Consider the following 114,847-nt stretch of genomic DNA (forward strand, 5'->3'; position numbering starts at 1 on the left):
AAGCTCAGATCGTCATCAATCACTGGCTCAGGCAGTACAATCACACCCGGCCGCATCAGGCACTCAACATGCGCCCGCCCGTTCCTGAAACCCTATTAGAGAAACCCCTGATCAGTGGCCCATACACAGGGGGCTAGACAACGAACTAAAGGGTCCTGGCGAAATAGAATTCTCAGAAGTCTGCAAGCATCCTTTGATCTTGCCCGTGAAGCCGAATTTCGTGCGGGGCACTCTCGAGCAGGCGGCCTTCGATCAGGGCTTCAAATTGAACATCATAGCGGAGCAGTCGTCCGGGCGGCTGCTTCAAAGCCTTCTTGCCGATGGCCTCGGGTACTCGGTGCTGACTTGGCCGTCTTTTCACGCAAACATGCAGACGGATGGATTTTTCGTGAAACGGGTCGTTAAGCCCGAATTCCGCCGCCCCTTGACCATTGCGTGGCAAAAACAGAGTCCGCAAACAGAGCGATTTCTCTCTGTTCGCAAGGTTCTGCGAGAGGTTGTGCAGGAAGCCCACGCGGAAGGTATCCTTCGCGGTCGCATCCAGAATGCCGGGGACTGAAACCTCGCGGTGATCGACGCACGACCCATTGGATTTGGTTATGAAAGGTAGTCCTATTCGCTATTTCCAATGGTTCCCAGGTGCCCGTTACTGTCTTTGAAGATAATCGGGCTCGGACTATCGCGTCCCAGGATGAGGATGTTCAACATGGAACTTGGCATTGGCGGCAAGCGCGCGCTTCTCTTGGCATCAAGCGGGGGGTTGGGAAAAGCGTCGGCGTTGGCCTTGTCTCGTGAAGGCGTTCATGTCGCGGTGAGTAGCTCCAGCCATGAACGGGCCAAAGCCGCTGCCGAAGAGATTGCAGCTGAAACGGGTAATCCTTCCTTTGGTCTTTTTGGGGACCTGTCTGACCCCGCCAATATGGCGCCTCTCCTCGAGGAAGCGGTCGGTGCGCTCGGGGGTGGGATTGATATTCTTTTGTTGAACCATGGCGGACCGCCAATGCAAAGCGCCCGAGAGGTCAGCCAGGAGATCATGGAAGCCCAAGTTAGGATGATGGTGCTAAGCCAGGTCGCGATGGCTCAGGCCGTGGTTCCTGGCATGGTTGAGCGGGGCTGGGGCAGGATCTTCATGGTCGGGGCATCGGCAGTGTCACAGCCAATACCGAACAATGTGCTTTCTAACATGTTCCGCAACGCGTTGGCACAGTACTGCAAGACGCTGGCGAACGAACTCGCCAAGACCGGCGTGACCGTGAATGTAGTTTCGCCAATGACTGTGCTAACCGATCGCACGAGGGATATGGCTGCGGCCGTTGCTGCAAAAAAAGGCGTCTCTCCAGAAGAGGAACTCGCGAGCCGGGAAGCCGGCCTGCCAATGGGCCGCTTCGGCAGGCCAGAGGAATACGGCGGGCTTATCGCCTATCTGTCCAGCGATTTGGCAGGATATTGCTCTGGATCGAACTGGCGCGTGGATGGCGGCAACGTCAAAGCGCTCTGATGGATGTTGTCGATGGACTATGTCAGCTTCGGGAATACGGGACTGAAGGTCAGTGTCGCCGGGCTCGGTTGCGGGGGCAGCAGTCGACTTGGAGCGGGGCATGGCTATTCTGAAGACCATTCCGTCGGGATAGTCCTCAAAGCCTTCGATCATGGCGTGACACTGTTAGATACTGCGCAGGCCTATGGTACGGAGTCGATAGTAGGAAAAGCCGTCGCACAGTTGTCGCGGGATCAAGTGGTGATTTCGTCCAAATTTAAGGGCGGACGCGGCAAGAACATCCTCTCGGAAAACGAGGTTGTCTCGGCAGTTGACAGCTCTTTGGCTGCGCTCGGCACCGACTACATAGATATCTACAATCTCCATGCCGTCGTGATCGAGGAATACGACCTTCTGCTTGATCGCGTTGTTCCGGTTCTCTTGAGGGAAAAAGAGAAGGGCAAGATACGCCACATTGGCATTACCGAGGCGGGGCCGCGCGATCATGAACACAAGATGCTGAGGCGTGCCGTCGATGACGGGCCTTTCGAATCCATCGCTGTCGCATACAACATGATGAATCAGCTCGCACATCGCGAAGTGTTGCCAAGGGCCCGAGACAAGGGCATCGGTTCGATGGTCATGTTCGCTGTCCGAGCCGTATTCAGCGTTCCGGGCCGGTTGAAGGCGGACGTGCAGTCCCGTGTGGCGGCCGGCGACTTGCCGCAGTGGATGGCCGAAAAGGATAACGTTCTCGACTTTCTGCTCCACCCGGGCGGCGCGGATAGCATAATTGACGCTGCCTACCGCTATGTGCGGCACAAGTGGTGTACAGATGTGATCTTGTTCGGCACCGGCAATGTTGCACACTTGGAAGCGAACATTGCGTCGTTGTTGCGTCCGCCGCTGCCTGAAGCCGATGTGGAGAGGCTCGAAGAATTGTTCGGCCACCTGGCCGGTTTCGGAGCCGATATGCCCGAACCAACGGTGCGCTCATGAGTTCCAGCATCGCCGCAGCTGCATTTTCTAGCTTGGCCAGCTATCTCCGGTTCGACCGAATTCGTCTAAGGCCGGTGACCGTCAGTTCGAAGACCACTTGGATGCTGGTCGAAGTAACGACAATCTGTGGGATGACGGGCGTCGGAGAGGCTACGCTGTTTCGCTTCAATGTCGATTACTCGGCGCGACTTCCGGAAATCGAACAACGCCTGAAAGGCAAAGAATTCACTCTGGTGTTGGATGCGTCAGTTCAGCCCCCAGAAGAGGACATCGCTGGCTGGGCACTGCTCAGTGGCATCGAGCATGCGCTATGGGATATTCTGGGAAAGGCCCATCGAAAGCCCGTTCATCAACTTCTGGGAACAGCTCGGCGCTCGAATGTGCCGATCTACGCCAATATCAATCGCCGCACCACCGACCGGTCGCCGGAGGGCTTCGCGGAGAGCGTTCGCGCCGCGCGCCAAGCTGGGTTCAAGGCATTGAAAATTGCGCCCTTTGGCGATCTGATGCCGGGCAGTAAAAGTCCGAACGAGGTTTTTGAGGCTGGGTTGCAGCGTATTCGCGCGGCGCACAAGGCAATGGACGGGGATGGCAGCCTGATGGTCGACTGCCATTGGCGGTTGAGCTCTTCTCGCTCGTTTGTACTTCTCGACCTCGCCCATGATCTCTCAATTGGCTGGCTGGAATGTCCCATGCCCGAAACGTCGACCAACTTCGATGATCTAAGGCGTTTCAGGGAGAAAAGTACGTCTGCAGGGATTCCGGTTGCCGGTGCGGAACAGGGAACAAGTGCTGCCTACTTCGACCGGATTATGGACGAGGGCATCTATGACATTATCATGCCCGATGTGAAGTATGTCGGCGGTATCGTGAAGCTGCTTGCTATTGGAGAAGCAGCGGCACGAAACGGTGTGGCGTTTGCTCCGCACAACCCCAGCGGACCCGTCGCGCATCTTGCCAGCCTTCACGCAGCCTTGGTTGTAGACAAGCTTCTCTGTCTGGAACATCAGTTCGATGAAGACCCGCTGTTCTGGAGTCTTAACCAATTGCCCATGCCGCAAATCGTGTCCGAGGCTTCCGAGGCGCCCTCAGGAGAAGGCTTGGGTTTCGCGTTTGGGGAAAACACGAAGGTGCGTTTCAGAGCGCGCGTCTGAGGACCAGTGCCAGGGTTCCCGAGGTAAGGGTCAGCCCATCCGATTGGCTCGGATTGGTATAGGCCAAGGCGCTTTTCGACCTTTCAATACGGCTAGGCCAGCATCTCAAATTGGTTCGGAAGACGCCCCAGATAGGCTAACGAGAAGCAAATCTCGAAGTGCCGCCATTGTTAGTTTTGGCCTGCTGATCCACGAGTCTCCACTCGTCGGGCTTTTCTGCAAATGCTTGCTTCTCTACTATGCTGTCCAAGGAAAGGGATTGGCAGTGGATACAAAGGCCGAAGCTGGCGATGAAAGATCGTTTTCCACCGAAGCGTGGTCGCAAGTGCTTTCTGCCGTCGACAAGGCTTATGCTGAGCTCGTGTCCTACCAGGAACGCCTCGAGCAACAAAACGAGGAGCTCCATGAGTTTCGGCGGCTTCTTGGGTCGATTCTGAGTTCTGTCAGCGATGTAATGTTGGTGCTTGGACGTTCCGGTGTGATCGAAGAGGTAAGCGCATCTATCGGGCAAGTCACCGGTATCAGTGGCGATGCGCTTGCTGGACGAAAAGCTGAAACTCTATTCGATGACGCAAGTGCCAAGAGACTGCGCGAAGCGATCGATGCTCTGCGTTTCTCGAAGACCCCCACGCAATTCGAGGCAAACGTCAAGACTCTGGAGGGTCCGGCACCGTACGATGTTTCGATCTCGGCCCGCACGGATGACCGGGGAAGGATGATTGGTGCCGTCGTCGTGGGTCGGCCGTTGGGAGAGCTGCGTCGCGCCTATGCGGAACTGGAAGAAAGCCACAAGAATCTCAAGGATGCTCAGACTCAGCTTGTCAGGAATGAAAAGCTGGCGTCGCTTGGCCGTTTGCTTGCGGGTGTGGCGCATGAACTGAACAACCCGATAAGTTTCGTCTATGCGAATGCTCATACCCTGGAAAAATACATCACACGTTTCGAGACGTATTTCGAGCGGGTCGAGGCAGGCGCTCCTCGTGAGGAGTTGGTGGCGCTGCGCGCCGAACTGAAGCTCGATCGCGAGTTGCGGAATCTGAGGCACTCGATTGAAGGCGCGCGTGATGGCGCGGAACGTGTGCGCGATATCGTGGCTGATTTGCGCCGGCTGTCCGTCGCAGGCAGCAGTGAACGCGAGGTCTTCGATCTGGTCGAGGCAGCTCGGGTCGCCGCACGCTGGGTCAGTCGCGGATCAAAGTCCGGCGTCACCGTACAATTCAGCGGGTGCGATACGTTGAGAGTTCTAGGCAGCGCAGGACATATCCAGCAAGTCGTCATGAACCTCGTGCAGAACGCCATCGATGCAACGCGCGGACTGGACTCCCCCGACGTGCGGATAAGCATTGAAGAAGACGGTGACTTCGCTGTCCTGACTGTCTCGGACAACGGCAGCGGGATCGATCCGGCAGTGGCAGATCTGATTTTCGACCCGTTCTTTACGACCAAGCCCGTTGGGCAAGGCACCGGGCTTGGGCTCTCGATTTCGGCGAAGATCGCCGAAGAGCATGGTGGAACTCTTGGATTCAGGAATCTTGAGAATGGTTCGTCATTTCGCCTCGCACTGCCACTGGGAGACAAGCATTGAATCTTCTCTGGCTTCAATCCGCCGGGTGCGGAGGCTGCACCATGTCCCTCCTCTGCGCCGAGGACCCTAATGTTCTGGAGCTTCTGGATGATGCAGGGATCGACCTGATCTGGCATCCGGCGATTTCCGAGGCAACAGGCAGCGAAGCAAAGGCACTCCTCCAAAGCGTCCTTTCGAGGGATATCGCTTTGGACATCTTGTGTGTCGAAGGATCGATTGTGACTGGCCCGAACGGAACGGGTCGGTTCCACATTCTTTCCGGCACAGGAAAATCGATGCTCGAGTGGTGCCGTGAACTGGCACCACTCGCGCAATACGTGGTCGCAGTTGGCACTTGCGCAGCTTTCGGAGGAGTCACTGCCGCCGGAGGAAACCCTTCGGGAGCTGTTGGAATGCAATTCGACGGCTCGCAGCCAGGGGGTGCGCTGGGCGGCGATTTTCGCAGTCGATCCGGGCTTCCGGTTATCAATGTCGCGGGCTGCCCAACGCATCCCGGGTGGGTGTCAGAGACGCTGCTGCTGCTGTCGGACCGTTCGCTGGACGCAGAGACGCTCGACGCTTTCAATCGGCCGCGCTTCTACACCGACCATTTGGTACACCATGCCTGCCCAAAAAACGAATACTACGAATACAAGGCGAGCGCCCGGCACCTGTCCGAGCTTGGCTGCCTGATGGAGCATCTGGGCTGTATCGGGACGCAGGCTGTCGGGGACTGCAATATCCGTCCTTGGAACGGGGGCGGCTCCTGCACGCGGGGCGGTTATCCCTGCATCGCCTGTACCAGTCCCGATTTCGAGGATCCGGAGTTGACGTTCACCGAGACTCCAAAGGTTGCTGGCATTCCTGTCGGCCTGCCAACCGACATGCCCAAAGCCTGGTTCATGGCGCTGACCTCCCTTTCGAAAGCCGCTACGCCTGAAAGGATCAGCCGCAATGCGCATTCTGACCGGATTACCGTGTCACCGAAGCCAAAGCGGGAACGCTCGACATGACCGATCTGATCGTTGGGCCCTTCAATCGGGTCGAAGGAGACCTGGAGGTGCGCCTCAAGATCGAGAATGGTGTAGTGGCTGCGGCATACGCCAACTCGCCTCTGTTCCGAGGGTTCGAGATGATGCTTACGGGGGCAGACCCGCGTGATGCTCTGACCCTGACGCCGCGCATTTGTGGGATTTGTTCGATAAGCCAGTCGGCTGCTGCGGCGCACGCGCTGGCAGATGCAGCCGGGACGAAAATGACCGCGCAGGGAGCGCTTGCAGCAGCTATCCTCCACGGGGTCGAGAACCTGGCCGACCATGTGACGCACTTCAACCTGTTCTTCATGCCCGACTTTGCGCGTTCCTGCTACGAGGGCCGCGCCTGGCATGGTGCGATGGTCGAGCGATTCACAGCAGCAAAGGGAGCCTCGCAGCACGCCGCGCTGGAGGCGCGGGCGCGACTCTTTCACATCACTGGGATCCTTGGCGGCAAGTGGCCGCATACGCTGGCGATCCAACCCGCCGGGGTGACGCGAATCCCGGATGCCGCAGAAAAGGTGCGGATCGTGTCGGTTCTTCGCAGTTTTCGCCGCTACTTGGAGGGCCGGTTGTTCGGCGCACCTGTAGAGGCGTTTGCGGCTTTGAGCACCGCGTCCGACCTAGAGGGGTGGGCAGCAGGTGATGTTGGTTTGTTCCTGAAGGCTTCGGCCGATCTAGGGTTGGAAGCGTTCGGCCGCGGTCCGGGTCGGTTCTTGTCCTTTGGCGCGTATCCGCTGGCAGAGGGGCGTGCGACGCGGGCTGGTCTCTGGGTCGACGGGGCCCTGTCCGATATCGACTCTGGCCAGATCGTCGAGCATGTCGCGCAAAGTTGGATGCTTGGCGGGCCGGCGCATCCCTTTGACGGCGCGACACGACCCGACGAGGACATGGGCGATGCGGGCTATAGTTGGTGCAAGGCGCCCCGGCTAGGCGGGGCCACTTGTGAGGTCGGCGCTCTTGCCCGTCAGGCTGTGGATGGTCACCCGCTTGCTTTGGCGCTGGCTGGCGAGGGCGGCGTCAGGGCACGGATCGTGGGGCGACTCCTGGAGATCGCGCGGACGCAGGTCTTGCTGGAGGAATGGGCGAGGGCGCTGGATCCGGGCGCGAAATTCATGGGTGACTTCGAGGTTCCGAAGACGGGACGTGGGATGGGGCTGGTCGAGGCGGCGCGGGGCTCCCTTGGCCATTGGGTGGTGATCGAGGACGGACGCATCGCCAACTACCAGATCGTTGCCCCGACGACTTGGAACTTCTCGCCCCGCGACGCAGAGGGTCAACCGGGACCGCTGGAAGCCGCACTGGTCGGCGCGCCTGTGGCAGAGGGCGAGGATGTGCCTGTGACGGTTCAGCACATTGTCCGAAGTTTCGATCCCTGCATGGTCTGCACGGTGCATTGATGCGAGGCCGGCGCATCCGCGTACGGGGGCAGGTGCAAGGTGTTGGGTTTCGGCCCTTCGTATGGCAACTGGCGACACGTATGGGACTCTCGGGTGATGTCTCGAACGATGCCCAAGGCGTACTGATCCATGTGGCTGGTGGCGATCTGGACGCTTTCGAACGCGCATTGGCCGAGGAAGCTCCTGCTCTGGCCGTTGTCGATGCGATTGAAAGTGAACCCGAAGAAATCGCAGATGCAGGAGGATTCAGTATTTCGGCCAGCGGACAAGCCGGGGCTGAGACCCGAGTCACACCGGACTCTGCCACCTGTTCCGACTGCCTGACCGAAATCCGCGACCCATCAGAGAGGCGATACGGCTATCCCTTTACCAATTGTACCCATTGCGGGCCCCGCTTCACGATCCTTCGTCAACTGCCCTATGACCGCGATAGAACCACCATGGCGCCTTTCGGCATGTGCGCTCGCTGCCGCTCGGAATATGAAAACCCGAGTGACAGGCGCTTCCACGCACAGCCCATCGCCTGCCCCGATTGCGGACCGCGCCTTTGGGCCGAGGACCGCGACGGGCGGATGATGACGGGTGACGCCGTTTGTCGCGCCTCAGACTGGCTGCGCGCAGGTTGGGTCGTGGCGATCAAGGGTCTGGGCGGGTTTCACCTGGCGTGTGACGCGCGGAATGCCGAGGCGGTCGCTGAATTGCGAAGACGCAAGCGGCGGCCCGGAAAGCCGCTGGCGCTGATGGCGTCACTGGAGACGATCCGGACGTATGCCTCGCCTTCCAACGACGAAGTTGCACTCCTGACCTCTGCCGTCGCCCCGATCGTCCTCCTTGAGCGGCGGGACGACGGCTTGCCCGAGGCGCTGGCGCCCGGGCAGCGGCGGCTCGGTTGGATGTTGCCCTATACACCCCTGCACCACCTGCTTCTGGACCGTTTCGAATGGCCGATGGTTATGACTTCGGGTAACCTTTCGGGGGAACCTCAGGTGATCGGTAACGAAGAGGCGCGGGACAAGCTGCGTGCTTTTGCCGACGGCTTCGTGATGCACGACCGCGACATTGCGCGCAGACTAGATGACGGAGTAGAGATCCTGTCCTCCGCTGGCCCCATTGTGCTCCGCCGCGCGCGAGGTCGCGTCCCCGGCACCTTTCCCTTGCCCAAGGGTCTACCCGACCGGCAGGTTGCGGCCTTCGGGGGGCAGCTCAAGTCGGCGATCTGTGTGACCAAGAATGGGCAGGGGCTCTTGTCGCACCACATGGGCGATCTCGACGACGCGCTGTCGGTCGCGGAATTCCTGAAGGCCGATGCCGACATGGCCGCGTTGTTCGATCACCGCCCCGAAGCCGTCGCAGTGGATCTGCACCCCGACTTCCGCGCCACGCGCTACGGCGTCGAACGGGCCGAGGCGCTGGGCGTTCCGGTCTTCGAGGTTCAGCACCACCACGCGCACATGGCCGCCGCGCTGGGCGAGGCGGGTTGGACGGGCGGTGCGGCGGTGGGGATCATCCTGGACGGTCTGGGCCTGGGCGAGGACGGCACCGTCTGGGGCGGCGAAGTTCTGGTCGGTGGCTATGCCACCGCGCGACGGGTCGGGACGCTGAAGCCCGCGCCGCTGGTCGGCGGCGACCGTGCGCAGGCGGAGCCCTGGCGCAACGCTGTAGTGCGGCTGGATCAGGCGGGACTGACGGATCTTGCCGACCGGCTCTTCTCCGGCCTTCCGCGCGACGCATTGAGAGCGGCGGCACGCGCAGGCGTGAACGCACCCTTGTCCAGTTCAGCCGGACGACTTTTCGACGCTGTGGCCGCCTGCCTCGGTATGGCCGCGGAACGCCAGACATACGAGGGCGAGGCGGCGATGGCTCTGGAGGCGCTCGCGATGCGTGTGCCAGGAGCAGGGGCGTATCCTTACGCAACCGATGGGGAAATGATCGATCCGGCGCCGATGTTTCTCGCGCTGGCAGACGACCTGGCGAGGGGCGTTGACCGAGAGGTGATCGCGGCGCGGGCGCATGGGTTTTTTGCCGATGCCTTTGCAGACGCGGCGCTGGCGCAAGCGGAAGCCTGGGGTGCCGATACCGCGGCGCTTTCAGGGGGCTGCTTTCAGAACACCATTCTGCTTCGCGAGGTCGCTTCCCGCCTCCGAGGTCTCAGGGTCGCCGGGCCGGGGCTGGTGCCGGCGAATGACGGCGGGTTGGCCTTCGGTCAGGCGCTGGTCGCCTTGGCGCGAATGGAAGCAGACTGACCGGGTGCATTCCACATTGGTCAGTCCACTTCCGGACAACGTGCGCACGGCCCTGCGAAAGTGAAGACTTTTCATAAAGTTAACCGAGATATGCCCGTCCCGCGGTTTTGCTGTCGCATACACACGCATACCGCGATCCTGAGGCAGATGATCGCGGGGTCCCTGTCCCGCATACAGCCGAATCGGGATGGAGGAGGGCCGGCGTTGAACCAGATCGAAACCTTTTATGACGTCATGCGACGCCAGGGGATCACCCGGCGGAGCTTCATGAAATACTGCTCGTTGACCGCGTCCGCCCTGGGGCTTGGCCCGGCATTCGTGCCGAAGATCGCTCACGCGATGGAAACCAAGCCCCGGACTCCAGTGATCTGGGTGAACGGGCTGGAATGCACCTGCTGTTCGGAAAGCTTTATCCGGGGTTCGCATCCACTAGCCAAGGACGTGGTCCTGTCGATGATTTCTCTCGACTACTCACACACGTTGATGGCGGCGGCGGGTCATGCGGCGGAAGCGGCGCTTGAAGAAACCATCGAGAAATACAAGGGCAACTATATCCTCGCGGTCGAAGGCAACCCGCCTCTGAACGAGGACGGGATGTTCTGCATCGTCGGGGGCAAGCCCTTCGTCGAGCAGCTCCGCCACGCGGCCAAGGATGCCAAGGCAATCATTTCGTGGGGGGCTTGCGCCTCTTATGGCTGCGTTCAGGCCGCCAAACCCAACCCGACGCAGGCGACGCCGGTTCATAAGGTCATTACCGATAAGCCGATCATAAAGATACCGGGGTGCCCGCCCATCGCGGAAGTCATGACCGGGGTCATCACCTACATGCTGACCTTCGATCGTCTGCCTGAGCTGGACCGGCAGGGCCGGCCCGCGATGTTCTATGGACAGCGCATCCACGACAAATGTTACCGCCGTCCGCATTTCGACGCGGGCCAGTTCGTCGAGCACTGGGACGACGAGAACGCGCGCAAAGGCTATTGCCTCTACAAGGTCGGTTGCAAGGGGCCGACGACCTACAACGCCTGCTCGACCATCCGCTGGAACGAGGGCACGTCCTTCCCGATCCAGTCGGGTCACGGCTGCATCGGCTGTTCCGAAGACGGCTTCTGGGACCAGGGCAGCTTCTACAACCGTGTCACCGACCTGACCCAGTTCGGTGTCGAGGCCAATGCCGACCAGGTCGGCATGGCGGCGGCCGGCGTCGTGGGAGCGGGCGTGGCGGTGCATGCCGCCGTCTCGGCGCTGAAGTCGGCACAGAAGAAGACGCAGGACCGTGTGTCCGGGAAAGAGGAGGTCTAAGAGATGGTCGTACAAACACCCAATGGCTTCACGCTTGACACCGCAGGCCAGCGCGTCGTCGTCGACCCGGTGACGCGGATCGAAGGCCACATGCGCTGCGAGGTCAACGTCGACGAGAACAACATGATCACCAATGCGGTCTCGACCGGCACCATGTGGCGCGGGTTGGAGGTGATCCTGAAGGGCCGGGATCCGCGCGACGCCTGGGCCTTCACCGAACGCATCTGCGGGGTCTGCACGGGGACGCATGCGCTGACATCGGTGCGCGCGGTCGAGGACGCGCTGGGGATCACCATCCCCGAGAACGCCAACTCGATCCGCAACATCATGCAGCTGAACCTCCAGATCCACGATCACATCGTGCACTTCTACCACCTGCACGCGCTCGACTGGGTGAACCCGGTCAACGCGCTGAGGGCCGATCCGAACGCGACCAGCGAGTTGCAGCAAGCTGTTTCACCGTCACACCCGTTGTCGTCGCCGGGATACTTCCGCGACGTGCAGAACCGGCTGAAGCAGTTCGTGGAATCGGGCCAGTTGGGCATCTTCAAGAACGGCTATTGGGACAACCCGGCCTACAAGCTAGCGCCCGAAGCCGACCTGATGGCGACGACTCACTATCTGGAAGCGCTGGACCTGCAAAAGGAAGTGGCCAAGATCCACACCATCTTCGGCGGCAAGAACCCACATCCGAACTGGCTGGTTGGCGGCGTACCTTGCCCGATCAATGTGCATTCGACCGGAGCGGTCGGGGCGATCAACATGGCCACCTTGAACCATGTCAGCTCGATCATCGACCAGTGCATCACCTTCGTCAAAAACGTCTACCTGCCGGATGTCGTCGCGATTGGCGGCATCTACAAGGACTGGCTTTATGGCGGCGGTCTCTCGGGTCAGTCGGTCATGGCTTACGGAGACATTCCCGAACACGCCAATGATTTCTCGGCAGGTCAGCTGCACCTGCCAAGGGGCGCGATCGTCAATGGCAACCTCAACGAGGTGCAGGACGTCGACGTGCGCGATCCCGAGCAGGTCCAGGAGTTCGTGGATCACAGCTGGTACGACTACGGCGAGCCCGGCAAGGGGCTGCATCCCTGGGATGGTGTGACCGAACCGAACTATGCGCTGGGCCCGAACGCCAAGGGCAGCCGGACGAATATCCAGGAGATCGACGAGGCCGCGAAGTATTCATGGATCAAGGCCCCCCGCTGGAAGGGCAATGCGATGGAGGTGGGGCCGCTGGCGCGCTACATCATCGGCTACGCCTCGGGCCATGAGGACATCAAGAACCAGGTCGAGGGCCTTCTGCGGACCATGGACTTGCCGGTTTCAGCGCTGTTCTCGACGCTGGGGCGCACCGCGGCGCGGGCACTGGAGGCCGAATACTGCACCCGGCTCCAGAAGCATTTCTTCGACAAGCTGGTGGCCAACATAAAGGCGGGCGACAGCTCGACTGCGAATGTCGCCAAATGGGACCCTTCGACCTGGCCCAAGGAGGCCAAGGGCGTCGGAATGACCGAGGCACCGCGCGGCGCGTTGGGGCACTGGATCAAGGTCAAGGACGGGCGGATCGAGAACTACCAGTGCGTGGTGCCCACGACCTGGAACGGCTCGCCCCGCGACAGCGCGGGCAACATCGGGGCCTTCGAGGCGGCGCTGATGAACACCAAGGTCGAAAGGCCCGAGGAACCTGTCGAGATCCTGCGCACGTTGCACAGCTTCGATCCGTGCCTTGCGTGCTCGACCCATGTCATGTCGCCGGATTGCGAGGAACTGACGGCCGTCAAGGTCCGCTGAGGGAGAAAAGAGAGATGAAAAGACTTGCCCTGATCACCGTTTTCGCCCCCGGCACGGCTCTTGCTCACGGGGCCCATGCGCCGGTCCCCGAGGTTGCGCATGGCTTCGCGCATGTTGGACCCCTGGCAGGTCTGGTGCTGATTGTTGCGGCGTTCGGTGCTAGGTGGGTGGTCCACCCGCGTCGGAATTGAGGGTGCCGTCATGTCGATAACCAGCGAAAGCAGAGCGCTTCCAGGCTCCGACGCGGCCCCGGAAGACCTTCGGACAGCCACGAGGCAGACTTCGGTCTATGTCTATGAGGCTCCAGTCAGGCTTTGGCACTGGATCAACGCCTTCGCGATATTCGTGCTATGCGTGACCGGCTATTTCATTGGCTCGCCCCCCCCGTCGATGCAGATTGCCGAGGCAACGCACCAGTTCGTCTTCGGATATATCCGCTTCGCGCATTTCGCCGCCGGGCTGATCCTGACGGTTGGATTTCTCGGTCGCATCTACTGGGCGATCTTCGGCAACCACCACGCGCGCCAGCTTTTCTATATTCCGGTCTGGAGCGGGCGCTGGTGGAAAGAGGTATGGTTCGAGATCAAGTGGTACCTGTTCCTCGAACGGGCGCCGAAGAAATACGTTGGCCACAATCCGCTGGCGCAGCTCGCGATGTTCTTCTTCATCACGCTCGGCGTCAGCTTCATGATCCTCACCGGCCTCGCGCTTTATTCCGAGGGTCTGGGCCATGATAGCCTGCTCTACAGGATGTTCGGCTGGGTCTTCACCCTCGTCGGCGGCAACAGCCACGTCGTGCATACCATTCACCACATCGGCATGTGGTGGATCGTAATCTTCATGATCATCCACATCTACGTGGCGATCCGCGAAGACATCATGAGTCGGCAGTCGATCGTGTCGACGATGATCTCGGGTCACCGGACGTTCAAGGACGATCGACCGGATTGATACTTTCAACAACGGATGGGAATCGGACGGGCGCTTCGGCGCCCGTTAGCTTGTGCGGTCAATGAATTTCCATTTTGGCTGAAAATCGGACATTTGATTTGCATCATGGTCGTCAAGAGAAGTGGCTGCTACCCAGGTAACGCGATAAAAATCAATCTGTTAAGCGAAACATCGACGAGGCGGTCAAAACCCATCCACTCGGGCTGAATATCGGCAAGGATCGCTTCAAGAGGGCCGGAGAATCCACTTCGGCAAGGGAACGTGGGAGGAAGGCAGCCATGACCAACGCTTTGGTTCTGGGCATCGGCAATGTGCTTTGGGCCGACGAAGGCTTCGGTGTCCGCTGTGTCGAGGCGCTCGCCGCGACCCGCGCCTTTCCTCCAGACGTGACGCTGGTGGACGGCGGCACCCAAGGCCTCTACCTTCTGCCGTTTCTAGAAGACGCCGACATCCTCGTGGTGTTCGATGCCGTCGATTATGGGCTGGAGCCCGGAACGATGAAGGTCGTCGAGGGCGACGAGGTGCCACGATTCATGGGCGCCAAGAAGATGAGCCTGCACCAGACCGGGTTTCAGGACGTGATCGCCACCGCGCAACTCATGGGCTACTGCCCCGCCGAGCTCTTGCTGGTTGGCTGCCAGCCCGAGGAGCTGGAGGACTACGGCGGCGGTCTGCGCGCTGTCGTGTCTGCCCGTATTCCCGAAGCGCTGAAGATCGCCTGCGACTGGCTGGCGAAGCGCGGCTTCGTCTCGACCGTGGGCCAGACAGAGGCACCTGACCTGGCCGACGCGTCCATTCGAAAGGACGCCTACGAGGCGGGACGCCCTTCCGAAGATGCGGCCTGCCGGATCGGCGACGCGCGCTTTCTGCCGCCGGTCGAAGGCTGAGGGATGTGCGTCGGCGTCCCACTGCGCATCGTCTCCGCCGAGGGCACCGAGGCCGTCGCCACGAACGGCGCGCGGACCGAAACGCTTGACCTTGCGCTCACCGGCCCCCTTGCCCCTGGCACCTGGGTTCTGAGCTTTCTCGGGGCTGCGCGAGAGGTTCTCACCGAAGACGAGGCGGCAAAGATCACCGCGGCACTTGCCGGGCTTGAACGCATCATGGCGGGCGAGAACCTAGGCGACGCCTTTGCAGACATCGAAGACCGGGGGCCAAGGCTCCCGCCCCACCTGGCCGCGGCGCTGGCTGCGGGACACACGGAAGCCTGAGGAGGAAGAGGATGGGACACGCATTGATCGACCGGCTGACCGGAGAGCTTGGCTGGCCCTGCCTGATCATGGAAGACGAGGTGCTGGCTTGGATCAAGCGACCCGGCGTTCAGGTACTTTTTGTGCCGGGAGACTGGCAGCGGAACCTGGAAACCGCGGACGTCGCCGTCATCCTTCCCGAATTGCAAACTGCCTTTCAGGGCCGGTTCGATTGCGCCGTCGTCGACGAGGCGATGGAGCCGGGGGTCAAGGAATCCTCGGGTGTCTACAAGACACCGTCCCTGATCTTTTACCGCGACGGCGTCTGTCTGGGCGGTATCCCCAAGGTGCGCGACTGGGACGACTACATGGCGCGCATCGCCCGCTTCCTCGACATGCCGATCGCCGCCTGACGCCATAGGGAGACCCCAGATGAGCAGTGATATCCAGCTTCCGCCCGACCTTCTCGGTCCCGGTTCGCAGCCGGCCTCCACCGATGGCTCCGTGCTCGACTACATGGCGATGCCCGGCGACATGCGTACATATGCACCGCACGTGCCGATTGTGAAGGCCGACGCCGCTCTTGAGCCGGCGCTAAAGCTTATGGCCCAGATTGCCTTTGTGGCCGGGCGTGTTGCCGAAAACGGTGGGTCCGAGAATTTCGATCTCACAGCGCTCGACACGGCCAGCCGCCGCCTGGTCGCCGAGACCATGGGCGAAGGCGAGGTTGCGATGAAGTTGCGCGGCATTCCAGCCTTGTCGGTCCAGGAAAGTGTCTTCGCGGGCATCTGGTGTGTCACCGGCCACGGCGTGGACCGGATCGAGGTAGCGCCCGTTCCGCGAGCGGCGCGTGAGCGGGCCTTTCGGCCGGTGTTAGACCGCCAGCCCGTCAAGACCGGACCCGGCGTTGTGAACGCGCCTGCGGTTCTCTCGGAGCTGGAAGACAAGAGCGCGGGGTATGCAGGTGACTTGCACGTCATCAACCTGTCTCTCCTGCCGCACACCGGGGAGGATCTCGCTTGGCTCGAAGCGCGGCTGGGGCAGGGCGCGACCGACATCCTGTCGCGCGGCTATGGCAATTGTCGGATCCGGGCCACCGCGACGCCAAACGTCTGGCGCGTCCAGTTCTTCAACTCGGTCGACACGCTGATTCTGGATACCTTCGAGGTCACCGACGTTCCCGAAGTCGCCGTTGCGGCAGCCGAGGATTTGGCCGACAGCGCTATGCGACTGTTGGACGTGCTGGAGGCGATCCGATGACCGGTTTCGAGGGCTCCTTCCTGGGCGCGGCCGACAAGATTAGTCCCAAGGCAACCATGGAATGCAAGATCTGCTGGACACCCTATGATCCCACCGAGGGCGACGACACTCGACAGGTGGAGCCGGGAACGCCCTTTACGGACCTGCCACACGACTGGTCCTGCCCGAATTGCAGCGCGCCGAAAGAGCAGTTCATGGTGCTGGAGGACCCCGGCCAGGACGAGTTGCGCGCAGAGGCCGAGATCAAGGCCGCAACCGACCGACTGGTTGCCGATTTCTCCGAGGTCTGGCATTCGACCATGAGGGGCATGCCGATCGTGAACAAAGCGCTGCGCGTCGAAGCGGTGGGGTTTCGCCGCCACGAGGGGCGGATCATCGGCGTTCTGGTCAGCCCGTGGTTCATGAACCTGATCCTCTTGCCTGACGGCGAGGCTTGGTCGGAGTTGAAAGCGGGTGAGAAGGAGGTCGTCGCCTTTCCATCGGGAGACTATGAATTCATCCACAATACCCGCGAGATGACGGGAGGCTACAAGGCCTGTTCCCTGTTCTCGCCGATGGGCGATTTCACCAGCCAGAAGGACGCGACCGACGTCGCCCGCGCGGTGATGGCGGCGATTTTTGACCCCGAGCATCGCGCGGATACCGACCGGGCCGCCGATATCCGCGCAGCTCGCGTAGTCGAACTTGCGGAAACTGAGCCCCTTATCGATCAACCTCCGACGCGGCGCACGCTGATCACGGGCGGGTTGTATGAAGGGGGCGAAACGCGCTGATGCTCGATGCGGGTCAGCATACAGCGCTTCGCGCCCAACGCGCCCCGGGCCTGCCGGTGGCTCGGCTGGTCGTCGGGCGCAGCGTCGATGACGTGGCCGCGCTGCTGCCCCGGTTGTTCAGCCTTTGCCGTGCGGCGCAGAGCGCTGCAGTCAAGGCCGCTCTTGGATGCGAGGTCTCGACCAAGGGGATCGGACAAGAGATTCTTCGTGATCACCTGCTGAAATTTCACGTGACTTGGCCAGCGCTTTTCGGGTGTCCTCCCCGCCCGTTGCCGGCCGATTGGGCGGATGGTGGCGCGGAACTGCGCAAGTCGGTTTTCGGACCGGCCGGACGTGCTCCCGCCACCGCCGCCGACTTCTTTTCGTTCCTCGACAGCGGGACAGGATATGCAACGGTCCTCAAGAAGATAGACGGGTGTTTTAAGCGCGGCGAGGCCGTGGCCGAGGGTGTATCCGCCGTCACGCCCGAGACGATCTGGGGCGAGGGCGTCGTCGACAACTCTGTCGCGGCTCGCGTCGCGGGGCATCCGGCCATGCAGGGGGTCGCTGACGCGCGGGGCCGGGGGCCGCTCTGGCGCGCGGCAGCGCGGCTTTTCGACATCGCGGCAGTGATCGACATGGACGTCCCGCCGGTGCTGTCGCCCGCGCCGGGCGAGGCCATAGTGCCGGCCGCCCGTGGCAGCTATGCTGTGCGGATCGCAAGGCAAGGCCAGATGGTCACCGAATTCGAGCGCGTAACGCCGACCGACCACCTTCTGGCCGATGGCGGTGTCCTTGACCGGGCGCTGGCAACTCTTCCAGCGCATAAGGCGGGACTCGGGGCCCTTCTTCTTGATATCCTCGATCCGTGCAGCCCAGTTCGGCTGCGGGAGGTTGGACATGCATGAGATGTCACTTTGCGAGGGAATACGGAGAGTCGTCGAACAGGCCGCGGCTGCACCGGAGATCAACCGCGTATCGAAGGTTCGCCTGGAGATAGGCCGTTTTGCCGGGGTCGAGAAGGACGCGCTGAGTTTCGCCTGGGAAATCGTGATGCGCGGCTCAAAGGCCGAAGGCGCGGAACTTATCATGATCGACTTGCCCGGTAAGGCGATGTGTTTTGACTGTATCAAGACGGTGGAAATCGAGGACCGCCTGGACCCTTGTCCGGAATGCGGCGGCGGCAAGCTGTTGCCCGAGGGCGGCGACGAGATGCGGATCAAGGATATGGAGGTTCAGTGATGTGCACGGTTTGCGGATGCGGTGATGGCAATGTCGAAGGGCATCATTCCCACGATCACCACCACCATCATGATCACGATCATCACCATCATCACCACGGTCATGACCTGCACTACGGTCAGGGCGCGGCTGGCGTGAGCGTGGCGGGAATGAGTCAGGAGCGCCTGATTGAGATCGAAACCGGCATCCTCAGCCAGAATGATGCCTATGCGGCGGTCAACCGCAAGCGGCTGGCCGAGAAAGAATGTTTCGCCGTCAACCTCGTCTCATCTCCGGGGTCAGGAAAGACGACGCTTCTCTGCGCTACGATCCGCGCGATGGAAGGCCCCGTCGCCGTGATTGAGGGCGATCAACAAACCACGAACGATGCCGATCGCATACGGGAGACCGGCGCGCCCGCCGTTCAGGTGAACACAGGCAAGGGATGCCATCTCGACGGCCACATGGTCGGCCATGCTCTCGATCACCTCTCGCCGGAAAGCGGGACCACGCTCTTCATCGAGAACGTTGGAAATCTCGTATGCCCCGCCGCATTCGACTTGGGAGAGGATGCAAAGGTCGCGATCCTCTCGGTCGCTGAGGGCGAAGACAAGCCGCTGAAGTACCCGGACATGTTCACCGCCTCGCGGCTTGCACTACTGAACAAGGTCGATCTGGCGCCGTATTGCGACGTGGATCTCGATCTTTACGAGGCCAACCTTAAGCGTGTGAACCCTCTGATCGAGATCATACGCGTCTCGGCGAAGACGGGCGAGGGGCTGGACCGCTGGATTGCATGGCTTAGGGCGGAAGCTCAGGCCAAACGCATGAAACAGGCGGCCGAGTAATGGCTACCCGCGCCCTACCCTCCATCCTCGTCGTCGACGACGAACCGCACAGCGTCGCCGCGATGCGCATGGCGCTGGAGGACGATTTCGTCGTACTTGAGGCTTCGAACGCCGAGGAAGCCTGGGCGCTTATGGAGGAGCACTGGGTGCAGGTCGTGGTCTCGGATCAGCGCATGCCGGGGAAAAGCGGTATCGAGCTGTTGACCGAGATCCGTGACCGTTGGCCCGAGACCGTCCGCATCATCGTCACCGGTTACACCGAAACCAACGACATGATCGACGCGATCAACGAGGCAGGTATTTACCAGTTCATCACAAAGCCCTGGCACCCGGAACAACTGCTGATGGCGATCCGCAATGCCGCCCGCCTGTTTGAGCTTGCTCGCGACCACGAGCGTATGACACTCGAGATGCGCTATCTCGGCAACACAGCCTCGGCCAAGTTGGAGGATCGGCGCCGCCTTCTGCAAGAGGGGCTGGGCTTCGACAAGGTACTGCGAGGCCCGAACTCATCACTGAACGCGGTCATCGCGCTGGCTCGCCAGTACGCCAGCTTCGACGTGCCCGTACTTATTACTGGCGAAGCGGGTACCGGCAAGACAGACCTCGCGCGCGCCATGCACTATGGCTCACTCCGTTCCGACCGCCCGTTCTTCGAGCTGAACTGTGCCGGGTTGACCGACGAGGTGTTGGCCGCCGAACTCTTTGGCATTCGCCGCGGAGCGGTCTCAGGTGTGCAGTCGACGAAGGTTGGCATCCTGCAAAAGGCCGATCGCGGCACCGTCTTCCTCAACGGCGTGGATACACTTTCGCCCGCAATGCAGATAGCCATGCTAAGAATTGTCCGCGAAGGCGCCTTCCAGCCCATCGGAAGCCATGAGCAAATGACCTCCGGTGCGCGTCTCATTGCTGGGGCGCACCGCGATCTTCGCGATGCCGTGGCCGATGGCAAGTTCCGGGGTGACCTTTTCTACGCGCTCTCGGTGACCGAACTGAACATGCCGCCCTTGCGCGGCCGGCCCGGCGACATCGCGCGGTTGGCCGAGCGGTTCCTTCACGACGCCGCCGAGGAACATGGAAAACCGGTTCGGGGACTCTCGGACGCGGCTCTGGAGTTTCTTGAAAACTACGACTGGCCTGGAAACCTGCCAGAGCTCCGCAACGAAGTCTTGCGCATGCTGATCATTGCTCAGGACGTCACGCTTGGGCCGGAATTGATCTCGCGCCACATCCTTCAGGCCGAACCCGGCGACGCAGGAAGCGACCGCCGCGCAATGGACCTCGGAACCGCCGATGGCACACTCAAGGACCGGGTCGAGATGATGGAGATGCGTATCCTGCGCGAAACCATGACCCGCCTGAAATGGAACAAAAGCCGTGCGGCCAGCGAACTGGGGCTCAGCCGCGTCGGGCTTCGTGCGAAACTCGACCGCTATGGCATCGAACCCAGCGCAACATTCGCAGAGGAGGACTAGGATCATGTGCCTTGGAATTCCGGGACAGATCACCGCGATCACCGATGCCGGCCGTCAAATGGCCATGGCCGATGTATCGGGCGTCCGCCGCGAGGTGTCACTGGCACCCGTCGTCGAAGGTCCGCTGGAGACGCTGGTAGGTCAATGGGTGCTGATCCACGTTGGTTTTGCGATGGCCGTGATCGACGAGGACGAGGCGCACGAGACACTGGAAGCCCTTCGCGGTCTTGGCGAGGCGCAAGAGACACTGGAACAGATGGCCGAGGGCGACAAGGCGTTCGGGGAGGCGCGTTCATGAGATACGTCCAGGAATTCCGGGACCCCAAGGCCGCAAAAGGCGTTCTTGCTGCCATCGCCCGCGTTGCCGACGAGATCGGCGCAACACGCGAGCAACCGATCCACATCATGGAAATCTGCGGTGGCCACACTCACGCGATCTTTCGCTACGGCCTGGACAAGCTGGTGCATGAGGCTATCGAGTTTATTCACGGCCCGGGTTGCCCCGTTTGCGTCCTGCCGCGCGCACGGGTCGACGAATGCATCGAGCTGGCGGAACGCCCCGAAGTCATTTTCACGACCTTCGGCGACGCGATGCGGGTACCTGGAACAAAGAGGAGCCTTCTGCAGGCCAAGGCGGACGGTGCCGATATCCGCATAGTCTATTCACCGCTCGACGCATTGGAACTGGCGCGCCGCAACCCGGAACGCGAAGTGGTGTTCTTTGGCCTCGGGTTCGAGACGACGACGCCCTCTACCGCGCTATCCATCCAACAAGCAGCGCGCGAGGAGCTGACGAATTTCAGCGTGTTCTGCAACCATATCACAGTCCCGCCTCCGATCCGTGCCCTTCTGAACGACCCGCACATGGTACTCGATGGGTTTGTCGGACCCGGACATGTTTCGATGGTGATTGGCACGCATCCCTACGATTTCATTGCCGAAGACTATGGGAAGCCTCTGGTTGTCTCAGGCTTCGAACCGTTGGATCTTCTGCAATCCGTCCTGATGGTATTGATCCAGATTAGGGACGGGCGCTCTGAAATCGAGAACCAATACGCCCGCGTCGTGCCCGAACACGGCAATCCTGTAAGTCTGGCCGCCATAGCAGACGTTTACGAGCCGCGCCCCACATTCGAGTGGCGGGGTCTGGGCGAGATCGATGAGAGCGGACTTCGCGTCCGCGACGCATATGCCACGTTTGACGCTGAAGCCAAATTCGGCATCGGCTACGGAGCTTCCAGTGGCCGGGTGCGTGTCGAAGAGCCAGAGGGCGCGGCCTGCGGTGCGGTAATGACTGGCCGCTGCAAACCGACTGACTGCCCCCAATTCGGCAAGGGCTGCACGCCAGAGATGCCGCTCGGCGCGCTTATGGTTTCTTCCGAAGGTGCCTGCGCCGCCTACTACCAGTACGGCGGAGCACGTGCGATGGAAGCGGTTGAATGAACAAGAACACCCGTGTTTCCCGCCTTCGCGATAACCGCGTCACCCTCGCACATGGCGGTGGCGGGAAGGCAATGCGCGACCTGATCGAAGAGGTATTCACCACCGTCTTTCAACCTCCCGGAATGGAGGATCAGGCGCGAGTGATGAGCGATGCTCTCCAGGAATCCGGCGCGCGGCTTGCCTTCACTACCGACAGCTTCGTTGTGACGCCTGTTGAGTTCCCCGGCGGCGATATCGGGAAGATTGCGGTCTGCGGAACGGTAAATGACCTTGCCGTGGGCGGCGCGAAGCCACTTTGGCTCTCGGCATCCTTCATTATCGAGGAGGGAACGGAAATCGCGCTCCTGCGCCGGATCGTCGCCAGCATGGCGCTCGAAGCCGAGAAGGCGGGCGTTCGCATTGTTACCGGTGATACCAAAGTCGTTGGGCGCGGTTCGGCTGACAAGATTTTCGTGACCACTTCCGGGATTGGCGTCATCCCGCCCGACCTCGACCTTAACGCCAAGGCGATCCAGCCGGGCGACGTCGCCATTGTAAACGGGGTTCTGGGTGACCATGGTGCAGCGATCCTCGCCGCAAGGGGTGATCTTGCTCTTTCAACGGACATCGAAAGCGATTGCCAGTCACTGTCTGAGTTGATGGAGGCCGTAGTTGCCGCTGCTCCCGATGTGCGCGCCGCAAGGGATGCGACGAGGGGCGGACTTGCGTCGGCGTTGAACGAGATGGCGGAAGCCTCAGGCGTTACAGTGGAAATCGATGAGGACCGTTTGCCCCTGAGAGCGGAGGTGAAGGGTATGTGTGAAATCCTGGGCCTCGACCCTCTCTATCTCGCGAACGAAGGCACCCTGGTTGTGTTCGTTCCCGAAGCCCAGGCCGATGCGACACTTGAAGCTATGAGGGCCACCACCGCCGGCAGGAATGCTGTGGCGATTGGCAGGGCGTTGAGCAAAGGCACCATGCCGGTTGTCATGAAAACGAGTTTTGGCGGAACCCGGATCGTCGACATGCTGGTTGGAGAGCAGCTTCCTCGGATTTGCTGAAGCAGATTCACCATGAAAAAGGGGGAACGCGAACAGTTCCGAAGGAGCCGGGGTTCGAACGCACTTTCGTCAGTTTTACGCGTGTCGCCGGCACTATCGTCGCTTTGATCAGATCAATCAGCGGCTGTTTCTGGCTGGCGCCGAAATGGACACTTGCCAGCGGCGAGGGAGTGCCTGAACTGCTAGTGCCGTCCCGACCCGGAGAGTTGCTTCTCCTGGCGTCTCAAACAATCCAAAGATCAATAGAGTCCAGATCGATTCCCGACACTCCGCTCAGCAAAATCGAGTCATCGAGCCCGTAGTCCAGGCGCAAGCTGCCTCCAACGTCCCTCCAGCTCCAATCGCTCGTGTCGACGCCCGACAGATGGAGCTTGTCCTCCGAGACATCGAACCCTTTGATCAGGTCCGCGCCGTCGCCTGTCTGGAAAACGAAAATGTCCGCACCAGCGTCTCCACACAGGAAATCGTCTCCGGCTCCTCCGATGAGCACATCGTTTCCGTCGCCGCCGGCCAATGTGTCTTGGCCATCATCACCGCGCATTTGGTCGTTGCCCGCGCCTCCGAACAGCTTGTCCGACCCGCTGCCGCCGACGAGTTCGTCGTCACCCGCCGCACCATCGATATGGTCGTCGCCTCCAGCCCCGGACAATCTGTTGTTCCCGGCATTTCCCGTCAGCCGATTTGCAGCCGAGTTTCCGGTGCCGGCAAAATCGCCGGTATCGAGAAACATCAAATCCTCGACATTCTCTGAGAGTTCAAAATCCGCAGATGCATGAACCACATCGTGGCCCTCTCCGGTATATTCGATTATCGTATCCAAAGAGTCTGTGATCTTGTATGTATCATCGCCCTGACCTCCGTAGGCGATGTCGGCCCCGTCACCGCCGGACAGCAGATCACGACCAGCGCCGCCATACATGACGTCATCGCCTTCTCCGGGACAGAGCGTGTCGTCGCCATCATCGCCGTAGGTGATGTCATCCCCCTGGCCACCGTGCAACTTGTCATTCCCTGCGCCACCGCTAAGCGTGTCTGCACCGTCGTCGCCGTGCAGTTGGTCATTGCCAATTCCGCCGTTAAGGACGTCGTCGCCGTCGCCTCCGATCAGGTTGTCGTTACCAGCTTCGCCACTAAGCCAGTTGGCCCTTTCGTTTCCTACAATAATATTGCCAAGAGCATTGCCTGTTCCCACAGTCGCGCTTGAGCCCTTGTCCAGCCAAAGGTTCTCGAGGCCGTCACCAAGCGTGAAGTCGATCTTTGACTTGACTGTATCAGTGCCGCCGCCACCTGTTTCCGAAACGATATCGCCTGCATTATCTACGAAGTACGTGTCGTTTCCGATGCCTCCATACATCCGGTCCGCACCGCTTCCTCCATCCAGAACGTCATTGTCGGCTTCTCCGTAAATCAGGTCATCGCCGGCCTCTCCCCGGATAAAACCTGCCCCAGCCCCTCCGAAAACTTCGTCGTTACCCAGGCCTGCGAAAATCTTGTCATTACCGCCATAGCCAAGAATGATGTCATTAAAGCCATCGGGTCCGTCGATATGCGTCCCGTCCGCGTCCGCAAAACCGACCATCTGGTCGTTGCCAGCCGTGCCCTGAACAGGTGAAGTTTTGATGGTCAGAGTGGCGGTGTCGGTCACGCCACTCGTATTCTGGATGGTGTAAGTGAGTTCTGCTGTTACATCGCTCGGAGCACTGGCGGGCAAGATCGCAACAAGGCCGCCGCCAAGGTACCTGACCGTTTCTCCGTTCGACAGCGTAAGCTCGGTACCGGGCACGACTTCCAGACCGTTCAGGTGGGTCACCGTCAGGCTGTCGCCGTCATTCACCTTGTCATTTTCCAGGAGATTGATTGTGAATTCATCTCCCTTAGCCGCGAGTTCGACGAAGTCGTCTTCGGCAATGGCTACCGAAAGTTCCGGCATCCGCAGCAAAACGGCCGATGAATCGTCGATGCCAAGGAATGGATCCACGCCGCGGGTGTCCATCGCTCCATCGTTGCTCGAGACTTTCGGAGCATCCGCCAGCAACTCCATGTAGAGAGCCCCGTCCGTGCCGGTCGTGATCTTGTAGAACCCGCCGGAATTCGGAGTGGAGGAATCAAGGTCATGGTTGGTGTTATTCGCCCCAACATAGACGTTGCCGTCGCCATCCACGATCGTTGCTCCGAAGGCCCCGGAAGGTATGCCTGTCTTGACCACACCATCTACAATCGTCCCGGCGATAGTTTGAGTCGTTACGACCGCTTCTCCACCAAGGTGGACGGCCGAAACGTCAATCGACACCAAGAACCCGGGCAGTCCGGTCGCACCGCTATGCGCAACGCCATAGAAGGTTTGTGTTTCGGCATGATAGGCAAGATCGGCAAGACCATTTGTCGGAATGCCAAGAGAAGGCAGGGAAACTGTCTGCGAAACCAGCGTTCCGTCTGGATTGGTTTCTGACAAATCGTAGACGACTGCAGTGGTCAGACTGCCGGTGAAAATCCACAAATTTCCCTTGTCGTCCATGTCGCCGATGTAGGAGCCCATGACACCTGACGACACGACATAGGTTGCTCCTGTTGCATCCATGGCGATGATGTCGTTGTTCGAAATGGTATTTCCCACGGCATCAACGCCGTCCGACCGCGCTATCCCATAGATAAGGTCATCTTCTACGGAGTATCCGATCGCGTTTACGTTCACGGCGGCGGGCGTCTCGGTTTCAGTGTAGCTGCTTGTCTCCAAATCGAACATTACAAGCTGCCCGTTCAGAACCTGATAGATGTAGTTCTGCCCCGGAGCGAACGCGTCGACTGCGACCTGGTTGCCGAGAAAGGTCATGGTTTTGGAATAGGAAGGGATAACTCCAGACGTGTCGATCAGACTGTCGGACGTCAGGGTGATGCTGGTTACGCGGAATTCCAGGTCCGACAGATCGCCGGTGCCCGTAAGACCAAATGTGTAGGTCTCGAAAACGGCACCCTCGTGGGTAAAGCTTCCGATGCTTTCGCCATCGAAAAAAACCTCGACGGTCACGCTTTCGACGTCGGCAGACAGGTTGGCTGCCAGATTGAACTCAAGTTCATAAGAAACGCCCAGAACGGTTTCCACGGACGTAGACAGAACAGGGTTGCCGTCTTCGTCGAAATCGCCGGCCCAATAGTCCGATACGGCATACTGATCGAAGGTGAGCTTCTGGTCGACATCCTGAAGAAGGTTATCCATTCTGACGTTTACTTTCCTGATTTCACACGGAATTAGCGGTGAGGCGTGGAAAAGCGTTCTCTCTGGTTGCTCGTCACGCCGGGTCCAGCTTTTTGCCCTGCACTTGATTTCTGGCTCGTTCGAAAATCGCCGGGCGCGTCCGGATTTGGACCCGACCGATCGGGAGCGTCATAGTTCATTCACGGTTCCGATTCATTGGCTCGGAAGGACTGTCTCGCCGTCTTTCGTAGCGCCCGGCTATCCTTTCGGATGTACCGGGATAAAGTGGCGAACTAGGTACAGAAGGTGAGGGCGCTGAAAGGACGGTTCGAGCCACGACCGGCGCGAAATGCACACTCGTGGCCAATCGCCGGTTCTTCAAAAGCCGGGTCCATACACGGACCCCAAGGAAGGGCTGTTTCTTGGAATACGCCGATGTCGTATGAGTTGCCGTGGACCGGCAGCGAACAGCGGCACTGGCAAAGTTCCGCCTGTCTGATCTGTAGCGCCTATTTCAAGTGCTTCTACCGTGATAGCGACATTCCCCAAGGAATGAGGGATACTATGTCGCGAAAGACGCTGCTTGCGTGCCTTTTGGGCCTTATTTCAGTTGCGCATTCAGGTGCAGCCCCAGCTGCAGGAGCCGCAAATGTGAATGCATTCTGTGCGCTTGAGGCCGTTAACGCGTTTCCAAAACGTCTTCGCAACTCGCAATCCGGAAGCTCCTTTGTCCACGAAATCCAGAGGCTCAATGGCGTGGCGCGTGACCGCGTCGTAAAGGAGCAGGTGCTCTCCGGTAATATCCCCGATTTTCTTCGTGTTTTGGTTCCTGTCACGCTTCGCGGAACAGCAGTCGGCGATCAGCAAGTAAATGTTACCATATGTGTGACACCGGACTATCTCGCGGTCGGGGGTGACGAAGACTTCGTACGCGTTCCTATGGGGCTTTCGGCCGCGGCCGGTATCGCTGATGCAATCGGCTTCCTCCTGCCCACAACCAGAATGGTAGACGCGATTTATGCACAGGCCGGTCTTCGGTTAACCCCGAAGCCCATGCCTCCCACTGCCGAAATGGAATCGACCAGCTATTTCTGGCGTCACAACCAGACCGTGAACGAACAACTCACTCGTTCCAAATCAGGCCGCCTAGCCCTGACAGCAGGCCAAAAGAAGGACATTGTTTTGTCCAACCGCCTCCGCTCCAAGCCCGGTCGAGTAGCAATCTATGGATGGCACCGAGAAAACGGGGCTCCGATACAACCTCTCAGCACCGTGCACGGTGCACAATATGCCGATTACAGCCACGGTGTGCGGCTCGTGTCTTCTCGCGCCTATATTAACGGGGAGCCAAGGAACTTGGCCGACATCCTCCAGGATCCCGTTCTGGCGCCAATCGTCAGCAGCGAAGGTGCCATTCCTGCACCGGAGAAATTGCTCCACTCGCTTCGCTGAAGATTCAGCTTAGTCCACTGTCTTGCAGCATCTGAAGCCCAGGTGGTAGTTCGAGTGGCTGTTCGCTGACATCACTCTGCTTCCGTGCCAGAACGGAGCGCGCCACCGGCACCAATCCTGATGGGCGTAGTAGCGATCGAAGATGAACCAGCTTCCTTTCATTTCGGTAACTCCCAGCCGTTTGCTACCGGCACTCGACATCTGGTCGGGGGTAAGCGGCAGGTTCATGTGCTCGGCGGCGTTTCCGTGTTGGTCATAGACGCCCAAGGTGCTGCGGCATTCGGGGAATGCTCCGGTCGGGTACGTGTTCGAACCGCAGGCATTCCAGCCTCCACCCCCACAGCCGGGGCTTTTCTGGCTGGCTGCAGCGCAAATACCTTTCCTGTACGAATTGCCATAGGCCCAGGACTTGTCGGCTTCGTTCGTCCGATTGTGCGCTTTGGCAACCGACGAGACAGCACCCTGCGAAATCCCGAAGGTGTAGTCGGGCTCTTGCAAAGCTCCTGCACAGGCACCTTCCCATTCGTGCGCGTCGCAAAGGCGCTTGCCTTGCAGTGCACAGATCTGCGCGGCCTCATTTGCACGGACCCAGACTACCGGGTAGGTGCATGGGATGTTCGGAAACTCGAACTGATCGATGCATGCTCTGGCATCACGCGCTTTCTCTCTTCTCGGATCGAACAGCGGAGCCATGAATTTCGCACCGCAAATCCGCTCGTTCTCTCTACTTGCATAGCCGTCTCCGCCACCTGGAGCGCGGGCCTTGCATTCCGCCACGGTCATCGGGTGCCGCGCGACAGAAGGATTGCCTTGGCCGGCAAAGCCGGACTGTGAAAAGATTTTCCGTAGCTGCTCGATCTGTGCCGCGGAGAGCCCATGCACTTTTCTTATCTGGCTGAACAGCAACTCGTTCTGTTCCTGAAGCGAAGATTGCGCACCCACCGGCATCGCAAACCAGAGTGCGAGAAGGACAAAAGTGGCGCGGATCATTGCGCTTTCCTCCGTTCATAAACGAAAAAAAGGTCCCTATTGTCTGGAAAGCCCAGGAAGCGGGGGATCACCGTCCCTCCCGAGGCGGACTTGTCGAGTTCCGACATGCCGGAGATCAGGTGCTCAACTTGCATTGCGCCTTCCGCGCTGGGGTATAGCGCGAGATAGGTGTGTTCGAGAGCATTCATGTCGAGAAGCATCGCGTGCGAGCAGTTGTATGCTTGGAATGTGCGCGCCATGGCAGAGGGCGTCGCGGTAGAAAAATAACCATAGACGAGGAACCGTCTCCCAAGCCAGTTCTGCAGGCAGGCCCCGGCGCGCAGCGTGCGGAGTTCCGCATTTGCGCTTCCCGACCAGTTTCCCGGGCCCCATTGGTTGACCCGTTCTCCTGGCACCGGCTTCCCGGTCGATGGATCGGTCTCAACCAGCGGAACGCCATTCTGCCGCGCAAACATGATGTCCGGCAACAACCTGTCGTCTTCGGCTGTCCAGGTTTTCATTTCGACACTTCCATCTTTCAGCACGTAAAGCGTCGAGAGCCCTGACTTCAGCTTGCTGTAGATCACGCCTTTCTCGATGAAGCCGTAGTGCTTTCCGGTGTCGATTGTCGCGTAGTCGCCATACTTGAAGGCGCCGTGGGCACGTTTGAAACCGGCCGTGAAAGTTGCGATGGTATGCGCGGCGTAGTCCGGACTGACCATGCCGGTGCGGACCAGCGGTCGGGCGTCGGAGATGCCGTCAGGTCCGGGCAGGCCTTGAATGCGGGCTGATTGCTGAGGACGTGGCGACCAATCCAGTCGCGGATGATCTGTTCCAAGCGCGAATCCCAGCCCATACCGTTCAAGATCGAAGGCCACGAAGTAGTCGACGGCCTTTCCTTCGATGCTGTCGAGCGCATTGACCGGTCCAGGGCTAGTCAGGATGTTTTGACTAATTGTTCTGGGCTGAATCGCGCTGACGAAGACACCCTCAAAACCCGCCGCGGCATACCAGGCTCCAGGCCGCATATCCTTTTGATCTCGGTTCGCGAAAGCGATGCCAAACCCAATGGGGGAGATCGCGCTCTCTTCGAAACGCTCATCGATCTCTGCCGGACACGGTCCGGTTTCGATGCAGGCCGCATCCTCACCGTCACTCAATTCGGAAAAAGTGGCGTATTCGTCGCTATACAGGGAATCCCGAACCAGGCGGACGATCTCTTCACCGTTCCAGACGTGATCCCTCAGGAAATCCGTCACGCGTTCAATACTGGTTCGCGAGCCCGAAACCGCATTTCTGAGAAATAGCTTGCCTTCGCAAATCGGCGCGAAAGGCAGCCCTGTTTTTTTTGCATCGGAGAGAGCACTCATCCCCGCCGTCCTAAGACGGCAGACAGTCTCACCTTCCGGCCCGGCAATGCGCAAATCAGGTGATGCGCTCCCTTCGAGCGCCAACCGCTGGAAAAGCGGTTCTGGGTTGTCGATGTGATACGCTTCATTTCCAACCCAAAGGACGAAGGTTGCGTTGGTGTTGGGGTTCAGATTGATCAATGCGACGGTGTCGCCGTTGGCAAGATCAGCGCTTTGTTCTTGGCGGTAAGGCTGTAGCTCAATAATGGTCTTGCGGGTTGCGGAATTGTATTCTTCCCACTGATCCGGAGGCGCAGGATAGTCGGCCCCCAAGGCCATGCCGGATTGTATGGCAATCGCCGCGAGATAGACCGCGGCACTTGAGATCGAGAAATTCATCGAATCCTCTCCTGCCTAGAAGAACATTTCTGCCAGTCGCAACGCTCCGCGTTTCCAGGGCACGCGATGGCTTGTGCCGGCGGCGGCGGAAATCCTGTGACGGTTTGCGACATACCAGTCATAGTTTCGTACCAACGCATCGCGGTTGGAATATCGAGGGCTGAAGCCGAGTTTCGTCCGGATCTTGTCGATCGACACGTAACTGTCGCGAGCGACTGTTTCGTATATCCAGGGATAAATCGGCGACAGCCTCATGGTCTCCAGGATACGCAATGCGACTCTGGTCGGCTTCGCAGGCAGCGACACAATGCGCTTCCCGAAACCCGCACGGTCAAGCACCGCCTGAAAATCGTCTCGGATCGTGCCGAACTCGGCCGCACCCACATTGAAGACATCGTTTGCCTGGTCTGCGGGACCGGTCGCCCCAATGAAAATCGCGGAACACAGGTCCTCGACATCAAGGAGTTGGTACCGGTTTGATCCTGTGCCAAGCACTGGAAAATTTCGGCCTTGGCTCGCGAACTCGAAAAGCAGTTCGAAAATCCCCAGACGTTCCGGTCCAACAAATGATTTTGGGCGCAAAATGCACAAACAGAGTCCACGGTCGCGGTACTCCGCGCAAATTTGCTCGGCCCGCACTTTCGCCTCCCCATACGGACCGACGCCCGTCATGGGATCATTCTCGACAAGTGGGTGGTGGTCAGGCACGCCATACACCGCAGTCGACGAAATGTGCACGATGCGTTTGACGCCGGTATCTACGGCTGCTTCGAGCAGCTCCCGAGTGCCGTTCACATCGACATCCAGAATTTCTTCAGGCCGATACAGCGGCAGCGCGGCGGCGCCGTGGACGACGACGTCAATGCCCTCCAGTGCAGTACGCAGGGTTTTGCCGTCCCGGATATCAGCGTTGATATGGTCGATTTCATCTGTTTCGGGATAGACAAACGGCACGATATCCAGACTTCGCACCGTCATATCGCGCGCGAGTAGATGCCGAATGAGATTAATCCCAAGAAACCCGGAGCCGCCTGTCACAAGGAACTTCATGGACGGACCCGATGTGATTTCGAAAATGCGGACGCAGCCGTTCCGCGCTTGGCCGCGTTCCTTTGATAATTTGAACTGTCAGTCATTCTCCTCGTGCCTCTTCAACGGGATCAATGACGCAGCGCATACGATGCGATTTCCCCTTCTCGTCAGGAAAGGACAATTGATAAATTAACAAAGAAAAGACTTTGGCGACTTGATCTCGCGCAAGTAGCGAGAGTGCGACTGGATAACAATGTGACCTCATGCCGAATAGCCGGGTGCGTGAGGACCATCGACCCCCGGCACAATCATCAGTTTGCCGCCCGGTTTCGAAAGGCCGGCTTGACGCCGTTCGCTATGCTCCGGAAAAAGTTGGTCAGCTGACGGGAGGAGCCTGATCTTTTGCCCCCTTCGCAGCTCGAAAATGGATCGGTTGGCAACGAACGCTGGGAGGTTTGCGTACAATGATTTCTCCGATAAGCCGCCGCACCGCGCTCTTCGGTGGCGCTGCCGCAATCGGCGCAAGCGCCCTCTTCGCCGAGGAAGCCCGCATTGATGTGAATGACATGCTGCCCGGCGACTTTACCTGGCACCCGGAACGGTCGCCCGAGGGTGCGGTTGCTGTTATTGCTTCGATCCCCGAGCAACGGGTCCATGTCTACCGCAACGGCGTGCGCATCGCAGTATCTACCTGTTCGACCGGAAAGCCGGGGCACGAAACGCCGACGGGTGTTTTCACAGTCCTCCAGAAAGATGCGGATCATCGGTCCTCGACCTACGGCGGAGCGCCGATGCCAAACATGAACCGCCTGACCTGGGACGGCATCGCGCTCCATGCCGGCAATCTGCCCGGCTATCCCGCTTCGCATGGCTGTGTGCGACTTCCGCTGGAATTCTCGCGGCTGCTGTTCACGGTGACGCACGTTGGAACCCCCGTCATCATCGCTGGCGCCCGTTCGGACCCTTGGGAACTTGTGCATCCGGGGTTGGTCCTTGCGAGTTTCGATGAAGCGGAGTTGGAACACGCGGTGGCCAACCTGAAAGATCGGCAGAAGCCCTCGGATTGGGAGGCAAAGCCTCCACATCCGATCACCACGGTTCTTGCGACCAGGGCCGATGGCAGAATTGTCGTCATGGAAGACGGCCGAGAAGTGATAGAGGACGAAGCCCTGTTTGTGGGAGACGGCCCGGTTGGAGAACACGTCCTGGTGTTGCAATCGGAGCGAAACGGAGGCCTGCACTGGACGGGCGTGACCCACCATCCCGATCCGTCCCATCCGCTCTGGCCGGAAGAACAGGTTCTGAACCGACTGCGGCTGGCCAGTTCTGTGAACCAGCATCTTCGGGAAAGGCTGCACCCGGGTCTGACATTCATTGTCTCCGAACTGGCCGCTACGCCTGATCGGCGATCCGGGGACGATTTTGTGATAATGAGCGGCGAGTTGCTGACATCTCCGGCACCCGCAGCGCGTCCGGTGCGGCCATGAGGAAGGGTGCGATCGCCCTCTTGGCTATGCTCGTCGGGCCCGCGCTTGCTTTTGCACAGGATCAGCTTCCCCTTCCCGGCACCCGCTATGTCGTTGTGGATACCGACGATGCCGCCAATCTTCGGATGGAGCCATCTGAGGAGGCAAGCCGGGTGACCCGCTTTGCCGATGGAACGATCTTGCGGAACATCGGGTGCGGAATGTACGTCGGACAAGGCTGGTGCGAGGTCGAGACCGTAGCTGGCGGCGTTGCAGGTTGGACATCGGCGCAACTCCTGCGTCCGTATTCCGGTGCCGATCCTGTCGCGCTGCTAAGCCCCGCGGTGGCGGCCAACAGTACGGAGGCCGCAACTCCAGGCAGAGTGAACGGAGTTTTGTAACCTGCGGCCGTTCGCGATTACAGCCTCGACGTCGCAGCCGGAACGGTCTTGACGGTTTCCGTCAGGTCGATTCCGGAAGGCAGCGTTCTGATCGTTTTCGACAAGAGCGGAGATGCGCTTGCGGAGATGGACAATCCGCTGGCCTCCGCGTCCGTCGAGTTCGGCGAAGCAACGAGTATACTTCTTCGGCTTGTGGAGAAGTCTGGCGCCAAAGGCGAATTCGAGTTTGATGTAGCTGTGGAGTAGCCAAGCGGACCATTCCGACCAAACGCCTCGCACGACCGAAACAAACGTCTCAGGACATTGCGGGAAATGCCCGAAACGGTTTTTGCCGCGTTTTCCGCGTTTGACGTCGAATGACACATATCAATCTTTTGATGCGTATCCTGGAATACATTGAGCGTGTTCTCTCCGATACAGGATGGCCGCCATGACCAAACCAGACACTCATCCAGCCGCTCGGATCGCATCACTTGTCGCTTTGACGAAGAAGCACCTGCTGTATCCGAACAACCCCATCGTCAACAGCGCGACAACCGAACCTGTGATCTGGGTCGATGGTCGTGACCACCTGTTGTTTTGCTCGAACAACCTGCTTGGTCTGTCGAACCATCCCGACGTGAAAGAGGCGGCGATCAAGGCTCTGGACCGCTATGGTCTTGGCTCCGGCGGCTCTCGGCAGATGGCTGCGAACATCGATGTTCACCGCGCTCTGGAGCAACGGATTGCCGAGTACGTCGGCCAGGAGGACGCCATCTGTTTCGCCACGGGCTACATGGCGAATGTCGGCACTGTTCCGGCCTTGATGAAGGTCGATTTCCTCGAAGCGATCGCGAAGGCGCATCTGGGCGGCAAGCAACCTACCCGAGAGGAAATGGCGGGTTTCGATGGTTGGGAAATCTTCAGCGAAGAATTGAACCACGCAAGTCTCGTGGATGGCGTCAGACTGGCCAAGGCCCGGGTCAGCCGCTTCGGCCACAAGGATACCGATCAGCTTTCAAAGCTTCTGGAGGCATCTGGAGCGAGGTCGAAATTCATCATCAGCGACGGTGTCTTCAGTATGGATGGAGATATCGCACCCATCCCCCAGCTTGCCGATCTGGCCGAAAAGAACGGCGCCTTGCTGATGATCGACGACGCCCACGGGGTCGGCATGCTGGGTCCGAACGGGCGCGGCAGCCTTGATCATCACGGCGTAAGCACGTCTCGCGTGGATTTGCAGATGGGGACATTCACCAAGGCTTTTGGGGGCATAGGAGGGTACGTTTCAGGTGATAGGGACCTGATCGATTTCCTCCGCATTACGGCGCGTTCGTACATTTTCTCCGCGCCATTGCCGCCTGCCATCGCCGCAGGGGTCGCAGAAGCCATAGATATCGCCGACCGGGAATCCTGGAGACGCGAGAAATCACTGGAGAACGCTCACTACTTCCGGCGGGAAGTGCAGGCGCTGGGCTACGACACCGTTGGAAGCGAAGCGCATATCGTGCCGACGCTCATCGGCAACGAACTGGCGGCGGGCGAGGTGACCAAGCTCCTGCGTCACCGCGGCATTATCGCCCCGCATGCGCGTTATCCAGCCGTTCCGCTGGGCCGTGCGCGCATACGTTTCGTCATGACTTGCCAGCACGAGAGACAGCAGATCGACTACCTGCTCTCGTGCCTCGCCGAAGTGAAGAAACTGCTGAAATTCTGAGGAGGCTTTCATGGCTGACGCGCCAGACCACCGGTTCGCGCTGATCACCGGTGCCTCGTCCGGTATCGGCAAGGCCTTTGCCGAGGCCTTTGCTTCGCGCGGGTACGGGATACTGGCGGTCGCTCGTCGCGAGGAACAACTTGGGCAACTCGCTGCAGAACTGTCCGCACGCTACCACATCGAGGTCCTGACATTCGCGGCCGATCTGGCTCTGCCCGAAACACCGGATCGGCTGATAGAATTTGTCAGAAAGAACGCAATCAGGATCAGTGCGCTGGTGAACAACGCGGGCTTCGGTGTTCCAGGCAATCTGTGCGATGTGAACTGGCAGCGGCACCGCGATTGCATAGAGGTGATGGCGACCGCGCCGGTTCGCCTCTGTTACCTCTTCGGCCCTCTCATGGCGGAAAGCGGTGAGGGGACGATTGTCAACATATCGTCCCTGTCGGCCCTCCTTCCGCCCCATGCCGGAGGTACGCTCTACTATCCCGTGAAGTCGTTTCTCTATCAGTTCTCGCTGGCGTTTCGAGCCGAGATGGAACCTGCCGGTGTCCGGGTCATTGCTGTTTGTCCCGGCTTCACCGAGACCAACTTTCAGAAGGCCGCAGGGGGAACAGTCGAATCCGTGGCCGTGCCCAAATGGCTCTGGACGTCACCGGGACAGGTCGCTGCCGATACTCTCCACGCGGTGGATCGAAACCGGCCGGTATGCATTCCTGGCCTTTTCAACAAGGCGACGGCGGTTTTCTTCAAGTTCGTGCCGGCAGGCATTGCGCGCCGTATCGTTGGATAAGGCGGTCAGAAGACATCGGCCGGACTGATCAGAAGGGGCTTCGTCCTAAGCGTCGTCAGCAAGTCATCGTCCATAAAAACCGTGTCGATACGCAGTTTCGCGCTACCCGCCATGGCACGGGACAAAAGCCCAAATCCGCCGGCCTGTTTAAGGGCGCGAAGAACGGGGCTTCTTTTGTCAAGCATCACCAGACCCACCCGCGTATTGTTTTCGGCGAGACACGCCTCGGCAAGAGAAAAGAAATCCGCTGCCCTGCCTTCTTGAAAGTAGATGTTGCCAAATCGAACAACTTTCAGGTCTTGCAGATCAAGAATTCTGTTCCAACCGGGAATACTGGGCAGGGCGTCCAGAAGTAGCCTGCCGGACAGTCCCGGCATTGAAAGGATCTGCCAGTTGAGGATTTCAGCTTGCGCCGAGGCCGTGATCTCTCCGTTGCGCCGGAACACGCGTGTCTCGCCAGGGAAGAAGGACAGGTCGAAATCCGCAAGCTCATGGTCCGCATAAAGCTGTTTGAGTCCTAGCAGGATACCTTGATGTTCGTCCTCGCGGATCGTGCCCACCGAGCTGGACAGGCGCGGTTTGAGTCGGCTGAACAATTGCAGTGGTACGTCCGCTTCGACGGCGTGTCCCGTGTGTTCGGAGAGTTTCAACGAAATCTCCGTGGTTGCTTCCACATAGGCGAATCCGAAACCGGGCCGCCCGACAGTTCTTTCCGCATAAGGTCGGATGACATCGATCATGCGCGTTGCAAAGCCCTGATCCCGGCGGTCCGGAAGCGTCGCCGCCATCACGAAGTGGTAGGCGCCGCAAGGCTGGCCGCCGATATGCTTTATGCAGTGATCCAGCACGAATACGCATTGCTCGACGCCTTTCTCTGCAAGGACGAAGAAGCTCGGATCGCGCATCCTGGCAAGCTTCTCGCCGATTCCAAGAACGCGGTAACGCGTGTCGCGACTTCCCCAAACCGTCGCATCGAGAATGGAAAGCGTTTGCTCGGTCGGCTCCGACGTTCGGCTGATGATCTGGCCAAGATTTTCGCCGCGCCAGAGGACTTCGGAATCTGTCATGCCTCTTCCCCGGCCATGTCGGAACGTCGCACGAAAGTATCAATGTCCGAGAAAAGGGCGCGGTCCTTGACGATATGTGGCAGCTTGTTCTGCCCGCCAAGCTTTCGCCGAACCCGCATCCATTCCTGGAACGCACCAGATTTCAGGAGCATGACCTCCGGTGCGCTCACGGCAGCATCGTCACGGCGAAGCTCCCTGTAATCCGTATTGCGGCTTTCCAGGCTCTGGTCCAAAAGTTCCGCAAATCGATCGGGTATCCCGGTCCCGGTGCCTCCCTTCGTTTCTATGAGATAACGATGATGACCGCCCACGTCCTTGTGAACGGCGCCGACGCAATAGTCCTGGATGTGCAAGCCGAGAGCCTTTGCAGCGCGAGATATGGCCTCTGCGATTTCGGACTCGATCAGATGCTCTCCAAACTCCGACAGTGCGTTGCCGACACGACCGACAACGACGACACGCGGGGGATCAAGGTCGACGAACCTGACGACATCTCCCACGAGATATGACCAAAGGCCCGCGGCCGTCGAAATGGCGACTGCATAGTCCTGTCCTCGTGCGACTTGCGCCGCCGTGAACCTGCGTGGTGATGATGCTCCCAGTTCACTGACCGGCACGAATTCGAAGAACACCGTCCCATCCAGAATAAGGCGTAGCCCCTCTCCATCCCCGCGATCGGCAACGGCGAAAACTCCCTCGCTTGCCGAATACATCTCGCGTGTTTCCGCATGAGTGCCCGCAAGAAGCGCAGCGAAGCGATCACGATAAGGGGAAAAATTGATGCCGCCATGCACGACGAGTTCCAGATTGGGGAACCAGTCAGCAAGCGTGTCTCCCCCATGTTGGCGGGCAAGTTCCTCGAAAAAGATCAGCATCCAATTGGGCGACCCGCCAAGGAACCGGACATCCTCTGACGGAGCAATCCGGGCGAGTTTTTCGATCTTTTCGTTCCAGTTCTCTATATTCGCAATCTCAGCGGGAGGGAGAACACGGCGCTCAAGAAAGCCCGGGATCGCGCCTATCGTGATCGCGCTGACCGCGCCGGACATTGTGTGGTCCGTTTTTCGTTCAAGGCTTTTGGGTCCGGTCAGGGCCAGCACGGCCCCGCCAAGGACCTTGCTGTCCGGCTTTCGGGCAAAGTGGAAGCAAAGCAAATCGAGAAAGCCCTTGGCAGCGGCGCGGCGCATCGCTGGCGTGTAGGGGATATGTTTGGACTCTCCCGTAGTTGTTCCAGAAGTTTCGGCGAAGAAAGGTATTTTGCCCGGCCAGGTGACATCGACCAATGATGGATAATCGGCCTCCCACCAATCCCTCCAGAAATCCTCATAATGACGGAGGCCTACGCGCGCCTGGTAGTCACGGGACGAGCGGATGTCCCAAAATGCATACGCCGCGCCGAACTTCGTCGCTTTCGCCTTTGCAACAAGGTTCAAAAGCGTTTCCTCCTGGCTTTCACCGGGATCCAGCCTGCCAATTTGTGCGAGGCGGCTCTTTGCATAGAGCCTTGCCAGCGGGCCCACGTCCAGAAAACGGGATGCGCCACGCTTGGTCATTTCCAGCTCTCAGTATCCGGAACGCGGAAGACAAAGAATTTCATCAGCCCGTATTCAAGCATTGCAACGCTGACCAGGCAGATGCCCCACGCGGCGCGGTGATGGATGTCCCAATGATTGGTGAGCCAGAAGTTGAGGAAAATCCCAATGATTAGGATCAGAAGCGCCGCTGCCGCTTCGCGGGAAAGCGATCCGGAATAGCTTCGTGTGGATTTGTAGAATGCAAGAGTTCGATGCAGGTGGTGCTGCCGGAATATTCCTATCAGAAACGCGGCGGTCCAACTGGTGGTGGCACGCGGTTCAAATGGATTGATGAGGTAGATGATCTCGTAAGTCAGCCATGCCAGGACCGTGCCAATGCCCGCGGCAATCACAACGCGCTCAAGCTCGCGTCGACTTCGGACCCATATCGAAAACGCATGCAGCAAAACGAACTCCACCGGATTATGGGGTCAGGTCGGTTCACATTCTAGCTGCAAGGCTAGTTGCTTGACCGTTCCGCAAGAATGACCTCGATCAAGGCCTTGCCAGACCGTCGATCCTGCCAATATGCCTGAGTGCTTCGCATGTGCAGCAAGCTCCGAAGAGTTGATCTGCGTCATGGTTACGCTGGACCTCCCGGTTGACCCTGAAAGGGTGACCCTTTCGTGAGATGGCAGAGATGGCCGCGAAAAATGACAAAGGTGATGGAACGCTGCTCAGCCTTATCCAGGGCGCGGAATCTTCGTTCCTCCAGGGCAGGGGCCAGCGTTCCCAGGATGTCGAGGCCGCCGTCGGAATGTTCCTTGAACTGCTGCGTGGCTTTGAAAGGCTCGAGGTGCCAGAACCATGTGTCACGATCTTCGGGTCTGCGCGAATTCCCGAAGGCGATCCTTCTTACGAGATTGCGCGCAACATGGGGGCTGCGCTGGCCCGTGCCGGCTATTCGGTCATGACGGGCGGGGGGCCCGGGCTCATGGAGGCTGCCAACCGAGGCGCCAAGGAAGCCGGCGGATACAGCGTCGGCTGCAATATCCGTCTTCCGCACGAGCAGAAGCCAAATGACTATCTGGACGATTTCGTGGAGTTCGAGCACTTCTTCATACGGAAGCTGATGCTCATCAAGTATTCCTGTGCATTCGTCATTCTGCCCGGAGGCTACGGCACCCTGGACGAGGCCTTTGAAGTCGCCACCCTGATTCAGACCGGAAAGCTGAAGCGATTTCCAGTCGTCGTCATGAATAGCGCTTTTTTCAAGCCGTTCGAAGACCTGCTGCGCGGAGAAATGAGCAAGGCGCGTCTGATCGATGAGGAGAGACTGGACATCGTCTTGCTGACTGACGATCCCGAAGCCGGTGTTGAGTGGATCAACTCACATGCCCGGAACGAAACCCGGTAGGGCGGCGGTTCTGCAACTCGACACCGTTCTTCCCCTCCGCTCGGAAGGAAACCTTCCAGGACCCGTGTTCAGTCATTCGTGTCCCGGTCCGGGCTCGCAAGTGTTGACCAGGTGTCGTCGTCAAGCGGCGGTGGCGGCGTATCGCAATCAAGGCGGTGGATATTCACCTTTGCAATGAAGTTTGCGGAAACCGGGGCGGTAACGAAAAGAAACGCCATGATCAGGACTTCGTGCATCGACGGGTCGCCCGAAGCGAAGGCCGCCAGAATGGACGCCAGCAAAAGCATGCCGATCCCCACTGTTCCGACCTTCGTTGGCGCATGCAGGCGTGTCATCGGGTCGTTGAATTTCAGCAATCCGATCACGCCGACCATCACGAAGCCAGAGCCGATCAAAAGGGCCAGTGCGGCAGCATAGGTGGTGATAATCTCAAGTGTCATTCGATGATGTCTCCCCTGAGAATGAACCTGGCCAGCGCCACCGTCGACACGAAGCCAAGCATTGCAATCAGAAGTGTCACTTCGAAGTAGACTTTGACCCCCTGATGGATGCCCAGAACCACCACCACGCCAAGCGCATTGATGACCATTGTGTCCAGCGCAAGGATGCGATCACCGACCGACGGTCCCATCACCAAACGTACCATCGAAAGTATCTGCCCGGCCGCAAGTGCCAGGAAGGCAATGGCAATGGCGATGTCCAGAAATGCGGAAGCGGACGTCATGAGAATATCTCCAGAAGGCGGCGCTCATATCGGGACTTTATGTCGTCCCGGACACCATCGGGGTCGTCGGTATGAAGGACGTGAACCAGAAGGCTGTGGCCTTCGTCGGACAGATCGGCCGAGACCGTGCCCGGCGTCAAGGTGATGGTGCCGGCGAGAACCGTAATGGCCTCAGGCTGCTTCAGTTCGAGCGGTATCGCGATCCAAGCCGGTTTCAGTTTGGCGTTCGGCACGGTCAGCACGATCCACGCCACCTGAACGTTCGCGACAAGAATGTCCCACAGGACGATGAGGCTGTAGGAGATCATCTTGCCAAGCCGAATTCCGTCCGGCCTGTCCGGCCACCAGATGGAGGTTATCCATGGAATGATGATGCCGAGGATTATGCCGAAAACGACCATGCCGGCGCTGATCTCGTTCTGAAGCAGCGTCCAGACAATGGCTAGGATGAGAGTCAGCAGGGGATGCGGCAACAGCCAGCGAAAGGCACGTACCATGTCAGTGGCTCTCCTTCGGTTTGCTGAGCTTGCCCGGTGTGTCGAGCACGATCGACTTGTAGGCATCTGGGGCGAAGAGTTCTGCGGCCATCGATGTCGTGTAGCGATGAACATGGCCCGCAAAGACCGTGTGAGCGAACAGCAGGGCCAGAAGCCCTCCGACAGCGGCATAGGACAACTTGGACGGCCGCTGGGTAGCAGCCTCCGCTTCTTCGAGCGCTTCGATGCCATGCGCCTTCCAGAACAGCACGCTGCCCGCCCTCGCAAAACCGACGACGCTGATCAGGCTCGAAGACAGGACAACGACCCAGATCCAGAGCATCGCGGACGTATCGAACGACGCTTCAAGGATCAGCAGCTTTCCCAGGAAGCCTGACAGCGGAGGAAGACCCGCCATTGCGATGGCCCCGGCAAAGAACAGTCCTGCCGTCAATGCGGTTCCCGACATTGGCGGTTGAGCGGTCAGGTCGACATTGCCACGCCCGGTTCGCACTAGGTCGGACACAAGGAACAGCGCGGCAGCCGCCAGTGTGGAATGCACGATGTAATACAGAGCAGCGGCAATCCCTTCGGGGCTGAACAGGGAAATGGCGATCATCACCATCCCCATAGAACCGACGACGGAATAGGCAACAAGGCGATCCAGCTTTCCTGCCGCCAGAACTCCGATCATTCCGATGGCCAGCGAAATCAGGGCGGCCGGCTGCAGCCAGAGATCGTGAAGGCCGGCCGTCACCTCGAGGTCGGGCGGGAAGATCAAGGTGTAAACACGGATGATCGCATACGCCCCGACCTTGGTCATTATCGCGAAAAGTGCTGCCACGGGGGCAGGGGCCTCGGCATAGCTGGATGGTAGCCAGAAGTGGAGCGGAACGAGGGCGGCCTTGATTGCGAAAACCAGGATCAGCAGAACCGCCGCCACGCGAATGCCAACGGTCTCGTCAGGTCCGATCATGGCTACCCGTTCCGCCAGATCTGCCATATTCAGCGTACCGGTCTCAGCATAGATCGAGCCGAGAGCGAACAGGAACAGCGTCGATCCGATCAGGTTGAAGAGCACATATTGAACGCCGGCCCGAAGCCGCGCATTGCCTCCGGCGTGGATCATGAGGCCGTAAGACGCGATAAGCAGCACCTCGAAGAACACGAAGAGGTTGAAGAGGTCTCCGGTCAGAAACGCGCCGAGGATGCCCATCAGTTGAAACTGGAACAGCGCATGGAAATGCCGTCCGCGGTCATCCCAGCCGGAGCCGATGGCGTAAAGCAGCACGAAAAGCGCCAGTACCGACGTCAGCAGCACCATGAGCGTCGACAGCCTGTCGCCCACCACGACAATTCCAAACGGCGCCGCCCAGTCGCTGAGCCGGTAATAAATGACGGAACCGTCGGACACTTGCCAGGCCAGCCCGGCGGCTATTGCGATCAGTGCGGCCACGCCGGCCACGGAGAATACACGCTGTATCCCAATGTGATGGCGGGCAGCGAGAACGATGAAGGGCGCAAGGAAAGCAGGCAGGATGATAGGCGCAATGATCCAGTGGCTCATGCCTTTTCCTCCGTCTCGGCTTCCTCTGGTTGATCGTCGACATGATCGTCGTCTGAGCCCAGGAAAGCGCCCAGGCCGATCATCACGACGACCGCGGTCATCCCGAAAGAAATGACGATGGCCGTGAGGACAAGAGCCTGCGGTAACGGGTCGGTGTAGACCGTCATGTCATCCCTCAGGACAGGCGGCGCTCCGACGGTCAGTCGGCCAGACGCGAACAAGAACACGTTGACCGCGTATGTCAGCAAAGACATCCCAAGGATGACAGGGAATGTCCTGAGACGCAGGACCAGATAAATTCCGGCAGCTGTCATCACGCCGACGGCGGAGGCGACAAGCAGTTCCATGTCAGACGCCTCCCTTTTCTGGCGACGGAATTCCCGGAGTTGGCACCTCGCGGGACGGATCGATATCCATCGGATACTCGCTGTCTGTCACGTTCGCGCGCCGGGCTAGGCGTGAAAAACTCTCCAGCGACAGCATTACGGCGCCGACTACGGCAAGAAAAACGCCAAGATCGAACAGGGCAGCGGTCGCCAGTTCGAATTTCTCGAACGGTGGAATGCGGACATAGGTGAAAGCGGATGTCAGGAACGGCTTTTCCACGAACCAGGACCCGATGCCGGTCAGGCCTGCCACCAGCACCCCCGCGCCGATTACACCGTGATAGGGGTACCTGAGCCGGGCAGAGGTCCATGCGAATCCGCTGGCCATGTATTGCATCACCACGGCAATCGAAACGATCAGGCCGGCGATGAACCCGCCTCCCGGCTCGTTGTGACCCCGCAGGAAGATGTAGAAGCCCACCATCAGCACCACGGGCATGATGACCCGTGTCAGCACCACCATCATCATCGGGTGAACGTTTCCGGCTCGCGGCTGATCCGGAACGCGGTTCAGGAGTCGGGCCCGAACAGGCCCCCCCAGCAGCGTCTCGGTCAGCGCGAAAATCAAGAGCGCCGCAATCCCCAGGACGATGATCTCGCCATAGGTGTCGAAGCCCCGGAAGTCGACAAGGATCACGTTCACCACGTTGGTGCCGCCGCCACCCTTGTATGAGTTTGCGAGGTGGAACTCGGAAATCGGAGTCGTGACGGCGTCGCGCAGCAGGTAATGGTAGGCCAGCGCGAAGGTTGCCAATCCGCCTGCGATCGCCACGCCAGCATCCCGAACACGCCGCAGCACCGTACTTTCGACAGGCGTCCGGTTCGGCAGGAAGTTCAGCGCGAGAAGCAGCAGGATGATTGTCACCACCTCGACGGTGAACTGCGTCATCGCAAGATCCGGCGCGCTAAGATAGACAAAGCCGATCGAGACCATCAAACCCACTATGCCGATGAGGATCAGCGCCAGGAGCCGGTTGCGATGCAGGAGGACCAGCCCTCCTGTCGCTGCGACCAACATGGCCCATCCCGCGATCGGGACCGGTCCCGCGAACTGCACGTCCCGCGTCGGTGCCGCCACCGTGCCCGTGATCCAGGCGTGATAGCCCGCCGCGACGATCGCAACCACTCCGATCATCGCATACCGGGTGAACGCCCCGTTGTGCAGGCCGTTGATGACCACCTTTGCGACCTTGGCTGCTGTCTCAACGATCGCCTCGAAAATGACCTTTGCTTCCGGGCGCGGCGACGCTTCCCAAAGTCTCAGCAACGGGTTGAAAACCACCATCAGGAAAAGGCCGCCGGCGACGGCGATGATCGACATGAAAAGCGCTGGAACCAGGCCATGCCAAATCTTGAAATATGCCTTCGGAACCTCCGCCTCGCCGTTCAACAGAGATGCGGTCACCAACTTGACGAACGGTTCAGCCAGAAACGGAGCAACGCCAATCGCCACGACCAGAACGACGAGGATCGCAGGCGGCATCCACATGCCCGGGTTCGGATCATGTGGTTTCGAAGGATAGTCGTCGCGTACCGGGCCAAGGAACGTGTGGCCGATCAGGCGGAAACAATAAGCTGCGGAAAACAGCGACCCGAATGTCGCCAGCGTGGGAACCAGCCAGTAACTGCCGAACAGCACCGTATGGTGCGCCTCCTCCAGCATCATTTCTTTCGAGAGAAACCCGTTCAAAAAGGGAATACCCGCCATCGAAAGCGCGGCCAGCGTCGCGACTACGAAGGTCACGGGCATCAGGGTTCTGAGGCCGCCAAGACGCCTGATGTCGCGGGTGTGCGCCTCGTGATCGACAATCCCGGCCGACATGAACAACGCCGCCTTGAAGGTGGCATGATTCAGAATGTGAAACACGGCCGCCATGGCCCCGAAGGCAGTGCCCGTACCAAGCAGCATGGTGATCAGGCCAAGATGACTGACCGTCGAAAACGCCAGAAGTGCCTTCAGATCGTGTTTGAAGAGAGCGATGATTGCGCCCAGAACCATCGTCACCAGGCCGGCGGTCGTGACGATGACGAACCATTCCGGTGTGCCGGACAGCACCGGCCACATCCGGGCCATCAGGAAAATACCGGCCTTCACCATCGTGGCGGAATGCAGGTAGGCCGAGACCGGTGTCGGAGCCGCCATCGCGTGCGGCAGCCAGAAATGGAACGGGAACTGCGCCGACTTGGTGAAGCAGCCAAGCAGGATGAGGATCAGTGCCGGAACATAAAGCGGGTCCGCCTGGATCAACTCCCTGTTTTCGAGAATGACGCTCAGGTCGTAGCTGCCCACGATCTGGCCAAGGATCAGCATGCCGCCGATCATGGCAAGCCCGCCCATGCCCGTCACGGCCAGCGCCATCCGTGCGCCCTGACGGCCTTCGGGCAGGTGCTTCCAGTATCCGATCAAAAGGAAGGAAGAGAGCGAGGTGAGTTCCCAGAAAACAAGCAAAAGCAGTATGTTGTCGCTCAGGACGATCCCCACCATCGCGCCCTGGAACAGAAGGAGATAGGTGAAGAACTCACCCATATTGTCGTTCCGGCTCAGATAGTGGCGGGCATAGGCGATAATGAGCAGTCCAATCCCGAGGATGAGGAACGCAAAAAAGAACCCAAGCCCGTCGAGCATCAGGGTGAAGTTCAGACCCAGCGCGGGCATCCATTCGATGCGGGAGGTTACGACCTCACCGGCCAGCACGTCCGGCAGGTTCGTCAGCAGACCGATGAACGCCGCCAGCGAGACAGTGAAAGTCACTCCGGCGCATGCGGCACGACCCGCTGCGTTCATGATCCCCGGCAGCAATGCTCCCAGGAATGGAAGAAGAACAATGAAAGAAAGTGACAAAGCCTCACCCCGTCTAGCCCGTGCCGTTTATTTGATATTTCGAAATGGTGTGCAAACGCATTCCGACAACTGATTTTCGCGGAAAACAGGACTTTGCGTTCGGAAACGGTTCACAAGACCGACCGCGCACACTGCAGATCGGAACCTGGATGCAGAGTATCGGTGCGAAATTCAGGCGCCGAAAAGTAATCCTGCCTCAGATGTCCTGCATAAACCTCGTCGGTCGAGAAAACTGGGGGCGGGAAGGTCGGCTTTCCGGTTTCAGAAGCGAAACCTGTGAAGCGCGTGTCCTTCACGGCGCAACCAGTGGCGCTGGGCGTTGTAACCTGGGAAAATGTCGCTAACGACCCCCCAGAAGGCGGGGGAGTGGTCCATGTGAACCAGATGCGCCACCTCATGCGCGGCAACATAGTCCAGCACATCCTTGGGCGCCAGAATCAGCCGCCATGAGAACATCAGGTTGCCTTCGGAGGAGCACGATCCCCAGCGCGACCGGGTATCTCTCAACGTCAGGCGACCGTAGGGCCGATCCACCATTTCGGCAAACCGCTCGACGGCGCCCGCCAGCCTGTCGCGCGCCATGTGTTTCAGAAGTGCCGCCGCCGCCGGCCCGGGCCGGCCTTCGGGTACCATGAGCGTGCCGGGCAGCAGTCGCGCCGAACGCCCTGTACCGATCGCGACATGGCGCGACTGGCCTTCCACCGGAAGAATGGAGCCCGGTACCACGTCGATGCTCTCACCCCTCCGGGACAGAGCTCCTGCGATCCATCCAGCCTTTTCTTCGGCGAACCGCCTGGCGTCCCTCTCGCTGACGCCCTTGGGCAGCGTCATGGTCACCCTGCCGTCCAGTTGCGACACGCGCAGCGACAACCGCCGCGCTCGCGCCGAGCGCCGCAAAATAATGTCGACCGGAGGATTGCCCGGAAGAGTGAACTGCCCCATATGAACGGACCTGACGTGATGCCTTGGTTGCAGGCGCGAGCCTAGCTTTAACGTGCAACTCTCGTCCAGCACGCAGGTCGTGTCGCAAAAGCCTTTGACAGGACCGAAGCGTTGTGGCAGGGGACGCGTCAATCCTGAGAGAACAGTAGGAAAAGAGGCCCATATGCCCAAGGAAGAATGGGGCACGAAGCGCGTTTGCCCGACAACCGGAAAGCGGTTTTATGACCTGAACAAGACCCCGATCATCAGCCCGTACACGGGCGAGGTGGTCTCTCTTGATACGGGCAAGGGTAGCCGCACTCTGGTCGCCGACAAATCCGACAAGAGCATCAAGGCGGAAGTCGAGATCGAGGACGATGATGATCTGGTACTCGACGACGACGACACGGATGTCGATCTGGGTGACGACGTCCTTGAAGATGATGACGACGATGATGATGTCTCGCTCGACGACATCGCCGATGTCGCGTCCGACGACGACGAATGAACTTTTTTGGCTTGCGCCAATGGCGCGAAGCCATTAACTGACGCGGGCGCGGACCGGACGGTTCGCACCCGGATGGGGCCATAGCTCAGTTGGGAGAGCGCTTGCATGGCATGCAAGAGGTCAGGGGTTCGACTCCCCTTGGCTCCACCAAAACCCCTTTTTACAGGTTCGACCAAATGGGGCGCCGCGTTGGAGCCGGACATGGCTCGTGAACCCTTCTTGGACCGGGAGGTTTCCATTCGGCGCGCACTCAAACCTGTATTCTGTCGCACGGCCCCTTTATTATGTGATCTGCGAAGGGGGCTCTGGTGATTCGATCCCTTCGGGTATCGGGATCTTCCAGCGAGTTGCCAAGTCCTGAATGTTGTTCAGAAGTCTTACTCTTTTATGCGCGATTGCCGCCGCATCCTTGGGATGGCTTTCGGCGGCGTTAGCGGTGGATGAGATCGCGCTGGCCCGCGTGAGCACGCTGCCCGACTATGACAGCTTTCGGCTTTTGAAAGAGTCCCCACCTGAGCGGGCAATGTCCATTCGCGCAGACCGCGCCATCCTGACCGCCTGCGACGATGCGCTTGGCGGTCGTCTGGGATCGGTTCTGCCCTCGGAAGCGCTGACCGAAGTAGCCTCGAAATGCACGGATATCGGCCGCCAGATCAGCCAGGCAGCCCCGACCTGGGCCTTTCCGGCATTCGTGAGCGCGGTCTCGGCTTACCATCTGGGCGATCGGGAGACGGCCTTCGCAGACCTGCGGCAGTCGCGTCGTTTCGGACCTTACGAGAGCTGGCTTGCCGAGCGCCGCGTCGGTTTTGCGTTGCAATTGCTCGAGGAGGCGCCCGACTTTGCGCGCGAGGCATTGAACGCCGACATTGCGGCCCTTCTGGAAAGCCGGCTCGGACGCATATACGTGGCCTCGATATATGTCCGGTCGCCGGACGTCCGGCCGCTCATCCTGGCGCAGTTGGAGTCCCTGGAGCCTGATTTGAAAAGGGAGTTCCTTTTCCGGGCGCGACAAGCCGCGAATCCTCTCGATATGCGCAATGAATGAAACCCGCAGGATAGATGTCGCGACCGGAAGGTGGCCATGGCGGTTATGAAGCTGGCGCGCAGCAATTCCGTCATGACCGGCGCCATGTCTGGCGGTAATCGCTATCCGGCGTGGCTGTCATGGGCGGTGATGGCCATAGTCATGGCATCGCCTTTGCCGCTTGCCAGCAATCGTCCGGTGTTCTGGCTCCTTTGGGCGTCAGTCATCTTTTTCCTATTGGCAATGCATATGATCGGCAAGGCGACCCGCGGCGAGGGTCTGGACGCGCCGCTCTCTTCGATGAAGGTCTTCTCGGCGGGCTGCGCGGCATTCATCCTTTACGGGGTGCTCCAGACCTTGCGACTTCCAGGGCTGGAGCTGCCCGGCGGACGGATAAGCATCGCGCCGGACGCGACTCTTCTGGGCGTGCTGCGCTGGACCTCTTACGCAGTCTTCTTTTTTCTCTGCGTGCAGGTCACCAAGCGCCGCAGGCGCGCTCGGAGACTTGCATGGGCGGCGTTCATCTTCACGGGCGCCTATTGCGCGCTTTCCTTGCTGGTATTCCGTTATCTTGGAGAGGTTGCCTATCTCGGGCCGCAGAACGGGTATGCCGACTTCGTGACAGGTTCCTTCATCAACCGGAATTCATTCGCGAACTACGCTGGAATGGGGTTCTGCCTGGGACTCGCCTTGGTGCTGCGCGAAATGGCTCAAGCCGGGCAGGACCGGTCGCGGATCGCGTGGTTCTTTTCGCCCGATGGCATGAAGGTCGGGATCATGTGGATCGTTCTTGCGATGATGGCCGCCGCGATCATTTCCTCGGCGTCCCGAATGGGTGTCGCTTCCACTGCCGCCGGGGCGATGGTGATCTCCATTCTCGTCCTCAAGAAGTATGGGTCGAAGTGGAGCGTGAGACTTTGGTTTGTCTTGGTGGGTCTTTTCATCGTCTTGCTGGCCGGCACCCTCCTGGTTGGTCAAAACCTGATCGAACGCATGCTTTTCATCAGTCAGGAGGGGCAGAACCGGGCTGCCCTTTACCTTCAGGTAATCGAACTGATTCAGGAACGTCCCGTCTTCGGCTTTGGCCTCGACACGTTCGAGATCGCGTTTCAATCCGTTCATCGGCCTCCCGTTTCTCCCGATTATTTCTGGGATAAGGCGCATTCGACATATCTGGCGCTCTGGAGCGAGATGGGGCCGGTTTTCGGGAGCATCCCTCCGCTTCTGGTTCTTGTTCTGACGGTGCGGATCCTGCTGGCCGACTTGCGACAGGAGAGCGACATTCTGTTCTCGATCGTTGCATTCGGGGTGATCGTTCAGAACACATTGCATTCCGCGGTGGATTTCAGTCTGGAAATACCCGCAAACGTGTATCTCTTTCTTTTCCTCCTCGCCCTTGCGTATGGCAGGAAGCCATCAGGGAACGGCCGCAATGAAACTCGGTGATTTTTTTCGCGGCCTCTTCGGACGGGCTCCCGACGCGGCCTTGGGCGGGCGCGACCGGCTGAGTTGGCCAGAAATACCGGATTCGCTTTACGTTATCGGCGATGTTCATGGCTGTCTTTCGCAGCTCAAAGATCTGGAACGGCAACTTCTGGAAGATGCCGAAGCCCGCGCCGGGCGGGCGGTCATGGTGCTTTTGGGCGATCTGGTGGACCGCGGTCCGAGGAGCGCGGAAGTTATCGATCACCTTCTGGGCGCGGCGCCTTCCCGGTTTGAGCGCGTCGTCCTTTGCGGGAACCACGATGCGATGTTTCTGGAGTTTCTGGCCGAGCCGTCCTTATCCTCACCCTGGCTTGGCCTCGGCGGCGAAGAAACTCTCAGATCGTATGGGATCGAGCTGGATCAGAGGCCGGATCTGCGCCGGCTGAAAATGCAGTTGCACACGCTGGTTCCTCCCGAGCATGTCGGGTTCCTGAGTAGGCTGCCGGTCTGTATCGATCTTCCAGGATATTTCCTTGTCCATGCAGGTGTCGATCCGGAGCGGAAACTGTCCGAGCAACGAGTCTGGGACATGCTGATGATCCGCGATGCATTCCTGGAACACGGTGGTCCATTTGAAAAATGCATCGTGCATGGGCACACCGCTGTGGATGCGGTCGAGATCGGCCCCGACCGTATCGCTGTTGATACGGGCGCCTATGGCACAGGCCTGCTCAGCGCCGTTCGGCTGGCGCCGAATGAAAAGCCGCAGGTTTTTTCTTCCGGACAATAGCTTGCAATTCATTTCTTTGATTTAATTTGAAAATAGGCTGTTTCGATTCTTGTGTGCTGAGGGGTGGCGGGAAGATGCAGAAAGATGACTTGGGGCTTCGCGGCCTCCTTGAGACGTTGCGCCGCCAGTATCTCCTGATCGCTTTCACGATACTGCTTTGTGTATCTCTCGCCGTCGCTTATCTGGCCGCGGTGACGCCGATCTATTCCTCTTCGGCCCTGATCATGGTTGATCCGTTTCAGAGGGATCTTCTGGAGACCGATCCGGGCAGTTCGGTTTCTCAGGGCACTGCCAACGCCCGCGTCGAGAGCGAGGTTGAAATCCTGCGATCGGACGCAATCGCCTTGACGGTCGTGGATGAACAAGACCTGATCTCGGACCCCGAGTTCGGTCCCCAAGTCGGTTTGCGCGAGAAGATAGAGCGCGCTTTGGGAATCGAGCGCAGCAGAACCGTCTCGCCGGAGAACTTGGTGCGGAATACGGTATCCAAGCTAAAGAGTGCCACAGAGGTTCGCAGGCGCGGCCTGACCTATCTGATCGAGGTGTCGGTATCCTCCAAGGATTCCGAGCGTTCGGCAGAATTGACCAATGCGCTCGCCGAAAGTTCGATTGCCGAACAGTTGTCCGCCAAGATCCAAAGGACGCTGGCGGCCCGCGACGTTCTCCAGGTGCAGATGCGGGAGTCGCAAGCCGCATTGGCGCGCAGCGAAACGGCGCTGGATGATTTCATTCGCGACAATTTTCGACGTATCGAGGAACAGACCGGTCGCGGCGATCTGTCCGGCACCCTGGCCATGATCGAACAGGCCGAGGACACCAGGCTTCAGACCGAGATCCAACTGCGAGAGTTCCAGCAGGAATTGGAGAACCGAAACTGGGAAAACTTGGTGGCCGGGCTGGAAGACGATGCGCTTCGAGAACTCGCGGATCAGCGAGCCGGTATCGAAGCGCGACTTGGACGGGTCGTGTCCGGCAGCCAGGCCGAGATTGATCTTCAGGCAGAACTGGCCGCCTTGGACCGCCGTCTCGAGGAACAGGCAGCCGAGCAGATCGGCAGCCTTCAGGCCCAGCTTGCGACTGTCGGAGCAGAAGAGGAGAGCTATCGCGAGCAATTGCGCGACACTCTGTTCTCCGGACAGCTTCCCGCGGATATTCTTACCGAGGTCTTCGCGATTCAGCAGAATGCGGCCATCGCACGGACCCAGTACCAGAACCTTGTGGTGCTGCTGAACAACCTCGAGACCAGTGCCGGCGTTCAGGTCGCCGACAGTCGGATCGTCTCCCCCGCGCTGGTGCCGACATCGCCCTCGTCCCCGAACACTCGACTTGTCATGGTTATGGCCCTGTTTTTCGGGGCGGCCCTGGGCGTTTTCTTTGCGTTCCTGCGGGAATTCTTCATCGGCGGGTTTTCATCGACAGAACAGTTGCAGGCCGCCGCGCAGGCACCTGTCGCGACGGCTATTCCGCTTGTCGGGACCAGGAACCTGAGGTCGCCTTCGGATCTCGTCAGCGCCGAGCCGCTATCCCACTATTCCGAGGCAATGCGCCGTCTCAGGGCGTCCATCGATCGCTCGCTCCAAACCAAGTCGACTGTCGACCCTACGGAGTTGGTGCGGAGCAAGGTAATCCTTGTTGCCTCTGCTTCCCCGAAAGAGGGTAAGTCAACGACCGCTTTGAGTCTCGCCCGAACCTATGCGCTGGCTGGCAAGAAGACGCTCCTCTTCGACGCCGATCTTCGGCGGCCAACACTACATACGCTTGTGGGGACCGAGCCCCAAAAGGGCATTATCGACTACCTGGAGAGCAATGAGAAATATGGAAAGCTGAAGGAGTATTTCTGGGAGGACAGCGAAAGCGGCCTCACTATGGTCCTCGGCAAATCCAGAAGTGCCGTGCCGACAGACCGTCTGTTGTCCTCGCAGGGATTCGAGCAGACGATCTCCACAGCGAAACAGCATTTCGACGTTATCGTAATCGACACGTCGCCGCTCCTGCCAGTTGTAGATTGCCGCTATATTCTGCCTCTGGCCGATGCGGTTCTGATGCTGGTGCGTTGGAGTTCCACGTCGCAATCGGAACTGCAGGTGGCACTATCGTCGATCCGATCCTCGGCCCCCGACGATGCGCCGCTGTTGCTTGCGCTTTCCCAAAAGCCGGAGAGCCGGCGGGAGCGCAAAAGGTACTACTATTACGGGTATTCGGCAAAACTTGACCGGGTGTGACGACACGCCCGGTCAGATAAGGAAAGCAGTTTATCAGTTGGCGCTGGGCGCTAGGGCGCTGCGCCGCTCGACTTCCACGATCAACCCTTGGATTCGCTGTGCCAATTCCGTGCGACCGCGATCTTCGAAATGCTTGGCGATCCGGCCTAGCGCAAGCTCATAGGCTGCGCCCAAATGCTTGGCTTTTCGCCAGGCCTTGCCATGCTTCTCAGGCCGCGGGAACTGATCGGCTAGCTGCGCGGCGAGCAGGCTGAGTTCGATATCCAACTGGTCCCCGCTTAAAGAAGACGATCCGATGAATTCATCGATCTTGAAGACGCATTCCTCGGGCGCAACCGTACATTCAAGCAGCAGCGTGTCGGCGGGCGTGTTCGCCTCAGATGTACTGGCTTGCGCTGCGAACGCAGCCAGAATTGAAATAGATAGAAGCTTTTTCATGCTCACCTCACTTGGTTCAAAGAACATCGAAACCTATGTTACAAAAATACCACAAAATCGCTTGCGATACAATGAACATCAGGCGACAAGATATCCCGTCAGCGTGACATCCTCGATCGCCTGTTCATTGCTCAGTCCCCCGGTTCCGGCGCCAATCGTAAGGAACGCAAAGTCGTCGGTAAAGAACGGGCTAGTGTCCACGGTCGTTACCAGGGCGCCGTCCAGGTAGGCCGACATCGTCCGCACGGCCGCATCCCACTCGAGAAGCAGATCGTGCAGAAGGCCATCTTCCAGGTTGCTCACGGTCACTGAGGCGGAATACTCCGTCGGGCTGTCCGTATCGAAGAACATGAAATGGTCGCCGGCGACATCCGTGCCATTCCGATGCGTATCAATTTCCAGGCCGAAGCCGTCTGAGATGCTGCGGACGCCAAGTCCGGCTCCGACCGATCCGAGCGCGGTTGCGCCGTTCGGATCGTTGTGGAAGGTGAAGGCCATGCCGTCGGCGCCGTTTCCGTTCTTTGTGCCAAGATAGATCGATGCGGAAAGAGCGAAATCCTGGGTGAAATCGATTTGCGAAGTCAGCCCCGCCGAGCCGCCCTGTTGTTGCGCGTCGGGCGTCAGAACGATCCTCTCTCCAACCAGCGCGGCGGACCCGTTCAGAATGAAATCGTCCATAAGCGCATAGACCGGCGCCGGATCGGGATCGGGATCGGGACCCGGGTCGGGATCCGGCCCAGGACCGGGATCAGTGGTCTCGTCGAATATCTCGCCTGTCATCAGGCGGATGTCCCGAACCAGATGCTGGTTGGACTGACCGCCGGTCGCCGCGGAAACCAGAAGATATGCACCGTACTCTCCGCCAAGGAACGTATTGACGATATCTTCCGTCATACTGCCGACCATCTGCCCGTTGATCGAGTAGCTCATCGTCAGGGTGTCGACGTCCCACATGACCTCGACCGCGTGGAACTCGCCGTCTTCCAGCTGACCCAGCTCCACGGCCGGGTTCAGGCGGAGATAGATATCCGGATCTAGGAAGTTGGTGTGATCGAGGACAGGATCGGGTCCTGTCTGATAGGTATCGAACTCGATGGACAGCCCGTTCTGAAGACCGGCAGCCCCATAACCGCCGCCCTGATAGCCCAACGCAAATGTGCCGGCCGGATCATTGTGGAAGGTAATTGCAATTCCGTCCGCGCCGGATTCCTTCGTTCCCAGATATATGTCGAGCGAGATCATGAAGTCTTGCTCGAAGCTGATCCGATCGTGAGTGGCGATGCCGCCAATCTGGCCTAGAGCGTCCGGGGTAAGCTGGAATGACGAGCCATCCGCCAACAGTTGCGTAACGCCCAGAAGTTCGAGCCCGTTCGGCCATTCGCGGGCAGGGGTGCCGCCGCCCGGGTCGGGGGGCACGCCGATGTCTCCGTTTTCGGTGACACCGTTGAAGGTCAGGTTCCGCAACAGATGTTCGGCAGACAGACCGCCGGTCGCAGCCGAAATGGTCATGAATGCGAACTGGCCGTCGAAAAACTCGCTGGCAAGGTCGCTGACCAGCACCGGCTGCGGAATGTCATCGACCGAGTAGGTCAACTCCTGGCGCGACGGATCCCAAGCCACCTTCACCATGTGATAGGCGCCGTCTTCGAGCTGTGCCAGGGGGCTGGATGTCGTCAGCGCCGCACCGGTGGCTGTGTTTAGAACCGTGGTGTGATCCCCGGCGATATCGTTCGCATTGGTGTGCGTGTCGAACTCGATCGTTATCGCATTCTGCAAGCCGACGATGCCGTATCCGCTTCCTGTTCCGCCAAGGTAGAGACGCCCGGACGGGTCGTTGCTGAAGGTCAGTGCGATCCCATCCGCTCCTGCATCCGAGGCGCCGAAATACAGCTCGAATGACAGCTCGAAGGCTTGCGAGAAATCGATGCGGGTTCCGGTGGAGATCGAGCCGAAGGACTGCGAAACGTCGGGTGTAAGCCGGAAGGTTTCCGGTCCGGTCCGTGTCGCGGCCCCGGCAAAGATTGCACCGGCAAGGATCGTTGCTTCCGTTCCGCCGGTGAAATTCACATTCCGTACGGCCTGAAGGTTGCTCGCGCCGCCAGTTCCTCCGGTCACGCTGAAATAGGCAAAGTCGCCGCCAAGGAAATCGGTTGCGAGATCGCGCTGAAGAACCCCGGCCAAGACTCCATCGAGAGTGTAGCTGATGGTCTGCGTGCCGGCGTCCCAGGACACGCTGACGCTATGGTAGGCACCGTCTTCCAACTGACCCAGGTCGGTGGCCGCGTTCAGGCGCAGATATACCTCGGGATCCAGGAAATTTGTATGGTCGCCCTTTGGTTCGCCGCCGTTGCTGAACGTGTCGAATTCGATGGCAAAGCTGTTCTGTATGCCGCCGGCACCAAATGCGCCACCGCCGCGGCCTAGGGCCTCGAGGCCCGCCGGATCGTTATGGAAGACAAGCGCAAGCCCATCCGCCCCGCCTTCCTTGTCGCCAAGATATATTTCGAGGCTTAGATCGAAATCTTGTGTGAAGTCGATGCGCTCTCGGGCGGTAACCGCGCCTGCCTGCTGGCGCTCATCCTGCGTCAGTTCTACAACTCCGTTGGCCGCGAGAACCGCTGTACCGGCCAGCTCCGCTCCCGTTAAGAACGCCGAACCGTAAGCGCCCTCGTCGGTTCCGATCATGACCGAGATCGCTTCGGACGGAACGTCGTTCTCGTCCAGCACGAAGACCATCCAGGCACCCGGCGTCAGAACGTGGGAATTGTCGGTAGGATTGATGACGATCGTCCCGTCGGGAAACACCGTGAATTCCGGTTCGTGGAACCTAGTTTCCATGTTCAGTGAATGTGTGACCGAGCCATGCTTGACCATTGTCACGCGTGCGACTGCATCCGGATTGTCGACGACGATCGTGAAGTCTTCAAGCTGAGCCACATCGCGCGGCGCGGACAGGATCTCTATCCGCTCTGCAAGCGCGCCGGTCTCGTCGTAGAAATAGTCGGGATAGTAAATCTGTCCGTTGGTGTGCGTGTACGGGCCCGGCGAGCCGCCCCCAACAGAGAGCACGCTTCCATCCGGCAACAGGATTGCCGTTGAATGATAAAGCCGTGCATTTACCTCGTCCTCTCCGGTCGAGGTGATCGTATTGGTTTCACGGTCCCAGATCATTGCCGTGCGGTTTTCGCCGATTGTCGAGTTGTCCGCCGAACTTCCGCCAGTGATCAGCACGTCGCCGGTAGCAAGAATCGTCATGTCCGCCCAGACGCGGTCGCCGGTAAAGCCGGCGTTCGAAATGACCGGAACATCGCCCGATACATCCACCAGATAGGCGTAGTCGTCGCTGGAGAGAAATAGGATCAGGTCTTCGCCGACCATCAGCGCAGGATGCATGTAAGTCGGGTCGAAGCTGAGGCTTGCATAAAACTCAACAGATCCGCCCCCCGTAGGATCCATCATGTACAATTCGTTCAAGCCTTCGCTCAGTACGATCACGCGCCCGTCCGAAGTGGGCCAGGCTCTCGGATACCACCAGTTGGCCCCGCCGGTAATCGCGTCCGTGCCTGCCCCTGGCAGCTGCCGCCATCCGGTTTCGGAATTGTAAAGTTCGGGTGTGCGGACGGCAGCCCCGGCCCCGTTGATCCCGCCCATCACGAGAATGTCGCCATTGGCGAGCGTCACAGCCGTGCCGTACCAACGCGCGTAGTCCATGTCTTCCGGAGCGGCGGTCAGAGACCGGTCAACAGGATTGTAGATATTGACGTCGGCGACGCCGAAATTGGTGTTCCCCAGCGGCCGCGCATCGCCGCCGGATATGAGGATCTCGCCGGTCTCCACGATCAGCGCGGGAACGGAGCAGAAGATGTCGGTGCCGGTGGTGTTGGGTAGGACGTAATTCGTCCCGGTGCTGTAATCCCAGACGGCGTACATCGTTAGTCCGCCGCTCATCCCCTGGTCGTCGGTTCCGAAGGTAAGAAGTTCGTGGTCGACCGTCAGAATCGCATGAATTCCAACCAGGGGCCAATCGAACAGCTCGCCCCATTCTCCTCCAAGATCTAGATCATTCTCTGGCGCAGGCACTGCTACATCCCTCCACTCAAAATTCCGCCTAAGATTACCCCGAAATCTGTCAGCTTCGCCAGACAAATCGGCCAAAAAACTTTGGTCGATTCTTTCTTAATGCAAAACAGATAGAGATTTTATATTTTTTGACAGTTTTCTATTTCCTTTTGAGGGTATGCCCTGCCTGCACGAGCGGCGATCCTGTTTTTTCCGTGAAGAATTCCCGAATCTCCCGCTGCGATGATTCTCCCAACCCTTCATGTTTAGGTGTCTGCTAGGTCTGGTGTGGTTCTTTCCGAATGCTTTATGGTTTCCAAATTGGAAACAATATATTCGGATTTTTGAAATAATAAGTTCAAAAATGTGCAAGCTTATTGATGATACTGAACATCAGCTGTGGATAATTTAGATGTTTCACGCCCATTATCCACAGTGCTCGAAAAGTAGTTGCCAAAGCGAAAATAGTTTCGTTCTGATGGGGCTACAAAGGGGCGTTTTGTCTGGGTGTCGCGTGATGTGTGTGAACGTCACAAGGGTGGGATCTTTATCGGCAGTATTTGGAGTTAACAGATGTAGAACAGATTCGTTCTGAGCGGAGTGGACGATAATTTATCGCATAATTGCGATTGTTATCCCTTTTGGTTTTCTGCTTCAGAACAAATTCTGAGAAATCTATATCTGTTTGGCTTTTATACGGACAATGCGTTGCATTTGATATGTATAGGCTGAGGACTCGATGACTGACCAGCGGTTAATAGTTGAAGCGGTGACAAATAGCGTATTTGTCGGAAAACAATATCGTTCGCAATATGTCCGCTGGGGGAAGCGAACTTTTGATATATTTTTTGTGATAATTACTCTTCCCTTCGTTCTTCCGGTTACTCTTCTTTTATGGGCGCTGGCGCGTATGGCCGGAGAGTCCGGTTTTTTCGCTCAGGATCGCGTGGGCAAGGACGGGCGGGTGTTCCGCTGCTGGAAGATCAGGTCGATGATCCCGAACTCGCAGGAGGTTCTCGACCGGCTCTTGGAGCAAGACCAGGACCTGCGCGAAGAATGGGCTCGCGACCAGAAGCTCGAAAACGATCCCAGAATCACGCGACTTGGCCGCATTTTGCGCAAATCGAGTCTGGATGAACTGCCGCAGTTTTGGAACGTTTTCAAGGGTGAGATGAGCCTTGTCGGACCTCGACCTGTGCTTCCGGAAGAGCTGGCGCGGTACAAGGGATTTAGCGGGTTCTATACCAGCGTGCGTCCGGGCATTACCGGGCTGTGGCAAGTGTCTGGCCGTAACGGCATCAGCTACGACGAGCGCGTGAGAATAGATGCCCATTACACGCGGACTGTTTCGCTGGCGCAGGATCTCCGCATCATCCTTCTGACTGTTCTCGAGGTTTTTCGGCTGCAGGGGCGTTAACCGGCCGCCTTTCGGCGAACCTGCTTCTGACTGGTGCACTCATCCGCGCGATTCACGTTCGCAACAACAGTACCTTATAGTTTTTCTTGGACACTCAAGCGATTTCCGGTGAAGATGGTTGGACGTATTTGAGGGGGTTGTGTGGGTATATGGGGGATGATGTGTCAAGTGCGCGCGGCAGGGCGATGCGCGCGCGAATCGGTTATTGGTAATGGCTCTGATCCCTGAAGGATCGCGAGCCTGCTCAGCTTTCACTTCGGAACTCCTGTGAGAGGTGAGGCGCTCTTCTCGATCGGCAGCGTTGGTTATTTGCTGTCACAGGCGGCGATCATCGTGATCGTGGCCAGGTTCGGCGATGTCGGGCTTCTGGGCGCCTACGGTTTCGCCGCCGCGGTTCTGACGCCGCTCTATTTTTCCGTCCGGCTCGGGGTCGATACCGTGCTTGCCGCGGGACGGTCCTCGGACGATGAGGTCACCCGGCTTGTCAGTACGACAACGGCTGCAAGCTTGGGACTGGCGGCGGCGCTGATCCTTGCCTGCGTCGTCTGTCTTGTGGTCCTCAAAGAGCAGCGAAGCATCATCGCTATCTTCGTGATCGTTGCCCTGACCAGGCTGGTCGAGAATATTATCTACTGCCTAAATGGATACAGGATCGGAAATCATGCACATCGGCGGGCGGCGGTGACTCTGATCGCCGTTTCAGTGTTCGCTCCGCTCGCTTTGGCAGTCGGCTATTTGGCCACCGGCTCGCCGATCCTTGCGATCGCTATGATCCCGGCTGCAAATCTCGCCGGCTTTGCCTTTTTCGGTCTTTCCGAATACCGTTCGCTCAAGCCGGCCCTGTTCGATAGGCGAAACTTTGCGAAACTGGTCGAACTCATGCCGCTCGGCGCCAGCAGCGCTCTCTCCCAGGTACAGAACGCTGCCCCTCGGGTTTTCGGAGGAGCTTTTCTCGGGATGGATATTCTTGGGGCACTGATGCCAGCGTTCCAGATCTTCACCCTGGTCGTCGCTACGGTGAATGCGGCGATACAGTCCTTGCTGCCGAGGATTGCGTCGCGCACGCATGTCGACGCCGCATCGGCCGTGCGAACGATTCTGACATATGCGGGAATTCTCGGTCTCGCGCTTTGTCTTGTGTCCGTCCCAGCAGGCTTCCTGCTGGGACCCGCCATCATCTCGCTTGTTTTCGGCAGCCAGTATGAAATCGCCGCCTTGGCGATTGGCTGGTTTGCGGTCGCCTGGACGCTTCGCGTCATGGCCATCTTTCTGAACAATATCGCGATCATTCGCCGCGATTATGGCGCTCTGGTCAGGCAGAATTTCTACACCGCCACGATTGCCGTCATGATCTTTCCCGCGTTGATCGCGCTGTTCGGAACGGACGGCATTGTGGCCGGAATGATCGCCACCTCTGCCTTCCTTCTGGCCCGGTTGACATGGCATTTCACAAAATCCGCGCGCATGGCCGCACACTATGGTTGACGGACTTTGCATAAACGGGCGCTACCTCTTCCGTCCGCCGACGGGTGTCGATGTGGTTGCCCAGGAAGTGCTCGCCAGGCTCACTGGGCCTGGCATCGAGGTGCTCGCGCCCGAAGGCGAGCTTTTCGGAAAGCCTCCCGCGCAGCGCCTCGTTCAGGATGGCCGTTTCTCAGGCCATTTCTGGGAGCAGATGCACTTGCCGCGTATGGTTGGCGGGCGTCCTCTTCTGGGCTTCTGCAATACCGGGCCCGTCGCGCTGTCCGAGCAGGTGGTCGTCATGCATGACGCGCAATTCCTGGACCACGCGTCCAGCTATACCTGGACATTCCGCGCGCTCTACCGCAGCTTGCTCCCGCTTGTCGCACGAAGGGCGCGGCAGGTTATCAGCGTCTCCCATGCCTCGCTGAGGGCGCTTCACGAATTCGGGGTCATCCCGAAAGACAAGGGCACGGTCATACTGAACGGCTCCGACCGGCTTCGAGGGCTTAGGGCGGATGATACGATCCTGGAACGCAACGGCTTGTCCGAGCGCGGCTATTTCCTCGCCGTTGGAAGCGCGGCGCCGCACAAGAATATCGGGATGCTGTGCGATGTTTTCTCATCCTTCGAGGGCACAGTCCCGCCCTTGGTGATCGCCGGCGGCGCGAACAGCGCTGTATTCTCTGGCGGTTTCGTCGCCGCCAGCCGGAACATCGTGAGACTTGGCCGCGTCACGGATGGTGAGTTGAAATCGCTTTATTCGAACGCCGTCGCACTTCTGTTTCCATCGCTGACCGAGGGTTTCGGACTTCCTCCGCTCGAGGCGATGGATGCCGGGACGATGGCTATCGTCTCGGACGGGGGGGGGATCCCAGAGGCCTGCGCCTATGCCGCGCTCTATGCGACGCCCCACAAGGCTGATGCCTGGTATCGTCAGATATTGAGAACAATCGAGAGTGTGGCGCTTCAGGACGAGATGCGTGCGGCCGGAAGGATGCGAAGCGCCGAGCTGACATGGGACAGGACCGCGAGGGCCTACTCTGAACTTCTCGCATCGACTTTCGAAAAGGAGCGGGCGGCTTGAAGCTTGGCTGGGAATTGAAAATGAGCGTTGCTATTAGATATCTGCTAGGCATCGAAAGTGCCGCGGCATGATCTGGGAATTCGCCAAGACCGGCTATCAGAGTGCGATGGCAGTGCCTGACCGCATCTACCGCCACCGAATCATCTTTCACCATGTTCCCAAATGCGGCGGAAGCTCGGTAACCACGCCGCTTCGTCTGCGATCACTTCTTTCGTATCGCAAGATCGACGAAGATGCGGTCCAGCGCGTCGCCTTTTGCGAAGGGCATGCGGGCTATGTTTCGCGCCACGAAGAGGCGTTTCGGCAGAAGCGGGGCCTCGTGCTCTACGAGGCGGAAAGCGGGACGCGCTTGATTCAGTCTCATGTGCCATGGTTTCCAGCGGAAGCGTCTTCCGCGGCGGCGTCATATGACCGGGTTACGGTCATCCGGCATCCGGTGGACCGGTTCGTGTCGCACTACTTTTTCGATCGCAAGCAAGACAATCTGAACACCATCAGCCGTGAAATTGGGGATTTCCTGCAAACCGACCAGGCGCGCTGCTTTGCGACGCATCTGACCAGGTACTTTTCGGGGCGCCAATGGCCCTATGAGGTCGGAAAGGAGCCTGTCGAAGCAGCCATCGCCGGCATCGGGGAGTTTTCGATCGTCGGAATTCTGGAGGATCTGCCAAAGTTCAAGCGGGATATCCTGCGCCGCTATGGCTGGAGCATCCGCATACCAAAAACCAACGAGGGCGCCAGGGATCGCAATCTTCCCGACGCCCTCATGGAGGAGATCCGGGAACTCTGTGCGTCCGACCTCATGCTCTATGAGATGATTTCCCAGACAAGACGGAGTACAGAATTATGAAGGCACCGTGGTGGTTTTCGCCAATCTGGATCGACGTTTTCTGGATCATTCTCATCTGGGCAACGCTGTTTATCGGGTACGACGCATTCACCTCGATGATTAAGGCATCGAAATTCGTGACGCTGGAATTCACCATCGCATGCACATTGATGCACATGATGTTTATTTTGGGCGCGGCGATCTTCTCCTTATACGGAGGCCGTCCGTCACCCCTAGAGGCCGGCCACGACTGGCTGCGCTTGCCACCGCAGCAAAGGTTTGTCCTGCCGCTCATGTTCTTCACAGTGCTGGCTGTCGCTGCCTACGTTGTCTGGCTCGGCCCAACGCTCTCTCCCGAGGTCCTAAAGCTAGTGCTTAGCGGCGCAGGACGTCGCGTTATTTCCGAACATGCCAACCAGATCAGCGGTGTAACGACCGCGACCCAGTTCGGGATCGCCATCGCCTATGTGTCTTTTCTACTGCTTCTTTTTCAGAAAAAGGGACACAGAAGCCGCCTACTGGCCGCGTTTATCCTTCTCTTCATAGCGCTCAGCATTCTGCGCGCCTTTGTCTGGTCCGAGCGTCTTGCCCTTATCGAGATCACGATACCGATCCTCGTGCTGTGGATCGCCGTCATCAACAAGGGTCAGTTCTGGATCCGCTTCGCGCCGCTTCTCGGGATCTTGATGGCCTTCACCATCTTCGCTGTTTTCGAGTTCTTCAGGTCATGGCAGTTTTACAGCGCACTCGACAGGGATTTCTTCGGTTTCGCGGCGGAAAGGTTCGCTGCCTATTACCTGTCCTCGATAAACAATTTCGCGATGCTCGAGGCATCCATATCGCCCTCGTGGCTGCCGTTAAACTCGGCGGGTTTCGTCTTTCTTTTCCCCGGACTAGAAGGCCTGAACGAGATCAAGGATAATCGCGTCACGCAGTATTACTTCCTAGAGCTCTTCAGAAACACGACACCCGAATTCAATCTCTTTTCGGGGATCGGGTATCTTTGGGACGATTTCGGCTGGGTCGGAGGAGGCATCGCCGCCTTCGTGTTCGGCTCCATATCCGGGCGATTGTTCCTGCTGTTCCGCACGGGATCGCTGGTAGGGCTGTTGTTCTATCCATACTGGATGGTGGGGCTGTTTGACTTGGGGCGTATCCTTTACTGGCCCGGAGGCCGGGCGCTTCCGTCCTTTGTCGTGCTCCTGATTGTCTACCTGATTATCGACGCGTGGAAATCCCGATTACGCGAGACGGCGGATGCCTGATAGCCGTGTGAAACTTCTCCATGTCTTCGAAGTTCTGCAGGGCGGGCAGGGGACGTACCTCTCTCTTTTCGCCGAGGATGAGCTTTCGTGGATCGACTCCTACGTCATCGCACCTGACCGGCACGCAAGCAGCGTGCCGAAAAGTCTTCCGAGCGTCTTTTACCGTGCCCCGCGGCGCAGTCTGCGCAGCCTGGCAAGACTGGCGTGGACAACCCTTGTCACAGCGAGACGCATAAAGCCTGACGTGATCTTCCTGCATTCCAGCTTTTCCTTGCCGCTCGCACCGATCGTTTGGGCTTGGTCATCCGCGCGGATCATCTATTGTCCCCATGGCTGGGCGGCATACAGGTACAAGTCTGGGTCGTTGAAGCACCGACTCTGTGCCTTTGTCGAAGGCTGTCTGGCCTGGTTCCCCCACCGTGTGCTGAACATCTCACGGTTCGACCAAATGGCTTCGGCTAAGGCCGGCTATCTGGGAAGCCATGAGATCCTCTTGAATGCGGTTAGGGATTCCAGCTTGACCCAGCAGGAGGTTCGCTCTGCAGGCGACGACTCCGGGATATCCCTGTTGTTCGTCGGCAGGTTCGACCGGCAAAAAGGTGTCGACCTCTTGCTCGACCAGTTCTCCCGGGCAAGTCAGGCACGGCCTGACCTCAGGCTGTTTTTGATCGGCCAGCCGGTTCTATCCACCGAACGCTGCTTTCCCGTCGACCTTCCGGGCGTCACGGCCGTTGGCTGGGTTGACAATTCGGAAATCGACCGCTGGTTCGCGGAAGCCGATGCTCTGGTGATACCTTCGCGTTGGGAGGGCTTCGGCCTTGTCGTAGCCGAGGCATACCGGAACGGATGCCCGGTAATCGCATCCGATGTGGGAGCCCTGCCCGATCTCGTCGAACACGGGCGCACAGGGTTCATATTCTCTCATGAGCGAGGCGATTTGGCTGATCTTCTGGCCAGTTTGTCCTGCGAGCAATTGCATGCAATGCGCCGACGTTGCCGCGCAATATATGACGAGCGCTTCAGTATCGTCCGGTATTCCAGGGATTTCCACCGGCTCCTCGAATCTCTGGACGTCCAAAGACCGGCCAACACGGCCGAAACCCGTCGCTCGTGACTGGTTCCGCCCGAACCGCGCCGTACTGCGTTTCGGGCCGTACAATTTTGGAAACTTCGCTCCCGGTAATCCCGAAGTACTCCTCTTAGGGTAAGGCCCCATTGATTGCGGCTAGCTTTCATATTCCACGGGTTTAGGCACCGAGCGGTGACACGTCTGATCTTTTCTGGCTGACCAATGCGCAGACGGCACGCCTTGAACAATTCTGCGCGAAGTCCAGCGGTGACCCCCGTGTCGAGGACAGGCATGTGTTGAGTCGAATTGTATTCATCAATCGCAACGACTAAAGTTTGTATGTTGTATGGCCCATGCCGAAGGCTTTTTCGCTGCGAAATATGCGGACGTTCTGCACGGCGGCATTCAGGCTTTCTATAGCGACGGCAGCGATCATGTGCAGATGTCTGCGTTTGAATGCTTCCGCAACCCCGAGCCTTCGTTTAGGCCTTCACCCATTCCTGAATCCATTCGAGGCTTTCAAGGTTGTTGATACGCTCGTTATGCCGTCGACGCGCTTACACGTCCCTCTTGGTCGCTTCGGCGAGGCCGCGTGGGTCAGATGCGGCACAATCCGCTTGACGCACTGCCAACGGACTTCGCCCTCGAGCCTTTCTTTCAGGAAGGCAGACTTTAACCTAAGAAAACGCTTCTCCTCGGCCTGCGTTTACAGACTTCCCGAAGCGAAGCCTTCGAGAACTTCTGCCAGCATTGGCGCGACAGGCTCACCTGTCGCACCATTCGCGTGAGCCAGGGCTTCGTCTCTGTCATCGGACGGAATCCATATGACTCCAAACTTCCGCTCAAATGCGGAGCGGTAGCTCCACTCGAGCCTCGCAGGGCCGCCTAAGCCGGCCTTGGCCCCCGAGGCATCAGAGCAGGCCCTTCTATCGTGGTAGGAAGGACGCGAAGGGGGGGCCGCCGCTTAGGTCACGTTTTCGTTTTCCATGACCTCGGCAAATGACTGGAAGAACTTGGCGGCGAGTTTCTTAGCCGTGCTCTGGACCAGCCGGCTGCCAAGCTGCGCGAGTTTACCTCCGATTTCGGCCTTTGCCTCGTAGCGCAGGATCGTCTGGTCCCCACTGGCCTCAAGGGTTACGTCTGCGCCGCCTTTGGCGTGACCGGCTGCCCCGCCGTTTCCTTGCCCGGTCAGTGAGAACTGTTCAGGCGCCCCTTCCGTGTGGAGCGTGACATTCCCCCCAAAGCGCGCCTTTACCGGCCCCACTTTCAAGAGCACTTTTGCCTCAAGCTCCGTGTCCGAATGCTTGATAAGTTCCTCGCATCCGGGAATGCATTGCTTCAGAACTTCCGGATCGTTCAGAGCCTCGTAAACGCGGTCTCTCGGGGCATTGATGACGATTTCGTCCTTGAGTTCCACTTTCAGGTCTCCTTAGCAGCGGGGAAATTTTCGATTTTGCCCAGTGTCATATCCACGTGATCTCCGTTCGTATCCGAAGAGAAGGCTCGACGGTTGACCGACCGGGCAACAAGTCACGCATCTTGCGCCTTACGGGAAGGCACTCTCCTCACACGGGTGAGTTCCGCAAAGATGGACAGCGCTATCTCTTCCGGTGTGACGGCACCGATGTCCAGGCCTGCTGGCGCGCTCACTGCCTCGATAGCGGCTTGCGGCAACCCTGCATCGGCAAGTTTGGCAGCCAGTGCCGTGTATTTAGCGCGACTGCCGACAAAGGCGACGTGTTCGGCTTCCGACTCAAGGGCGTTTCGCAGGGCCACCAAGTCTCCTTGGCCCTGGGTCGCCACGACCACGACGCGACGCCGTGGCGGAGCCGATGGTGCAAGTTTTGTTTCGGGCTCCGCCAGCGTCAGGCCCCATTGGAATTTAGGCGCGAAGTCGCAGAGCACCTTGGCAACGGGCGAGACACCGAACACCACCAGTTCCGGCATCGGCACACAGGGCTCAATGAAGATGTCGACCGTTCCCTTGGACGGGCATCCGTTGCGGGCATAACGCATCCCGTCAACCTCATCTCCGGCCGCCACCCCCTTGGCAGACAGGAATTCCTCGGGAGCGACTGAGATGAGCTGTGGTCTGCCATCCCGAAGCGCTTGGAGTACCGCCTTCTTGACGGCGCTGCGGGTACAGCCGCCACCAAGCCAGCCCTGCAGAATGTCGCCCTCGGCACTCAGAAGCGCCTTGGCGCCCGGTTTCGCGGCTGTCGCGCCGGCAGTTCGTATGATCGTCGCGAAGGCGAAAGGCTGCTCGCGGGCACGCAGATCGTCCGCGACGCGTGACAGGTCTGGCGGCAGGATATCGGCGGGCATCATAGGCGCTCGAGCTCCTTTTCGAGATCAGCGAGGTCGGACAGAGTGTTGGCTGCGGAGAAGAGATCGAGATAGGGCAGGGCAGCGGCCATGCCGTTTGCCACCGGGGTATAGTCGCTCCAGCCCTTCAACGGGTTCAGCCAGATGATCCGGCCGCCACGCTTGCGCAGCCGTGTCAGAGCGCCTGACAGTGCTTCCGGTGCGTCGGTATCGTAGCCGTCTGAAAGGATCAGCACGACGCTGCGCCCATCGACGAAGCGCCTTGCATAGGTCGACGCAAACCGTTCAAGAGAGGCGCCGATCTTCGATCCGCCACCGAAACCGTCGGCCATCAGCGACATCCGCCCCACGGCGCGCATGGTGTCGCGGTCTCGCAGGGCCTCCGTGATACGGACAAGACGGGTGTGGAACACATAGGCATCCGCTTTGGTGTCGGCGCGCATGAGACCCGCCAGAAAGGCCAGAAAGACCCGCGAATAGACCGTCATCGAACCCGACACGTCACACAACGCGACAATCTTGCGCGTTCGATCCGGTCTCTTCTTCATGGGGATGCGCAAGGGTTCACCGCCGGAAGCCAGGCTTTGGCGAATGACTTTCCGGAAGTGCACACGATCGCCTTTCCGCGCGGCCTTCCGCCGGCGAGACCGCCGGTCACGCAGAGCTGCACCAATGCGCCGGGCCACGGCCTCAGCCTCGGCGATGTCTTCGGGGCGCACCAGTTCGCGGAGGTCCTTGCGCATGATGTTTTGGATCTCGGTTGCGACCAGTTTCCCTTCACCGTCGCTTTCCGACTCGCCGGTACCGTCGTTGTCCGGGGCTGTTGCTTCCCCGGCGCCACCCGTGCTCTGCCCCTGCGCATCCCGCGAGGAATGGACGTGATCGCTCCCGGATCGAGAAGGCGTGGGAACCACTCTCGGTTTGACCCGACCTCCATTCAGCCAGAACGCCTTGAAAAGATCGTCGAAATGATCGGCTTCCTCCTTCGATCCCGTCAGAACGGGCTTCAGCGCGCGGGCCGTGGTCATCGGATCGAGATCGTCGCAGATGGTCAGCGCTTCCATTGCGGTACGGGTTTCTGCCACGCCAAGGCGCATCCCGTTGTCGCGAAGATGTGCCATGAAACCGCTCATTCGGGCCGCCGGACCCGAATCCCTTGCGGCGAACCTGGTGACCCTGCTCACGCCGCACGGCCCGCGATGCGCTCAGTCACCTCGCGTGTGATCTGTGCGCGGTCGCTCTGAGTCTTGAGAAGCGTGATCATCGTCGATTGCAGAACCTGCGGGTTGTCTGTCAGGTCCGAAACGCCCAGGCCGATAAGGGCAGAGGCGAAGTCGAGGGTTTCGGCAATGCCGGGCACCTTCTCCAGCTCTTCCTCTCGCAACTTCTGAACGAAACCGATGATCTGCCCTGCGAGTTTGTCTTCGATGTCGGGACGGTGCGCCTTCAGAATAGCGACCTCTGTGGCCCTGTCGGGATAGTCGACATAAGAATATAGGCACCGCCGGCGCAGCGCATCCGAAAGGTCGCGCGTCCCGTTCGCCGTCAGGATAACGATCGGTCGGGTGGTGGCTTTGATGGTGCCCAACTCGGGTATCGAGATCTGGAAATCGGCCAGAACCTCCAGGAGGTAGGCTTCGAATTCCTCGTCGGCCCGGTCGATTTCGTCGATCAACAGCACAGGCGCCTTCTCCTGCCGGATGGCAGCCAGAAGCGGCCTCTCCAGCAGATACTCTTCCGAAAAGATGCGCTGCTCTACCGCCCGTCCCGTTTCACCACTTTCGGCAGCGGCACGGATCGCCAGAAGCTGACGCTGGTAGTTCCACTCATAGATAGCCTGCTGAGCATCAAGGCCTTCATAGCACTGCAGGCGGATGAGACGGGTGTCCTGAACGGCGGCGAGGGCTCTCGCGACTTCTGTTTTGCCCACGCCAGCCGCGCCTTCAAGCAGCATCGGCCGTCCAAGCGACAGGGCGAGATGAAGCCCGACGGCAAGTTCGTCGGACGCGACATAGCCCTCCTCGGCCATTGCGGATTGAAGATCGGTCCAGCGCATCATCTGCATAATATAGGGCGGGATCGCTCCCGCCCTAATCTCCCCTCAGCCGTGCAGGCCAAGATTGTTGGCAGTTTTCCAGATCCGCCAGTGGTCATGCGGCATGTGGCTTTGTCTCAGGCCGAATGCGCGGAAGGCATCATGCACCGCGTTCGAGAAAGCCGGCACACCGCCAACGTTCGGGCTTTCGCCGACACCCTTGGCGCCGATCGGGTGATGCGGCGAGGGCGTGACCGTATGGTCGGTGGTGTAGTTCGGCGTTTCCCATGCTGTTGGAAGGAAAAAGTCCATCAGCGTGCCGGTCTTCACGTTGCCTTGCTCGTCATATGCGATCTCCTGGCCCATGGCGATCGCCAGTGCCTCGGTCAGTCCTCCATGGACCTGGCCTTCGATGATCATGGGGTTGATGCGGGTTCCGCAATCGTCCAGCGCATAGAACTGACGAATCTCGTGCTCTCCTGTATCCACGTCGATCTCCATGACGCAGATATAGGCCCCGAACGGGTAGGTCATGTTTGGCGGATCGTAGTAGCTGACCGCTTCCAGACCCGGTTCAAGCCCCGGGATCGCCTGGTTATAGGCAGCAAACGCGATTTCCTTCATCGTCTTGAAACGCTCAGGCGCACCCTTGACAACGAACCGGTCGACGTCGAATTCGACATCGTCGTCGTGTACCTCAAGAAGGTAGGCGGCGATCATCTGCGCTTTCGCCCTGATCTTGCGGCCGGCCATGGCAGTCGCGGCGCCCGCAACAGGCGTCGACCGCGAACCGTATGTGCCAAGACCGTACGGCGCTGTGTCCGTGTCGCCTTCCTCGATGGTGATCGAGTCTGCGGGAAGGCCGATCTCGGTGGCAAGGATTTGCGCGAATGTCGTGGCGTGTCCCTGTCCCTGCGAGATCGTGCCAAGGCGCGCAATGGCCGAGCCGGTGGGGTGGATACGGATCTCGCAGCTGTCGAACATGCCAAGTCCGAGAATATCGCAGTTCTTCACCGGCCCGGCGCCTACGATTTCCGTGAAGTGCGTCAGGCCAATTCCCAGAAGCTTGCGGGTTTCTCCCCGCTTGAACGCCTCGACCCGTTCAGCCTGCTCCTTGCGAAGCCCTTCGTAGTCGACGGCCTTCAGTGCCTTGTCCCAGGCCGTGTGGTAGTCACCGGAGTCGTATTCCCACCCCAGCGCGGACTGGTACGGGAACTGGTCGGCCCGGATGAAGTTGATGCGGCGCAGTTCTGCTGCGTCCATGTTCAGTTCGATGGCCAGCAACTCGATCATCCGCTCGATGAAATAAGCCGCCTCCGTCACGCGGAACGAGCAGCGATAGGCCACGCCGCCCGGCGCCTTGTTGGTGTAGACCCCGTCGACGGCCAGATAAGCGGTCGGGATGTCATAGGAGCCGGTGCAGATGTTCATGAACCCAGCCGGGAACTTCGTGGGGTCGGCGCAGGCGTCGAACCCGCCGTGGTCGGCGGTGGTATGGCACCAGAGACCGGTGATCTTGCCCTCTTTGGTGGCGGCGATCTTGCCCTTCATCCAGTAATCGCGGGCGAAGGCGGTGGTCATCAGGTTGTCCATCCGGTCCTCGATCCACTTGACAGGCTTGCCCGTGACGATCGAAGCCACAACCGAGCAGACATAACCGGGATAGGCGCCAACCTTGTTGCCGAAACCGCCTCCGATGTCAGGGCTGATGACCCGGATATTGTGCTCTTCAATCCCCGAGATCAGAGAGACCACCGTGCGGATCGCGTGCGGCGCTTGGAAGGTGCCCCAGAGCGTGAGCTTGCCGTTGACCTTGTCCATCGAGGCGACGCAGCCGCAGGTCTCAAGCGGACAGGGATGTGTACGGTGATAATAGATCATCTCCTCGGCGACCACGTCTGCCTCGCCCAGTACCTGCTCGGTCGCCTCCTTGTCGCCGACTTCCCAGGTGAAGATGTGGTTGTGGTGCTTCCGCGGCCCATGCGCGCCGTGCGCGGCGGGATCGAGGTCCTCACGCAGAACGACGTCCGATTTCAGGGACTCGAAAGGATCGGTGATGACGGGAAGCTCTTCGTATTCGACCATGATGGCTTCCACGCCATCGGCGGCGGCATAGCGATCCTTTGCTACGACGAAGGCCACTTCCTGTCCCTGGAACAGCACCTTGCCATCAGCAAGGACCATTTGCTTGTCGCCGGCCAGGGTCGGCATCCAGTGCAGGCCAAGCGGCGCCAGGTCCTTGGCAGTGAGGACGGCAAGAACGCCGGGAACCTTCAACGCGGCTTCGGTGTCGATGCTCTTGATCCGGGCATGTGCATAAGGGGAGCGGACGAAATCGCCCGACAGCATACCGTCGAGCTTGATGTCGTCGACATAGTTGCCCTTGCCTTGGGTGAACCTTGCATCTTCTACGCGCTTGCGCTTGCAGCCCATGCCGCCAAGCGCGGCAACGCGTTCTTCGCGGTTTGTCACTTCGTCCTTCATTCGGCGGCCTCCTTTGCAGCATTCATCTCGGCCGCAGCGGCGAGGATGGATTTGACGATGTTCTGATAGCCCGTGCAGCGGCAAAGATTGCCAGCCATGCCGAAGCGGACTTCTTCCTCGGTCGGGTTCGGATTCTCTTCAAGCAGCTTTGCCGCCCGCGTGATCATCCCGGGAGTGCAATAGCCGCACTGCAGGCCATGGTGCTCGCGGAACGCCTCCTGCAGCGGGTGAAGCGCGTCGGGGTTGCCGAGGCCCTCGATCGTTGTGATCTCGGCCCCGTCCGCCTGTGCGACGAACATGGTGCAGGACTTGACCGACTTCCCGTTTACCGTGACGGTGCAGGCACCACAGTGCGAGGTCTCGCAGCCGATGTGCGGCCCGGTCAGGTTAAGACGTTCGCGGAGCGTGTAGATCAGAAGCTCACGCGGTTCGGCCAGGAATTCCTCTTCATTCCCGTTCACCGTCAGCTTGATATGCATCTTCTTGGACATTTTTTCCTCCCTCATGCACGCGACCAGGCGCGCTCGATGGCGCGGGACAGGACTATGCCGGCCACATGGCGCTTGAACGCCACTGGCCCGCGATTGTCTTCGGTGGGGTCGATATCTCCCAGCATGGCCTCCACTGCGGCCTTGATCGCGGCACCGTCCACCGACGTTCCGGTCAGGGCTGCACCCGCCGCCTCTGACCAGACCGGCGTGTCGCTGAGGTTCGTCATGGCGATCGACGCGGCGGAGCATGTGCCGCCGTCCTTCGACAGCTGAACCGCCGCCGCCGCGGTGGCATAGTCACCGATCTTGCGCTTCTGTTTCACATAGGCGTAGCCACCAATGGGGGCTGCGAAGCTGACCGATGTCAGAACCTCGTCATCCGCGCGGTCCGTGGTGTATGCGGCCTCGTAGAAGTCCCTTGCAGATACGGTTCGTTCGCCTTCGGGTCCGACCAGCGTGTACGAGGCGTCAAGGCACTGCATCAGGCCGGGCATGTCGTTGCCCGGATCGCCATTGGCGACGTTTCCCCCCACTGTTCCCATGTAGCGCACCTGCGGATCGGCGATTTGGAGAGCGGCCTCACGCAGAATTGGTGCCGCTTCGGCCAGAACGCCATGCGAGATGATGTCGGCTTGCGTGGTCATGGCGCCAATGGTGACCAGACCGCCTGCCACCTCGATGCCGTTCAGCCCTGCGATGTCCTGCAGGTCGATCAGATGAGGCACTTCGGCCATTCTGAGCTTCATCATCGGGATCAGGCTATGACCGCCCGCCAATACCCTGGCGTCGTCGCCGTGCTCCTCCAATAGCGCAATCGCGCCTGCGATATCCTTTGGCCGATGATATTCGAACGCCGCTGGTATCATGCTTCTCCTCCCCGATAAGCAAAACTCTGGCGCACCATCTCCAGCATGCGACGGCATACGAATTCTTCAAAAATCGCATGAAATTCTGGCGATTTTCACGAGATGCGCCGTTGGGCGCACGAATTACGCCGGCTCGGTACCCAGCGCGACTTCGACCGCCTTCAGTTTCGAGCGGCTGACGGGAACGTCAGGAAGATTCCCGGACGTGAAACGGCAACGCCCGGCGTCCTTGCGCCGCACGAAGGTCGAGACCTTTCCGGGATTGATCAGGTAGCTGCGATGAACCTGCAGGAAACCGCTCGGTTCCAGCCGCTTGCGCGCCTCGGTGACAGACCAGACGCAGAAGAGCCGGTCTTTGTCGGTGTAGACCTGCGTATAATGCCCATCCGCCCGGATGAAGTTCACATCGGACAACGGAAGAAAGACCTTCTCGCCACTCTTTTCGCAGGGAACGCGCACAACTTCGGCGATCTTCGGCTGGGCAACCTCGCGTGTTGCGAGTTGCACCGGGGGAGGGGCTTCTTCGACAGTACTCGAAGCGGCAGCGCTGGTTGGGACGATGAATGTCACGCCAACCCAAAGGAACGAGCTGAAGATCACGAAACTCGCCAGGATGACACCGATGGCCAGAAACTCGTTGCTCATCACCGGTCCGATTTCCGAGAAACTGGGAAGTTCCACGAAACGCGTTCCGGCTATGGCCACGAAGTGAACGGCAAAGACGGCGACGCCGAAACACAGTGTACCAAGCAGGATGTTCCTCGGACGCCTGTTGCCGTAGGCGACCCAGAACGCCGCGACGCAAAGAACCAGCGCCGCCAGCACAGCCAGAAGTATGCCACCCGGCGTGTAAACCGCGCGACAAAGTTCAAGGCCGGCCATCCCCAGATAGTGCATCACCAGTATCCCCACTGCGACAAGGGCGCCCGCGCCGACGATGCTTGCCGGTGTTCGTTTCACGAAGTGAAGAAGGGTGAGAGCGACGCTCACGATCAGGATCGCCACAAGCGCCGACGCCAGCGTCACCGCCGCATCATAGTAGAACGGGATCGGCAGTTGCAGGCCAAGCATGGCAACGAAATGCATGGACCATATGCCGCCGCCGAGCGCCAGTGATGCAAGCGCGATCGCCAGCTTCCTTTGGCGGACAGTCCTCTGCGACAGGTCCTGCGTCAAAGTCAGGCCGGTGAAGCCTGCGACGAGAGCAACGACAAGCGAGGCTGCAACGAGCCAGAGGTTGTGACTGACGACGAGGAATTCCATCATGAAACGATGCAAGACAGCAGAAGTGGAGGCAACGGTATTATTTTCGGTGCTATTCGAGCAAGGGCACGGTGCTTGCCTTCACCTTCACCTTCGCCTTCACCTTCACCTTCACCGTGCGCCCGCGACTATTGATTTGGAGGGTGCCGGGATACGCGTCCCCGAATTCGTTTGGAGCGCCGAATGGTCGAACAGGGCTATTTCCCGGTTGGTTTCGCTTACTTCCCACGGTGGCTGTGCCAGAACCCATTGAGACCTTTGGTTCCGACTGCTGCGGCACCGGAGCGATAGGCATTTCAGCCTCCGTAACTTGTTTCCGTTGAAGGTCCCGAATTGGATTCGTCTTTCGAACCTTGCCGCACCAGTGTTCAGCGGGCTTATGCGGCTTTTCGACCCCAGGTTTGGAAGACACGGGGAGTGCTCATGGAAACGTTGCGATCCCTGGCCGCAGCTATCAACTCCGCTTCGATTCTGTCTACGTCATCCTGCGTCGCGAGACCTGCTTCGACGGCGCGCCCGGCAATGCCCTGCAAGGTGAGTGGTGATATCATCTTCACTTCGCCTGTAACCCCCGCAGGTTGGTGAACCTGCATCCCGATGTCGGCAAAACCGGCCTGCCGGAGCATGCCGGGCAATCTCGGACCGATATTCGCATCGCCCCCGGTCGTCGCGGCCAGCGCAGTGTAGAGTTTGACATAGTCGTCCATCGCCCGAGAAGTGGGATAGGTGAAATGCGATGAGAACTCGACATCCTCAACAATCACCAGGCCGCCCGGACGCAGCATGCCATGCATCCCTGAGAGAGCCTTCATCGGATCCGCCAGGTGGCTCAGCACGAAGCGGGCATAAACGACGTCGAATGTCTCATCGGGCTCCAGATCGTAGACGCTCTCCGCGCGAAAGTTCAGGTTCGAAATGCCTGCATCAGCAGCTTCCTGCGCGGCCATCTCCACTTTGACCGGATCGAAATCAATCCCGGTCACGCGCCCATCAGTCCCGACACGACGGGCAAGCAACTGTGATACGTCGCCGCCGCCGCATCCGACATCAAGGCATGTCATGCCCAGGGTCACGCCTGCGACCTTGAAGAGATGACTCGTTCCCTCTTCCATGATGCGGGCTAGAACCCGCAAGCGTTCGCGCCCGGTCTTGCCATGGGCAAGAACGTATCGGTTCAAATCGGCTTCGCCATTGCTCATGCGTCAAGACCCCGACATTCGCGTTCAACGAACCAGCTTGCCCGACGGGTATAACTGGGTCACAGAGCGATTGCCAAAGAAAGCCACCTGCATCGGCAACTTGCGCAAGAGTCCGATCCGGTCTCTGGACCTTTTCCTTTGTGCGGGTCATCGTCCCGGCATGGCTCACCGTTTCGACATCCGCGTGTACTACGAAGACACCGATCTTGCGGGCATCGTCTACTATGCCAATTACCTCAAGTTCATCGAGCGTGCGCGCACCGAGTGGGTCCGCGGGCTGGGGATCGATCAGGCGAAACTGAAGGCGGAAGAGGGCATTGTCTTTGCCGTGCGGCGCGTCGAGGCGAATTATCTTTCACCCGCTCGGTTCGATGATGTGCTGACGGTCGAGACCGAGATCGGTGAACTGACCGGAGCACGCATCACACTGTCTCAGGTCGTGAAGCGTGACGGCGAACGTCTCTTCGAAGCCATGGTGATGCTCGTTGCCCTGACCGAGGCCGGTCGGCCTGCACGTCTCCCGGCGGATGTTCGCCGAAGGATGGGCTGAGGCAAGGCGCCGCTCCGCCCGCACGCGCTTGTTATGGCATATCCGCTTGCGCTCATGTAATCTGCCCCCAATTCAGGCTCGCGAAGACAAAAGACGGGCCGGCAAAGAGAGCAGACATATGGAAACGGAAACACTTGCGCTGGCGCAGGAGATTGATTTCTCCATGTGGGCGCTGTTCGCGCGTGCAACGATTACAGTGAAGCTGGTGATGATCCTGCTGATCATTTCCTCGTTCTGGGGATGGGCGGTCATTATCAACAAGCATCGGCTCTACAAAAGGGCGCGCCGCGAGTCCGAGGATTTCGAGGAAGCGTTCTGGTCCGGCGAGCCGCTCGATACGCTATACGAGCAGATCGGGCCGACCCCGGACGGGCCTGCTCAAAGGATATTCGCGGCAGGCATGACCGAATGGCGGCGCTCGCACCGCAGAGACGGCGGGCTGATCGCCGGAGCCGCTGCGCGGATCGACCGGTCGATGGATGTTGCGATCGCCAAGGAAAGCGAAGCGCTTGAACGGGGCCTGCCGCTTCTCGCGACCATCGGATCGACAGCGCCTTTCGTGGGGCTTTTCGGGACGGTCTGGGGTATCATGCACGCCTTCATCGAAATCGCGGAGCAGCAGAACACGAACCTCGCTGTCGTCGCGCCCGGCATCGCAGAGGCCCTTCTGGCCACGGGTCTTGGCCTCCTGGCGGCGATCCCGGCGGTGGTGTTCTACAACAAGCTTTCCGCCGACAGCGAGCGGATCATCGGCGGCTATGAAAGCTTCGCCGACGAGTTCTCGACCATCCTGTCCCGCCAGCTGGACGCAGCCTGATGGGGGCCGGTGTCATTCAGTCCGATGGCGGTGGCTCACGCCGCCGCAGGCGCGGTCGGAAACGGCCGATGTCCGAGATCAACGTCACGCCCTTCGTGGACGTGATGCTCGTGCTTCTGATCATCTTCATGGTGGCCGCGCCTCTGCTGACGGTCGGCGTCGAAGTCGATATGCCCGACACCGCGGCACAGCCGTTGCCGAACGAGCAGGAAGAACCGCTCGCCGTGACGATGACCGCTGACGGGCGCATCACGATCATGGAAACCGAGGTATCTCCGGGCGAGATCGTACCGCGCCTTCAGTCGATCCTGAGCGAACGGACGTCGAACAAGATCTTCATCCGAGCTGACGGCGCGCTGCCCTATGGCAATGTCGCCGAACTGATGGGCGCCCTGAATGCCGCTGGTCTGACGAACCTCGTCTTCGTGACCGATGCGGGCGGGCCAAGGTTCGGCGGCGGAAGCGAGTAGGTCCGAATTGCAGACAGGCTGGTATATCTCCGGCGCGGGGCACATCACCCTGATTGTCTTCGTCCTCTTCGGAGGACTGTTTTCGCGCGACCGCCTGCAGGAGGTTGCCGTGGCCGAAGTCTCCGTGATGACCGAGGCAGAGTTTGCAGCGCTGATGCCGCGCGCGACCGCGCCCGATATTGCCACCGATGCGCCCGAGGTCACTCCCCCGGTGCCCGAAGAGGCGGCGCCGGAGGCTCCGGCGGAGGACGCCGCGCCGGAAGTCAGCGAACCTGAGCAGGTCGAAACACCCGAAACGCCGGACGAGCCATTGGTCGAGACGCCAGCTCCCTTGCGCGAGGCCGTCGCGGTCGAGGACGCTCCGCCGATCCCGCTGCCGCCCACCGATATTGATGGCACCGCGCCCGAACCGGACGCGATCGCGGCGCCCGCGCCGCGCGTCGCGCCTGTGCCCCAGGTTGCCCCTCCGCCGGTTGTCGAAGCAGCGCCCGAGGTCATCGAGGATTCGGCGCCTGCCCCGGATGAACCGCCCGTGGATGTGGTCGAGGAAGAAACCCCGCCGGCTGCTCCCGAAGAGGCCAGCGACCGGATCGTGACCGAAGCCGAAGAGGTCGAGAATTACGCCCCAGCCAGTTCGATGCGCCCGCGTTCCCGGCCTCCGAAGCCTGTCCGTGCAGCCGAGACGCCGCGCGAGCAGCCGACAGAGACGAGAGACCCGGTTGCGGATGCCGTGGCAGCGGCCGTCGCAGAGGCGAACACACCGGCGCCATCCGCACCCACCGGCCCGCCACTCACGGGTGGTGAGAAAGATGCGCTCCGGGTTTCGGTCAGCCAGTGCTGGAACGTCGGTTCTCTCTCGACCGAGGCGCTGGCCACAACGGTTGTCGTGGCGGTCTCGATGCAGGAAACGGGTGTTCCCGACAACGGCTCTATCCGCATGGTCTCGTTCTCGGGCGGGTCCGAAGCAGGCGCACGCCAGGCCTTCGAAGCTGCCCGGCGGGCAATAATTCGCTGTGGGGCTCGCGGTTTTCCGCTTCCGGTGGAAAAATACAGCCAATGGCGCGATATCGAAATGACGTTCAACCCTGAAGGGATGCAGTTCCGATGAAGTATCTGGTCGCTCTCCTCGCCGCTCTGACACTCGCATGGCCCGCGACGGCGCAGGAAAGAAGCGGGCCGCTGAGGATCGAGATCACACAGGGCGTAATCGAACCGGTGCCGATCGCCGTCGCTCCGTTCATCGCCGAAACCCCGGCGGCGGCGGATTATGCCCGAGAGATCACGAACGTCGTTTCTTCGGACCTGACTGGCACCGGCCTGTTCCGTGACGTTCCCCGCGACGCGTACATCAGCCAGGTGGCATCATTCGACGCACCCGTTGCCTATGCTGACTGGCGGGCGATCAACGTCGAGGCGCTTGTCGTGGGTGCCGTGACGCTGACCTCAGGCAATCGGCTGGTCGTGAAATTCCGTCTGTTCGACATCTTCACCGGCGCGCCTCTCGGTGATGGTCTGCAATTCGCCGGCGACACGAACTCGTGGCGGCGCGTGGCGCACAAGGTCTCCGATCAGGTCTATTCGCGGATCACGGGCGAGGGCGGATATTTCGACAGTCGCGTGGTGTATGTCGAGGAAACGGGCCCGAAGAACAACCGCGCGAAACGGCTGGCGATCATGGATTATGACGGCGCCAACGTGCAGTACCTGACCGACAACGCCTCGATCGTCCTGGCGCCGCGCTTCTCGCCCACTGGCGATAGGGTGCTCTACACGAGCTATGAAAGCGGCTTCCCGCAGATCTACGAATTGTCTGTCGGGTCGGTCTCCAAGCGTGCGCTCGGCCTCGACGCGCAAACCATGACCTTCGCACCCCGTTATGCGCCGAACGGTCAGACCGTCGTCTACAGCCAGGCAGAAGGCGGCAACACGGACATCTACCGACTGGACCTCGCCTCGGGCCAGCGCACCCGCCTGACCTCGGCGCCTTCCATCGAAACCGCACCGTCATTCTCGCCGGACGGCAGCCAGGTCGTCTTCGAGAGCGACCGGTCCGGCAACCAGCAACTCTACATCATGCCGGCGGGTGGGGGAGAACCGAAGCGCATCAGCTTCGGACAGGGGCGCTACGGTACTCCGGTTTGGTCACCCCGAGGTGATTATATCGCATTCACAAAGCAGAACGCGGGCCGCTTCCACATCGGAGTCATGCGCACCGACGGCAGCCAGGAACGTCTGCTGACCGCGTCTTTCCTCGATGAAGGTCCGACCTGGGCGCCGAACGGGCGCGTGCTGATGTTCACCCGCGAAAGCGCAGGCGCCTCGGGCGAGCCGGCGCTCTTCAGCGTCGATATCTCGGGTCGCAACCTGCGCCGGGTCCCGACGAACACGGCGGCATCTGATCCGGCTTGGTCGCCGCTCCTGCCGTGACGCGCTGGGCGAGAACAGGCACGCGGCAAGCAGAGGTATTGTGCGGCTTCGAACTCGCCCGCAAAGGCGACGACGGCAGCAGATCGTCGAATTTCGCCAATGCGAACCGACGCCCGTTTTCATTGGCTACAGCCAATGGTAGAATGATCTTTGAGCAGAGAACAAAACCAAACAGGTGATCCAGATGAACATTCTCAAGACAGCAGCGCTTTTCGCCGTTTTGGCGGCTCTCGGCGCGTGTACCAATGCCGACCGTTTCGGACCCGGCGGTGCGGGCGGGGCAGGCGGAGCGGGCGGCATCGCCGGCTCGGTCAGCGATCCCACATCGCCCGCCTATTTCAACCAGGCCATCGGCGACCGCGTGCTTTTTGCCGTCGACCAGTCGACCCTGACGCCCGAGGCGATCGCGACGCTGGATGAGCAGGCGCGTTGGCTCCTGACCAACACAGCCTATTCCGCGCTGATCGAAGGCCATGCCGACGAGCAGGGCACGCGCGAATACAACATCGCCCTTGGTGCGCGCCGCGCCGAAGCAGTGCAGACCTACCTCATTTCCCGCGGCGTCGCGCCGAACCGTCTGAGGACGATCAGCTATGGCAAGGAACGCCCGATCGAGATCTGTTCGGACGAAAGCTGCTACCGCCAGAACCGCCGCGCCGTGACAGTCATCACCGCCGGCGCGGGCGTCTGATCCCGGAGGAAAGCCCATGCGCGCGTTTCTGATCGCTGCATTTCTGGTCGCAACGCCTGCCATCGCGCAGGACCGTGCGGCAACTCTGGCGGATATCCGTCAGGAACTGACGGTCCTTTACGTCGAGATCCAGAAACTGAAACGCGAGCTGTCGACCACCGGGGGTGCAAATTCCAACCTCTCGGCGACGAACACGCTTGATCGGGTCAACCAGATGGAAGCCGAACTGCAGCGCCTGACGGCGGCGACCGAACAACTGACGAACCGGGTCGATTCCGTCGTGGCGGACGGAACGAACCGGATCGGCGATCTCGAGTTTCGTCTATGCGAACTCGAAGCGGGCTGCGACATCGGCGCGTTGGGCGATACCCCGACGCTCGGCGGCGGCGCTCTGCCGCCCGCCAACGCAACGGCGCCGGTGGCTCAGGCTCCCGTCACGGATGGCGGCTCCCAGATTGGAGGCGTTGCCGCCGGAAGCATCGACACGGCGGGCGTCGAACTTGCCGTCGCCGAACGCGAGGATTTCGAGCGCGCACGGGCAGCCTACGAGTCGGGCGACTATCAAGGGGCCGCCGATCAGCTGCAAAGGTTCACCGACACCTACCAGGGCGGTCCCCTCAGCGGTCTTGCGCATCTGATGCGGGGCGAGGCGCTGCAGAACCTGGGCAAGACTTCCAGCGCGGCGCGCGCCTATCTGGAAAGCTACTCCGGCACACCGAACGGCCCGACGTCTCCGACGGCTTTGCTCAAGCTCGGCTTGGCGCTTGACGGCCTCGGTCAGTCCTCCGAGGCCTGCATTACCCTGTCCGAAGTCACGCTTCGTTTCCCGTCCTCCGAAGCCTCGATCGAGGCGCAGGCGGCTCGGGCCAGCATGGGGTGCTCGTGAGCGGGGAAGAAAGGTCAGGCGACCCGAACCGGCATTCCAGCGCTTCAGTGCTGAAACGCGCCCAGCCGACCCGGCTGGGCGTTGGCGTGTCCGGAGGGGGCGACTCCATGGCGCTGCTCGACATGATGATCGTCTACGGTTTGGAGCATGGTCTTCCCGTGGAAGCCGTGACCGTTGATCACGGCCTCAGGCCCGAGGCGGCCGACGAAGCCGAATCCGTGTCGCGGTTCTGCGCAGCCCGGGGCGTTCCGCACAGCACGCTCCAATGGAACCGCGCGGTGGAAAGCGGTAATCTCCAGGCCGAGGCGCGGGAGGCACGCTATAGAATGATCGCCGACTGGGCGCGCGCGCGCGGCATCGACTGTGTCGCGTTGGGCCATACGATGGATGATCAGGCCGAAACATTCCTCATGCGTTTGGCACGCAAGTCTGGCGTGGACGGCCTTGCGGCGATGGACGCGCAGTTCGAGCGAAACGGCATACGCTGGATCAGACCCTTGCTCGGCAGGTCACGCGCTGAGCTTCGCGAGTACCTGGTAAACCGTTCCATCGCCTGGATCGAGGACCCGTCCAATGAGAACAGGCAGTTCGAAAGGATAAGAGCGCGTGATGCGCTTTCCGCTCTGTCGGGACTCGGAATCGATGCCGAAGCGTTGTCTGACGTCAGCCATCAACTTGCGGCAGCCAGGCAGGCGCTGAACTACTACGCGGTTCAGGAGGCGACCCGCATCGTCGCTGAAGATCACGGCGACATCCTGCTGACGGGATTTAGGCAACCGTCTGTCCCCGACGAGATCGAGCGCCGACTGCTCGTCTCGGCCCTCCAGTGGGTCGGCGGCCTGACTTATCCGCCCCGCCGCAGCGCGCTTGCCGAACTGGAAATCGCGCTGTGCGGAGAAGCCCGGACCCATACGCTGTGCGGCTGCATCTTGAGCCTTTCTGTATCCTCTGGTGAGCATGACGCTGGACTGAGAATCTCTCGCGAATACAACGCGGTAAAGAGTATTCACTGTCCGACGGACCAGATGTGGGACGGTCGCTGGAAACTCGACGGTCCCCATGCCGCCGATCTCGAGATTCGCGCGCTCGGCGACGCAGTGAAGGACTGCCCGGAATGGCGCGAAACCGGGCGTCCGCGCACCAGCCTTTTGTCGTCGCCCGCGGTCTGGCGCGGGGATCAACTGATCGCAGCTCCCGTGGCAGGCTTTTTGAACGGCTGGACCGCATCGGCAACAGGGCGCGGCAGTTTTACCCAATTCCTCTTATCCCGTTGAAGATCCGGCCTCGATGGCTATTTAATGTGGCAGCCCGGCAGAGATGCGCTCTGCCACTGCCAAAATTCCAAAGGAGCCCCCTTTGAACAACGCGCGCAGCATCGCCTTCTGGGTCGTCCTGTTCCTGATGATCCTGGCGCTATTCAACCTGATTTCCGGCGGACAATCCTCGATTGCCACCAACACGGTCAGCTATTCGGAGTTCGTCGGCCGGGTTCAGTCCGGTGATGTCAAGACGGCAACCGTGGACGGCGAAAGGATCATTTTCCGCGGCATCGATGACCGTGACTATGTCACGATCCAGCCCGAAGGCGCCAATACGACCAACCTTCTGGTCGACAACAATGTCTCGTTCAGCGCCAAGCCGCAGGAACAGTCGGGTTTCGTCACAATCCTGATGACCTTCCTGCCGTTCCTTCTCCTGATCGGCGTCTGGATCTACTTCATGAACCGGATGCAGGGCGGTGGACGTGGTGGTGCGATGGGCTTCGGCAAATCGCGCGCCAAGCTTCTGACCGAGAAGCACGGCCGCGTCACTTTCGATGACGTGGCGGGCATCGACGAGGCCAAGGAAGAACTGGAAGAGATCGTTGAGTTCCTGCGCAATCCGCAGAAGTTCTCCCGCCTTGGCGGCAAGATACCGAAAGGCGCCCTCCTTGTTGGCCCTCCGGGTACCGGTAAGACGCTTCTGGCCCGCGCGATCGCGGGCGAGGCGGGTGTGCCCTTCTTCACCATCTCGGGTTCCGACTTCGTCGAGATGTTCGTGGGCGTGGGTGCCAGCCGTGTCCGCGACATGTTCGAACAGGCGAAGAAGAACGCGCCCTGCATCGTCTTCATCGACGAAATCGACGCCGTGGGCCGCTCGCGTGGCGTCGGCTACGGCGGCGGCAATGACGAGCGCGAGCAGACGCTGAACCAGCTTCTGGTCGAGATGGATGGCTTCGAGGCGAACGAGGGCATCATCATCGTCGCGGCGACCAACCGGCCGGACGTTCTGGACCCGGCGCTTCTACGCCCTGGCCGCTTCGACCGTCAGGTGCAGGTGCCGAACCCCGACATCAAGGGCCGCGAGAAGATCCTTGGCGTGCATGCCCGCAAGGTGCCGTTGGGTCCGGACGTAGATCTGCGCATCATCGCGCGCGGCACGCCCGGTTTCTCGGGTGCCGACCTGGCGAACCTCGTGAACGAGGCTGCCTTGATGGCTGCCCGCGTGGGCCGGCGCTTCGTGACGATGGAGGATTTCGAGAACGCAAAGGACAAGGTCATGATGGGTGCCGAGCGGCGCTCGATGGTCATGACCGAGGACGAGAAGAAGCTGACTGCCTATCACGAGGCGGGCCATGCCATCGTTGGCCTGAACGTCCCGCAGCACGACCCGATCCACAAGGCAACGATCATTCCGCGCGGCCGGGCGCTGGGCCTCGTGCTCTCGCTGCCTGAGCGGGATCAGCTGTCTGTCAGCTATCGCAAGTACAAGTCCAAGATCGCCATGGCGATGGGCGGGCGCGTGGCCGAGGAGCTGATCTTCGGAGCTGACAATGTCACCTCCGGTGCAGCCTCCGACATCCAGCAGGTCTCCAGGATTGCGCGGGCCATGGTCACGCAGTTCGGCTTCGCGCCGGAACTGGGCTACGTGGACTACGCCAACGAGCAGCAGTCCTACCTGGGCAGCTACCAGGGAGGCGCAAGCCATTCAGCAGCCACGCAGAAGATGATCGACGACAAGGTCAAGGAAATCGTCGACGAGGGCTACGAGGTGGCCAAGCGGATCCTGACCGAAAAGCATGACGATCTGGAGCGTCTGGCCCAGGGCCTTCTCGAATACGAAACCCTGACAGGCGACGAGATCACCAAGGTGATCGCCGGAGAGCCGCTGAACCGGGGCGACGATGACGATACGCCCGCCAGCACGGGCGGCACCGCCAGCGTCACGGCCATACCGAAAACAAAGCCGCGCAAGAAGGGCGGCGATGGCGGGATGGAACCGGAGCCCACGGCCTGATCGAAGACCTCTCAATGCCCCGCCAAGTGCGGGGCATTGTTTTTTGGTCCGGCCCCTTGTTCAATCATGTGGAACCGGAGGGTGCCGATGACACTGTCGAATATTGCCGATATCGCCGACCTGGTCGCCGCAGCCGCGATCATTCTGTCGCTGATCTTTGTCGGCTACGAGCTTCATCTCACGCGCAAGCAGTCCGAATTGTCGAACTGGCGCGAGGTGCTGGATGCGCTGACGGCGTACAAGGGCGTGACCAATGATCGGGATTTCGCGGAATTCCTGGTTCGTGCGCATCGGGACTACGATGCGCTCAGCGAGGGCGAAAAGCTGAGCTTCGGTCTGTATCTCGAGCAGGGAATTCACATCATCGGGAACTTCGTGAAGCACAACGACTCGCTGCCGCGAAAACTGGTCGGACTCGAGCAGGCCATTACAAACATGTTCTTCGAGATGCTCACGACGCCCGGCGGAGCCGCCTGGTGGGCCGAAGCGCACGAGCGCGGCCGGTTCATGCCCGACACCTACCGGATCGTCGACGGCTTTCTGGCGCGGCGTGCTGCGAACGAGGGCAAACCGCTGATCTCCTGAGGAATCCAGAATCAGCTTGCACAATCCTTCTCCAACGCCAACATCGCGCCCATGCCCGCTCTCATCCCAACCGACCACGCAGCAACGATTACCTGGCTTGGCCGTGTCCCGCACCGGGACGCCTCCGAGATCGAGACGATCGCCATTCCCGAGATGCCCCTGACATTTGCCGGGCTTGCCGGCGAGGTCCATGCCGGAGAGACCCGCCCATCCTGCTCGCGCGTGACCGCACAGCATCCCAAGGGTACGCCGATCCGGAACGTCCGGCAGATCTCCATCGTTTCCGCCGAAGAACTGGCCCGGATCGCCCAGGCGATCGGACTCGACGCGCTCGACCCGGCCTGGCTGGGCGCGTCCGTCGTGATCGACGGTATCCCGGACTTCAGCCATGTCCCGCCGTCCTCGCGTTTGCAGGGGCCGGACGGAGCAACGGTCACCATCGATATGCAGAACCGCCCCTGCCACTTTCCCTCCATGACGATCGAGTCTGCCCGCCCCGGGCATGGCAAGGCGTTCAGAGCGGCCGCCAAGGGACAGCGCGGCGTGACGGCCTGGGTCGAACGCGAGGGTGTCTTCCGGATCGGGGATAGGCTGCGCCTGCATGTCCCGGATCAACGGGCGTGGCGGCCGAACTGACTCGAAAAGAGCCATCCGACGCAACCGGTGTCAGAAATGTCGAAAAAATGCCGTCCCCGCTCTGGACCAGCGTGTATGGCGGGGCCAAGGGCGGCATACCGCCGTCTACCGATAGGGAACTGTCATGACCGTCAAATCCGATATCGAAATCGCCCGTGCCGCGAAAAAGAAACCAATCCTTGAAATTGGCGAAAGGATCGGGATAGGGGCCGAGCATCTGCTGCCCTACGGCCATGACAAGGCCAAGGTCAGTCAGGACTTCATCAACGAGGTGAAAGACCGCAAGAGCGGCAAGTTGATTCTCGTGACCGCGATCAACCCGACCCCGGCCGGCGAGGGAAAGACGACGACGACGGTAGGCCTTGGCGATGGACTGAACGCCATCGGCAAGAGGGCGATGATCTGCATCCGCGAGGCTTCGCTTGGCCCGAACTTCGGGATGAAGGGCGGCGCAGCGGGCGGCGGCTATGCCCAGGTTGTGCCGATGGAGGACATGAACCTTCACTTCACCGGCGATTTCCACGCGATCACCGCGGCGCACAACCTGCTCTCCGCCATGATCGACAACCACATCTACTGGGGAAATGAACTGCAGATCGACGAACGGCGCGTTTCGTGGCGCCGGGTGCTCGACATGAACGACCGCGCGCTCCGGGATGTTGTGACGTCTCTGGGTGGAGTGTCGAACGGCTTCCCGCGCCAGACAGGCTTCGACATCACCGTTGCGTCCGAGGTGATGGCGATCCTCTGCCTGTCGACCGATCTCAAGGACCTCGAAAAGCGCCTGGGTGACATGATCGTGGCCTACCGCCGCGACAAGAGCCCGATCTACGCACGCGATATCAAGGCTGACGGAGCCATGACGGTTCTCCTGAAAGACGCGATGCAGCCGAACCTCGTGCAGACGCTCGAGAACAACCCGGCCTTCGTCCACGGCGGCCCATTCGCCAACATCGCACATGGCTGCAACTCTGTGATCGCGACGACAACGGCCCTCAAACTGGCCGACTACGTGGTGACCGAGGCAGGCTTCGGCGCGGATCTCGGTGCCGAGAAGTTCATGAACATCAAGTGCCGCAAGGCCGGCCTCGCGCCCGACTGCGTCGTGCTGGTGGCCACTGTGCGCGCCATGAAGATGAACGGCGGCGTGGCCAAGGCGGATCTGGGGGCCGAGAACGTCGCCGCAGTCAAGGAAGGCTGCGCCAACCTCGGACGGCACATCGCGAACCTCAAGCAGTTCGGCGTGCCGGTAGTGGTCGCGATCAACCACTTCATCAAGGACACCGATGCCGAGATCGCTGCGGTGCAGGAATACGTGAAAAAGCAGGGGTCCGAAGCGATCGTCTCGAAGCACTGGGCCGACGGTTCGCAAGGGTCGAAGGAACTGGCGACCCGCGTGGCCGAGATCGCGGACTCAGGCCGCTCGCAGTTCTCGCCGCTCTATCCGGACGAGATGCCGCTTTTCAAGAAGATCGACCGCATCGCGAAAGCGATCTATCACGCAGACGAAGTGATCGCCGACAAGAAGATCCGCGATCAGCTGAAGGAGTGGGAGGCGCAGGGTTACGGCAATCTGCCGGTCTGTATGGCGAAAACCCAGTACAGTTTCTCGACCGACCCGAACCTCCGCGGCGCGCCGACCGGTCATTCGGTGCCGATCCGCGAAGTGCGGCTTTCGGCGGGGGCAGGGTTCGTCGTGGTCATCTGCGGAGAGATCATGACGATGCCGGGTCTTCCTCGGGTGCCTGCGGCCGAGAATATCAGGCTAAACGAAGCCGGCGAGATCGAAGGGCTGTTTTGACAATCGCAGCCTGGTCTTGCCCATCCGGGGCAGAGTGGACTAGGCGTGGCTGAGTGCGAGGAAGAGGTAAAGGCATGACCGCAACCATCATCGACGGCAAGGCTTTCGCGGCGACTGTTCGCGAGAAGGTGGCGACTCACGTCGCGCGCCTGAAGGACGAACACGGTATCACCCCGGGCCTCGCCGTGGTGTTGGTGGGCGAGGACCCGGCCAGTCAGGTCTATGTGCGTTCGAAGGGCAAACAGACTGTCGAAGCGGGCATGAAATCGGTCGAGCACAAGCTGCCGGCCGATACCTCCGAAGCCCATCTTCTCGCGCTGATAGACGAGCTGAACAACGATTCCTCGATTCACGGCATCCTTGTCCAGCTTCCATTGCCGAAACACCTGAACGAAGACCTCGTGATCAACGCGATCAATCCGGCAAAGGATGTCGATGGATTCCACATCTCTAACGTGGGTCTGCTCGGTACCGGCCAGAAAAGCATGGTGCCCTGCACGCCGCTCGGCTGCCTGATGATGCTGCGCGATCATCATGGCTCCTTGTCCGGTCTGGATGCTGTGGTGATTGGCCGGTCGAACATCGTGGGCAAGCCGATGGCGCAGCTTCTTCTCGGTGACAGCTGCACGGTCACCATCGCGCACAGCCGTACGAAAGACCTGCCCGACGTGGTGCGCCGGGCCGATATCGTGGTGGCGGCCGTTGGCCGTCCCCAGATGGTGCCGGGCGACTGGATCAAGCCGGGTGCCACCGTGATCGACGTGGGCATCAACCGGATCGACGCAGGCGCGGGCAAGACCCGTCTCGTCGGCGACGTGGAGTTCGACAGTGCCTCCCGTGTTGCCGGCGCGATTACCCCCGTTCCGGGCGGCGTTGGTCCAATGACAATTGCCTGTCTTCTGGCAAACACCGTGACGGCGTGTTGCCGGATGCATGGTCTGGCCGAGCCCGAGGGCCTCACTGCCTGAGCATTGTTGCAACGGGTCGGCGTTTTCTTTTTCCGGGCAACGCCATATTTGCGCCCTTTCAAGCTATTATGCTGCTTCGAGTTCAAAGAGGACCTGAGCATCATGTTGAACGTGATCATCGTCGTTCTGACGATTGGCTACATTCTGGTTGCCTATGTCGGGCCTGTGGTCGCCCTCGGCCTGTCCGGCTTCTGGGCCTATCAGTCGTATCAGGCTGACGGCGGCATCGGTGGGGCCATCGCGACATTCATCATCAGCGCAATCGTCCTGCTGATCGCCCTGATGCTGGCCAAGCGGATAATGAAATGGCTGATGAACAAGGTTGATCTGGGAGACGACACCGAGGCCGTCTCTGGCGAGTGAACGACCTTCCGACAAGGCGCCCCTCGTCGAATTGCCATCACTGGGGTGATTGAGTCACCGGGATCATCGTGCCCTGCAAGATCGCGACCTGTTTGCGTACGCCGTCTGTCTCTGCGAACACATCTGCCTGGACGACGGTGATGCGCGCTCCGGGCTTGATGACGCGGCCCTCCGCGATCAGCCGGTCGCCGACAGCGGGGCGCAGCAGGTTGATCTTCATCTCGACCGTCATGATCTCGTCGTCCGGCTCGAACAATGTCAGGGCGGCATAACCGGCCGCGCTGTCGCCGATGGCAAAGGTCAGTGCGGCATGACCCGCATCCTGCTGCTGGCGGCTCCCGGGCAGGATTGGCGCAGCGATCCGGGCGGTTCCCTTGCCCAGGTCAAGCAACTCTGCGCCCAGCGTCGTCATCATCGTCTGCCGTGCGAAAGACGCGCGGACCTTTGCATCGATTTCGGGTGTCAGCATCATGCGGCCCTCGGAACGGGTACGGCCAGGATGGATCGGCCGGTCAGGTAGGCAATCGCCTTTTCGTCAAAAAGCGCGCGCAGAACCGGTGTAGTCCAGTCCAGACCGCCGGTATAGCAGCCATATGCGGGCAGGATCATCCTCCGCTGGTCGACCATGAAACATGGCCGCCGCGCGGCGCGCAGGCGCGCCTTCGGGTGATAATGCCCCGAAATCTCGCCCGGCTCCGCGCCTTCCGCCGCAACGTGCCGGAAGGTGATCGGCCCGATCTTCGCTTCCGAAAGATGGCTGCCTCCGATGTCCAGTGGCCCCGGATCGTGATTGCCTTCGATCCAGACCCAGCGCCGCCCGGCCTGCAGGCGCCGGATCCAGTCGCGATGCGTGTCATCCAGCGCTTCTCCGGCGGCCAGATCGTCGAAGCTGTCGCCAAGGCAGATCACCGTCCTTGCCCTGGTCGAGCCGATATCGCGTTCCAGCCGGTCAAGGGTCTCGGCCGTCTCGTAAGGCGGCAAGAGCGCCCCGCCACGCCGCGCAATCCGTTCCGATTTTCCCAGGTGCAGATCCGAGACCACCAGCAGATTCTCCGAAGCCCAGTGAAGAGCGCCGGAACCCCGCGCGGTCAGCCGTTCGCCGGCAAAGGTCAGGTCCACGAAGTTCATGCTTCGTTCCTACGCCGTCACCGCATGATTTGGCAAGGCTTGACCTTCGCCTCGGCTCTTGTCACTTCCCCGCCATGGAACGGAAATCCCCATCGGGCGCCCCCTGGCGCAACTTCTACGGACGTGTTCGCGGCAAGGGACTGCGCGACAGCCAGAAATCCTATCTGAAGGACCTCGAGGAGATCGGTCTCGAACGGGTCGACTGGGAAGACAATCCCGACCGCGCGATGCTGGACCTCGCGGCGATCTTCGGCAACCGTCCGGTCTGGCTGGAAGTCGGCTTTGGCGGCGGAGAACACATGGTGCATCAGGCCGTTGCCAATCCCGGCGTCGGGATTATCGGGGCCGAGCCTTATATCAACGGCGTGGCCATGCTCCTGGGCAAGATCCGCAGGGCCGGAGCGTTGAACATCCGCGTGCATCCGGGCGATGCGCGCGACCTGATGGATGTGCTGCCCGATGGTTCGATCGAGAAGGCTTTTCTCCTTTACCCGGATCCCTGGCCGAAGAAGAAACACCACCGGCGCCGCTTCGTGACACCCGAACATCTGCAGCCATTGCACAGGGTGCTTGCGCCCGGAGCCGAATTCCGGATCGCGACGGATATTCCCGACTATGTGCGCCAGGCGCTGGAAGAAGTGCCCAAGGCCGGGTTCGAATGGCTGGCCGAGCGTGCCGAGGACTGGCGCACACCCTGGTCCGACTGGATCAGCACGCGCTATGAGCAGAAGGCGCTGCGCGAAGGTCGCGTGCCGCACTATCTGACCTTCCGCCGGGTGTGACGCTTGGGACATGGACGATGTCCGATGTCTGCGCTAACAGAACGGCGACACGAGGGAGAACAACAATGTCCGGGCATGGCGAACCGCAACCGATGATCTCGCGCAAGGCCGCGGCCCTGAACGGCGTGGCCGAGGTGCCGGGTGACAAGTCGATTTCGCACCGTTCCCTGATCCTCGGCGCCTTGTCCGTTGGTGAAACTCGGGTGCGCGGCCTTCTCGAAGGCGAGGACGTCCTTGCAACGGCAGCCGCGATGCGCGCCTTCGGGGCCGAGGTGACGCGTGACGAGTCCGGCGAGTGGCACGTCCACGGCGTCGGCGTCGGCGGCTTCGCCGAACCGGACAATGTGATCGACTGCGGCAATGCCGGAACCGGCGTGCGCCTGATCATGGGCACGATGGCGACAACGCCGATCACCGCGACCTTCACCGGCGACGCCTCGCTCCGGTCGCGGCCGATGGGCCGCGTGACCGAGCCAATGGCGTTCTTCGGCGCGCGCGCCTACGGGCGCTCGGGTGGCCGACTGCCGATGACCGTCGTGGGCGCCGCAGATCCCGTCCCGGTCCGCTACACGCTGCCGATGCCGTCGGCGCAGGTGAAATCCGCCGTACTGCTGGCCGGGCTGAACGCGCCGGGCGAGACCGTCGTGATCGAAGGCGAGGCGACGCGGGACCATACCGAGCGGATGCTTCGGGGCTTCGGAGCGGTCGTCTCCGTCGAAGAAACAGGACAGGGCAGGGCGATCACGCTCAAGGGCCAGCCCGAGTTGAAGCCTCAGTCAATCGACGTGCCCCGCGACCCGTCCTCGGCTGCCTTCCCGGTTTGCGCCGCTCTGATTGTCGAGGGCTCGGACGTACTGGTGCCGACCATCGGATTGAACCCGACCCGCGCCGGGCTGTTCGAGACGCTCCGCGAGATGGGCGCCGACCTGACCTATGAGAACGAACGCGAGGAAGGTGGCGAGCCCGTGGCGGATCTGCGGGCCCGGTTCTCGCCGGACATGAAGGGTATCGAGGTGCCGCCGGATCGTGCCGCCAGCATGATCGACGAATACCCGATCCTGTCGGTGGTCGCGTCCTTTGCCGAAGGCAAGACGACGATGCGTGGTGTCAAGGAACTGCGCGTCAAGGAAAGCGACCGGATCGACGCGATGGCCAAGGGCCTGCGCGCCAATGGCGTGACCGTGGACGAAGGCGAGGACTGGTGGGAAGTCACCGGCCTTGGCGCGGGCGGCGTGCCGGGCGGTGGCATGGCCGAGGCGCGACTGGATCACCGGATCGCAATGTCGTTCCTGGTGCTGGGCATGGCCGCGCGCCAGGCCGTGACGATCGACGACGCCGCTCCTGTCGCAACATCCTTTCCTATCTTCCACGACCTGATGACAAGGCTCGGCGCTCGGTTCGAGCGGACCGGGCGGTGAATGGCTCCTGCCTCTGCGGCGCCGTCACCTACCATGTGACCGGCCCGCTTCGGCCCGTGATCGCCTGCCATTGCACCCAGTGCCGCAAGACCAGCGGACATCACGTGGCGGCGACCTCGGCACCAAGGGAGACCATCGAGATCGCCGGAGAGGTGCGGTGGTATCAGTCCTCCACGACCGCGCGGCGCGGGTTCTGTCCGGTCTGCGGCTCGAACCTCTTCTGGGACGGACCCGGCGCGAACCTCGCGATCATGGCGGGCACACTGGACAGTCCGACCGGATTGACGCTCAAGGCGCACATCTTCTGCGCCGACAAGGGTGATTACTACGAGATCGCCGATGGCCTGCCGCAGGCGGAAGCCGGCGATCCCGAATTCACCACTCAGGTATAGGCGTCCCGTAGCTGGCGACGCAGGATCTTACCCGATGCCGTTTTCGGGATCGCGTCGATGAAAGTCACCTCGGCTGGTATCTTGTAGCTGACCAGACGGCCCTCCAAAGCGCCGCGGATGGTGTCGGCAGTGCATTCCGCGCCCTCTCGACGGACTACGAAAGCGACGGGCAATTCGCCGGCCTCGTCATCGCGTTTGCCAAGAACGGCGCAGTCGGCGACCTCTGACAACTCCAGAAGCGCGGCCTCGACCTCGGCCGGGGCCACCTGGAAGCCCTTGTACTTGATCAGTTCCTTCAGGCGGTCCTTGATCCACAGCTCACCGTCATCGTCGATCAGGCCCAGGTCGCCGGTGCGCAGCCAGCCGTCCTGCACGATGGTTTCGGCGGTCGCTTCGGGCTTGTTCAGATAGCCCTTCATCACCTGCGGCCCCTTGATCCAGAGTTCGCCCTCGACATTCGCTCCGCAATCCTTCCCTGTTTCGGGATCGACGATCCGGCACTGCGTATTGGGCACGGCGACGCCCACGGCACCGGGCTTGGCGTTCTCTGCCGGCGCGATATGGCTGATGGGCGACAACTCTGTCATGCCATAAGCCTGCACGCCCTTGGCCCCGATCCGCGCCTTGATCGCGTTCATCAGCGTCTCGTCTGCCGGGGCTGCGGCGGAAAACACCTCGCGCACCGCGGACAGATCGTATTGATCGACCATCGGGTGCTTGGCCAGAGCGATGACGACGGGCGGCACGGCCCAGATGCGCGGGGTCTTGTACTCCTGCACGAGCTTGAGGAATTGCTCGAGGTCGAAGCGCGGCATGGTGACGCCGCCCGCGCCGCGCGCGAGGTAGACGTTCATCAGCACGGTCTGGCCGTAGATATGGAAGAAGGGCAGGAAGGCCACCGTCCATTCGCCGGGCTGGATATCGATGGCGCCCAGCGACTGGTCGACATTCGTGACGAGGTTGCGATGGGTCAGCATGACGCCCTTGGGCAGGCCCGTCGTCCCCGAGGAATAGGGCAGCACCACGACGTGCTCATCCAGGTCGACAGGCTCCTGCGCTTCGCGTGGCGCGCCCAGAAACGCCTCGAGAGAGGTTGCCCCGTCGGCCTCGCCCAGCACAACAATCTCGCGGACACCGCTGTCCTTTGCCGCCTCACGGGCCGTCTCGATGAAGGCCGGATGGGTGACAAGCAGCGTCGCCCCGCTGTCATTCAGCTGATAATTCAGTTCCCGTGCCGTATAGGTCGGGTTGGCCGTGGAAATCGTGCCCCCGGCATAGGCAACCCCATGGAACACAACGGGATAATCTATGTGATTGGTGGACATGATCGCCACCGTTTCACCCTCGAACCCGTGCTCGCCAAGCCCGCCCGCGAAGCGCTTGATCCGGTCCTTCAATTGCGCGCCGGTCAAGGTCTTGCCCGTGGGCCCATCGACCAGAACAGGCAGGTCCGCGCGCGAGTCAAGCCCTTCGAAGATCCGTTCGGTAATGGTGATGTCGCGCGAAGCGACGGGCGGGTAGCGGCTTTCGAAGATCATGAATGTCCTCCCGATTTTCCGGGAGAATGGGCGATTTTTTGTCATTCGTCCATGGCTGGTTGGGCGCGACTTTCCCCTGTCCAGGGCCTCCGAAATGTCCGGGCTGACCGGACCTCCGCTTCCGGTCGAATTTGCCTGTGCGAAGGGAGCGGGTCAGCCCCGCTCCCTGAAAAAATCTCAGGCGCCCACGGGCCTGTAAGCTCCGGTGGCCTGCCCGGCCTTCTTCATTGCGGCCATCGCCTCCTTCGAGGTCATCAGCTTCACGGTCGCCCCGCCGGCCATCGCGCCGGAGGCGCCGACGATAAGAGCGCCCGCCGCCATTGTCTCGTCATCCGGCGCTTCGATCAGCGCGATCACATCCTCTTCGCCGAAACAGAAGAACAGGTGGTGCAGCTTGCCGCCAAGCGCTTCGATCATCTTTCCCGCGGCGGCTTCCCGGTCCTCCGGATGGGCGACAAGAGACTTGATCGAATCCGTCGTGTAGCGACCTTTGAACAGGTAGAATGGCATGGGTTTTCCTCCCCAGTGGAACCGGGTCGGATGGGCGCGTCATGCGCGGCCGAATTCGAATTTTGCTGGCCCTCACCATCCCCCGGGCAGGTCCGATCCTAGCACGGATCGGACCCGAGCGGTGGGAAATCAGCCCAGCGCCTCGTTGCAGCGCCGGCAGGTGCCCGTATGCGCATGGGCACCCACATCGGGCAGGATCTTCCAGCAGCGCTGGCATTTCTCGCCGTCCGCCGTCTCGAAGACCACGCCGATCCCCTCGGTCTCCGGCAGGCGGAAGGCCTCGTCCGGTGCGGGGTCGTCGGTCAGCGAGACGCCTGACGTGATGCAGATATCCTCGAAGGCAACCGTCTTGAGTGCAGCCAGAACGTCCGGGTCGGCCACATGAACCACCGGCGCCGCCTCCAGCGAGGCGCCGATCACCTTGTCGCGGCGCTGAACTTCCAGCGCGGCGGTCACAACGCGCCGGGCGCGCCGGATCCCCGACCACTTCGCCGCCAACACCTCGTCGCGCCAGTCGGCCGGCGTCTCGGGCATGTCCTCCAAGTGCACGGACGACCCTTCGCCCGGGAACCGGTCCAGCCACACGTCCTCCATCGTGAAGACCAGGATCGGCGCCAGCCACGTGGTCAGCCGGTGGAACAGCAGGTCCAGAACAGTCCGCGCCGAGCGGCGACGCAGGCTATGGGCTCCGTCGCAGTACAGCGCGTCTTTCCGCACGTCGAAGTAGAAGGACGAGAGATCGACAGTGGCGAACTCGAAGATCGCGCGGAACACGCCCTGGAAGTCGTAGGCCTTGTAGCCGGCACGCACGCGCTCATCGAGTTCGGCCAGACGGTGCAGCACCCACCGCTCCAGTTCGGGCATGTCCGCAGGCTCGACGCGCTCGGCATCGGTGAAGCCCGCAAGGTTGCCCAGCATGAAGCGCATGGTGTTGCGCAGGCGGCGATAGCTGTCGGCAACGCCCTTCAGGATCTCCGGCCCGATCCGCTGGTCGGCGGTGTAGTCGGTCTGGGCGACCCAAAGCCGCAGGATATCCGCGCCGTATTGCTTGACCACCTCGTCCGGAACGATCGTGTTTCCGAGCGACTTGGACATCTTGTTGCCCTTCTCGTCCAGCGTGAAGCCGTGGGTGACTACGTTCCGATAGGGCGCGCGGCCCAGCGTACCGCAGGCCTGCAGCAGGGACGAATGGAACCAGCCCCGATGCTGGTCGGTGCCTTCCATATACACGTCCGCGATCCCGTCTTCGGTGCCGTCCGCGCGGTCACGCAGAACGAAGGCATGGGTCGAGCCGGAATCGAACCAGACGTCCAGCACGTCGAACACCTGGTCGTACTCGTCCGGGTTCGCGTCATTCGCCAGGAACCGCTCCTTGGCGCCGTCGGCATACCAGCAATCCGCGCCCTCGGCCTCGAATGCCTCGCCGATGCGCCAGTTGACGGCCTCGTTCCTCAGAAGGAAGTCTGCATCCGTCGGCAGCGCGCCCTTCTTCGTGAAGCAGGTCAGCGGCACGCCCCAGGCGCGCTGCCGCGACAGCACCCAGTCGGGCCGCGCCTCGATCATCGAATACAGGCGGTTTCGCCCGGTCTGCGGCGTGAACTTCACAAGGCTATCAATAGAGGTCAGTGCGCGTTCCCGGATCGTGTCGCCATAAGTGCCTTGCCCGTCCTCGATCTTGCGGTCGATGGCGGCGAACCATTGCGGCGTGTTGCGGTAGATCACCGGGGCCTTCGAGCGCCAGCTATGCGGATAGCTGTGCTTGATCTTGCCACGCGCCAGAAGACCGCCAACCTCGATCAGTTTCGAGATGACGGCAGCGTTCGCGTCGCCCTCCCAATCGCCGTTCTTCGGCTTGGCGCGCAGGATGCGCTTGCCGCCGAAGAAGGGCAGATCCTCGCGGAAGCTGCCGTCGTCCATCACGTTGTAGGTGATGACCTGCTCCAGCATGCCCAGATCGCGGTAAAGCTCGAACTCCTCCATCCCGTGGGACGGGGCGCAATGGACAAAGCCCGTGCCTTCCTCGTCGCTGACGAAGTCTGCGGCCCGGAAATCGCGGAGGTCGTCCCATTCGCCATTCGCGCCCTCGGCATCGGCCAAGGGGTGGGAAACACCCGAGATGACGGACGGGTCCACATCGCCCAGGCGGCGATACATGGTCTCGTCCAGCCGCGCGCGGGCCATCACGTCGGCCGCCATCTTGTCGGCAAGGATATAGCGGTCGCCGATCCGCGCCCAGCATTCCTCGGGCCGGCCCGTGATCTCGTACAGCCCGTAGGAGACGTCCTTGCCAAAGACCACCGCCTTGTTCGACGGGATGGTCCAGGGCGTGGTGGTCCAGATGATGACGTAGGCACCGTCCAGGTCACCGCCGGCGACACGGAACTTCACCCAGATCGTGAAGCTCTCCTTGTCGTGGTACTCCACTTCGGCCTCGGCCAGCGCGGTCTCCTCGACCGGCGACCACATCACGGGCTTCGAGCCCTGATAGAGCGTGCCGTTCATCAAGAACTTCATGAATTCCTCGGCGATCACGCGTTCGGCGTGGAAATCCATCGTCAGGTACGGATCGGCCCAGTTGCCGGTGATGCCGAGACGCTTGAATTCCTCGCGCTGAACGTCGACCCAGCCCTCGGCGAACTTGCGGCACTCCTGCCGGAAGTCGATGACGGGAACGTCGTCCTTGTCCTTGCCTTTCTGGCGGTACTGCTCCTCGATTTTCCATTCGATGGGCAGTCCGTGGCAGTCCCAGCCCGGCACGTATCGGGAATCGAACCCCATCATCTGATGGGAGCGCACGATCATGTCCTTGATCGTCTTGTTCAGCGCGTGGCCGATGTGCAGGTGGCCATTGGCATAGGGCGGGCCGTCATGCAGGACGAAAGAGGGACGGCCCTCCTTCTCACGCAAGCGGTCATAGACGCCGATCCTCTCCCAGCGTGCCAGCCAATCTGGCTCGCGCTGCGGCAGGCCGGCGCGCATCGGAAATTCGGTCTCGGGCAGGAAAAGCGTGTCTTTGTACTCGGGCGTGTCAGCACACATGGAACGTGTCCTTGGTCTCAGCGTGTCAGGAGGGGCGGCGGAGCGGGCTCAACGCCTGAAACCCGGCGGCTCATGGTTCAGAGCGCCGGGCCTGTAATTCGAATGATAATCGCCGAACGAAACATCATGAAGCGTGCTATAGTGCCAAGTATTGCAGAGGTAAACCCGGAGCCCGCACGCATCTGTCAGGGAAAGAACGTCGCGGCCTGAAAGGAAGAGTTCGGCGAACCTGCACCCCGCCTGCTGCGCAGGACTGACGAGGCATGTAATGCTCGGCATCTCTTGACCGCGCGATTGGCACACAACCTCAAGTACTGCCGTTGAGCCGAGGAAAGCCGGTCCGTCTCAGGCCGCGAACAGCGTTCCCACGAAATACGCGATCGAGGCTGCCGCGCCGCCGATGATCAGGGTCTCGATCCCCGAGCGCCACCATGCCGCAAGCGACCAGACGGATTTCAGCGCTCCGACCGCGAAGAAGGTCAGGGCCGTCGCGACGATGGACCAGCGGAACGGATCGCCCAGGCTGAAGAGATAGGGCAACAACGGCACCATCCCGGCCAAGAGGAAGGCGATGAAGGTTGCGGTCGCGGCACGAAGAGGATGCGGATCGACCGGCGACAGGCCGTATTCCTCGACCAGCATCATGTCGATCCAGTTCTTCTTGTTGCTGGCGATCGCATCGACTGCGGCGTTCAGGACATCGCCCTCAAGCCCCTTTCCCGCAAGGATTTCCTTAAGTTCCGCGCGCTCGCCCTCGGGGGCCAGCCGGATATGCCGGGCCTCAATCTCGCGCAGGCGTCGCGCGTCATCCAGTTCCGCCTTGGTGCCGGAATAGTTGCTTGCGGCCATTGAAAACCCGTCCGCAAGCACGTTGGCGATGCCAAGCGCGATGATGACCCTTGTCGAAAGATCCGCGCCGACAACGCCCGCGACGATGGCAAATGTCGTCACTGCGCCGTCGATCGCGCCGTAGATCACGTCGCGCAGATGCGACGGGCCATCCGGCGCCCTTATGCGCTTTGCAACTTCGTCCGGTTCGTGTCCGTGTTCCAGCATCGCCCTGTTTCCCAAGTTCCAAGCCAGCAATAGCGCCGGGAAAGGGATTGCGACTTGATCTGTCACAAGGGAGTTTCACCCGCCCGCGCACTGTGCCAGTCTGCGCGAAACAAGAGACGAATGAGATGACTGAACAGTTCAACGACAAGAAGACCCGCGCCAGCGCCTGGTTCCGGCAGCTGCGCGACGACATCGTGGCCGCCTTCGAACTTATGGAAGACAGCCAGACCGAGGGCCCGCTTTCCGACCGGCCCGCAGGCCGGTTCGAAGTGACCGAAACCAAGCGCTCCTCGGACGATGGGTCCGACGCCGGCGGCGGCCTGATGAGCGTGATGCGCGGCGGGCGTGTCTTCGAGAAGATCGGCGTGAATGTCTCGACCGTCTACGGCACGCTGGGCGAACGGGCGCAGGCCGCCATGGCCGCGCGCAAGGGCATTCCCGGCATGAGGGACGACCCGCGCTTCTGGGCCTCGGGCATTTCCCTGGTGGCCCATATGCAGAATCCGCACGTACCGGCCGTGCACATGAACACCAGGATGTTCTGGACGCCTCATGCCTGGTGGTTCGGTGGCGGTTCCGACCTGAACCCCTGCATCGAGTATGACGAGGACACTGCGGATTTTCATGCCGTTCAGAAGGCGCATTGCGATCCTCATGGCGCGGATATCTACCCGGCTCTCAAGGCGTGGGCGGACGAGTATTTCTTCGTGCCGCACCGGGGCAGGGCGCGCGGCGTCGGCGGCATCTTCTACGACGACCGCAACACCGGCGACTGGGAGGAGGATTTCGCCTTCACCCAGGATGTGGGGCGCGCGTTCCTCAAGGCCTATCTGCCTCTCGTCGAGCGCCGACGCCTCACCCCGTGGACCGAGGTCGACAAGGACACCCAGCTAGTACACCGGGGACTCTATGCCGAGTACAACCTCGTCTACGACCGTGGGACCAAGTTCGGGCTGGAAACCGGGCATGACGCGAACGCGGTTCTGATGAGCCTGCCGCCGCTTGCCAAATGGGTCTGAGTCCTAGCGGTTTCCGCGCAGCAGGTCCGCGATATCGCGCCCCATCATCGACAGATCGCGGCGCAGACCGTCCAGCAGGCCCACGCGTTCCGGCTCGGTTCTGGTAACGCCAGAACGTCCCTCGGCCCAGAGTTCTATGGTGCCGGTCGACGGACGAGGACGGAACCAGGTGAAATCGCGCAGTTCCGCGCCGGTGGCAGCGGCCAGCCGCGCGGCATTATCCCGGTCTTCCGGGTGGTAGTACCTGACATTCGCCGCGCGGATCCGCACCGGCTGCCGCCGTGCATCGCCAAGGTCGAAACCGGCTGTTAGGGCATCCGCGCGCAGGGTGTCGATCTGGTCCTGCGCTGACCGGGCAGGGGTGTGGAAGATGACCGGGACCAAGGTTGCCGCCGGCTGCGGCTCCGGGCTTTCGATGGTAGCCGCCGGCTGCGGTGCCAGTGTGCCCTGCACGGCTGGCAGAGCATCCGCCAAGACAGAGGCGGGCATGACGACAGGTCTCTGTACCGGACCAGCTTCTATCGCGCGTCGGATAATGCCCCAGGGGTTGCGCTCCTCGAAAGCACCCGGGTCCGGCGCGACGGCGGACTTGGACAAAACGGCCGGCCCCGGACCCGGACGTTCGGGCACCTCCAGTTCGGCGGGTCGCAAGACCGCAGGCCGTCGCATTGTCGAAGCCATTTGCTCGGTCAGCGCAGTCGCTGCAATCCGTTCCTGCGGTGTGGTCGGCAGCGCTTCGGCTTCGGCAACGGTCCCTGGCGCCCGCGGGTCGGTCACGTCCGAGCCGCCCGGCCTCGCCACGGGGCGCTGAAAGGGGATCGCGGCCAGTATCGGCGACGGTGTCGGCGTCGCGTCCGGCTCAGGCAAAGCGGTGACAGGCGCGGCATCCTCGCCGTTCGCATTGGGCTTCAATAGCCAGAACCCCGCGATTGCCGAGACCACCAGCAACAGCGCAAGTGCGCGGACCGGGGCAAGGGATCGTCTCCCCGGATCTTCCACGACCACAGGTTCCGCAGGGAAGATGTCTTTCGGCTCGACCGCGTGGGGCAGGTTCGCCGGTTCCATGACGGCGGCTTGCAAGGCCGCGCGCCGCTTTCTCGCATCGGCCAGCTTTGCATGATAAGACAGTGTGCGACCGGGCTTGCCCGTCGCTCTCGAGGTCCTGTCTTTCGTCTGATTACGCCCGGACATGTCCGGCAATCCCCCAACACACTCCGGCAAGCCTATAGAAAATAGCGCGAATTTTACAGGGAAATCTTCCCGATCCATCTGGCGTGACAACCGTCTCTGATCCGGTCAAATTTCTCCGACCAGCGTCAAAAGCGTGCTGTAGGCCCAAAAAACGGGCCGAGCGAAGGCCGTTAACCCGCGGTCGCCAGCTCGGCCTCTCCCCGGGCGACAGCTTCGAGGTGGCTGACCATCGCCGGGCATCTCCGTCGCCAGTCGATGAAAGCAAGGAACCCCGACTTGTTGACGGAGATCTGCTCGTCCCGCGTCAGGTTCGCGAAGTCCTCCGCATCGACACCGGGGACGAAAGCAAGCTTGATCTCCTTGTACACGCCACTGCAGTACTGGATCTCGTCAAAGGACATTCGGCGCTGCTCAGCGATGTCAGCGCAAGCGAAATGCGCAGCGATAAGGACAAGTAGTTCTGTGGTCATCCGGCCAACTCCGGTCAGAGGGCCTCCCCGCAACACAGTCTACCACCGACCAGCGAACGAAGTATTAATCGTCGCGGGCAGCCGGACTGCGTCGGGAAAGATGACTGAAAAACAGGCGCAACCGCGGATGCTGCCCTTTGGATCGGCAAAACACGAGAGAAGGATCACCCGTTGGCGCGGTCGGCAGAGGCAAAATCCGGCCGTTCCGGCGGCAGGATGTCGTTCGGCAGGGTGATCAGCGCAGCCGGCGTTGCATTGGGCGGCACCGGGATTGCGATGGTGTCCGCCAGTTCCGGTCCCTTTTGCTGTGGCGGGGCAGGTGCCGGTCCCGGCACAGAAGCGGCAGTCACATCCGGGAGAACCGCTGGCACGGGTGCCGGAAAGACAATCCGATCCGACTTCGGCGCAACGGTGACGAGCAACGGCGCACCCAGTGCCGGCTCATACAGATTCGCCAGCGGCGGCGCGAAGTCCGGACCAAGCCCGGGGCGCTGGGCAAGTGCCGTGAATACGGCAAAGCCGACAAGCACCACGAGCAGTACGACAAGACCCCGGATCGTCCATTTCGTGACGCTGTGATTCGCTGTGGCCTGCTCTGTTTCCGGTTCCAAAAAGGCCGTTCCCGCCACTGTATCCCTTGGCACGATCGGCTCGGCTTTCGGTTCCGGGGCGGTGTCCGTTCTGGCGGCGGTGGGCAGGTTCGCGGGTTCCGAGGCGTTCAGTAGCGCTGCGCGACGTGCGCGCGCTTCCTGCATCTTGTCGTAGACGGAAACGGTCTTGCGCGGCTTTTCCGCCGTGCCTTCAACCACAGGCCTCACATTACGACCGGACATAACCGGGATCCCCCAATACACTGCGGGTAATCGTACCGGAAATTCGGCGCGACGTGCAGGGGTGGTCGGCAATTTCAACTGATTGTTCGCCAAGGGGAAACAATCAGAAAGTCGTGTGTCGATTGATTATGTCTTCGGTGCAAAATGCGTCAAATATCTGGCGCTTGGCAGCGAATCTCACGTCTCACGAAGTGCCGGAAGGCCGATTCCGGTCGCTTCGAATCCCCCGTCGGCGGCCAGAACCTGCCCGGTGATATACGAGGCGCGATCCGAACACAGGAACACGATCGCCTCGGCGATTTCACGCTCGCTCCCATATCGGTTCAGAGGGATTGCATCATGGTAGGCATCGATGATCGCCTGGCTGTGGACGGCCATGGCGAGCTTGGTCCGCACCGGGCCGGGGGCCACGCAGTTGGCGCGGATCCCGTACTCTCCCAGTTCCGCCGCCTGTTGCAGAGTCAGCTGGATGACTGCCGCCTTCGACGTGCCGTAGGCGACCCGCAAAGTCGAAGCACGCAGGCCCGAAATCGAGGCAATATTCACAATGGCGCCTTTCGCCTCCTTCAGCGCGGGCGTCGCGGCCTGCGTCACCAGAAACGGGCCGTCCAGATTGGTGGCCATGACGGTGCGCCAGCGCTCGAAACTGGTCTCCTCGATCGGGCCGAAGTCCGCAACGCCGGCGTTGTTGACCAGCGCGTGGATGCCTCCAAAGGCGACGACCTCCGGGATCATCGCGGCAACCTGCTCCGGAACCGACACGTCGCAGACGACCGGCAGCACGCCCTCCAGCGGAGCGGCGGCCTCCGAAAGGGCTGGCGCGTCGCGGTCAATCATGGCGACCTGCCAGCCTTCCTCGAGGAACAGCTTTGTGGTGGCCAGACCGATGCCGCGGGCGGCGCCGGTCACAAGGGCGGTTCGGGTCATCGGAAGGTTACCTTGTCTCTATGTCACCCAGCGATTGCAGACGGATCGCCAGAACCCAGACCGCCGCGAGAATGACGGTGATGATCCAGGCGCCGGACGTGAAGGTCGCGACGATGGCGGTAAATGCCACGAGGGACGTGAGGAAACCCGCGACGTCGCGGAACGTGTCCGCGCCCGGCATGGGCATCAGAACGGCCGTCAGAAGCGTGGCGACGGCGGCCGCGCCCAGAAGCGTCCATAGGGGCGGAAGCCCGCCCTCGGTCAGGAGGGTGAACGGTGTCCATGCGCCCGAGGGATCGATCAAACCGGTCCGTTCCAGAACCCAGAAGGCGGCGATCACCGCAATCGCGACCGAGACCGGCGCGGCGATACGGCGATGCCACCAGTAGTGGCTCCCGAACAGCACCGCGAGCGTCAGGAAGGCCGTCGCGATGACCGCAAGCTGACCGATCTCGACGCCCACGTTGAACCCGATGAGCTTGGGAATGAAATGGCTGGAGCCGAGCCCGAAATCCTGCAGAACCGAGGCAAAGCCCAACCCGTGCAGCAGGCCGAAGCCGAAGACGATCGCCGGCCGCCAGGGATGCAGCGTCCTGACCAGCAGGTTCTCGACCGCGACATAAACGATCGATGCCGCGATCAGCGGCTCCACGATATCCGGCGAAATGCGGATGATGTCCAACGCCCCCAGCGCCAACGTGACCGTGTGCGCCAGCGTAAAGGCCGTGACCTGCCACAGAAGTGGCCGCAGGTGCAGCGACAGGAAGAACAGGCCCAGCACGAACAGGATATGGTCCAGACCCTTGGGCACGATGTGGTCGAAACCGACGCCGATATAGTCCGCGAAGGCCGCGCCGGCGGACTGGTCTGTGCCGCCAGTACGCGGAATCGGGTCCGACAGCGCGCCCGAGACGAGGTATCCCGCGTAACCACCATCGACATTCCTCTGCCGCACCACCAGCGGTCCCAGATCGGCGCTCCAGCCGATGACCAGCGGCGTATCGTCGGCAGGCAGCGCCGCTTTCAGGTGAACGGTCGAGGTGCGGGCCAGTTCGACGTCGCCCACCTCGGGAACATCGACATCCGACACCGTCAGTTCCAGCGGCGTGTCGCCCGCCCGGACGGTTATCTTTCTCTGCAGATCGGGCCAAGCCTGCCCGAAAGCCTCGGCCAGCGCCTCCGGCGCGAAGCCACGCAGACGGTCGTATTCCTCGGCCCCCTCGGCCTCGTTGGTATCGGCCACGCCCTCGAGGTCAAGCCCGGCGATCGGCGCCTCCAGGATCCATTCGACGTAAAGATCCAGCGTGTCTCCCGTCATTTCAACGTCCATCACGCCGGGCTGAACCTCGTGGGCCGCCGCAGAATTGATCAGGACGGCGCTTGACACCAGCCACGCGAGGATCACCCTGACAACCAACTCGAACCGAAAGATCTTCGTCATGCTACGCTCCCTCGTACTGTCTCTTCCCTTGGCATGTTTCGCCCTTTCAGCCAAGGGACACGAATTCTGGATCGACCCGCTGGAACACCAGGTCGCAACCGGCGGCACCGTTTCCGCCGACATAAGGGTGGGGCAAACCTACAAGGGGTCCAGTTATTCTTTCCTCCCGCCGAATTTCCGCCGTTTCGACTACGCGCTGGGCGATCAGCTGGCGGAAGTTCCCGGCACCATAGGTGACCGTCCCGCGGTGAACATGGAAGCGCCGGGCGAGGGGCTTCTGATCCTGATCCACGAGACCACCGACCTCGTCGTCAACTATACCGAGTACGACAGGTTCAAGAGCTTCGTCGAACACAAGGCCGCCGCCTGGGTTCTGGACGAGCACGCGGCCAGGGGTTTCCCGACCGACAAGTTCCGCGAGGTCTACTCGCGCTACGCCAAGTCGCTGATCGGGATCGGCAATAGCGAGGGTGCGGACCGGGCGGTTGGCCTTCTGACCGAAATCGTCGCGCTGGAAAATCCCTACACCGGCGACATGAGCGACGGGATCGACGTGCAGGTGCTCTATAACGGTGCACCGCGCGCGAGCGAGCAGATCGAGATCTTCGAAAAAGCCGCCGACGAAAGCGTCGAGGTGTCGACCGTGACCACCGATGCCGAGGGCAGAGCGACGATCCCGGTCCGGCCAGGCTACCGCTACATGCTCGATTCCGTCGTCCTGCGAGAACCCGAACCGGACCTGGCGGCCGCGAAGGACGCGATCTGGGAAAGTCTTTGGGCGAACCTCACCTTCGCCGTGCCGGAATAGGGCCGCAGCGGGTCATCCCTCTCCCGGCTTACGGCGCGGGGTCTTCGCTCTTGAACTCGGATCCCAGCGACATCGGTGCGGTCGGATTGCCCGGCGCGACCACGGCCTCCGCCACGGGCAGGGGGGCGATGCGCGAACGCGAGCTCTTCAATTCCCGATAGCCCAGGTAGAGACCGCTTGCCACGATCAGTCCCATACCGACCAGCGTATGCTGCCCGGGCACTTCGCCCCACACGAAATAGGCCATCGCAGTCGCCATCGGCAGATAGGAATAGTCGAACGGCGCGACGAGGCTCGCACTCGTGATCTGATAGGCCCGAGACAGAAGCGCATAGCCCGCCAGACCGACACACCCAAGGGTCGCAAGCCGCAAAGCCTCGCCGAATGTCAGGCTTGGCCAGTCCCATCGCAGGTGCGGAAAATCGGGGCCGAATGACAGGAACTGGTTCACGATCCATCCGGCGGGCACGATCAGCAGCCCCGAAAAGACCACCGTATAGAACGCTGTCGTCAGGGTGCTCTCGCGGTCTCCGATCTTGCGCGCGAGGATTTGCGAAACCGCATAGGTCGCGGCACAGGCCAGCGGCAACAGGGCAACCCACTGGAACGCATCGCTCCCGGGGTTCAGGGCAATCACGATCCCGGCGAAGCCAACGACCAGGGCGCCGATCCTGTGGGGGCCGATCTTTTCCCCCAGCCACACAGCCGCCATTACCGCGATCATCAGCGGTGCGGCGAAGAAGATCGTCGAGACCTCCGCCAGCCCCATGAAGGGAAAGGCCGTGTAGAACAGCGAAAACCCCGAGGCGAAAAGCGCGGCCCGTGCCAGGTGCAACGGCCAAAGCGGCGAAAGCAACCGGTGCGGCGCGCCCAGTATCAGGATCGCAGGGGCAAGTATCAGAACCGCCATCACACCACGCGCGAAGATCAGCATCCAGATAGGGTAGGTGAGCAAAAGGGATTTCATCATCCCGTCCTGCACTACGAAGAACGCCATCCCGACGATGACACAGCCTACCCCTTCCAGGGCGCGGGTCTGGTTGTGCTGAAACTGAGGAGCAAGGTCCGACATCGACATTTCCCGACAAGAGCGTTCGGGCCGCAATTGCCGCTTTGCTCAGGGCGAGGAGAAGACGATTTGCGACGCTTGTCGCGCCCGATTGCGACTACTGGTCACTTTAGGTCAGGCGTCGCCCTCGAAAATCGGCGTCCCGTCGGGGCGGTATCCGACAACTCCGGGTTCCCACCACCAGATCGGGTTCTTTTTAAAGCTCTCGCGCGCGTCCAGCCGCTCCAGCAGCGCAGAAACCTTTTCATAGCGATCGAGCCTAAGATCGACGCCAAGCGGTCTTGCCTGCACGAAACGCACATGGGCGGCAAGAAAGATGTCCTGTATCGATACGACACCGGGCTGAAAGCCATTTCCAGTGTCGTCTAGCTGGCTTTCGAGCCATTGCAGGATATGGGCCAGTTTTTCCGCAGCTCTCTGCAAGTGCGCGTTGTCTCCTACAGCCACTCCTGTCCATTTCATCTGAGAAATGATCGTCGCCGCGTTTCCGAAGGTCTGGATCGTGGAAAAGGTCAGCTTGTCCTGCCACTCGGCCTCGGGCCGGAATGCGGAAGGCGCCAGTGGCGGGCGGGCCTCCGGCCTGTGTGGATAAGCCGAAAGTAGATACTCTGCGATGGTCCCGCTTTCCCACAGCGTCAGGTCGCCGTCCCAGAAGGTGGGCACCTGCAGCGTCGGGGTTGCTTCCGCCCGCTGCGCGGCGCTGGGCGTTGTGATTTCCTCGCGCTTCTCGTAGTCGAGCCCGAGTTCGTCGAGAACGATCCTGACACCGCGCGCGAACGGGGATCCGGTGGTGAACAGCAAAGCTCTCATGGCTCGTCCCCTTTGGTTTATCCAAAGGAGCTTATCACGGAGGAGTGGGTTGTCTCTCTTCGATTACCCGCCGTCGCCTCTCAGGGAATCGGATACACGACGCCGTGTCGTTTAACGCTTTGGCAATCTTCGTTACCGTGCGCACCAGATCTGGTGGTCGCCCGGAAAGCACCCATACTTTTGCCATACGCTTTGCCGACGCATTGCATACGCTTTGCCGACCGGGTGCCGACGGTCGGAAGCCTGCAAATCAAGGCCGTTAACCGTCACCCCTCAAACGCGCAACGCCACCGTACGCCCGTTGCCGGCGAACGGTGCTCAGAAGACCTGCGGGTCGTAGGAAACCCCGGTCAGGTAAAGCCCGTCCGGCGGCGCGACCGGACCGCATGCCGCACGGTCACGCGCCTCCAGCGCCTTCTTCACGTCCAGCGGCTCCCATGCGCCTGAGCCGACCCGTTCAAGTGTGCCAACGATCGATCGGACCTGGTTGTGCAGAAAGCTCCGCGCCCTCAACGAGACGCGGATCTCGGTTCCGGAGGAATAGTTCGATGCGTCCAGAATGATCTCGTCCATTGTTTTTACAGGACTTTTCGCCTGACACATGGTCGAGCGGAAGGTTGTGAAGTCATGAAGGCCGATCAGGTGCGCCGCACCCTCGCGCATCGCTTCGACGTCGAGAGCGCGCTGCACGCGCCACGCCTGCCCGCGATCATGGACCAGCGGCGCACGCCGCAGAACGATCCGATAGAGATAGCGCCGTTCGATTGCAGAGAAGCGTGCATGCCAGTCATCCCCCACTCGAACACAGCCCGTGACGGCGACCGGATCGGGTTTCAGATGATAGTTAAGCGCTTCCGACAGTCGGAACGGATCCCAGTCCTGCTGCATGTCACAATGGGCCACCTGTCCAAGCGCATGAACCCCCGCATCCGTCCGCCCCGCCGCCGCAATCGAAGGCACCCCATCCTCAAGCCGAGAAAGCGCTTTTTCTATAGCGCCCTGAACCGACGGGTGGTCGGCCTGTCTCTGCCAGCCCGCGAAAGGCTGTCCGTCATATTCGATCCTGAGAGCATAGCGTGGCATGGGCGCGAAATATCGTGCATTCTAGGTCCGGGCAATTGTCGAAGCACTGTTTCCAAAACGAAATCAATTGCATTTCATTGCAGAGACACTCCCGAAAAGCCCCGAAAAATCAGGAGATTTTTGGGCGATTAGCGCCTTCGCCGTCCAATTGCGCACAAGCATCTGCACAAGGCCTGCACAAACTGGCTCCCGTTTCTGCACAGGTCGGTATGTATAAATCACAACAAGGCACGCATTTCAGTTCGCCGGGAAGCAACGTCCCCTCGCTTCCCGGCGAGTTTCTTTTTAAGACATGAAATGTGGTGTGAGAAATCCAATGAGCAGCCAGACTATTCTTGTCGTCGACGACGATCCTCAAATCCGTGACGTTTTGGGCCTCGCGCTCGAACGAGCTGGGTTTCGGACCGTCATGGCGCGCGACGGCGTCGAAGGCCTTCAGTCGGCCAAGGCCGAACAGCCTTCGCTTGCAGTGCTGGATATCGGTCTTCCCGAAATGGACGGGCTGGAATTGTGCAAGGCAATCCGTCGCGACAGCGACCTGCCGATCCTTTTCCTGACGGCGCGCGATGACGAGGTGGACAGGATCCTCGGTCTCGAACTGGGTGGCGACGACTATGTTACCAAGCCGTTCAGTCCGCGAGAACTCGTGGCGCGGGTTCGCGCGATCCTGAAACGTGCGGGCGCTCCGGAAACGACCTCGAAGGATGAGTTGAAGACGTTGCGGATTGGCGTGTTGTCTCTGGTGCCCGAAAGCCATGTCTGCAAGGTGAAGGAAGCCGGCGTCACCCTGACGTCGACCGAACTCGCGATTCTGGAAAAGTTGATGTCGCGCCCCAGCCAGGTCTTCAGCCGGCCAGCGCTCGTCGACGCAATCTGGGGGCCGGGCATGGTGGTGAGCGACCGTACGTTGGACAGCCATCTCAGAAATCTGCGATCCAAGCTTGCGGACGCGGGATGTGGTGACGCGATCGAGACCCTGCATGGCGTGGGTCTCAGGATGGGTCCGTGTCGAGGTTCGTAGAAAAGAAATGGCGCCCGCCGTTGATGCTTGTGCTTGGCGGCTCGCTGATGGCCATTCTCGTTCTGCCGATCTATGGCGCGATCTTCGCGGATTTCCTGACACCAATTACCGGACGGCGAAACGCGGTCTACATCGTTGCGGTCTGCGCTTTTGCCGCGACGCTGGTGCTGGGCTGGCTCCTTTGGCGGCTTATCCTTGCGCCCGTGCAAGCACTTGCCGCAAAGGCCGAACATATCAGGGAAGGCGGTGCACCAACGCCGATGGACCATTACGGCACGCCGGAAATCGGAGAATTGGCGCAAGCTGTTCTGGACATGGCCGAAGTCCTGCAGTCGCGTGAAATGGCAGTGCGCGGTTACACCGATCACGTCACCCATGAACTGAAGACCCCGCTCACGGCGATCCGAGGCGCCGCTGAACTCCTGGAAGGCGACGAGGCCTTGAGCGAGGAGGCGCGGCGCATGGCAAAGACAATCGTCGGCGCCGAGAAAAGGGCTGAGCGGTTGTTGTCTGCCGCGCGTCAGATCGCAGCGGCCCGTATTCCCGAGCACCGCGGCAGCGTGACGCTAACCGAGGCAGCCAGTGGGTTGAAAGCCAAATTTCCGAAGTTCCGTATTGAGGTCGAAGGCGGCGACCAGGAATTGCCGTTGGCAAGATCCGGCCTTTCGGTGGTGCTGGTTCATCTGGTCGAAAACGCCGTTGAAGCCGGTGCACGCACCATGACGCTCAAGGCCTGGCAAGACGATGACGGTGTATGGATGACCGTGGCCGATGACGGTCCTGGCATATCCGCTGGAAATGCCGGTCAGGTCTTCGAGCCATTCTTCACGACACGGCGGGACATGGGTGGGACGGGAATGGGGCTGGCCATCGTGAACACGATGTTGCTCGCGCACGGAGCTCAGATTTCGTTGCAGCCAGTCGAAAAAGGGACCTCATTCCAGATCCGTTTCTAAGCGTCCGCCTTTCGCCGGGCGGAAAAATCCACTCGACCCTGCAAGCTGTCCCTGTAATCTGGTGGTGGGAGAGGAGCCGGGAACCAATCATGAGCAACAAACGTAAGACTTACGACCAGTTGCGATCAGCGCGCTGGTTCGCACCCGATGACCTCAGGTCGATGGGTCATCGTTCGCGCGCGATGCAGATGGGGCTTTCGGGCGAGGATTGGGATGGCAAACCAGTCATCGCGATCATCAATACCTGGTCGGATTTGTCGCCTTGTCATCACCACCTGCGTGACCGTGCCGAGCACGTGAAGCGGGGGATCCTGCAGGCCGGCGGAATGCCTGCCGAGTTACCGGTGCACGACTTCTCCGAGCAGTTTCTGAAGCCGACTTCGATGCTCTACCGCAACATGGGTGCGATGGAGGTCGAGGAAACGCTCCGGTCGCACCCAGTGGACGGGGTGGTTCTGATGGGCGGCTGCGACAAGTCAACTCCCGCGTTGGTCATGGGCGCGATCAGCATGGGGATTCCGTTCATCTTCCTGCCTGCCGGAGCCATGCTGCGCGGCAACTACGCCGGACAGAAACTCGGGTCTGGCACTGATGTCTGGAAATACTGGGACGAAAGGCGCGCTGGCACCATCGGGAAAGAGGAGTGGGATGGCGTCCAGGGAGGCATCGCACGAAGCTACGGCACCTGCATGACCATGGGGACGGCATCGACGATGATGTCGATCGCCGAGGGTTTCGGGCTGACCTTGCCGGGAGCGTCCTCGATCCCCGCTCCGGACGCCGGCCACAAGCGGATGGCGGCGGCCTGCGGGCGGCGTATCGTCGAGATGGTCTGGGAAGACCTGACACCGGACAAGATCATAACCAAGGCAGCGACGCGCAATGCGTCGGTCGTGGCGATGGCAACGGGGTGTTCCACGAACGCGATCATTCACCTGATCGCCATGGCTCGCCGAGCGGGCGTGGACTGGGGGCTGGATGACCTGGACCAGATCGGTCACGAGGTTCCGGTGATCGCCAATATCAGGCCGTCCGGCAAGGACTACCTGATGGAGGACTTCTTCTACGCAGGTGGCCTGCCCGCGTTGATGAAGGAGTTGGGCGACAAGCTGGACCTCTCGGTCACAACGGTCACTGGCAGAACGCTCGGCGAATGCATCGAGGGTGCAGTCAACTACAACGACGACGTGATCCGGCCCTTGTCGAACCCACTGTATCACGAAGGCTCCCTTGCGGTTCTGCGCGGCAACCTTGCGCCGGACGGTGCCGTGATCAAGCCTGCCGCGATGGATCCGAAATTCCAGAAACACAAGGGCCCCGCCATCGTTGCCGACAGCTATGCTGATCTCAAGATGATCATAAACGATCCCGACTACCCGATGACTCCTGATCATGTGCTGGTTTTGAGGAACGCCGGTCCGCAGGGCGGGCCGGGAATGCCGGAATGGGGCATGATCCCCATGCCACAAGCGCTTCTGAAGCAGGGGCATCGCGACATGCTGCGCCTCAGCGATGCGCGCATGTCTGGTACATCCTATGGTGCCTGCATCCTGCATGTGGCGCCCGAGGCCTACATCGGCGGTCCGCTGGCTCTGATCCGCACAGGTGATGTCATCGAAGTGGACGTGCCGAACCGGACACTGAATGTGGCGATCACCGACCAGGAAATGGCCGACCGCCGTGCGGCCTGGACCCCGCCGGAACCTCGATACGAGCGCGGCTACGGCTGGATGTTCACCAAGCACATCGAGCAGGCTGACAAAGGTTGCGATTTCGACTTCCTGAAGACGGATTTCGGGGGGCCTGTACCCGAGCCCGAGATCTACTGATGCCAAGCCTTCAGCGAAGTCTGACCGGGATCTCGGGCATCCTCGTTACGCCGTTCGACGAGGATGATCGGATCGCGCCCTCACATCTCGGACCGATCGTCGGTCGAGCAATCGATGCGGGCGTGCATGTTCTGACGGTCAATGGGAATACCGGAGAGTATTACGGGCTGACCGCGGACGAGGCTGAACGGATGGCCGAGTCTGTATGCGAAATGGTCTCCGGCCGTGTGCCCGTGATCGGTGGTGTCGGACGCTCGGTCAATGAGGCCGCGCGCCTCGCGGCGATATCGGCCAAGGCCGGCGTGTCCGCTTTGATGGTGCATCAACCACCCGATCCTTTCGTCAGTCCGCGCGGTCTAAAGGACTACATCAGCCGGATTTCTGACGCCGCGCCAGGCGTCCCGATCGTGCTTTACCTGCGCAACGACTCCATCGGGACCAAGGCTATCGAGGCGCTTTGCCGTGTTCCGGCGGTTATCGGCGTCAAATGGGCCACGCCCAACCCGCTGAAACTCGCGGCGGCCAAGGCGGCCGCACCGGATCATGTTGTCTGGGTCGGCGGTCTGGCTGAAGTGTGGGCTCCGCCTTTCTACGCCGTAGGTGCACGCGGGTTCACCAGTGGCCTGATCAATGTCTGGCCCGAACATTCTGTCGCAATTCATGAGGCGTTGGAGCAGGGGAACAACGGCAAGGCCGCCCGACTGATCGAGGAAATGCGTGTCTTCGAAGATATCCGGTCCGAGGAGATGGGCGGTACGAACGTAACTGGGGTCAAATCGGCGCTCGCGATGCAAGGATTGTATTGCGGGCCTACCCGTCCACCCTCTGCTTGGCCGCTGACGACCGATCAGGAACATCGGCTTCGTTCGTTCATGATCAGAAACAAGTTGGTCGAGGAGGCCGCGCAATGAGTGATGCGATTGAAAAACTCCGGACGGTTTCGGTGGCAACGCTGGCCACCGCGCTTTACAAGAGAGGTCTTCGGAACCAGGTGATTCAGGATGTCCGCCCGTTGTCGCCTAAGGGGCGGAATATGGTCGGCCCCGCATTTACCCTGCGCTACATGCCGGCTCGTGAAGATCGCAACACGCTGGCCGAGTTCCGAAACCCCAAACATCCGCAACGTCACGCAATTGAGACCTGCCCTCCTGGGCATGTACTTGTGATGGATAGCCGCAAGGATGCGCGCGCGGCGAGCGCCGGCGATATCCTGATCACACGCCTCATGATGCGAGGAGGGGAGGGCGTTGTCACCGACGGCGGGTTCCGCGATGCGGCCACTATCTCTGAGTTGGACATGCGTGCCTATCACAACCGCCCGTCCAGCCCCACGAACCTGACACTAAATGAAGCAATCGAAATCAACTGTCCGATTGGCTGTGGTGATGCGCCTGTCTTCCCGGGCGACATCATCGTCGGCGATGACGACAGCGTCATCGTGATCCCCGCACACCTGGCGGACGAGGTTGCCGACGAGGCGGTCGAGATGACGGCCTATGAGGATTTCGTCGCCGAACAAGTAAGGTTGGGCGAGACCATCATCGGCTTGTACCCGGCAACGAAGGAAGAGAGCCTCACGAAGTTCGTGGAGTGGCGCAAGGCCAACGGGCGCTAGTTATTCGGCTGCTTCTGCCTTGGCGCCATTGGTCAGTTCGCGCCATGCGTCGTATTGAGACATGAAGATCTGCCCGTTTAGTTCATCGGGGAAATGGCCGCGTTTCAACCGGTCCATGACCGGGCCTTTCACTTCCGACAAGTGTAGCCCGACGCCGATGTCGGTCAGCCATTCGTTCAGCGACTCGAGCGTTTCGAGCGCTGAGTAGTCGATTTCGTTGACTGCCGAACACATCAGCACAATGTTCTTGACCTTGCTGTTCTGCGCCAACCGGTCCCGGATGAGCGACTCCAGAAAGCGGGCGTTCACGAAATAAAGGCTTTCGTCAATCCGAAGCGTGAGAAGAGTCGGGTCGATCTCGACAGTATGACGGCGAATGTTTCGAAAGTGCTGGGTGCCAGGTACCAGCCCGACTTCGGCGACATGGGGCCGCGATGTCTTGTAGAGATGCAGCGCCACCGAGATTAGAACGCCGGCCGAGACGCCGGCTTCCACGCCAAGGCCAAGCGTGAGCAGGATTGTCGAGAAGACCGCTGCGAAATCCGCTCGGGAATATCGCCAGGTGTGTTTCAGAATGGTCAGATCGACCAGGCTGAGAACCGCGACGATGATCGTCGCGGCCAATGTCGCCGTCGGAAGAAAGTAGATCAGCGGCGTAAGCGCTACGGCAGCAAACGCGAGACCGATTGCGGTAAAGGCGCCCGCCGCCGGCGTTTCGGCGCCTGCGTCGAAATTGACCACGGAACGCGCGAAGCCGCCGGTCACCGGGTAGCCGCCGGAAAAGGCGGCCCCGATGTTTGCCGCTCCGAGGCCAATCAATTCCTGATCGGGGTCGATTCGCTGACGCTTTTTCGCGGCCAAGGTTTCGGCGACCGAGATCGACTCGACGAACCCGATGATCGAGATCAGCAGCGCCGGAAGGAACAGCGCAGAGACAAGCTCAGGCGCGAAAGATGGCAGTGTGAATGGCGGAAGGCTCTGCGGGACGGAACCAACGATGCGAACCCCTTTCTCATCCAGGCCGAACACCCAGACGGCCAATGTCGTAAACACCACTGCCGCTACAGGACCGGCTTTCTGTGCGATGTCGGCAATTCGGGGTTCGGTACCCATCCCGATCAGGGTCCGCTTCATCCCTTTTCTTACCCAGAACAAGAAGGCTGTCGCGGCGATGCCGATGATCAGGGTGAGAATGTTCAGCTGGCCGAGGTTGTGAGAGAGACTCTCGACGATTTCGGGTAGCGTGTGGCCTGCCGCCGGAATTCCAAGGATATGTTTGAGCTGGCTGAACGCGATCAGAATTCCTGATGCGGTAATGAAGCCCGCGATAACGGGGTGACTGAGAAAGTTGGCGACAAAGCCCAACCGTAA

The 114,847-nt window shown here is 60.6% G+C and carries 108 protein-coding genes, 1 tRNA gene and 1 pseudogene (1 of these 110 cut by a window edge); 70 read left to right on the plus strand and 40 right to left on the minus strand.

Going from position 1 to position 114,847, the window contains the following annotated elements:
• Positions 1-14 precede the first annotated feature (14 nt).
• The 25 genes from ACKLNI_RS19635 to hypE all read left to right on the plus strand — a co-directional run bounded on the left by ACKLNI_RS19635 (position 15) and on the right by hypE (position 23,150).
• Positions 15-137 carry an integrase core domain-containing protein gene (locus tag ACKLNI_RS19635; protein WP_413716966.1) on the plus strand — a complete coding sequence of 41 codons (123 nt, stop codon included), beginning with the start codon at positions 15-17 and terminating at the stop codon, positions 135-137.
• A gap of 68 nt (positions 138-205) precedes the next feature.
• Entirely contained in the window at positions 206-559 is a 354-nt protein-coding gene (locus tag ACKLNI_RS19640) for a LysR substrate-binding domain-containing protein (RefSeq protein WP_413721129.1), read from the plus strand.
• A gap of 132 nt (positions 560-691) precedes the next feature.
• Positions 692-1,498 (plus strand): SDR family oxidoreductase, encoded by an 807-nt coding sequence (locus tag ACKLNI_RS19645; protein ID WP_413720808.1) that lies wholly within the window; start codon positions 692-694, stop codon positions 1,496-1,498.
• A 12-nt stretch (positions 1,499-1,510) separates the two neighbouring features.
• Positions 1,511-2,476, plus strand: a complete 966-nt coding sequence (locus ACKLNI_RS19650; RefSeq protein WP_413720809.1) for an aldo/keto reductase — start codon at positions 1,511-1,513, stop codon at positions 2,474-2,476.
• Positions 2,473-3,630: a mandelate racemase/muconate lactonizing enzyme family protein gene (locus ACKLNI_RS19655; protein ID WP_413720810.1), complete on the plus strand. Its 1,158-nt coding sequence runs from the start codon at positions 2,473-2,475 to the stop codon at positions 3,628-3,630. The genes ACKLNI_RS19650 and ACKLNI_RS19655 overlap by 4 nt, the downstream gene beginning before the upstream one ends.
• A 259-nt stretch (positions 3,631-3,889) precedes the next feature.
• Positions 3,890-5,215 (plus strand): sensor histidine kinase, encoded by a 1,326-nt coding sequence (locus ACKLNI_RS19660; protein WP_413720811.1) that lies wholly within the window; start codon positions 3,890-3,892, stop codon positions 5,213-5,215.
• Positions 5,212-6,207 (plus strand): NADH-quinone oxidoreductase subunit B family protein, encoded by a 996-nt coding sequence (locus ACKLNI_RS19665; protein ID WP_413720812.1) that lies wholly within the window; start codon positions 5,212-5,214, stop codon positions 6,205-6,207. Before ACKLNI_RS19660 ends, ACKLNI_RS19665 begins: the two co-directional genes overlap by 4 nt.
• Entirely contained in the window at positions 6,204-7,628 is a 1,425-nt protein-coding gene (locus ACKLNI_RS19670; RefSeq protein ID WP_413720813.1) for a nickel-dependent hydrogenase large subunit, read from the plus strand. The genes ACKLNI_RS19665 and ACKLNI_RS19670 overlap by 4 nt, the downstream gene beginning before the upstream one ends.
• Entirely contained in the window at positions 7,628-9,871 is a 2,244-nt protein-coding gene (hypF, locus tag ACKLNI_RS19675; RefSeq protein ID WP_413720814.1) for a carbamoyltransferase HypF, read from the plus strand. Before ACKLNI_RS19670 ends, hypF begins: the two co-directional genes overlap by 1 nt.
• Positions 9,872-10,075: 204 nt before the next feature.
• Positions 10,076-11,173, plus strand: a complete 1,098-nt coding sequence (locus ACKLNI_RS19680; protein ID WP_413720815.1) for a hydrogenase small subunit — start codon at positions 10,076-10,078, stop codon at positions 11,171-11,173.
• Positions 11,174-11,176: 3 nt separating this feature from the next.
• Complete coding sequence (locus tag ACKLNI_RS19685; RefSeq protein WP_413720816.1) at positions 11,177-12,970, plus strand: nickel-dependent hydrogenase large subunit; 1,794 nt, start codon at positions 11,177-11,179, stop codon at positions 12,968-12,970.
• 14 nt (positions 12,971-12,984) lie between these two features.
• The gene (locus ACKLNI_RS19690) at positions 12,985-13,161 is read left to right on the plus strand and encodes a hypothetical protein (protein ID WP_413720817.1); all 177 of its coding nucleotides are present in this window, start codon (positions 12,985-12,987) and stop codon (positions 13,159-13,161) included.
• Positions 13,162-13,171: 10 nt separating this feature from the next.
• Positions 13,172-13,921 carry a Ni/Fe-hydrogenase, b-type cytochrome subunit gene (gene cybH, locus ACKLNI_RS19695; protein WP_413720818.1) on the plus strand — a complete coding sequence of 250 codons (750 nt, stop codon included), beginning with the start codon at positions 13,172-13,174 and terminating at the stop codon, positions 13,919-13,921.
• A gap of 278 nt (positions 13,922-14,199) precedes the next feature.
• Positions 14,200-14,808, plus strand: coding sequence for a HyaD/HybD family hydrogenase maturation endopeptidase (locus ACKLNI_RS19700; protein ID WP_413720819.1), 609 nt, complete (start codon positions 14,200-14,202; stop codon positions 14,806-14,808).
• A gap of 3 nt (positions 14,809-14,811) precedes the next feature.
• On the plus strand, positions 14,812-15,132 hold the full coding sequence (locus ACKLNI_RS19705; RefSeq protein ID WP_413720820.1) for a HypC/HybG/HupF family hydrogenase formation chaperone: 321 nt from the start codon (positions 14,812-14,814) through the stop codon (positions 15,130-15,132).
• A gap of 11 nt (positions 15,133-15,143) precedes the next feature.
• A complete protein-coding gene (locus ACKLNI_RS19710; protein ID WP_413720821.1) occupies positions 15,144-15,524 on the plus strand; it encodes a thioredoxin domain-containing protein in 381 nt (126 codons plus the stop codon).
• A gap of 19 nt (positions 15,525-15,543) precedes the next feature.
• On the plus strand, positions 15,544-16,371 hold the full coding sequence (locus tag ACKLNI_RS19715; protein ID WP_413720822.1) for a hydrogenase expression/formation protein: 828 nt from the start codon (positions 15,544-15,546) through the stop codon (positions 16,369-16,371).
• Positions 16,368-17,144, plus strand: coding sequence for a [NiFe]-hydrogenase assembly chaperone HybE (hybE, locus tag ACKLNI_RS19720; protein ID WP_413720823.1), 777 nt, complete (start codon positions 16,368-16,370; stop codon positions 17,142-17,144). Before ACKLNI_RS19715 ends, hybE begins: the two co-directional genes overlap by 4 nt.
• Positions 17,144-18,031, plus strand: coding sequence for a hydrogenase expression/formation protein HupK (locus ACKLNI_RS19725; protein WP_413720824.1), 888 nt, complete (start codon positions 17,144-17,146; stop codon positions 18,029-18,031). The genes hybE and ACKLNI_RS19725 overlap by 1 nt, the downstream gene beginning before the upstream one ends.
• Complete coding sequence (gene hypA, locus ACKLNI_RS19730; protein WP_413720825.1) at positions 18,024-18,365, plus strand: hydrogenase maturation nickel metallochaperone HypA; 342 nt, start codon at positions 18,024-18,026, stop codon at positions 18,363-18,365. The genes ACKLNI_RS19725 and hypA overlap by 8 nt, the downstream gene beginning before the upstream one ends.
• Complete coding sequence (gene hypB, locus ACKLNI_RS19735) at positions 18,365-19,192, plus strand: hydrogenase nickel incorporation protein HypB (protein ID WP_488199644.1); 828 nt, start codon at positions 18,365-18,367, stop codon at positions 19,190-19,192. The genes hypA and hypB overlap by 1 nt, the downstream gene beginning before the upstream one ends.
• Complete coding sequence (locus ACKLNI_RS19740; RefSeq protein WP_413720827.1) at positions 19,192-20,667, plus strand: sigma-54-dependent transcriptional regulator; 1,476 nt, start codon at positions 19,192-19,194, stop codon at positions 20,665-20,667. Before hypB ends, ACKLNI_RS19740 begins: the two co-directional genes overlap by 1 nt.
• A gap of 4 nt (positions 20,668-20,671) precedes the next feature.
• Positions 20,672-20,965: a HypC/HybG/HupF family hydrogenase formation chaperone gene (hypC, locus tag ACKLNI_RS19745; protein WP_413720828.1), complete on the plus strand. Its 294-nt coding sequence runs from the start codon at positions 20,672-20,674 to the stop codon at positions 20,963-20,965.
• Positions 20,962-22,110: a hydrogenase formation protein HypD gene (hypD, locus tag ACKLNI_RS19750; protein WP_413720829.1), complete on the plus strand. Its 1,149-nt coding sequence runs from the start codon at positions 20,962-20,964 to the stop codon at positions 22,108-22,110. Before hypC ends, hypD begins: the two co-directional genes overlap by 4 nt.
• Complete coding sequence (gene hypE, locus ACKLNI_RS19755; RefSeq protein ID WP_413720830.1) at positions 22,107-23,150, plus strand: hydrogenase expression/formation protein HypE; 1,044 nt, start codon at positions 22,107-22,109, stop codon at positions 23,148-23,150. The genes hypD and hypE overlap by 4 nt, the downstream gene beginning before the upstream one ends.
• A gap of 223 nt (positions 23,151-23,373) precedes the next feature.
• Here the strand turns inward: hypE and ACKLNI_RS19760 are convergent, their stop codons facing one another.
• Positions 23,374-26,364 (minus strand): calcium-binding protein, encoded by a 2,991-nt coding sequence (locus ACKLNI_RS19760; RefSeq protein ID WP_413720831.1) that lies wholly within the window; start codon positions 26,362-26,364, stop codon positions 23,374-23,376.
• Between the two features lie 414 nt (positions 26,365-26,778).
• Between ACKLNI_RS19760 and ACKLNI_RS19765 the strand changes: the two genes are divergently transcribed.
• Positions 26,779-27,795 carry a hypothetical protein gene (locus tag ACKLNI_RS19765; RefSeq protein ID WP_413720832.1) on the plus strand — a complete coding sequence of 339 codons (1,017 nt, stop codon included), beginning with the start codon at positions 26,779-26,781 and terminating at the stop codon, positions 27,793-27,795.
• 9 nt (positions 27,796-27,804) lie between these two features.
• Here ACKLNI_RS19765 and ACKLNI_RS19770 read toward each other — a convergent pair whose 3' ends face one another.
• Genes ACKLNI_RS19770 through ACKLNI_RS19780 form a run of 3 tightly spaced genes read right to left on the minus strand, consistent with a single transcriptional unit; the run spans position 27,805 to position 31,562 of the window.
• Positions 27,805-28,785 carry an SUMF1/EgtB/PvdO family nonheme iron enzyme gene (locus ACKLNI_RS19770; protein ID WP_413720833.1) on the minus strand — a complete coding sequence of 327 codons (981 nt, stop codon included), beginning with the start codon at positions 28,783-28,785 and terminating at the stop codon, positions 27,805-27,807.
• Positions 28,782-30,512, minus strand: a complete 1,731-nt coding sequence (locus ACKLNI_RS19775; protein ID WP_413720834.1) for a hypothetical protein — start codon at positions 30,510-30,512, stop codon at positions 28,782-28,784. Before ACKLNI_RS19775 ends, ACKLNI_RS19770 begins: the two co-directional genes overlap by 4 nt.
• A gap of 15 nt (positions 30,513-30,527) precedes the next feature.
• Entirely contained in the window at positions 30,528-31,562 is a 1,035-nt protein-coding gene (locus tag ACKLNI_RS19780; RefSeq protein ID WP_413720835.1) for an NAD-dependent epimerase/dehydratase family protein, read from the minus strand.
• A 446-nt stretch (positions 31,563-32,008) separates the two neighbouring features.
• Here ACKLNI_RS19780 and ACKLNI_RS19785 point away from each other — a divergent pair, with 446 nt between their 5' ends.
• The 5 genes from ACKLNI_RS19785 to ACKLNI_RS19805 all read left to right on the plus strand — a co-directional run bounded on the left by ACKLNI_RS19785 (position 32,009) and on the right by ACKLNI_RS19805 (position 35,900).
• Positions 32,009-33,031, plus strand: a complete 1,023-nt coding sequence (locus ACKLNI_RS19785) for a L,D-transpeptidase (RefSeq protein WP_413720836.1) — start codon at positions 32,009-32,011, stop codon at positions 33,029-33,031.
• Positions 33,028-33,411: an SH3 domain-containing protein gene (locus ACKLNI_RS19790; protein ID WP_413720837.1), complete on the plus strand. Its 384-nt coding sequence runs from the start codon at positions 33,028-33,030 to the stop codon at positions 33,409-33,411. Before ACKLNI_RS19785 ends, ACKLNI_RS19790 begins: the two co-directional genes overlap by 4 nt.
• A gap of 48 nt (positions 33,412-33,459) precedes the next feature.
• A complete protein-coding gene (locus ACKLNI_RS19795; RefSeq protein WP_413720838.1) occupies positions 33,460-33,657 on the plus strand; it encodes a hypothetical protein in 198 nt (65 codons plus the stop codon).
• Between the two features lie 184 nt (positions 33,658-33,841).
• The gene (locus tag ACKLNI_RS19800) at positions 33,842-35,107 is read left to right on the plus strand and encodes an aminotransferase class I/II-fold pyridoxal phosphate-dependent enzyme (RefSeq protein WP_413720839.1); all 1,266 of its coding nucleotides are present in this window, start codon (positions 33,842-33,844) and stop codon (positions 35,105-35,107) included.
• Positions 35,108-35,117: 10 nt separating this feature from the next.
• Positions 35,118-35,900, plus strand: a complete 783-nt coding sequence (locus tag ACKLNI_RS19805) for an SDR family NAD(P)-dependent oxidoreductase (RefSeq protein WP_413720840.1) — start codon at positions 35,118-35,120, stop codon at positions 35,898-35,900.
• Between the two features lie 5 nt (positions 35,901-35,905).
• Here the strand turns inward: ACKLNI_RS19805 and ACKLNI_RS19810 are convergent, their stop codons facing one another.
• From ACKLNI_RS19810 to ACKLNI_RS19820, 3 genes are read right to left on the minus strand one after another with little or no spacing between them, the layout of a single operon-like run.
• The gene (locus ACKLNI_RS19810) at positions 35,906-36,967 is read right to left on the minus strand and encodes a hypothetical protein (protein ID WP_413720841.1); all 1,062 of its coding nucleotides are present in this window, start codon (positions 36,965-36,967) and stop codon (positions 35,906-35,908) included.
• A complete protein-coding gene (locus tag ACKLNI_RS19815) occupies positions 36,964-38,520 on the minus strand; it encodes a GH3 family acyl-acid amido synthetase (protein WP_413720842.1) in 1,557 nt (518 codons plus the stop codon). The genes ACKLNI_RS19810 and ACKLNI_RS19815 overlap by 4 nt, the downstream gene beginning before the upstream one ends.
• Entirely contained in the window at positions 38,517-38,894 is a 378-nt protein-coding gene (locus tag ACKLNI_RS19820; RefSeq protein WP_413720843.1) for a GtrA family protein, read from the minus strand. The genes ACKLNI_RS19815 and ACKLNI_RS19820 overlap by 4 nt, the downstream gene beginning before the upstream one ends.
• A gap of 287 nt (positions 38,895-39,181) precedes the next feature.
• On the opposite strand from ACKLNI_RS19820, the gene ACKLNI_RS19825 reads away from it, so the two are divergent.
• Positions 39,182-39,898 (plus strand): LOG family protein, encoded by a 717-nt coding sequence (locus ACKLNI_RS19825; protein ID WP_413720844.1) that lies wholly within the window; start codon positions 39,182-39,184, stop codon positions 39,896-39,898.
• Positions 39,899-39,966: 68 nt separating this feature from the next.
• Here ACKLNI_RS19825 and mnhG read toward each other — a convergent pair whose 3' ends face one another.
• The 7 genes from mnhG to ACKLNI_RS19860 all read right to left on the minus strand — a co-directional run bounded on the left by mnhG (position 39,967) and on the right by ACKLNI_RS19860 (position 46,835).
• Positions 39,967-40,338 (minus strand): monovalent cation/H(+) antiporter subunit G, encoded by a 372-nt coding sequence (gene mnhG / locus ACKLNI_RS19830; RefSeq protein ID WP_413720845.1) that lies wholly within the window; start codon positions 40,336-40,338, stop codon positions 39,967-39,969.
• Positions 40,335-40,622: a K+/H+ antiporter subunit F gene (locus ACKLNI_RS19835; protein ID WP_413720846.1), complete on the minus strand. Its 288-nt coding sequence runs from the start codon at positions 40,620-40,622 to the stop codon at positions 40,335-40,337. Before ACKLNI_RS19835 ends, mnhG begins: the two co-directional genes overlap by 4 nt.
• On the minus strand, positions 40,619-41,119 hold the full coding sequence (locus ACKLNI_RS19840; RefSeq protein WP_413720847.1) for a Na+/H+ antiporter subunit E: 501 nt from the start codon (positions 41,117-41,119) through the stop codon (positions 40,619-40,621). Before ACKLNI_RS19840 ends, ACKLNI_RS19835 begins: the two co-directional genes overlap by 4 nt.
• 1 nt (position 41,120) lies before the next feature.
• The gene (locus ACKLNI_RS19845; RefSeq protein WP_413720848.1) at positions 41,121-42,665 is read right to left on the minus strand and encodes a monovalent cation/H+ antiporter subunit D; all 1,545 of its coding nucleotides are present in this window, start codon (positions 42,663-42,665) and stop codon (positions 41,121-41,123) included.
• A complete protein-coding gene (locus ACKLNI_RS19850; RefSeq protein ID WP_413720849.1) occupies positions 42,662-43,012 on the minus strand; it encodes a Na+/H+ antiporter subunit C in 351 nt (116 codons plus the stop codon). The genes ACKLNI_RS19845 and ACKLNI_RS19850 overlap by 4 nt, the downstream gene beginning before the upstream one ends.
• A gap of 1 nt (position 43,013) precedes the next feature.
• Positions 43,014-45,893 carry a monovalent cation/H+ antiporter subunit A gene (locus ACKLNI_RS19855; protein WP_413720850.1) on the minus strand — a complete coding sequence of 960 codons (2,880 nt, stop codon included), beginning with the start codon at positions 45,891-45,893 and terminating at the stop codon, positions 43,014-43,016.
• A gap of 261 nt (positions 45,894-46,154) precedes the next feature.
• The gene (locus tag ACKLNI_RS19860) at positions 46,155-46,835 is read right to left on the minus strand and encodes a M48 family metallopeptidase (protein ID WP_413720851.1); all 681 of its coding nucleotides are present in this window, start codon (positions 46,833-46,835) and stop codon (positions 46,155-46,157) included.
• Between the two features lie 163 nt (positions 46,836-46,998).
• On the opposite strand from ACKLNI_RS19860, the gene ACKLNI_RS19865 reads away from it, so the two are divergent.
• The 6 genes from ACKLNI_RS19865 (at position 46,999) to ACKLNI_RS19890 (ending at position 52,783) form a co-directional block, all read left to right on the plus strand.
• On the plus strand, positions 46,999-47,322 hold the full coding sequence (locus tag ACKLNI_RS19865) for a TIGR02300 family protein (protein WP_413720852.1): 324 nt from the start codon (positions 46,999-47,001) through the stop codon (positions 47,320-47,322).
• 74 nt (positions 47,323-47,396) lie between these two features.
• A tRNA-Ala gene (locus tag ACKLNI_RS19870) sits at positions 47,397-47,472 on the plus strand.
• Positions 47,473-47,683: 211 nt separating this feature from the next.
• Positions 47,684-48,367, plus strand: a complete 684-nt coding sequence (locus ACKLNI_RS19875; protein WP_413720853.1) for a hypothetical protein — start codon at positions 47,684-47,686, stop codon at positions 48,365-48,367.
• 36 nt (positions 48,368-48,403) lie between these two features.
• Positions 48,404-49,792: an O-antigen ligase family protein gene (locus ACKLNI_RS19880; RefSeq protein WP_413720854.1), complete on the plus strand. Its 1,389-nt coding sequence runs from the start codon at positions 48,404-48,406 to the stop codon at positions 49,790-49,792.
• Complete coding sequence (locus ACKLNI_RS19885) at positions 49,779-50,561, plus strand: metallophosphoesterase family protein (protein WP_413720855.1); 783 nt, start codon at positions 49,779-49,781, stop codon at positions 50,559-50,561. Before ACKLNI_RS19880 ends, ACKLNI_RS19885 begins: the two co-directional genes overlap by 14 nt.
• A 74-nt stretch (positions 50,562-50,635) precedes the next feature.
• The gene (locus ACKLNI_RS19890; RefSeq protein WP_413720856.1) at positions 50,636-52,783 is read left to right on the plus strand and encodes a GumC family protein; all 2,148 of its coding nucleotides are present in this window, start codon (positions 50,636-50,638) and stop codon (positions 52,781-52,783) included.
• Between the two features lie 33 nt (positions 52,784-52,816).
• On the opposite strand, the gene ACKLNI_RS19895 is transcribed toward ACKLNI_RS19890, so the two are convergent.
• Both ACKLNI_RS19895 and ACKLNI_RS19900 read right to left on the minus strand, forming a co-directional pair.
• Positions 52,817-53,221: a hypothetical protein gene (locus ACKLNI_RS19895; protein WP_413720857.1), complete on the minus strand. Its 405-nt coding sequence runs from the start codon at positions 53,219-53,221 to the stop codon at positions 52,817-52,819.
• Between the two features lie 78 nt (positions 53,222-53,299).
• Positions 53,300-57,301: a lectin-like domain-containing protein gene (locus ACKLNI_RS19900; protein ID WP_413720858.1), complete on the minus strand. Its 4,002-nt coding sequence runs from the start codon at positions 57,299-57,301 to the stop codon at positions 53,300-53,302.
• A gap of 718 nt (positions 57,302-58,019) precedes the next feature.
• On the opposite strand from ACKLNI_RS19900, the gene ACKLNI_RS19905 reads away from it, so the two are divergent.
• From ACKLNI_RS19905 to ACKLNI_RS19940, 8 genes and pseudogenes are all read left to right on the plus strand, one after another.
• A complete protein-coding gene (locus ACKLNI_RS19905; protein ID WP_413720859.1) occupies positions 58,020-58,697 on the plus strand; it encodes a sugar transferase in 678 nt (225 codons plus the stop codon).
• Positions 58,698-58,964: 267 nt separating this feature from the next.
• On the plus strand, positions 58,965-60,182 hold the full coding sequence (locus ACKLNI_RS19910) for a lipopolysaccharide biosynthesis protein (RefSeq protein WP_413720860.1): 1,218 nt from the start codon (positions 58,965-58,967) through the stop codon (positions 60,180-60,182).
• Entirely contained in the window at positions 60,175-61,245 is a 1,071-nt protein-coding gene (locus ACKLNI_RS19915) for a glycosyltransferase family 4 protein (RefSeq protein ID WP_413720861.1), read from the plus strand. Before ACKLNI_RS19910 ends, ACKLNI_RS19915 begins: the two co-directional genes overlap by 8 nt.
• A gap of 67 nt (positions 61,246-61,312) precedes the next feature.
• Positions 61,313-62,095 carry a sulfotransferase family 2 domain-containing protein gene (locus ACKLNI_RS19920; protein ID WP_413720862.1) on the plus strand — a complete coding sequence of 261 codons (783 nt, stop codon included), beginning with the start codon at positions 61,313-61,315 and terminating at the stop codon, positions 62,093-62,095.
• Positions 62,092-63,339, plus strand: coding sequence for an O-antigen polymerase (locus ACKLNI_RS19925; RefSeq protein WP_413720863.1), 1,248 nt, complete (start codon positions 62,092-62,094; stop codon positions 63,337-63,339). The genes ACKLNI_RS19920 and ACKLNI_RS19925 overlap by 4 nt, the downstream gene beginning before the upstream one ends.
• Positions 63,332-64,453: a glycosyltransferase family 4 protein gene (locus tag ACKLNI_RS19930; RefSeq protein WP_413720864.1), complete on the plus strand. Its 1,122-nt coding sequence runs from the start codon at positions 63,332-63,334 to the stop codon at positions 64,451-64,453. Before ACKLNI_RS19925 ends, ACKLNI_RS19930 begins: the two co-directional genes overlap by 8 nt.
• Before the next feature lie 170 nt (positions 64,454-64,623).
• Positions 64,624-64,734 (plus strand): annotated as a pseudogene (locus ACKLNI_RS19935) (IS5/IS1182 family transposase); the annotation flags it as partial.
• 20 nt (positions 64,735-64,754) lie between these two features.
• Entirely contained in the window at positions 64,755-64,940 is a 186-nt protein-coding gene (locus ACKLNI_RS19940) for a zincin-like metallopeptidase domain-containing protein (protein WP_413720865.1), read from the plus strand.
• 432 nt (positions 64,941-65,372) lie between these two features.
• Here the strand turns inward: ACKLNI_RS19940 and ACKLNI_RS19945 are convergent, their stop codons facing one another.
• The 9 genes from ACKLNI_RS19945 to ACKLNI_RS19985 all read right to left on the minus strand — a co-directional run bounded on the left by ACKLNI_RS19945 (position 65,373) and on the right by ACKLNI_RS19985 (position 75,071).
• Positions 65,373-65,825: an SRPBCC family protein gene (locus tag ACKLNI_RS19945; protein ID WP_413720866.1), complete on the minus strand. Its 453-nt coding sequence runs from the start codon at positions 65,823-65,825 to the stop codon at positions 65,373-65,375.
• Positions 65,826-65,938: 113 nt separating this feature from the next.
• The gene (locus ACKLNI_RS19950; protein WP_413720867.1) at positions 65,939-66,736 is read right to left on the minus strand and encodes an XdhC family protein; all 798 of its coding nucleotides are present in this window, start codon (positions 66,734-66,736) and stop codon (positions 65,939-65,941) included.
• Complete coding sequence (locus ACKLNI_RS19955; RefSeq protein ID WP_413720868.1) at positions 66,733-67,917, minus strand: vWA domain-containing protein; 1,185 nt, start codon at positions 67,915-67,917, stop codon at positions 66,733-66,735. The genes ACKLNI_RS19950 and ACKLNI_RS19955 overlap by 4 nt, the downstream gene beginning before the upstream one ends.
• A complete protein-coding gene (locus ACKLNI_RS19960) occupies positions 67,914-68,792 on the minus strand; it encodes an AAA family ATPase (protein WP_488199645.1) in 879 nt (292 codons plus the stop codon). Before ACKLNI_RS19960 ends, ACKLNI_RS19955 begins: the two co-directional genes overlap by 4 nt.
• A 42-nt stretch (positions 68,793-68,834) precedes the next feature.
• Positions 68,835-71,252, minus strand: coding sequence for an aerobic carbon-monoxide dehydrogenase large subunit (locus tag ACKLNI_RS19965; RefSeq protein ID WP_413720869.1), 2,418 nt, complete (start codon positions 71,250-71,252; stop codon positions 68,835-68,837).
• Positions 71,249-71,743 carry a (2Fe-2S)-binding protein gene (locus tag ACKLNI_RS19970; RefSeq protein WP_413720870.1) on the minus strand — a complete coding sequence of 165 codons (495 nt, stop codon included), beginning with the start codon at positions 71,741-71,743 and terminating at the stop codon, positions 71,249-71,251. The genes ACKLNI_RS19965 and ACKLNI_RS19970 overlap by 4 nt, the downstream gene beginning before the upstream one ends.
• 11 nt (positions 71,744-71,754) lie before the next feature.
• A complete protein-coding gene (locus ACKLNI_RS19975) occupies positions 71,755-72,609 on the minus strand; it encodes an FAD binding domain-containing protein (RefSeq protein WP_413720871.1) in 855 nt (284 codons plus the stop codon).
• 123 nt (positions 72,610-72,732) lie between these two features.
• Entirely contained in the window at positions 72,733-73,887 is a 1,155-nt protein-coding gene (locus tag ACKLNI_RS19980; protein WP_413720872.1) for an MHYT domain-containing protein, read from the minus strand.
• Positions 73,888-74,249: 362 nt separating this feature from the next.
• Positions 74,250-75,071 (minus strand): methyltransferase domain-containing protein, encoded by an 822-nt coding sequence (locus ACKLNI_RS19985; RefSeq protein ID WP_413720873.1) that lies wholly within the window; start codon positions 75,069-75,071, stop codon positions 74,250-74,252.
• 160 nt (positions 75,072-75,231) lie between these two features.
• Between ACKLNI_RS19985 and ybgC the strand changes: the two genes are divergently transcribed.
• The 14 genes from ybgC to ACKLNI_RS20055 all read left to right on the plus strand — a co-directional run bounded on the left by ybgC (position 75,232) and on the right by ACKLNI_RS20055 (position 88,541).
• Positions 75,232-75,621, plus strand: a complete 390-nt coding sequence (gene ybgC, locus ACKLNI_RS19990; RefSeq protein WP_413720874.1) for a tol-pal system-associated acyl-CoA thioesterase — start codon at positions 75,232-75,234, stop codon at positions 75,619-75,621.
• 118 nt (positions 75,622-75,739) lie between these two features.
• On the plus strand, positions 75,740-76,438 hold the full coding sequence (tolQ, locus tag ACKLNI_RS19995) for a protein TolQ (RefSeq protein WP_413720875.1): 699 nt from the start codon (positions 75,740-75,742) through the stop codon (positions 76,436-76,438).
• Positions 76,438-76,908, plus strand: coding sequence for an ExbD/TolR family protein (locus tag ACKLNI_RS20000; protein ID WP_413720876.1), 471 nt, complete (start codon positions 76,438-76,440; stop codon positions 76,906-76,908). The genes tolQ and ACKLNI_RS20000 overlap by 1 nt, the downstream gene beginning before the upstream one ends.
• Positions 76,871-78,016 (plus strand): energy transducer TonB, encoded by a 1,146-nt coding sequence (locus ACKLNI_RS20005; RefSeq protein ID WP_413720877.1) that lies wholly within the window; start codon positions 76,871-76,873, stop codon positions 78,014-78,016. Before ACKLNI_RS20000 ends, ACKLNI_RS20005 begins: the two co-directional genes overlap by 38 nt.
• The gene (gene tolB, locus ACKLNI_RS20010; RefSeq protein ID WP_413720878.1) at positions 78,013-79,335 is read left to right on the plus strand and encodes a Tol-Pal system beta propeller repeat protein TolB; all 1,323 of its coding nucleotides are present in this window, start codon (positions 78,013-78,015) and stop codon (positions 79,333-79,335) included. Before ACKLNI_RS20005 ends, tolB begins: the two co-directional genes overlap by 4 nt.
• A 184-nt stretch (positions 79,336-79,519) precedes the next feature.
• Entirely contained in the window at positions 79,520-80,026 is a 507-nt protein-coding gene (gene pal, locus ACKLNI_RS20015) for a peptidoglycan-associated lipoprotein Pal (RefSeq protein WP_413720879.1), read from the plus strand.
• Positions 80,027-80,042: 16 nt separating this feature from the next.
• Positions 80,043-80,912, plus strand: a complete 870-nt coding sequence (ybgF, locus tag ACKLNI_RS20020; protein WP_413720880.1) for a tol-pal system protein YbgF — start codon at positions 80,043-80,045, stop codon at positions 80,910-80,912.
• Complete coding sequence (tilS, locus tag ACKLNI_RS20025; RefSeq protein ID WP_413720881.1) at positions 80,909-82,186, plus strand: tRNA lysidine(34) synthetase TilS; 1,278 nt, start codon at positions 80,909-80,911, stop codon at positions 82,184-82,186. The genes ybgF and tilS overlap by 4 nt, the downstream gene beginning before the upstream one ends.
• Positions 82,187-82,268: 82 nt before the next feature.
• On the plus strand, positions 82,269-84,188 hold the full coding sequence (gene ftsH / locus ACKLNI_RS20030; protein WP_413720882.1) for an ATP-dependent zinc metalloprotease FtsH: 1,920 nt from the start codon (positions 82,269-82,271) through the stop codon (positions 84,186-84,188).
• Positions 84,189-84,275: 87 nt separating this feature from the next.
• Entirely contained in the window at positions 84,276-84,773 is a 498-nt protein-coding gene (locus ACKLNI_RS20035; RefSeq protein ID WP_413720883.1) for a hypothetical protein, read from the plus strand.
• 51 nt (positions 84,774-84,824) lie between these two features.
• A complete protein-coding gene (locus tag ACKLNI_RS20040; protein ID WP_413720884.1) occupies positions 84,825-85,409 on the plus strand; it encodes an MOSC domain-containing protein in 585 nt (194 codons plus the stop codon).
• Positions 85,410-85,533: 124 nt separating this feature from the next.
• Positions 85,534-87,210 carry a formate--tetrahydrofolate ligase gene (locus ACKLNI_RS20045; protein WP_413720885.1) on the plus strand — a complete coding sequence of 559 codons (1,677 nt, stop codon included), beginning with the start codon at positions 85,534-85,536 and terminating at the stop codon, positions 87,208-87,210.
• A gap of 74 nt (positions 87,211-87,284) precedes the next feature.
• Positions 87,285-88,178, plus strand: a complete 894-nt coding sequence (gene folD / locus ACKLNI_RS20050) for a bifunctional methylenetetrahydrofolate dehydrogenase/methenyltetrahydrofolate cyclohydrolase FolD (RefSeq protein WP_413720886.1) — start codon at positions 87,285-87,287, stop codon at positions 88,176-88,178.
• 102 nt (positions 88,179-88,280) lie between these two features.
• Positions 88,281-88,541 (plus strand): hypothetical protein, encoded by a 261-nt coding sequence (locus tag ACKLNI_RS20055; protein ID WP_413720887.1) that lies wholly within the window; start codon positions 88,281-88,283, stop codon positions 88,539-88,541.
• A 37-nt stretch (positions 88,542-88,578) separates the two neighbouring features.
• Here ACKLNI_RS20055 and ACKLNI_RS20060 read toward each other — a convergent pair whose 3' ends face one another.
• Together ACKLNI_RS20060 and pdeM are read right to left on the minus strand one after the other, a co-directional pair.
• Positions 88,579-89,007: a PaaI family thioesterase gene (locus ACKLNI_RS20060; RefSeq protein ID WP_413721131.1), complete on the minus strand. Its 429-nt coding sequence runs from the start codon at positions 89,005-89,007 to the stop codon at positions 88,579-88,581.
• 2 nt (positions 89,008-89,009) lie between these two features.
• A complete protein-coding gene (gene pdeM / locus ACKLNI_RS20065) occupies positions 89,010-89,669 on the minus strand; it encodes a ligase-associated DNA damage response endonuclease PdeM (protein WP_413720888.1) in 660 nt (219 codons plus the stop codon).
• 74 nt (positions 89,670-89,743) lie between these two features.
• Between pdeM and trmB the strand changes: the two genes are divergently transcribed.
• The 3 genes from trmB to ACKLNI_RS20080 all read left to right on the plus strand — a co-directional run bounded on the left by trmB (position 89,744) and on the right by ACKLNI_RS20080 (position 92,261).
• Positions 89,744-90,451, plus strand: a complete 708-nt coding sequence (trmB, locus tag ACKLNI_RS20070; protein WP_413720889.1) for a tRNA (guanine(46)-N(7))-methyltransferase TrmB — start codon at positions 89,744-89,746, stop codon at positions 90,449-90,451.
• Positions 90,452-90,516: 65 nt separating this feature from the next.
• The gene (gene aroA, locus ACKLNI_RS20075) at positions 90,517-91,869 is read left to right on the plus strand and encodes a 3-phosphoshikimate 1-carboxyvinyltransferase (protein WP_413720890.1); all 1,353 of its coding nucleotides are present in this window, start codon (positions 90,517-90,519) and stop codon (positions 91,867-91,869) included.
• Positions 91,866-92,261 (plus strand): GFA family protein, encoded by a 396-nt coding sequence (locus ACKLNI_RS20080; protein WP_413720891.1) that lies wholly within the window; start codon positions 91,866-91,868, stop codon positions 92,259-92,261. The genes aroA and ACKLNI_RS20080 overlap by 4 nt, the downstream gene beginning before the upstream one ends.
• Here ACKLNI_RS20080 and ACKLNI_RS20085 read toward each other — a convergent pair.
• The 4 genes from ACKLNI_RS20085 to ACKLNI_RS20100 form a co-directional block, all read right to left on the minus strand.
• Entirely contained in the window at positions 92,252-93,799 is a 1,548-nt protein-coding gene (locus ACKLNI_RS20085; protein ID WP_413720892.1) for an AMP-binding protein, read from the minus strand. The genes ACKLNI_RS20080 and ACKLNI_RS20085 overlap by 10 nt on opposite strands.
• 177 nt (positions 93,800-93,976) lie before the next feature.
• Complete coding sequence (locus ACKLNI_RS20090) at positions 93,977-94,309, minus strand: GYD domain-containing protein (RefSeq protein WP_413720893.1); 333 nt, start codon at positions 94,307-94,309, stop codon at positions 93,977-93,979.
• Positions 94,310-94,438: 129 nt separating this feature from the next.
• Entirely contained in the window at positions 94,439-97,348 is a 2,910-nt protein-coding gene (gene ileS / locus ACKLNI_RS20095; protein WP_413720894.1) for an isoleucine--tRNA ligase, read from the minus strand.
• 345 nt (positions 97,349-97,693) lie between these two features.
• The gene (locus ACKLNI_RS20100; protein ID WP_413720895.1) at positions 97,694-98,404 is read right to left on the minus strand and encodes a VIT1/CCC1 transporter family protein; all 711 of its coding nucleotides are present in this window, start codon (positions 98,402-98,404) and stop codon (positions 97,694-97,696) included.
• Positions 98,405-98,529: 125 nt separating this feature from the next.
• On the opposite strand from ACKLNI_RS20100, the gene hemF reads away from it, so the two are divergent.
• Positions 98,530-99,423, plus strand: a complete 894-nt coding sequence (gene hemF, locus ACKLNI_RS20105; protein WP_413720896.1) for an oxygen-dependent coproporphyrinogen oxidase — start codon at positions 98,530-98,532, stop codon at positions 99,421-99,423.
• A gap of 3 nt (positions 99,424-99,426) precedes the next feature.
• On the opposite strand, the gene ACKLNI_RS20110 is transcribed toward hemF, so the two are convergent.
• The 5 genes from ACKLNI_RS20110 to ACKLNI_RS20130 all read right to left on the minus strand — a co-directional run bounded on the left by ACKLNI_RS20110 (position 99,427) and on the right by ACKLNI_RS20130 (position 104,285).
• Positions 99,427-100,614, minus strand: a complete 1,188-nt coding sequence (locus ACKLNI_RS20110) for a hypothetical protein (RefSeq protein WP_413720897.1) — start codon at positions 100,612-100,614, stop codon at positions 99,427-99,429.
• A gap of 170 nt (positions 100,615-100,784) precedes the next feature.
• Positions 100,785-101,084: a hypothetical protein gene (locus tag ACKLNI_RS20115; protein ID WP_413720898.1), complete on the minus strand. Its 300-nt coding sequence runs from the start codon at positions 101,082-101,084 to the stop codon at positions 100,785-100,787.
• A gap of 164 nt (positions 101,085-101,248) precedes the next feature.
• Complete coding sequence (locus ACKLNI_RS20120; protein WP_413720899.1) at positions 101,249-101,917, minus strand: hypothetical protein; 669 nt, start codon at positions 101,915-101,917, stop codon at positions 101,249-101,251.
• Positions 101,918-102,094: 177 nt separating this feature from the next.
• Complete coding sequence (locus ACKLNI_RS20125; RefSeq protein ID WP_413720900.1) at positions 102,095-102,844, minus strand: SDR family NAD(P)-dependent oxidoreductase; 750 nt, start codon at positions 102,842-102,844, stop codon at positions 102,095-102,097.
• 7 nt (positions 102,845-102,851) lie between these two features.
• Positions 102,852-104,285 carry a HupE/UreJ family protein gene (locus ACKLNI_RS20130; protein ID WP_413720901.1) on the minus strand — a complete coding sequence of 478 codons (1,434 nt, stop codon included), beginning with the start codon at positions 104,283-104,285 and terminating at the stop codon, positions 102,852-102,854.
• Here ACKLNI_RS20130 and ACKLNI_RS20135 point away from each other — a divergent pair.
• Complete coding sequence (locus ACKLNI_RS20135; RefSeq protein ID WP_413720902.1) at positions 104,284-105,093, plus strand: DUF4198 domain-containing protein; 810 nt, start codon at positions 104,284-104,286, stop codon at positions 105,091-105,093. The two genes, ACKLNI_RS20130 and ACKLNI_RS20135, sit on opposite strands and share 2 nt — an antisense overlap.
• A 28-nt stretch (positions 105,094-105,121) precedes the next feature.
• On the opposite strand, the gene ACKLNI_RS20140 is transcribed toward ACKLNI_RS20135, so the two are convergent.
• The 3 genes from ACKLNI_RS20140 to truA form a co-directional block, all read right to left on the minus strand.
• A complete protein-coding gene (locus ACKLNI_RS20140; RefSeq protein WP_413720903.1) occupies positions 105,122-106,165 on the minus strand; it encodes a DMT family transporter in 1,044 nt (347 codons plus the stop codon).
• Positions 106,166-106,276: 111 nt separating this feature from the next.
• Positions 106,277-106,972 carry a glutathione S-transferase family protein gene (locus ACKLNI_RS20145; RefSeq protein WP_413720904.1) on the minus strand — a complete coding sequence of 232 codons (696 nt, stop codon included), beginning with the start codon at positions 106,970-106,972 and terminating at the stop codon, positions 106,277-106,279.
• A gap of 318 nt (positions 106,973-107,290) precedes the next feature.
• Positions 107,291-108,055: a tRNA pseudouridine(38-40) synthase TruA gene (truA, locus tag ACKLNI_RS20150; RefSeq protein ID WP_413720905.1), complete on the minus strand. Its 765-nt coding sequence runs from the start codon at positions 108,053-108,055 to the stop codon at positions 107,291-107,293.
• Between the two features lie 316 nt (positions 108,056-108,371).
• Here truA and ACKLNI_RS20155 point away from each other — a divergent pair, with 316 nt between their 5' ends.
• The 5 genes from ACKLNI_RS20155 (at position 108,372) to ACKLNI_RS20175 (ending at position 113,476) form a co-directional block, all read left to right on the plus strand.
• Positions 108,372-109,076 (plus strand): response regulator transcription factor, encoded by a 705-nt coding sequence (locus tag ACKLNI_RS20155; RefSeq protein WP_413720906.1) that lies wholly within the window; start codon positions 108,372-108,374, stop codon positions 109,074-109,076.
• Positions 109,061-110,032, plus strand: coding sequence for a sensor histidine kinase (locus ACKLNI_RS20160; protein ID WP_413720907.1), 972 nt, complete (start codon positions 109,061-109,063; stop codon positions 110,030-110,032). The genes ACKLNI_RS20155 and ACKLNI_RS20160 overlap by 16 nt, the downstream gene beginning before the upstream one ends.
• Positions 110,033-110,121: 89 nt before the next feature.
• Positions 110,122-111,861, plus strand: a complete 1,740-nt coding sequence (gene araD / locus ACKLNI_RS20165; RefSeq protein WP_413720908.1) for an L-arabinonate dehydratase — start codon at positions 110,122-110,124, stop codon at positions 111,859-111,861.
• A complete protein-coding gene (locus tag ACKLNI_RS20170) occupies positions 111,861-112,772 on the plus strand; it encodes a dihydrodipicolinate synthase family protein (RefSeq protein ID WP_413720909.1) in 912 nt (303 codons plus the stop codon). The genes araD and ACKLNI_RS20170 overlap by 1 nt, the downstream gene beginning before the upstream one ends.
• Positions 112,769-113,476, plus strand: a complete 708-nt coding sequence (locus ACKLNI_RS20175; protein ID WP_413720910.1) for a ribonuclease activity regulator RraA — start codon at positions 112,769-112,771, stop codon at positions 113,474-113,476. The genes ACKLNI_RS20170 and ACKLNI_RS20175 overlap by 4 nt, the downstream gene beginning before the upstream one ends.
• On the opposite strand, the gene ACKLNI_RS20180 is transcribed toward ACKLNI_RS20175, so the two are convergent.
• Positions 113,477-114,847: the 3' portion of a SulP family inorganic anion transporter gene (locus tag ACKLNI_RS20180; protein WP_488199646.1), read on the minus strand. It continues 342 nt past the right edge of the window; only the last 1,371 of its 1,713 coding nucleotides appear in the window; the start codon falls outside the window, past its right edge — the gene reads right to left on this strand; its stop codon occupies positions 113,477-113,479.

It is taken from the genome of Silicimonas lutimaris (assembly GCF_047314965.1).
Lineage (GTDB): Bacteria > Pseudomonadota > Alphaproteobacteria > Rhodobacterales > Rhodobacteraceae > JAVJUV01.

Coding starts and splice junctions, on each gene's coding strand:
- ACKLNI_RS19645 (WP_413720808.1), top strand. CDS start 692: ATGAGGATGTTCAACATGGAACTTGGCATTGGCGGCAAGCGCGCGCTT.
- ACKLNI_RS19650 (WP_413720809.1), top strand. CDS start 1,511: ATGGACTATGTCAGCTTCGGGAATACGGGACTGAAGGTCAGTGTCGCC.
- ACKLNI_RS19655 (WP_413720810.1), top strand. CDS start 2,473: ATGAGTTCCAGCATCGCCGCAGCTGCATTTTCTAGCTTGGCCAGCTAT.
- ACKLNI_RS19670 (WP_413720813.1), top strand. CDS start 6,204: ATGACCGATCTGATCGTTGGGCCCTTCAATCGGGTCGAAGGAGACCTG.
- hypF (WP_413720814.1), top strand. CDS start 7,628: ATGCGAGGCCGGCGCATCCGCGTACGGGGGCAGGTGCAAGGTGTTGGG.
- ACKLNI_RS19685 (WP_413720816.1), top strand. CDS start 11,177: ATGGTCGTACAAACACCCAATGGCTTCACGCTTGACACCGCAGGCCAG.
- ACKLNI_RS19690 (WP_413720817.1), top strand. CDS start 12,985: ATGAAAAGACTTGCCCTGATCACCGTTTTCGCCCCCGGCACGGCTCTT.
- cybH (WP_413720818.1), top strand. CDS start 13,172: ATGTCGATAACCAGCGAAAGCAGAGCGCTTCCAGGCTCCGACGCGGCC.
- ACKLNI_RS19700 (WP_413720819.1), top strand. CDS start 14,200: ATGACCAACGCTTTGGTTCTGGGCATCGGCAATGTGCTTTGGGCCGAC.
- ACKLNI_RS19705 (WP_413720820.1), top strand. CDS start 14,812: ATGTGCGTCGGCGTCCCACTGCGCATCGTCTCCGCCGAGGGCACCGAG.
- ACKLNI_RS19710 (WP_413720821.1), top strand. CDS start 15,144: ATGGGACACGCATTGATCGACCGGCTGACCGGAGAGCTTGGCTGGCCC.
- ACKLNI_RS19715 (WP_413720822.1), top strand. CDS start 15,544: ATGAGCAGTGATATCCAGCTTCCGCCCGACCTTCTCGGTCCCGGTTCG.
- hybE (WP_413720823.1), top strand. CDS start 16,368: ATGACCGGTTTCGAGGGCTCCTTCCTGGGCGCGGCCGACAAGATTAGT.
- ACKLNI_RS19725 (WP_413720824.1), top strand. CDS start 17,144: ATGCTCGATGCGGGTCAGCATACAGCGCTTCGCGCCCAACGCGCCCCG.
- hypA (WP_413720825.1), top strand. CDS start 18,024: ATGCATGAGATGTCACTTTGCGAGGGAATACGGAGAGTCGTCGAACAG.
- hypB (WP_488199644.1), top strand. CDS start 18,365: ATGTGCACGGTTTGCGGATGCGGTGATGGCAATGTCGAAGGGCATCAT.
- ACKLNI_RS19740 (WP_413720827.1), top strand. CDS start 19,192: ATGGCTACCCGCGCCCTACCCTCCATCCTCGTCGTCGACGACGAACCG.
- hypC (WP_413720828.1), top strand. CDS start 20,672: ATGTGCCTTGGAATTCCGGGACAGATCACCGCGATCACCGATGCCGGC.
- hypD (WP_413720829.1), top strand. CDS start 20,962: ATGAGATACGTCCAGGAATTCCGGGACCCCAAGGCCGCAAAAGGCGTT.
- hypE (WP_413720830.1), top strand. CDS start 22,107: ATGAACAAGAACACCCGTGTTTCCCGCCTTCGCGATAACCGCGTCACC.
- ACKLNI_RS19760 (WP_413720831.1), bottom strand. CDS start 26,364: ATGGATAACCTTCTTCAGGATGTCGACCAGAAGCTCACCTTCGATCAG.
- ACKLNI_RS19765 (WP_413720832.1), top strand. CDS start 26,779: ATGTCGTATGAGTTGCCGTGGACCGGCAGCGAACAGCGGCACTGGCAA.
- ACKLNI_RS19770 (WP_413720833.1), bottom strand. CDS start 28,785: ATGATCCGCGCCACTTTTGTCCTTCTCGCACTCTGGTTTGCGATGCCG.
- ACKLNI_RS19775 (WP_413720834.1), bottom strand. CDS start 30,512: ATGAATTTCTCGATCTCAAGTGCCGCGGTCTATCTCGCGGCGATTGCC.
- ACKLNI_RS19780 (WP_413720835.1), bottom strand. CDS start 31,562: ATGAAGTTCCTTGTGACAGGCGGCTCCGGGTTTCTTGGGATTAATCTC.
- ACKLNI_RS19785 (WP_413720836.1), top strand. CDS start 32,009: ATGATTTCTCCGATAAGCCGCCGCACCGCGCTCTTCGGTGGCGCTGCC.
- ACKLNI_RS19790 (WP_413720837.1), top strand. CDS start 33,028: ATGAGGAAGGGTGCGATCGCCCTCTTGGCTATGCTCGTCGGGCCCGCG.
- ACKLNI_RS19800 (WP_413720839.1), top strand. CDS start 33,842: ATGACCAAACCAGACACTCATCCAGCCGCTCGGATCGCATCACTTGTC.
- ACKLNI_RS19805 (WP_413720840.1), top strand. CDS start 35,118: ATGGCTGACGCGCCAGACCACCGGTTCGCGCTGATCACCGGTGCCTCG.
- ACKLNI_RS19810 (WP_413720841.1), bottom strand. CDS start 36,967: ATGACAGATTCCGAAGTCCTCTGGCGCGGCGAAAATCTTGGCCAGATC.
- ACKLNI_RS19815 (WP_413720842.1), bottom strand. CDS start 38,520: ATGACCAAGCGTGGCGCATCCCGTTTTCTGGACGTGGGCCCGCTGGCA.
- ACKLNI_RS19825 (WP_413720844.1), top strand. CDS start 39,182: ATGGCCGCGAAAAATGACAAAGGTGATGGAACGCTGCTCAGCCTTATC.
- mnhG (WP_413720845.1), bottom strand. CDS start 40,338: ATGACACTTGAGATTATCACCACCTATGCTGCCGCACTGGCCCTTTTG.
- ACKLNI_RS19835 (WP_413720846.1), bottom strand. CDS start 40,622: ATGACGTCCGCTTCCGCATTTCTGGACATCGCCATTGCCATTGCCTTC.
- ACKLNI_RS19840 (WP_413720847.1), bottom strand. CDS start 41,119: ATGGTACGTGCCTTTCGCTGGCTGTTGCCGCATCCCCTGCTGACTCTC.
- ACKLNI_RS19845 (WP_413720848.1), bottom strand. CDS start 42,665: ATGAGCCACTGGATCATTGCGCCTATCATCCTGCCTGCTTTCCTTGCG.
- ACKLNI_RS19850 (WP_413720849.1), bottom strand. CDS start 43,012: ATGGAACTGCTTGTCGCCTCCGCCGTCGGCGTGATGACAGCTGCCGGA.
- ACKLNI_RS19860 (WP_413720851.1), bottom strand. CDS start 46,835: ATGGGGCAGTTCACTCTTCCGGGCAATCCTCCGGTCGACATTATTTTG.
- ACKLNI_RS19865 (WP_413720852.1), top strand. CDS start 46,999: ATGCCCAAGGAAGAATGGGGCACGAAGCGCGTTTGCCCGACAACCGGA.
- ACKLNI_RS19875 (WP_413720853.1), top strand. CDS start 47,684: ATGTTGTTCAGAAGTCTTACTCTTTTATGCGCGATTGCCGCCGCATCC.
- ACKLNI_RS19880 (WP_413720854.1), top strand. CDS start 48,404: ATGGCGGTTATGAAGCTGGCGCGCAGCAATTCCGTCATGACCGGCGCC.
- ACKLNI_RS19885 (WP_413720855.1), top strand. CDS start 49,779: ATGAAACTCGGTGATTTTTTTCGCGGCCTCTTCGGACGGGCTCCCGAC.
- ACKLNI_RS19890 (WP_413720856.1), top strand. CDS start 50,636: ATGCAGAAAGATGACTTGGGGCTTCGCGGCCTCCTTGAGACGTTGCGC.
- ACKLNI_RS19895 (WP_413720857.1), bottom strand. CDS start 53,221: ATGAAAAAGCTTCTATCTATTTCAATTCTGGCTGCGTTCGCAGCGCAA.
- ACKLNI_RS19905 (WP_413720859.1), top strand. CDS start 58,020: ATGACTGACCAGCGGTTAATAGTTGAAGCGGTGACAAATAGCGTATTT.
- ACKLNI_RS19915 (WP_413720861.1), top strand. CDS start 60,175: ATGGTTGACGGACTTTGCATAAACGGGCGCTACCTCTTCCGTCCGCCG.
- ACKLNI_RS19920 (WP_413720862.1), top strand. CDS start 61,313: ATGATCTGGGAATTCGCCAAGACCGGCTATCAGAGTGCGATGGCAGTG.
- ACKLNI_RS19925 (WP_413720863.1), top strand. CDS start 62,092: ATGAAGGCACCGTGGTGGTTTTCGCCAATCTGGATCGACGTTTTCTGG.
- ACKLNI_RS19930 (WP_413720864.1), top strand. CDS start 63,332: ATGCCTGATAGCCGTGTGAAACTTCTCCATGTCTTCGAAGTTCTGCAG.
- ACKLNI_RS19940 (WP_413720865.1), top strand. CDS start 64,755: ATGGCCCATGCCGAAGGCTTTTTCGCTGCGAAATATGCGGACGTTCTG.
- ACKLNI_RS19950 (WP_413720867.1), bottom strand. CDS start 66,736: ATGATGCCCGCCGATATCCTGCCGCCAGACCTGTCACGCGTCGCGGAC.
- ACKLNI_RS19960 (WP_488199645.1), bottom strand. CDS start 68,792: ATGATGCGCTGGACCGATCTTCAATCCGCAATGGCCGAGGAGGGCTAT.
- ACKLNI_RS19965 (WP_413720869.1), bottom strand. CDS start 71,252: ATGAAGGACGAAGTGACAAACCGCGAAGAACGCGTTGCCGCGCTTGGC.
- ACKLNI_RS19970 (WP_413720870.1), bottom strand. CDS start 71,743: ATGTCCAAGAAGATGCATATCAAGCTGACGGTGAACGGGAATGAAGAG.
- ACKLNI_RS19975 (WP_413720871.1), bottom strand. CDS start 72,609: ATGATACCAGCGGCGTTCGAATATCATCGGCCAAAGGATATCGCAGGC.
- ACKLNI_RS19985 (WP_413720873.1), bottom strand. CDS start 75,071: ATGAGCAATGGCGAAGCCGATTTGAACCGATACGTTCTTGCCCATGGC.
- ybgC (WP_413720874.1), top strand. CDS start 75,232: ATGGCTCACCGTTTCGACATCCGCGTGTACTACGAAGACACCGATCTT.
- tolQ (WP_413720875.1), top strand. CDS start 75,740: ATGGAAACGGAAACACTTGCGCTGGCGCAGGAGATTGATTTCTCCATG.
- ACKLNI_RS20000 (WP_413720876.1), top strand. CDS start 76,438: ATGGGGGCCGGTGTCATTCAGTCCGATGGCGGTGGCTCACGCCGCCGC.
- ACKLNI_RS20005 (WP_413720877.1), top strand. CDS start 76,871: ATGCGGGCGGGCCAAGGTTCGGCGGCGGAAGCGAGTAGGTCCGAATTG.
- tolB (WP_413720878.1), top strand. CDS start 78,013: ATGAAGTATCTGGTCGCTCTCCTCGCCGCTCTGACACTCGCATGGCCC.
- pal (WP_413720879.1), top strand. CDS start 79,520: ATGAACATTCTCAAGACAGCAGCGCTTTTCGCCGTTTTGGCGGCTCTC.
- ybgF (WP_413720880.1), top strand. CDS start 80,043: ATGCGCGCGTTTCTGATCGCTGCATTTCTGGTCGCAACGCCTGCCATC.
- ACKLNI_RS20035 (WP_413720883.1), top strand. CDS start 84,276: ATGACACTGTCGAATATTGCCGATATCGCCGACCTGGTCGCCGCAGCC.
- ACKLNI_RS20040 (WP_413720884.1), top strand. CDS start 84,825: ATGCCCGCTCTCATCCCAACCGACCACGCAGCAACGATTACCTGGCTT.
- ACKLNI_RS20045 (WP_413720885.1), top strand. CDS start 85,534: ATGACCGTCAAATCCGATATCGAAATCGCCCGTGCCGCGAAAAAGAAA.
- folD (WP_413720886.1), top strand. CDS start 87,285: ATGACCGCAACCATCATCGACGGCAAGGCTTTCGCGGCGACTGTTCGC.
- ACKLNI_RS20055 (WP_413720887.1), top strand. CDS start 88,281: ATGTTGAACGTGATCATCGTCGTTCTGACGATTGGCTACATTCTGGTT.
- pdeM (WP_413720888.1), bottom strand. CDS start 89,669: ATGAACTTCGTGGACCTGACCTTTGCCGGCGAACGGCTGACCGCGCGG.
- trmB (WP_413720889.1), top strand. CDS start 89,744: ATGGAACGGAAATCCCCATCGGGCGCCCCCTGGCGCAACTTCTACGGA.
- aroA (WP_413720890.1), top strand. CDS start 90,517: ATGTCCGGGCATGGCGAACCGCAACCGATGATCTCGCGCAAGGCCGCG.
- ACKLNI_RS20085 (WP_413720892.1), bottom strand. CDS start 93,799: ATGATCTTCGAAAGCCGCTACCCGCCCGTCGCTTCGCGCGACATCACC.
- ACKLNI_RS20090 (WP_413720893.1), bottom strand. CDS start 94,309: ATGCCATTCTACCTGTTCAAAGGTCGCTACACGACGGATTCGATCAAG.
- ileS (WP_413720894.1), bottom strand. CDS start 97,348: ATGTGTGCTGACACGCCCGAGTACAAAGACACGCTTTTCCTGCCCGAG.
- ACKLNI_RS20100 (WP_413720895.1), bottom strand. CDS start 98,404: ATGCTGGAACACGGACACGAACCGGACGAAGTTGCAAAGCGCATAAGG.
- hemF (WP_413720896.1), top strand. CDS start 98,530: ATGACTGAACAGTTCAACGACAAGAAGACCCGCGCCAGCGCCTGGTTC.
- ACKLNI_RS20110 (WP_413720897.1), bottom strand. CDS start 100,614: ATGTCCGGGCGTAATCAGACGAAAGACAGGACCTCGAGAGCGACGGGC.
- ACKLNI_RS20115 (WP_413720898.1), bottom strand. CDS start 101,084: ATGACCACAGAACTACTTGTCCTTATCGCTGCGCATTTCGCTTGCGCT.
- ACKLNI_RS20120 (WP_413720899.1), bottom strand. CDS start 101,917: ATGTCCGGTCGTAATGTGAGGCCTGTGGTTGAAGGCACGGCGGAAAAG.
- ACKLNI_RS20125 (WP_413720900.1), bottom strand. CDS start 102,844: ATGACCCGAACCGCCCTTGTGACCGGCGCCGCCCGCGGCATCGGTCTG.
- ACKLNI_RS20135 (WP_413720902.1), top strand. CDS start 104,284: ATGCTACGCTCCCTCGTACTGTCTCTTCCCTTGGCATGTTTCGCCCTT.
- ACKLNI_RS20130 (WP_413720901.1), bottom strand. CDS start 104,285: ATGACGAAGATCTTTCGGTTCGAGTTGGTTGTCAGGGTGATCCTCGCG.
- ACKLNI_RS20140 (WP_413720903.1), bottom strand. CDS start 106,165: ATGTCGGACCTTGCTCCTCAGTTTCAGCACAACCAGACCCGCGCCCTG.
- ACKLNI_RS20145 (WP_413720904.1), bottom strand. CDS start 106,972: ATGAGAGCTTTGCTGTTCACCACCGGATCCCCGTTCGCGCGCGGTGTC.
- truA (WP_413720905.1), bottom strand. CDS start 108,055: ATGCCACGCTATGCTCTCAGGATCGAATATGACGGACAGCCTTTCGCG.
- ACKLNI_RS20155 (WP_413720906.1), top strand. CDS start 108,372: ATGAGCAGCCAGACTATTCTTGTCGTCGACGACGATCCTCAAATCCGT.
- araD (WP_413720908.1), top strand. CDS start 110,122: ATGAGCAACAAACGTAAGACTTACGACCAGTTGCGATCAGCGCGCTGG.
- ACKLNI_RS20170 (WP_413720909.1), top strand. CDS start 111,861: ATGCCAAGCCTTCAGCGAAGTCTGACCGGGATCTCGGGCATCCTCGTT.
- ACKLNI_RS20175 (WP_413720910.1), top strand. CDS start 112,769: ATGAGTGATGCGATTGAAAAACTCCGGACGGTTTCGGTGGCAACGCTG.